The sequence below is a fragment of the Dongia sp. genome, assembly GCF_041910485.1.
Classification (GTDB): domain Bacteria; phylum Pseudomonadota; class Alphaproteobacteria; order Dongiales; family Dongiaceae; genus Dongia.
In genome coordinates, this window is sequence record NZ_JAYRQR010000034.1 from 55,791 (window position 1) to 166,998 (window position 111,208).

Below are 111,208 nucleotides of genomic sequence, written 5' to 3' on the forward strand. Positions count from 1 at the left end.
GGTCAAATCCGAGGCGCCGACGCCGCAATTGGCGCCATAGGCCACCGGCTTCGGGTCCAGCGTGTGGACGAAATCGACGAAATCGGCGGGGCTCAGGCCCATCATGGTGCGCCCGTTGGTGTCGAAGCTCATGGTCGTGACGATGGGGAGGCCCGTCGCGGCGGCGCCCTTTACGGCAGCACTGACTTCTTCCTTGGCGGACATGGTCTCGATCCAGATGACGTCGGCACCGCCGGCTTTGAGAGCCTCCGCCTGCTCGCGGAAGGCGGCAATGGCGTCTTCTTCGGTGAGGGCGCCGAGCGGCTGCAGCAGCTCGCCCGTCGGGCCCATCGAGCCAGCGACCACCACGTCTCGACCGCTGCGGTCGGCAACCTTGCGGGCCAGCTCGGCCGCGCGCTTGTTGATCTCCAGGACCCGGTCTTGGGCGTTGTGCAGCTTCAGCCGATAGCGCGTTCCGCCGAAGCTGTTGGTCAGAATGATGTCCGACCCGGCCTTCACGAAGTTCTCGTGCAGCGCCTCGATCCGCTCCGGATGGTCGAAGTTCCACAATTCCGGCGCGTCGCCCGCCTGCAGGCCGACCTGGAACAGGTTGGTCCCCGTGGCGCCATCGGCCATCAGGAAGGGCTTTTCCGCCAGCAGGCGCAGGAAACGGTTGGTCATCGGGCAGATCCTAACTCGCGGCGCCTTTGTTCACGCCATGTTCATCATATAACGAGATTGTTATATAGCTCGCAACCTAAGGCTTTCCGCCCTCTGGTTCAAGGCAAGAGATTGGTTAAACTGCGCCTCATGGCCGCCGACCAAATCCCCTCCGACCCAGCCCAGTATTGGCCCGACACGCCGGCCCCCGGCTGGCTCACGGACGAGGAGCGGCAGGCCTCGCTCGACGGCATTCTCGCTGAGCGGGACGGGCCGATCTGGATCTTCGGCTATGGCTCTCTGCTGTGGCGCCCGGCCTTTCAATCGGTTGAGAGCCGGCTTGCGACCCTCACCGGTTATCACCGCCGCTTCTGCCTGGTGATGCGCCGCTTCCGCGGGACCGAGGAATGTCCGGGCCTGATGCTGGGCCTCGATCGTGGCGGCCTCTGCCGCGGCATGGCCTTCCGCCTCGACGACGTGACGGTCGATGAGGACCTGAAAGGTTTGTGGCGGCGCGAGATGGTGACCGGCGGCTATCGCCCACGCTGGGTCAAGCTGAAGACACCCTTGGGACCCTTGCGCGGCATCACCTTCGTCGCCAACCGTGCCAATGAGCGCTACCTGAAACCGCATTCCCTCGACTATGCCGCCGAGATGATTGCCGGCGCCTGCGGTCCCGTCGGCAGCAACGCCGAATATCTGCACGCCACGCACGAGCATCTGCTCGGCCTCGGCATCAACGACCGCGGCCTCGCCAGCCTCGACAAGCTGGTGCGCGAGAAGTGCGCCGCGATCAAGCGCTGATCGGCAGAGCCGCGCCGCGACTTACTGTTCGGCGAAGGCCTTTTCGATGACGTAGTGGCCGGGCTGGGCGACGCTGCCTTCGGTGAAGCCACGGGCCTCGAAGATCGGGCGGAGGTCGGCGAGCATCGCGGGCGAGCCGCACAGCATGATGCGGTCGTCCGCCGAGTTGAGCTGCGGCAGGCCGATATCGTTGCAGAGCTTGCCGTTCTCGATGAGATGCGTGATGCGGCCGTTATGCTTGAAAGGCTCGCGCGTCACCGTCGGATAGTAGATGAGCTTCTCGCGCACCAGCTCGCCGATGAGTTCATGCGCCGGCAGTTCCTTTTCCAGGAAGTCGGCATAGGCGAGTTCGTTGATGTGGCGGACACCGTGGACGAGCACGATCTTCTCGTACTGGTCATAGACTTCCGGGTCCTTGATCAGGCTGAGGAACGGCGCGAGGCCGGTGCCGGTGCCGAGCAGATAGAGATGCTTGCCGGGCAGCAGATTGGTGGGCAGCAGCGTGCCGGTCGCCTTGCGGCCGACCAGGATCTTGTCGCCGGCCTTCAGATGCTGAAGGCGCGAGGTGAGGGGACCGTCCGGCACCTTGATGGAGAGGAACTCGAGCATGTCCTCATAGGCGGCACTGGCGATCGAATAGGCGCGCAGCAGCGGCTTGCCGTTGACCTCGAGGCCGATCATCGTGAACTGGCCGCTGGCGAAGCGGAACGCGGGATCGCGGGTGGTCTTGAAGGTGAACAGGCGATCGGTCCAATGGTGGACGTCGGTCACTTCCGCCTGCAGCAGATTGCTCATGATCTCTTCTCTTCACCAAATCAGCGCAGCCGCCGGGTGGGGTAGCTGTTGTTGCGTTGCAGCATTGAATAGTTGATGCGCGCTGTCTAACCGGAAAACGACAGAATATCAATCGCCGGCAATGGCTTAACCCGCACCGATGAGTGTGAATTCCTCACATCGAGGCCCGATCATATATGCGATTGCAACTGATTTGCAAATATGATCCGCGACTGCCTGTCGGTAACGTCCTGACAAGACGCGATTATCGCGACGGAGCTGCCGGCAACCGGCAGGCAAGCCACGCCAGGAGCGCCGCCACCGATGCGGAGCTATGCATGCCTGCATTGGCGCAGCGTCAATTTCTCATCTCTCCAAGCGGCAGCGATGTCAGATAGCCTTAAGCATCCTGTGGCTAAGTCGCCGCGGGAATGCACAATAAGCCCAGCTGATTCGGCAGTGAAAGGGGATGGTGTCATGAGCGTGTCGCGGCAAGGTTATTCGGGTCTGCAGATCCTGTTGCATTGGCTGATCGCGGCTTTGGTCCTGTTCCAACTCATCTTCGGCGAGAGCATGGGCGAGGTGAAGGACGCGCTCGAGCAAGGGCTGGTGCCCGATCCGGCTGAGCAGACGATGGCTGATGCGCATTACTGGGTTGGCATCGCGATCCTCGTTCTGGTCGCCCTCCGCATCATCGTCCGCGTCGCGCAAGGGGCGCCGGCACCAATCGGCAGCGGCCCGCAGCTCCTCGTTGCCAAGGCCATTCATGGCATCTTCTATCTGCTGCTCATTGCCGTGCCGGTGACGGGCCTCCTCGCTGTCTATGTGAATGAGGAGATCGGCGAGGTGCATGAGATCGGCAAGCCGCTCTTCATCGCTTTCATCGTGCTCCATGCGCTGGGTGCCTTGTTCCATCACTTCAAGCTGAAGGACGAGACGCTGCGCCGGATGTTCGTGCCGCGCTGAGCTGAGGCCCGCTCAGCCGCGAATGAAGGCGGCGATTTCAGCGAGCGACTGATCCGCCTCGGGGAGATCAGCCTCGAATTCGAACACGTGCCACATCCCTTCAAAGACGCGGAGTTCACAATCGATGCAGGCAGCGCGCAGCTTGGTCGAGAGGCGTGCGCAATCGGAGAGGAAGAGATCGCGCGTGCCGGTGGTGATGAGCGTCTTGGGGAAATCGGCGGGGAAGTCGGCGTAGATCGGCGAGAGCTCCGGCGCGTTGAGCGCGCGCCCGTTGGCGTAGGCCGTGGCGGCGGGTTCGAGCGTCAGTTCGTAATGCAGCCACGGATCGTTGCCGACCAGGGTCGTGAGCGTATCGCCGGTCTTGGTGAGGTCTGACCAGGGCGACATCAACGCCGCCTTCGCCGGCTTCTCCTCGACCTTGAGCATCAGGGCCAGGGCGAGCCCACCGCCCGCCGATTCACCCGAGACCGTCAGCGCCGCCGCGCCATAACGCGCGGCGAGGGTCGCATAGACCGCTAGACCATCCTCCAACCCCCGTGGAAACGGATGCTCGGGCGCCAGCGCGTAATAGGGCGCATAGACCCTGCGCTGTGTCAGATGCGCCAGCCGCGCCGTGATGGCGAGGTCCTCATCGGGCGACCCCTGCACATAGCCGCCGCCGAAGAAATAGAGGATGGCAGCGTTGCCGGTGACGGTTACCGGCGTCACCACCTGCGTGCGCACGCCGCCGATCGTTTCCTCGGTGAGTGTGACACCGAGACCATCCGCCAGCGCCTTTGCGACCGGCCCGAACATCTCTGCACTCGCCTTGCGCCGCTCGCGGATGGCGTTGAGCTCCATCGAGCGGGCGGCGATCGCGGGGGAGTCGCTGAGCAGCGCTCGGGCTTGGGGGCTGATGGTGGTGGTCGGTGGCACGCGCATGGAAGACCTCTATTTTAGACGCGGGCGCAGCTTGTCATGGCCTGCGCAGATCGGCCATGCACATGTTAGATATTCCAAAGCCCCGTGGTTTCCAATGTCGGAATATCATCTTTCATTGTGATTTTATAAAATGCGCCACCGCCGGCCAGCAATCCCCAAACCGAGCCAGCAAACCATGTCACTTCTCTGGTCTGAGCATCCTCGTCTCTCTCTCCGAAAAATGTGATCGCGCGCGACCCATCAGATGTCAAAGTCTCTCCCATATTGTTCTCGTGGCAATTTGCTCCATCAACAAACGTCAGCTTGGCAACTCCAGCTACCGCTTTGCTCAGTGAGTCGAGCAAAGCTGCACTTACTGGCAGCGGCTTATTCTCCGATTGAATTGATGTGCACAGTATCAGCGGCATATCATTCTTGTCGCGATGGAGAGTTTTGATTTGATCCATGAAGACAATGTAGGCCTCTTTCTCAATCGGTGAAAGATCGTCGCCAGGTGATGAAGTTGGGGATGTGCTAGCACAAGCGCTGCAGACCATCGCAATCAAGCACCATGCACGGCAGTAGCCGAGTGTTGTCATTGGTGTTCTGTGAAGCATTGTTGTCCTTTTCGATCTCAATAAATAGGCGGATGGGACTCCACACTAAATGCTGCGGTCCTGCGGCCGACTTGGGTATGGGACCAGGAGAGGGAAGCGAATACGATACTCGTACCATCTTGTCATGGCCCGCGCAGGCGGGCCATCCACGAGTTGCTTCCTTCATGCCACCAGTAACACGCGGGTCCCTTGCCTGTGCGGTCGATGACGAATGGAAATTGGCTGGCGTTGGGAGCATTGAAGAGTTTGTGCGCATTGCTGGATGCAAGGGATAAACAGGAGGCAGTTACCACGTCAGTGTGCTGCGCGCTGCCAGAAATGGTTGATTATCTTGTTTCAACTGTAGTTCACTGCAGCAGCAGCGGCGAGCGGGGGGCGTCTGTGCTGTGGCCGACAAGTGGAGTGATTCTATGGACGATTGGACGATGAGCGATGAACGAGAGTTTATGGAGAACTTGCTGAACGAGCGATTTAACTTCTATCTCGTCGTTTATGGCGCAGTCGTCGTGAGTGCAGGTACAGTGGAGTCTTGGTTCGCAAAGATGATAATTCTTATCGTAGGCGCAATACTACTGGCGCTACTCCTACTCACCATTGGTCGTGCACAGGTGAAGTTGGACTATATTATTGGAGAACTGTGCGCAACAAAGACAGCTGTGCGGCTGGGACACTGCCATCCGGTTGCCGTGATCGACGAGAGGGCGAGACACTCAAAGACCTTCCCTCGGGGTAGGAGGCGGCTGGTTGGATTCTATATTCCTGCCTTCTGCTTTGTAACAGTCTATTTGGCCGCAGCATTCGCCTCCTGCTTTGTGATTTGAACTCGCGCAGGAGATATTCAATACAGATGCCTGTGTCTTGGCGGTTTAGGAAGTTAATGTCTCGCCTTGTGCTGGCTTCGCTTGGCGTTGCAATTCTTCTCTATTTTGTTGTGTGGTTGGCTGCTGGCGTCTAACGTCAAATGTCGGTCCATGAAACCGCGTGCCGGTGCGCCGAAAACAATCGTATAGAGCAAAAAAACGCCCCGGTCTTTCGGCCGGGGCGTTTCGTTTGGTCTCCGCTGAATCCCTCGCTCAGGTGCGCGGCTTCAGGTTCTCTGGGTCGTAGAGGGGCTTGTAGCCGACACCGGCGACTTCGACCGGATACTGCTCGCCGAAATACTCGACGATGAGTTTGCGGCCCACCTGGCAGTAGGACCAGGGGAGGTAGGCGAGAGCGATGTTCTTGCCGATGGTGGGACCGTAAGCGACCGAGGTGGTGAAGGAGTGGCGGCCGAGGCTGTCGACCAACGTTTCCTTCGTCTCGGGGTCCATCACCGGCATGATGCCGACCGGGTAACGGGCCACACCCTTGCTGTCCTTGTTGTCGGTCATCACCAGCGTGCAGAGCATCGCGACCTGGTTCGGCAGCGCGCGGTGGCGGATGTTCGCCGCCTTGCCGCGGAAGTCGGATTCCTTGACCTTCGGTCGCTGCAGATCGCTCTCGATGAGGTTGTACTCAGTGAGGAGATCCGCGTTCTGCAGCCGGAGGCTCTTTTCCATGCGGCGGCTGTTGGCGTAGGTCTCGACGCCGAAAGCCATGACACCGGTCGAGCGCAGGGCATCCCAGACGGCGAGGCCGTCCTCGTACTTCATGTGCAGTTCCCAGCCCTGTTCGCCGACATAGGAGATGCGGAAGGCGGTGACGGGCTTGCCGCCGATCTTGATCTGCTTGATGGCGGCGAAGGGGAAGGCGGCGGGTTCGAGACCGGCCGGATCCTCGACGACCTTCTGTAGCGTCGTGCGGGCATTGGGACCCCAGATGCCGATGGTCACGTACTGCGCCGCGACGTCGGTCACCTTGACGTTCATCCCCTTGTCCTCGGCCATGCGGCGGACATAGTGAAAGTCGCGGGGGCCGGCATCGGCGCCGTCGATGACGCGGATGCGGTCGGCCATGCGGATGACGGTCAAGTCGGCGCGCACCATGCCCTCGTCATCGAGGAAGTGGGTGTAGATGCCCTTGCCGATATTGGCATCGCCACCGATCTTGGCGGCGCAGATCCATTCCATCAGTTCCACATGGTCCGGACCTTCGACGTCGAACATGTAGAAGTGGGAGAGGTTGACGATGCCGCAATCCTCGCTCATGGCGAGATGTTCGGCGTTCGAGACGCGCCAGAAATGGCGATTGTCCCACTCGTCGGCGCGCACCGGCACGCGGTCGCCGTACTTTTCCAGGAGATGCTCGTTGGCCTTGTAGCCATGCGCGCGTTCCCAGCCGCCGAGTTCCATGAAATAGCCGCCGAGTTCGACTTCGCGCGCGTAGAAGGGCGAGCGCTTGACGTTGCGGCCGGTGTCATAGGGTTCGCGCGGATGGACCGCCGGGTTGTAGATCTTGCGCGCCGCTTCGCCGCAACGGCCTTCGATGAATTTCTCTTCCAGCATGTGCGGATAGAAGCGCGAGAAGTCGATGCGGTTATGGTCGATCGCGGTGCGGCCGTCGGTCATCCAATCGGCCACCAGCTTGCCCATGCCGGGCGCGTCCTTGACCCAGATGCCGACGGCATACCACAGGCCGCGCGCCTTCTGGCTTTCGCCGATCGAGGGGCCGCCATCGGTCGTGACCTGCAGCAGGCCATTGAACGAGCGCTTTTCCTCATAGCCGAGGTCGGCGAGGATCGGCGTCAGCTCGATGGCGCGCTCCAGCGGCTCGAGGATCTGGTCCATGTCGAGATCGCGCTGCGAGGGCGACAGACGGGCCTGTTCCTTTTCGAGGAGATCGCGCGGGTGGACGAGGCGCGGGTTCTTTTCCTCGTAATAGCCCCATTCGATCATGCCGCCTTCCGAGGTCTTCGGATCGCCGGTATCGCGCATATAGGCGGAGTTGCCCTGGTCGCGCAGCAGCGGCCAGCCGATTTCCTTGCCGGTGCCCTTGAATTCGTCATAGGGGCCGAAGAAGCACAGCGGATGGTCGACCGGCATGACGGGAAGATCTTCGCCCGCCATCTCGGCGATGAGACGGCCCCAGAGGCCGGCGCAGACGACGACATAGTCGGCCATGATCGTGCCGCGCTCGGTCACGACGCCCTTGATGCGGCCGTTTTCGATCACCAGCGACTTCGCCGGCGTGTTGGTGAAGATCTTGAGCTTACCCGAGGCTTCGGCCTGGTTGACGAGCTTGCCGGCAACGGTCTGCGAGCGCGGGATGACGAGGCCGGCATCCGGGTCCCAGAGGCCGCCCTGGACCTTGTCTTCCTCGATGAGCGGGAACTTCTTCTTGATCTCGGCTGGGCCGACGAGGCGCGCGCGGGTCCCGAACGCCTTGGCGGAGGCGACCTTGCGCTTGATCTCGTTCATGCGGCCTTCGTCGCCAACGCGCGCGATTTCAAGACCGCCGATGCGCTCGTAATGGCCGAGCTTGCTGTAGAAATCGACCGAGTAGATCGAGGTCCAGCAGGACAGGTAATCGTGGCTGGTCATATAGCAGAAGTCGGACGCGTGCGCGGTCGACCCGATGTCGGTGGGGACACCGGACTTGTCGATGCCGACGATATCGTCCCAGCCGCGTTCGATCAGGTGATGGGCGACGGACGCGCCCACGATGCCGCCCAAGCCGACGATGACGACCCTGGCCTTTGCCGGAAACTCTGCCATTTCCCGAGACTCCAATGTGGTAATTCCGGCCGACTATATGGCGGCGGCCGGGCGATTGCTGCCTGTTTGCGACATTAGCAAAATGGGGCGCGACAAGGGCTGGGCTAATTTGGCCTAAGCGGCGGTTTTCCTGTCGGAAATCGGGGCGGGTGCGGCAATCCGACCCCAGGCGGGGGGCGGGTTCGGCCCCATGACGCAAATAGGACAAGTTGCGCGCCTTTGCCCCAGAATCCAGATTTATCAAGCTTTTCCGGAATGGCGCGTTTGGCGCGTTCTGGAAAGCGTCTGTCGCGCATCCGCTAGAGCAAGAGGGCGTCCGGTGACGATATGATCGTCAAATAATCATCACCCTATTAGTTTGATTCACGGGAAAGGCCCTCAAACATGTCCACAGCGGAACAGACAGCGGAAGCCGGTGGCCGTCGCGCGCGCGGCGGTGCCGATGCGCGCCGGGCGCAGCGCCAGAAGCCCAAGCTGGTGCAGAACCCCTATATCGTCCGCAAGATCCCGCTGGTGACGGTGCTGGACGAGGAAGGCCTTGCTTTGATGGAGCGGAACGCCGACACGATCCTGCAGGAAGTCGGTATCGAATTCCGCGACGAGCCGGAGGCGCTTGAGCTCTGGAAAAAGGCCGGTGCCGATGTGAAGGGCACCCGCATCAAATTCCCGCGCGGCCTCTGCCGCTCGATCGTCCAGAAGTCGGCGCCCAGCCAGTATATCCAGTACGCCCGCAACCCTGAGCGCAATGTGCAGATCGGCGGCAACGCCACGGTCTTCGCGCCGGTCTATGGCCCGCCCTTCGTGCGCGACCTCGACCAGGGCCGCCGTTATGCGACCATCGCCGACTTCCAGAATTTCGTGAAGCTCGCCTACATGTCGCCCTCGATCCATCATTCGGGCGGCACGGTGTGCGAGCCGGTCGATCTGCCGGTCAACAAGCGGCACCTCGACATGGTCTACAGCCACATCAAATATTCGGACAAGCCGTTCATGGGCTCGGTCACGGCGCCGGAACGCGCCGAAGACACGGTCGAGATGGCGAAGATCCTGTTCGGCGCCGATTTCGTCGCCAAGAACACGGTGCTGACCAGCCTCATCAACGCCAACTCGCCGATGGTGTGGGACGGCACGATGCTGGGCGCCATGAAGGTTTACGCCCGCAACAACCAGGCCTGCATCACCACGCCGTTCATCCTGGCGGGTGCCATGAGCCCGGTGACGGCCGCCGGCACCATCGCCCAGGTTCTGGCCGAGGTTCTGGCCGGTGCCGCGACGGCGCAGCTCTACAACCCGGGCGCCCCGGTGATCTTCGGCGTGTTCGCGTCCTCGATCTCGATGCAGTCCGGTGCGCCGACCTTCGGCACGCCGGAGCCGACGCTGGTCTCACTCGCCTGCGCACAGCTTGCCCGTCGCCTGGGCTTGCCGTTCCGTACCGGCGGCTCGCTGTGCGGTTCCAAGATCGCCGATGCGCAGGCCGCCTATGAAAGCGCCCAGACCTTGCTGCCGACCCTCCAGGCCGGCACCAACTTCGTGCTGCATGGCGCGGGCTGGCTCGAAGGTGGCCTCTCGGCAGGTTACGAGAAGTTCATCATGGACGCCGATCAGCTCGGCATGATGCAGACGCTCGCCAAGGGCATCGATCTCTCGGAGAACGGCCAGGCGCTCGACGCCATCCGCGAAGTGGGTCCGGGCAGCCATTTCCTCGGCTGCGCCCATACCCAGGCCAATTTCGAGACGGCCTTCTATCGCTCCAACATCGCCGACAACAATTCGTTCGAGCAGTGGGAAGCCGAAGGCGCCCAGGACGCGGCCCAGCGCGCCAACAAGATCTTCAAGCGCATGCTGGCCGATTACGAAGCCCCGGCGCTCGACCCGGCCATCGACGAGGCGCTGAAGGAATTCATCGCCAAGAAGAAGGCGGCGGTTCCGGACAGCAACGTCTGAGCCAAGGCAAGAAAAGGGGCGTCCCGCGAGGGGCGCCCTTTTTTTTGTTTGTGGCGGCAGCGGATGTGGCGGCTCACTTCTCGATATAATGGCCGTAGACCAGGACGTGCGTCGGTGACTTGCCGTTGGCGGAGAGAGGGAGGAACAGCGTCTCCAGTTCGACATGGCGGTCGTCGGGAATGATATCGACCGAGAAATCGACAATGCCGCACGGATGCGCGATGGCCAGATCGTAATTCTCGAGGACGAAAGCCAAGGCATCGCCGGCATAGATGTCGCGGACCGATTTGCCGGTCGGGTTGTAGCCGCGCATCTCGGCGGCGCGGCGGCCGACGCGCAGATAGCGGTAATCGTGCGTCTCAGGAAGGATCTCGGTGACGAGAAGGCTCTCCGCCAGATCGGCGACGGCGGTGCCGCCATCCCATGTCGCGAGGCTTGGCGCGATACCCTCGGCGCCGCGGAGGGCGAACCAGGCATCGTAGATTCGCCGCGTGGCGTTGCTGGCGCGTGCCATGGCAAGCTCGCACGGGATTTTGTCGCTCGGCCCCAGCATGGTGCCGCCCGGCCCGATGATCGTGCGACCGCGCCCAGTCACTGATCCTTGCCCAGTCACTGTCCCTCGCCCTGTTGCCACCGAAAAACGCTAGCAACTAAAGCGGTCAGCGTCCAGCAGCGAGGGAAGGCGGTGCCTCAGAGCGCGCGCGCACGCGGCGGTTCGATCATGGTGAAATCGTCGACGCCGAGGCAATGTGTCACCATTTCGCCATCTTCCGAGATCGGAAAGCGGGCGAATTCGAAGACATGATCCTTGCGCCCCTGCCATTCGATCAGCGACAGGCCGAAATTGGGCACTTTGTCGTAGTGAATGCGGCGATAGGTATCCATCGTGTCGATGATGTCCTGCGGCGGCCAGATCGTGATCTCGTCGACCCATTTCCCGCGCATTTCGGCGCCGTAGAAACGCACCACCTCGCTACCGGCCAGGCGGTATTGGACGCGGAACGGCGCTGGCTGGAAAATGGTGAGGGACAGATAGGGCAGTACCTTGCCGAGCTGCAGCGGATCGATGTCGGCCCGCGTCGGATAGGTGCGGCCGAAGCATTTCTGCTGCCAGTAATCCTGGACGATGCCGATCAGTTCCGAGCGGCCGGTGGGAGCGGGGAGGTAGAGGACCTCGCCATCCCAGGTGGTCGGATCGTCGAGTTTGGGGTCGCTCATACTGGAATTTGGGCCACGCGGGTCGTCAGAAGGGTCTCGCGACCGACCCTAAAGTCTTTGGAATCATAAGACAATAGACCTAAATCTCCGGCTGTGCCTGGGGTCATGGCATGATCGCCCGGGCGATGGCGAGGATGGCGATCAGCATCAGGAAGCCGAGCGCCACCCGCTGATAGGTGGCGGCCTTGGTCCGGTTGAAGAGGCGGTCGCCGATGAGATTGCCGACCGCCATGACCGGGATCATGAGCAGCGCCAGCACCACGGTTTTGGGATCAACGAGACCCATCACCGATTGGGTGACGATGCTCCAGGCCGAGATGAAGAAGAAATAGACCAGCAGCGAGGCGCGGCCGATCGCGACACCTTCCGGCGAGGCGAGGAAGAAGAGAATGACCGGTGGCCCGCCCATCGCCGTTGCCCCGTTGAGGATGCCGGAGGCAAGGCCGATGCCGATTTGGGCGCCGGTCGGGGGGCGCTGTTTGAAGCGGTAGCCACGCCACAACGCCAGGACCGCGAGCAGCAGCACGAGGCCGATCAGCGCCCGCATGATGTTGGCCGGGAGATAGGTAAGGGCCACCGTGCCGAAGGGTGCCCCCAAGGTGGCGCCGACGAGAAGCCGGCCGATCGCATGCCAATTGGCGGTGCGCCACGCCCGGCGGAGCTGTTCGGCACCGGCCACCATCGCGACGATGGGAATGGCGGGAATGACGGCGGCGGGCTCGACGAAGAGGGTGATTACCGGCACGGCGGCCAGCGCGAAGCCGAAGCCGGTAAAGCCACGCAAGAGCCCGGCCATGAACACGGTTGCGAAGACGAGGATGGTCGGACCGGTGCCGAGATGTGGGGCAAGATCGCGCAGGTAATCGGGCATGGAGCTGGTGCGCGTCAGCCCTGGTCGGCGGGTTCGATCATATGCCGCTTCATCAGCGGCATCTGGCTGAGAGTAAAGAGGATGGTGAGGCCGAATATGCCGAACACCTTGAAGTCGATCCAGAGATCCTCTGAGACGTTGCGCCAGACGATCTCGTTCAAGACGGCCATGAAGGTGAAGAAGAGGGCGAACCGCAGGGTGAGTTGCCGCCAGCCTGTATCGGTCAGCTTGAGCGCGTCGCTCATGACATATTGCAGGGTCGGGCGCTTGAACAGCAGGCCGCCGAAGAGGATGAGTGCGAAGATTCCTTGAACGATGGTGGGCTTCATCTTGATGAAGGTCTTGTCCTGGAGCCACAGGGTCAGGCCGCCGAAGATGACGACCACCACGGCCGTGATCAGCGGCATCAAGGCAACGCGCCGCGTGGCGGCATAGCCGATGCCGAGAGCCAGGACCGTTGCGATGATCAGGGCCAATGTGGCGCTCATCAGCCCGGCCATCTTGTAGGCAACAAAGAAGACGATCAGTGGACCGAAATCCACAATAAATTTCAGTGGTTTATTGGCGGCGTGATCACTCATGGGCAGGGCTCGGGCGCTATTGTTTTGGTGCGTCGCGGCATGGTATGCGAGGGCGATCCATCTGCCTAGCCCCGGGCAATATTCACCCCGGGCAATCGCAGCCAGCCGAGCGAGCGCATGAGCCAAAAGACCCACGCCGAGATCTTCCAGCGCAACCGGAAATGGGCGGAACGCCAAGTTGCCGCCGATCCCGACTATTTCAACCGCCTGGCCGAGCAGCAGGCGCCGAGATATTTCTGGATCGGCTGTTCCGATGCGCGTGTGCCGGCGAACCAGATTCTCGACCTGCCGCCGGGCGAGATCTTCGTTCACCGCAACATTGCCAACCTCGTCTACCACATCGACACCAATTGCCTCTCTGTTCTGGAGTTCGCAGTCAACGTGCTGAAGGTCGAGCACATCATCGTCTGCGGCCATTACGGCTGCGGCGGCGTGCGCGCGGCGATGGGCAATACGGAACTGGGCCTCATCGACAATTGGCTGAGGCAGATCAAGGACATCTACGCCGCCAATGCGGACCTTCTTGAAACCGAGAAGAACATCGAAAAGCGGCTCAACATGCTGTGCGAGATGAACGTGCGGCAGCAGGTGCGCAACATCTGCCACACGACGATTGTGCAGAATGCATGGAAATCCGGCCAGCCTTTGAGCGTGCATGGCTGGGCCTATTCGGTCCGCGACGGTCGCCTGCGCGATCTCGATTTCTGGGCCGACGGCGTCCATGACCTCGATCCCATCTATCAGATGCTCTCGTTCGAAGAGACGCCGAGCTTCTGACGATCAGTTCGGATTTGCCGGGCAGGGAAAGCGACTGGCGATGGCATTGCTGATGACGTCCGAACCTGGCAAGTCCAATTGCTCGGGATGAGACTGCATCCACTCGACGGCCATCACCGTGACCTGCTCGTAATCGATCATGTCGGCAAAACGCGGGTCGATTGTGGTGCGATCGGTCTTGAAGAATGCGACATCATAGACGCATCGACCGTCCTTCTGGCCACTTGGCACAAGGTTGGTCCAAATCTCGGCAATACAAGTTGCTGAATAGGTGCCGTCCTCGTACCTATTGGCATCGCAGGTTGCGAGAATCTCGCGCGCCGTAGGAGGTCTGGAACTCAAATAGTCGAGTCCCATCCAGGTACCTTCGAGCGCAACACCCATGAGTGCGAAAGCACAAGCATACCGCCAGCTCTTCGCCAGTGCAGCCATCAGGGCGAATAGTAGCAGGAAGAAGCTAAAGACATTCATCGGTGCGACCGCGTGCATCAAGGACGGCGCATGCTATCCGAGGTTGCAGCGAAGTAGAAGTGGCTCAATCGTGTGGCGTCTGGTTTCCCTGCAGCAGGGCCGAGGTGTAGTGGTTGCCGTCGCGGGTGACCCAGATGAGAGTCCAGCCGTCGCGGAGGATGTCGTAGCAGGCCTGCGGTGCCTCGCCCCAGATCGAGCAATATTGCGTCGCGTTGGTACTCCAGCGGCCGGTCTGTAACTCGGCACCCTTGGTCTTGTAGGTGGTCCAGCCATCGGCGCCGAAATAGCTCCAATATTCGGTGCCGGCCCACTCGCCGTGAACGGTATTGCCTTTGAATAGGTCGTAGATCTCCTTGCCGCTCATTCGCGCCGGTTCGGCGGCGGCGGGCAGGCAGAGGCAGGCGAGCAGGGCAATGCTATTCAGGCAGAACCGGATTCTCCGGGACCATGTCTTTCTTGCGGGCATGATGCACCTCGCGCTGGGCGATGTAGAGGTTGGCGGCGATGATGATGGCGGCGCCGCCGAGCGTCTGGATAGTCGGAATCTCGTTCCAGATCGACCAGCCGAAGAAGGCGGCCCAGATCAGGGCCGTGTATTCGATCGGCGCCAGCATCGATGCCTCGCCGCTGCGGAAGGCCCTGATCATGCAGAGTTGCGCCAAGGCGGCACTGCTGCCCTGGAGCAGGAGGATCGCCCAATCGGTGCCGGTGGGCCAGCTCCAATCCATCGCCGCCAAGGGGCAGACGATGACGAGCGTCGCGGTCGAGGTGTGGAAGAGGATGTTGTGCGAACTGTCCTTGCCGGAAATGCGGCGGAGCGTGATGAGAGTGAGTGCGTAGAAGAAGGCCGAGACTAGCACCAGGATGGCGCCGATATTGAGGTGGCTGAAGAAATCACCATCAGGTCGCGGGGCGGCGACAAGGGCGATGATCACGCCGACGAAACCGACGCCGACGGCGGCCCAGCGGCGGGCACCAACCTTCTCGCCGATCAAGGGACCTGACAGGGCCGTGACGAACAAGGGTGCCGCGAAGGCGATGGCGATGGCATCGGCGAGCGGCAGGTCGCGCAGGCCCTCGAAGAAGGTATAGCCGGTCAGCATGATCAGCACGCTGCGCATGGCATGAAAGCGGAAGAACGAAGTCTTCACGCGGAAGGGGTTGCCGGTGGCGCGCCAGGTGAGGCCGATGGCGACGATAAGGGCCGGCACGCGACCGACGGCGAGGATCTGCCAGGTGCTGTAGCCGCTGGTGAGCCATTTGACGCTGGCATCGGCGACACCGAAGAGCAGGACGCCCATTGCCATGAAGAACATGGCGCCGGCGGGCGACAACTTCGCGCCCGCGGCACTCATGCAGCGGCGCCCCGCTTCACCGCCTCGCGATGCGCGATATAGAGGCTGGCGCCGATGATGATGGCGGCACCGACGAGTACCTGGATCGTCGGCAGATCGCCCCAGAAGAGGTAGCCGAAGAGCCCCGCCCAAACGAGGGCGGTATATTCGAAGGGTGCCAGCAGCGACGCCTCGCCGACGCGGAAGGCGCGCACCATGCACATCTGCCCCAGGGTGCTGCAGCTGCCCTGGACGAGGAACAATCCCCAGTCGAAGGCATTCACTGGCCATTTCCATTCGTGGATGGCCGGTCCCAGCACGATAAGGAGGCTGAACAAGGTCGCATAGAAGATGATGTTGTGTCCCTGTTCACGCCCGGCGAGCGGCCGCAGCCACAATTGGCCGATGGCATAGGTGATGGCGGCGATGAGGGCGAGGAGGGCGCCCCAACTGACGCCATGACGGCCTGGCTCTAAGGCAACGACGACGCCAACGAAGCCGATCACGACCGCGCTCCAGCGCCGCCAGCCCACTTTCTCACCCAGGATCGGTCCTGACATCGCAGTGATGAAGAGAGGAGCGGCAAAGGCGATAGCAATGGCGTCCGCGAGTTCCAGGTAACGCAGACATTCGAAGAAGGTCCAGGTCGTCGCCACCACGAAGAGCGAGCGGACCATATGCGTCACCAGGAACGAGGTACGCAGGACATGGACGCCGCGATGCTGATAGAGGATCATGGTCAGCACGACGGTCAGCGTGATCATGCGCGACGTGGCGCTGATCTGCCAGGTGCCGTACCCTTCCGTCAATTTCTTGGTGACGGCATCCAGTACGGAGAACCAGAACACGCCCAACGCCATCAGGAACATGGCGCGATAGAGAGCTTTGGTGGTGGGCGCGGTCATGAAAGGGGGGGGCACGCGATGGTTGCTGGCGAGAATAACTATCCAATTGGATAGCACGCCATTTCCCGGGCGAGGCCATCTATAAACGCGGAGCCCTCATGCGAGCGGCATCTTCGCGTTTGCAGCAAAAGAAAAGGCCGCCCCGAAGAGCGGCCCGTTCTGATGTCGTCGTCCCCGGGCGAAGACCCGGGGATCCACTGGCGCAGTTGATAGACTGGATGCCCGGGTCAAGCCCGGGCATGACGGAAGCTAGGTTAGTGCGCGCGGACGGCGAACTTGAAATCGCGGCCGACCAGCCAGAACCATTGCCACAGATAGTCCGAGAAGCTCTTCAACACATAGATGTCGAAGGTCGGGTTGGTGTCGATCTGGTCCAGCAGGATGTTGGCCTTGGTGAGGCCGGTCTGGGCGCATTGGCCGGGCTGGAACACACGGGGGTGCAGATCGAGGCTGCAGCCGCGGGCCAGAACATCGCGCGCCGATGGGCCCGAGATGGTGATCACCGTCCGGCTTTCCGAGACGTCGATGACGGCAGCGTGCTGGCCGTTGAAGGCCTGGCGGAGATCATCCACCAGCTTCGCCGGTTCGGCATTGGTGCTGACGACCCACCATTCGGTCGGGCCCAGCCACAGGATGCGGAAGTCGCCGGCACGGGCGGTCGTGTTGGGCGTCACCGGCAGGTCGACACCGGTCACCGACTTCACGGCGGATTTGAAGGCATCGCCGCCATCGCCACGGATGTTGACGATGGTGCGGTGCGCGGACTCACCGATCAGGAGATCGGCGCCGGCGGAATCGCCACGGGCGGCAGCGGCGGTGAGGCCAAAATGCTGCAGCGCGCTGCGGCGGGTGTAGGTATCAGCCATTGGCTTTTTCTCCCTCTTCAAGGAAGACAGGTTTCGTGATCTTGGCTGCGACGACCTTGCCTTCGTAGGGCATGTAGACCGTCTGGCCCATGCGGTTGCGACCGTTCTTGATGACCGCCATCGCGATCGAACGGCCCGCATTCGGGCTCCAATAGCTCGACGTGACGTGGCCGATCATGGTCATCGGCGGCTTGTCCTTGACGTGCTCGACCACCTGGGCGCCCTCGGGCAGCACTTCCTTCGGGTTCTCGGTGAGGAGACCGACGAGGTGCTTGCGGTCGGGCCGCTTGGTGTCGGAACGCAAATGCGAGCGGCGACCGATGAAGTCGGGCTTCGCCTTGCCGATGATCCATTCGAAGCCGAGATCCTGCGGCGTCATGGTGCCGTCGGTTTCCTGGCCGACGATCACGAAGCCCTTCTCGGCACGGAGCACGTGCATCGCCTCGGTACCGTACGGGGTGATGTTGAACTCCTCGCCGGCATCCATCAGCGCGCGCCAGACCTGCAGGGCATAGCTCGGCGGCACGTTGAGTTCGAACGACAAGGCGCCGGTGAAGCTGATGCGGAAGATGCGGGTCTTGACGCCGGCCACCTTGCAATCGCGCCAGGTCATGAAGGGGAAGGCTTCTTCGGAAATGTCGATGCCTTCGACGACCTTCTCCAGCACCTTGCGGGCGTTGGGGCCGTTAAGCGCGATGACCGCCCATTGCTCGGTGACGGACGTGAAGTAGACCTGTCTGTCCGGCCATTCGCACTGATGCCATTCCTCGAGCCAGCTAAGCACGCGTGGCGCACCGCCGGTCGTGGTGGTCATGTGGAAATGGTTTTCCGAGATGCGGCTGGTGACGCCGTCGTCGAAGACCATGCCGTCTTCGCCGCACATGAAGCCGTAGCGGCACTTGCCGGGTTCCAGCTTGGTCCAGGCGTTGGTGTAGACCATGTTGAGGAACCAGGCCGCATCCGGACCTTGGATGTCGATCTTGCCCAGCGTCGAGGCGTCGAAGATGCCGACAGAATCGCGCGTGGCTTTCACCTCGCGGTTGACCGCGTCATGCATCGTTTCGCCGGCCTTGGGATAGTACCAGGCGCGGTGCCACTGGCCGACGCATTCGAAGGGCGCGCCATGATCGGCATGCCATTGATGCAGCGGCGTCTTGCGGATCGGATCGAGGAAATCGCCCTTGTCCGGACCCGCGAACACGCCGAACGTGACCGGTGTATAGGGCGGACGGAAGGTGGTGGTGCCGACATCCGGGACGTTCATCCCGCGCAGGCCCGCCATGATGGCGAGGGCGTTGACGTTGCTGGTCTTGCCCTGATCGGTCGCCATGCCCATCGTGGTATAGCGCTTCAGATGCTCGACCGAGAGATAGCCTTCGCGGTGCGCGAGCTTCACATCGGCGGCGGTGACGTCGTTCTGGTAATCGACGAAATGCTTGCCGCCCTGGCCGACCGGGACGGTCGAGGGGACGATCCAGACCGAACGGAGCGGCTGGCCTTCCGGCTCGGCATCGGCGCTGGGTGCTTGGCCGGCCGAATTGCTGAAGCCGAAACGGGCAGCGGCTTCGGCACCGGCCTGATGGCCTTCCTTCAAGCCCGCATCGAGGCCGAAGAGGCCGCGCGCGGCGCCGACCGAGCGGTTGTTCTGGCCCGGCATGATCGGACCCGGGATGAAGGCCTGGATGGCGTCGTCCCACACCACCTTGGCGCGGGTCTGCGAATGAAGATGCACGGTCGGCTGCCAGCCGCCCGAGCTCAACACCGTGTCGACATAGAGGTGACGGGCGGAACCGACGACACCGGTTGCATCGGCATTGAGGGTCTGCACCTCGACCTCGCGCACCTGCTTGGTGCCCTTGACCTTGGTGATTGCCGAATTGTCGATGATTTCGATGCCCTTGGCGCGCGCCGCCTGCGGCAACGCACCGGTCGGGTTGGCGCGGAGATCGACGACCGCCGCGACCGAGACGCCGGCGGCAACGAGATCGATCGCCGTCTGATAGGCCGTGTCGTTGTTCGTCATGATGACGATTCGCTGGCCCGGCGTCGCGCCATAGCGGTTGACATAGGTGCGTGCCGCCGAGGCCAGCATGCAACCTGGGCGGTCATTGTCGCTGTAGACGAGCGGGCGCTCGATGGCCCCGGTCGCCAGGATCACTTCCTTGGCGCGGATGCGCCACAGGCGCTGCCGCGGGCCCTTGGCCGACGGACCGACATGGTCGGTGATGCGCTCGACGAGGCTCAACATGTTGGCGTCGAGATAGGCGAAGGCCGTCGTACGGGTGAGCAGGCTGACTTCGGCCATCGCCGACAATTCAGCTTTCGCCGCCGCAACCCACTCGGCCGCCGGCTTGCCGTCGATCGTGCGATCGCGTTCGGAAAGCAGCGAGCCGCCCAGTTCCGATTGCTCGTCCACCAGCACCACGCGCGCACCAGTACGGCCGGCAGCAAGTGCTGCAGCAAGCCCGGTCGGGCCGGCGCCGACGACGAGCACGTCGCAATGGCCATAGACCTTGTCATAGCGGTCGGGGTCGGTCTCGGTCGGACCGGTGCCGAGACCGGCCGCTTGGCGGATGAACTTTTCATAGAACATCCAGCCGTCTTTCGGCCATTTGAAGGTCTTGTAGTAGAAACCCGACGGGATGAAGCGGCTGATCGTCGAGTTCACCGCGCCGATATCGAAATCGAGGCTCGGCCAGCGGTTCTGGCTGGTGGTGACGAGGCCGTCATAGAGCTCGACCTGCGGGGCGCGGGTGTTCGGTTCGCGATAGGCACCTGTGCCGATTTCGACCAGCGCGTTCGGTTCTTCGGGACCGGCGGTCACGATGCCGCGCGGGCGGTGATACTTGAAGCTGCGGCCGACCAGGGTCACGCCGTTGGCGAGGAGGGCGGAGGCGAGGGTATCGCCCTGGTAGCCGTAGAAGGTCTTGCCGTCGAAGCTGAAGCGCACGGGCTTCGAGCGATCGATGCGGCCGCCGGTGGCGACGCGGTTCTTCTGGGCGCTCATGTTACTTCTGCTCCAGCTTCGGGGCCGGTTCGCCCATCTTGTAGACCTTGATGATTTCGTGCGTCACCGTATGGCGCGCGACGTTGAACCACTGGCGGCAGCCGCGGCTGTGCACCCAGCGCTCGAAGTGAACGCCCTTGGGGTTCTTGCGCATGAACAGATAGTCGGCCCATTCGGCGTCGGACATGGCTTGCTGCTGTTCCAGCGTCGGGCGCGCGATGTGCGCCTCGTGGCCGTAAGCGAACTCATGCTCGTCGCGGGGACCGCAATAGGGGCAGGAGATGAGAAGCATCTGATTATCTCTTCTTCCGGATTAGTGCGCGACGCCGGCAGCGCCGTGCTCGTCGATGAGGTAGCCGGTCGTGAATCGCTCCAGCGCGAACGGCACCGCCAGCGGGTGCGGTTCACCCCGGGCGATCGTGTGCGCAAAGACGTTGCCGGAACCCGGCGTCGCCTTGAAGCCGCCGGTACCCCAGCCGCAATTGATGAACAGATTTTCGATGGGTGTCTTGCCGATGATGGGCGAGGCGTCAGGGCAGGTGTCGACGATGCCACCCCATTGACGCAGCATGCGCAGACGACCGAAACAGGGGAAGAGGTCGGTCAGCGCGTTGAGCTGGTTCTCGATGATGAAGGGCGAGCCGACCTGCGCATAAGACGTGTAGGCGTCGATACCGGCGCCCAGCACCAGTTCGCCCTTGTCCGACTGGCTCACATAAACGTGGACCTGCGGCGACATGACGACGGTGTTGAGGATCGGCTTGATTGGTTCGGAGACGAGGGCCTGCAGCGGATGGCTTTCCAGCGGGAGGCGGAAGCCCGCCATGCCGGCGAGCACGCCGGAGTGGCCGGCCACGACGATGCCGACCTTCTTGGCGCCAATGAAGCCACGGGTCGTTTCGATGCCCTTCACGACGCCACCGACGATCTTGAAGCCGGTGACTTCGGTGTTTTGCAGGATGTCGATGCCGCGCTCGTCAGCCTTGCGGGCGAAGCCCCAGGCGACGGCGTCATGGCGGGCGACGCCACCGCGCCGCTGCAAGCTTGCGCCCATGATCGGATAACGCGCGTTCGGCGAGCAATCGAGGATGGGGACCATCTCCTTGATCTGCTCGGGCGTCAGGATTTCGCTGTCAATGCCGTTGAGCTGAATCGCATAGACGCGGCGGCGCAGGGCCTGCATGTCATGCTGCGTATGCGCGAGGTTCATCAGACCGCGCTGGCTGAACATGACGTTGTAGTCGAGGTCCTGGCTTAATCCCTCGAACAGCTTGAGCGAATGCTCGTAGAGATGCGCCGATTCGTCCCACAGATAGTTGGAGCGCACGATCGTCGTGTTGCGGCCGGTATTGCCGCCGCCGAGCCAACCTTTTTCCACCACCGCGACATTGGTGATGCCGTGCTCCTTGGCGAGGTAATAGGCGGTCGCCAGACCGTGGCCGCCGCCGCCGATGACGATGACGTCGTACTCGGCCTTGGGCGCCGGGCTGCGCCAGGCCTCCTGCCAACCCTGGTGGTAGCTAAGGGCGTTCCGGACCAGGCTGAAAATTGAATAGCGTTGCTTCATAGCGATCCCGATTTGGGGGTTTCCCCGACAAGCTGTGGCGCAATTTGCGGGCGATGCGTCTTCTACGGTGGCGGATCATGCCAAGGCAATGGGGGCGAATCCCCCGACCGCGCGCCATCTAATGTCGCGATAACGCCGTGGGTCAAGCTGCCACATTGCATGCGCAATTGAGATTTTCGCCAAAAAGACCATGTGGTTAACAAGGATGCAGCTAATATTCGCGCGCAATTCCAAGAAATTGGAACAATGGCGGAAAAGAGCGGATTCCTGACCGATGGGATTAAATATTGTCGCGTCAGCGCCATTTTGCCTGTGGACGACATGTCGGAAATGAGATATTTCCCTCGCCTCGATTTTCGCTGAACTCACTCAATGAGGGATACGCCGTGTTCGGTGACTTGCCAGTGAAGCTGCCCCAGGAGATCGCGTTCTTCCTGGTGCCCAATTTCTCGATGATTGCATTCACCTCGGCAGTCGAGCCGCTGCGCCTCGCCAACCGCGTGGCCGGCAAGGAGCTCTATCGCTGGCATCTCTTCTCGTCGGACGGCAAGGCGGTTTCCGCCTCGAACGGCATTCCGCTTGCTCCCGAGGGGGCGGTCGAGCAGATCCTCAATTTCGAAACCATCATCCTGTGCAGCGGCGTTGATGGGCACCTCTACGAGGACAAGAACGTCTTTGCAAACCTGCGCCGGGCCGACCGCCAAGGCGCCGATATCGGTGCCCTCTGCACGGGCGCGCATATCCTCGCCAAGGCGAACATGCTCAACGGCTACCGCTGCACCATCCATTGGGAGAATCTTGCAAGCTTTGCCGAGAACTTCCCCGAGATCGAAACGACGTCCGAGCTCTTCGAGATCGATCGCAACCGCTTCACCTGTTCCGGCGGCACGGCAGCGCTCGATATGATGCTGAACCTCATTTCGCAGCAGCACGGGCATGAGCTGGCAGCGGCCGTTTCCGAACAGTTCATTCACGAGCGTATTCGCGACCGCCACGATCATCAACGCATGGCGCTGACCGCGCGCCTCGGCGTGCGCCATCCAAAGCTCATCCAGGTCATCCAGCAGATGGAAGCCAATCTCGAGGAGCCGCTCGACCGGGCTGAGCTCGCCGATGCAGCCGGCCTCTCCAGCCGTCAGATGGAACGGCTTTTTGCGAAGTATCTGCATCGCTCGCCGGCGCGTTACTATGTCGAGCTGCGCCTGCATCGCGCGCGCCTGCTGTTGCTGCAGACCAACATGTCGGTCATCGACGTGGCGCTGGCCTGCGGCTTCGTCTCGGCGTCGCACTTCTCGAAATGCTACCGGGATTTCTTCGGCAAGACACCGCGTCGCGAGCGCGCCACGCCAAACGCCACGCCACGCATTCAGGTGGGCAACGTCGCCGCCTGATCCAGAGTCTTTAAGCCAGAGCGGCGAGGGCCGGCGCAACGATCCGCTTGCCGGGACTAGCGGGCGGTGCGACGCTGTGGCGCCAGAACCGTTGAAGCAATTCGGTATTCAGGGAACATATCCGCATCAAGTTTATGGACTTGAGGCGATATAGGCACACAGAACTTAATCAGAAACCAGATAGTCAGGTCGGATCAGCAGTCGCGAGCCTCGGTCCGCGGCAGTGCGGGTTCTTCGATCTGCTCGGCATCGACGGTCGGGATGGTCAGCGATCCAGCGAGATAGTCGCTGAAATCGTAGATGTCGACCCCAGCGCTGGCCAAGTTCTCTTCCGGCACGATCTCCACGGGGCGCGAGGCATCATTGATCTCGGTCGGCAGCTCGATAGCGGTTCCGTTGGGAGCTTGCGGTTCGTCGGCGAAGGCAAAGCCAGCACTGACCAGGAAGCAAATCGCGATCATGACCAACGTGGCGATGCTCATAATGCGGAACATGATGAAAGACCCCTTGCTGCCATCTTCGTCGCGCCGACCAATGGCGCCGTTCGATGTTGCAAAGGGTATTTCAGCCGCGGCTGGAAGTCTGTGATCCGGGCCACAGTCCGACAAGAGTATAACTAACTGAAATTATTCAGTTATATGCCGGTTTGTGACCTTTCGCACACAGCTTGGTCAGGCCGGTCGCGCACGACCGAAAGGGGCGCGGGCGAAGATTCGCTGCACCATCGGCTCGAACACGTCCATCGGTGCCGTGTCGTAAGTGGGATCGAAGCTGTTCTGGTCGTAGTTTTGGCAGAACAGGGCCGTTTTTTCGAACATCGGGTGACCGCGATAGCGTTCGCGTTCGAACCGGTCGAGGCCGATATGGTGGAAGAAGTAATAGCCTTGGAAGATGCCGTGATGCTTCACGAGCCAGTAATTGTCGTCCGAGACATAGGGCCGCAGGATTGAAGCGGCCAGCTCCGAATGGTTTTCCGGCGCCAACAGATCGCCAATATCGTGGACCAGGGCGCAGACGATCATCTCCTCGTCCTGGCCGTCCCGCATGGCCCGCGTCGCCGATTGCAGCGAATGCTGATACCGGTCGATCTTGTAGCCCATCTTGTCGCCTTCGAGCTTCTGCAAGTTGGCGATGACGGTGTCGGCCAAGCCGTGGTTGAGCTTCTGGTAGATCTGATCGAGGAGTTGGTACTCTTCGAAGGTTCCGTCTTCCATGCGAATGAAGTTGACGGTTTCTGTGTCCATGGCGGCGCGTCCTCGACATCATTTTGCCAAAATCGTGTGCAGTGTAGGGGCTGTCACCCCATCGGTCCAGGATTGCCAATGATTGCCGCGCTGAAAGATGCTCTCGCCGTTCACGGCATGGCGCTGCGCGGGGGGTTCATACCCGTGGCGAGTGACGGCGTGCCGTCGCTTGGTGACGGTGCGCCGACAAAGGCGGTGGTGCTGGTCGGCAATATCGGTGGTGCCATGTGGCCGGCCTTTGCGGCCTCGGATGCCAGATCGCGCCATGCTGCGAATCCATTGGATCAATGGACGCGGGACGTCGTCGATCCGATTGCGGCGTCTTTTGGTGCCGCAGTGGTCTATCCATTCGCCGGTCCACCTTATTTTCCCTTTCAACGATGGGCGGCTCGCGCCGAGCCTTTGGCTGTCTCACCGCTGAAGATCTTCATCCATCCGGTCTACGGTTTGTGGCACGCCTTCAGGGCGGCACTGTTGTTTCGAGAAGAGCTCGCATTTGCCGCGCCATCCGACGAGGCGAGCCCCTGCACGACATGCCAGTCTCAGCCGTGCCTTCACACCTGTCCCGTGGACGCATTCGGCCCCACCGGGCTGGATGACGGGCGCTGCGCCGCCCATGTCGCTGGACCCGATGGGATTGAATGCCGGGAGCGCGGGTGTCTGGCGCGAAGGGCCTGTCCCGTCGGCCAATCCTTTGCCTATGGACCGGCGCAGATGAAGTTCCACATGGAAGCCTTCCTGGCGCCCCGCCGCCAGAATCCGACCGTCGCAAAGCCATGAACCGAATGGCTGCCCACGCGACGGACCATCACTCGACACGACAGAAATTGATTAGAATTATGAAACACCTAGCTCGTTTTAAAGCTTTTGGCGCGCTCGCGGCGGCGGCCTTCATCATGCTGGGCGGGGCGCTTCTCGCCAGCTTCCTGGCCAGTGGGCATTTCGGCGGATAATCGCTCTCATCCGCATCGGCGGATTTCGGGGAAAATGACCCCGATTGCAAGGGCTTGTGACAAGTTGGCGTGGCTCGGCTGCGCCCTGCCATGAGGCTTGTCCAGGCGGGAGTCGTTGGGGTATCTACTAATTCTCCAAAAATTGCTCCAACAAGCTGGAGGGCGGGTTTTGCGCTCACTCATTATTTCGCTGGCAACTTTTATTGCCGGCCTCGCTGTCGTTATGGGCCTGTCCTTCGGGCAAGCGCACGCGGCTGACGTGACACTCTTGGCAGTCGAGAGCGCGGGTGGTCCGCAGGTGAAGGGTGATATCGCCTGGAACGTGATCAAGGTGAACAAGGAAACCGGCAAGCCGGAAGCAAAGCCGACCTTTTCCGGTAACGGTGCCAAGCTCGTGGCGAAGCTGGAGCCCGGCCAATATTTGGTGACGGCGAAGCTCGGCAAGACTGAAGCGAGCCAGGCAATTATCGTCGGGAAGTCCGCAACCACGCGCTCGCTTATTCTTTCAGATGCCACGGCGACGACGGCTTCGAAGAAACCGGAAGCTGGACCGCCGGCTCAGTTGTCGATCAACATGAAGCTGAGCAAGGGCAAGAGCCCGGTCAAGGAACCGGTGCTGTGGGAGGTTTTTAAGTATCAGAAGGGCGCCACCGAAGAAGGTGAGAAGGTGGCCGAGCAGAAGGCCGCCGTCGGTGAATTTTCACTACCCGGTGGCAGCTATGTCGTGCGCTCCCACTTCAAGGGGACCAAGGCCGATCTCGTGATTCCGATCCAAGCCGGCCAGTCGCTGAAATACACGCTCAACCTCTATGCCGGTTATGTGAAGCTCTCGGCCATGAAGCCGAACAAGCAGAAGTCCACGGCAGAAGCCCTCACATGGCAGATTCTGCGCCAGCGCCCGAACGCCCCCGGCGTCTACGAACTGGTGACAAGCAGCGAAAAGCCAGATCCCACCGTGATGCTGCGCGAAGGCCGCTATCTGGCCGTGGCTCGCCTCGGCAACAAATTGTGGGGCAGCGAACCGCTGGTCATCACGGCGGGGGAGACTGCCAGCAAGAAAGTGCGCCTCAAGGAAGGGGTGGGGGCTCCTGAAGTCGCCGCCGCGAACTGACAGGTTCAAATCTTGGATTGACTGCGAACGGCGCCTTCGGGCGCCGTTTTGCATTGCGGCATGAGAATACCGGGGCAGATGATAAGCCGGAATGCGGCCTATGAGACTTTCAGGTGCCCGTATCAGGATCGGCTTTGCTAATTTGGCGATGGATTTAACACCTGAAGGGACCAGTCGATCATGTCACGGGAAGCAGCGCGCGAGGCGCGCGGTCGCCGCAACACCAGGCAGGCGAAAGGGCTGAAGCAGCTCCCCTGGCGCAACCATCGCAACAATTACGACCCGGTCCGGGTCCTCAGCGATGACCAGATCGAAGCGATTCATCGGACCTCGCTGCGCATTCTCTCTGAACTGGGCATCGAATTCCTGGAAGAGAACGCCCTGCGCATTCTCAAGGAGAATGGCGCCGAGGTGAAGGCCGGCTCCAATCTGGTGCGCTTCGATCCGGACTTGATCATGGAAAAGATCAAGACTGTTCCGAAGACCTTCACGCTTCACGCACGCAATCCGGCGCATAATCTGACCTTCGGCGCCAATCACATCAATTTCGGTTCGGTCGCGTCGGCACCCAACGTGTCCGATCTCGACAAGGGGCGTCGTCCCGGCAATTTCGAGGATTACTGCAATCTCGTGCGCCTCGCGCAATCCCTCAATGCCGTGCAGTTCCTCGGCGGCTACCCGGTCGAGCCGGCGGATCTCCCGCCCAGCACGCGTCATCTCGATGCGCTCTATATGGCGGCGACGCTCACGGACAAGGTCTGGCATCCGTACTCGCTCGGCAATGAACGGATCGAGGACGCGATCGAATTGATGGCGCTGGCGCGCGGCATCACGAAGGAGCAGCTCGCCAAGGAGCCGAGCGTTTTCTCGATCATCAACAGCAATTCGCCGCTGCGTCTGGATACACCGATGCTGCAGGGCCTGCAGGCAATGGCCAAGGCCGGCCAACCGATCGTACTGACGCCTTTCACGCTGTCGGGCGCGATGGCGCCAGCGACGATCGCCGGCGCGCTCGCCCAGGCCAATGCCGAGGCGCTGGCGGGACTGGCCTTCACGCAGATGGTCAACCCGGGCGTGCCTTGCGTCTATGGTGGCTTCACGTCGAATGTCGACATGAAGACCGGTGCGCCAGCGTTCGGTACGCCGGAATATACGCGGGCGGCGATGGCTGGCGGTCAGCTTGCGCGAAAGTACGGTTTTCCCTATCGCTCGTCGAATGCCTGCGCCGCGAATGCGGTCGATGCCCAGGCCGCTTATGAATCGGAAATGTCTCTGTGGGGTGCAGTGATGGGCCATGCCAATCTCATTCTGCACGGTGCGGGCTGGATGGAAGGCGGGTTGGTGGCGTCGTTCGAAAAAATGGTTATCGACGCCGAGATGATCCAGGGCATGGCGGAATTCCTGCAGCCGCTCGACGTGTCGGAGGATGCTCTCGGCTTTGAAGCGATGCGGGAAGTCGGGCCGGGCGGCCACTTCTTTGGCGCGGCGCATACACTGGCCCGCTATGAGACGGCGTTCTATTCACCGCTGGTTTCCGACTGGCGCAATTTCGAAACGTGGCGGATTGCAGGGGCACAGGATACGGCGCAGCGCGCCAATGCGTTGTGGAAGCAGGTGCTGACCGATTTTGAGCAACCGCCGATCGACCCGGCGATCGACGACGCCATGAAGGACTTTGTGGCCCGCCGGAAAGCAGAAGGCGGCGTGACGCAGATTTGAAATAAGTGAATGCCGAAAAGTAACAGTCAGAAAGAAGCTTTCGTTTTCAACGAGAAACGAAAGTATTCTCTCCTATAGGACTAAAAACGAAAGTATTTTCGAAGATCGATACACTATATTGTAAGAAATTGACATAGTTTTTATGGAAATTTGTGCAGTCGCAGCATATCTGCATCGCATGTGAGCAAACGCTCAGGACCAGTGTGCGGAGCGACTTATGTTAGCAAGCATGTTTCGTAGTGACGATGCGTCCATTCTGGCTGCGCTGAACTTATCGCATGCCATGATCGAGTTCGATCTTGACGGCACTATTCTCGATGCCAACGAGAACTTCCTGAAGACGATGGGCTATACCTTGGCCGAAATTGTCGGCAAGCATCACAGCCTCTTCGTTGAAGACAGGGAGCGCCAGTCACCTGGGTATAAGACCTTCTGGAAGGAACTCGGCGCCGGGACCTTCCAGGCGCGGCGCTTCAAGCGTATGGCCAAGGGTGGTCGCGAGGTCTGGATTGAAGCCAGCTATAACCCGGTTATCGGCAGGTCCGGGCGACCGTACAAAATCGTCAAGGTCGCGACGGACATCACGGATCAGGTGAAAGAAGAAGCGACGCTTGATGGACAGGTCGCGGCGATCAACCGATCGCAGGCCGTCATCCACTTCGAACTCGACGGGACGATCACGAACGCCAACAAGAACTTCCTCGATCTGCTCGGGTACTCGCTTGAGGAAATCAAGGGCAAGCATCATAGCATGTTTGTCGACGCTGCCGAACGCGGCAGCGCAGGGTATCGTCAGTTTTGGGAGCGGCTCCGCGCTGGTCAGTTTCAGGCTGGGCAGTACAAGCGCATCGGCAAGAACGGCAAGGAATGCTGGATCGAAGCGAGCTATAACCCGGTCCTCGATGCCAGCGGAAATCCGATCAGTGTCGTGAAATTCGCAACCGACCTGTCCAAGCGCAAAAAAGAGAACGCGGCGCTCGCCAGCGAGTTTGAGGCGAACGTCAAAGATCTGGTCCGGCAGGTCGCTCTTTCGGCGCAAAGCATGAAGTCGACGGCGAAATCGCTTTCTACCTCAGCGGCGCAGACCAGCGAGCAATCGTCCATTGCGTCTGCCGCGTCCGAGGAATTGTCGGCCTCGGTGCAAGAGATTGCGCGCCAATTGGACGATGCCAATCAGATCATTTCCGGCGCCGTCGAGGTGGCCAAGGATTCAGAGGGCATGGTTGGCGGGTTGGTCGGCGCTGCGGACCGGATTGGTGCGGTCAGTCATTTGATTACCGAAATCGCCGGGCAGACGAACCTTCTGGCATTGAACGCGACGATTGAGGCTGCTCGGGCAGGCAATGCCGGCAAGGGCTTTGCCGTTGTGGCGAGCGAAGTCAAAAACCTGGCAACGCAGACAGGAAAGGCAACGGAGGAAATCACCGATCAAGTGACGGGAATTCAAGGCTCCAGTCAGAAGACGGCCATGTCCATCCGGGAAATCGCTGACGTCATTGCCAATGTCAGCCGAATCAGTGCCTCGATCGCCAGCGCTGTGTCGCAGCAGTCCGCCGCAACCCGCGAGGTTTCCTCAAATATCGTCGGCGTTGCGAAGGCGGCGGACGATACGGGACAGGCATCCGTCACGGTCCTTGATGTGTCGAACGACCTGGCACGCCAAGCGGAAGAATTGGAAAAGAGAGTCGATAATTTCCTTTCCACCGTGCGTCGCATGTAAAATTGCACACACCCGGCATTCTGCTTTCCAGAGCCCCCGGCCGTACGCCGGGGGCTTTTCGTTTGATTTGGCCGCCCGATTGATCAGGTGGCCTGGGCAGAATTGTGCAATCTTCCGGCAGGAACAGGTATTCAGCGGCACCCCTGCCTGTGATCCAATTCAGACCTTCGTTCCCCCAATGGTGTTGAAGGTTTAGCCATGTCGCTTGATCATTATGTGACTCTCGGCCGTTCCGGCCTGCGCGTTTCTCCGTTCTGCCTCGGCACCATGACCTTTGGCGAGGATTGGGGGTGGGGATCGTCGGTCGAGGAATCGACGCGGATCCTGGACGCCTATCTGGATCGAGGCGGCAATTTTATCGACACGGCCAATGCCTATACCAAGGGGCATTCCGAAAAGATCATCGGGGATCATCTCGGTCGTCATAGCGCGAAGCGGGCGAGAACGGTCATCGCCACCAAATTCTTCAGCAATATGTATCTCGGCGACCCCAACGGCGGCGGTGCCAGTCGAAAGAGCATTGTCGCGGCCTGCGAAAACTCCCTGCGTCGACTGCAGACGGATTACATCGATCTCTATTGGATGCATGCGTGGGACGTCCTGACGCCCATCGAGGAGACGATGCGGGCGCTCGATGATCTCGTCGGCAGCGGCAAGGTCCGCTATATCGGCTTTTCGGATACACCGGCCTGGAAATGCGCCGAGGCGCAGACGATCGCACGCTTCCGTGGATGGGCGCCGTTGATCGCGCTCCAGATCGAATATTCCCTGCTTGAGCGCACGGTGGAGGGCGATCTGATGCCGATGGCGCGGGAGTTCGACCTTGGGGTCACGCCCTGGTCGCCGCTGAAGGGCGGGGCGCTCAGTGGCAAATATCGGCGCGGCGTCAATGCAGAGCCGGGTCGCGGAACGCGGGTGACGGCCGCGTTGACCGACAAGACCTATGATATTGTCGACGCTCTCGCCGAGATCGCCGACGGCTTGCGGGTCACTGTCTCGCAAGTGGCGCTTGCCTGGGTGCTAGCCCGCCCCGGCGTCGCGTCGCCAATTCTCGGTGCGCGAACGCTGGCGCAACTTGACGACAACCTGGGGGCGCTCGACATCAAGCTGACATCTGAGATGGTTCAGAAACTGGATGCACTGAGTACGCCGACGCTCAACTTCCCAGCGCGATTCCTGGAATATATGGGGCAAGTGTCGCAAGGTGGCACCACCGTGAACGGCATGCCTTCGGATCCCTGGCCGCTCTTGCCAGCGACGGATGCGGAGAGGTACTGACGCGTTGCCTCGTATTTCCCTAATAAAGTGAGGGGAATACGCGATCACCTTTGCAGCTTTGTGCAACCAAACGCGACGAACATGTATTCAGTCGCGGTGGAAAGCGTGTTGCAATCATCGTCCTAAGTCCGCGCCTCCCATCTGGAGGCCGCCAGCCAATGGGAGAGGTTGATGCGTTCTACGCAAACCGTTCTTCGACGATTTGCCGCCATTTCTTTGCCGGTCCTCTTCGGAACAGTGTTGCTGTTTTGGGAAGCCGGTATGAATACCAGCCAGGGAGAAACGACGGCGAGCGCCGCCGATAGCCTCCAGGCATGGGACAAGATCGTGACGGTTCTTGAAAACCCGCGCTGTCTCAACTGCCATCAGGTGAATTCACCGCGCCAGGGTGATGCCAGCCGCCAGCATGTGCCGCTCGTGGTGCGGGGCGAAGACAATATGGGCGTGCCCGGCATGCGATGTACGACCTGCCATAGCCAGTCGGGCAACAACCCGACGTCGGGCGTGCCGGGTGCACCGGCCTGGTCCCTGGCCCCAGTCGAAATGAACTGGCAGGGACTTAGTTCTGCAGAGATCTGCCAGCAGCTGCGCGACCCCAAGCGCAACGGCAATCGCAATGCCGAACAATTGGTCCATCATTTTGCCGAGGACAATCTGGTTGGCTGGGGCTGGAATCCCGGCAAGGGACGGACGGCTGTCTCAATGCCGCGGGCTGAGCTGGTGGAACATGTGCAGACATGGCTCGCCGGCGGCAGCGAATGCCCGAAGTAATGCGCGCGAGAAGGAGATTGCGATGATTACTCTGACGATCAATGGCGAAGCTCACGACCTCGACGTCGATCCGGAAATGCCGCTCCTCTGGGTGCTGCGCGACCGGCTCAACATGACGGGCACGAAGTTCGGCTGCGGTGCCGCGCAATGTGGCGCCTGCACCGTCCATGTCGATGGCGAGGCGCGACGTTCCTGCTCGACCATGGTAGGGGATGTTTCGGGTAGCGAAATCACCACGATCGAGGGCATTTCCGGCAAGGTGGCGCAAGCCGTGCAGACCGCGTGGCAAAAGCTCGACGTGGTGCAATGCGGCTACTGCCAATCGGGGCAGATCATGTCGGCCATCAATCTGCTGACCTACAATCAGGCGCCGACCGATGACGACATCAATGCCAGCATGGAAGGCAATATCTGTCGCTGCGGCACCTATCAGCGCATTCGCGCTGCCATCCACGAAGCTGCCAAATCGTTGGCCTGAGGACAGGGAGCAAGCCATGTTGATCCGCCAGCAAGACAAGACTTCGACCTCACGCCGGGCCTTTCTGAAAGGTGCCGCGAAAACGACCACGGCCTTCGTGCTGGGCACATTCGTACCGTTCGGCCGGTTTGCCCTGGCCGAAGGCGAAGCCGCGGCGCCGCCCAAGCCGGTGATCGACCCCAACATGTTCCTGCGCATCGGCAGCGACGACACGGTTACCGTCCTGCTGAAGCATCTGGAAATGGGGCAGGGGGTTAGTACCGGTCTCTCGACACTTGTGGCCGAGGAACTGGATGCGGATTGGTCGAAGGTTCATTTCGACCACGCGCCCAACAACCCCAAGGTCTTCAACAACCTGTTCTTCGGTTCCTACATCGGTACGGGCGGGAGCACGTCTATCGCCAACTCCTTCACCCAGATGCGGGAGGTCGGCGCTGCCGCCCGGGCGATGTTCGTCGCCGCTGCTGCCAGGAAATGGAACGTGCCGGCAGCCGAAATTACGGTGACGGACGGTGTCATTTCACATGCCTCGGGCAAATCAAGTGGCTTCGGGGCCTTGGTCGAGGCGGCGATGCAGGAGCCGGTACCGGCCGAGGTGACGCTCAAGGACCCGAAGGATTGGAAATATATCGGGCAAAAGCTGCCGCGCCTGGATACGCCGGGCAAGACTACTGGCAAGGCGGTCTATGCGCTCGACTACCGCCGGCCCAACATGTTGGTGGCGATGGTTGCGCGGCCGCCGCAATTCGGCGGGGCAGTGGCAAAAGTCGACGATGCAGCCGCCCGCAAGATTGCGGGTGTGGTCGATGTGGTCGAGATTCCGAGCGGCGTCGCCGTGCTGGCCAAGGATACCTGGTCTGCCATGCGCGGGCGTGAGGCACTCAATATCACCTGGCAGCTCGACAAATCGGAGAGCCGGTCGAGCGATGCCCTCATTGCCGAATATCGTGACGTGGCGTCGAAGCCTGGATTGAAGGCCGATCGGCGTGGCGATGCGGCGGCAGCGCTCGGCAGCGGTGGCGACATGCATGAGGCCGAATTCCTCTTTCCCTTCCTGGCGCATGCACCGATGGAGCCGATGAACTGCATCATCGAACTGACCAAGGATGGGGCTGAGATCTGGGCCGGCAGTCAGTTCCAGAGCATTGACGACTATTCGGTGAGCCAGGTTTTGGGCACCACGCCGGACAAGATCAAGATCCATACATTGATCAGCGGTGGCAGCTTCGGCCGCCGGGCCAATGCGCGTGCCGATTGGGCCGTCGAAGCCGCACATATCGCCAAGGCGATTGGCGGCAAGGCACCGGTGCAACTGGTCTGGAGCCGTGAGGATGACATCAAAGGTGGTTTCTACCGTCCGATGGTGCTCCACAAACTGAAAGCCGGGCTCAAGGACGGTCGCATCAGCGGCTGGCAGCACACGATCGTCGCCAAGTCGATCCTGGTCGGTACGGCCTTCGAAAGCATGATGGTGAAAGACGGCGTCGATGCGACGACGGTCGAAGGGGTTGCCGAAACGCCCTATCAGATCGAGAACTTTGCCGTCGATGTGCACAACGCGAAGAGCGAGGTGCCGGTCCTCTGGTGGCGATCGGTCGGCCACAGTCACACCGCCCATGTCATGGAAACGACGATGGACGAGCTTGCGCATAAAGCAGGGCAAGACCCGTTGGCGTTCCGGCTTTCCTATCTGAAGGAAGGTTCACGCGAGGCTGGGGTTCTGAAGCTGGTGGCGGAAAAAGGTGCCTGGGGCAAGAAGATGCCGGCAGGCAGTGCTCAAGGCATCGCCATGCATCATTCGTTCGGCTCTTATGTGGCCATGATTGCGGAGGTCGCGACCAATGCGGACGGTTTCAAGGTGAACCGCATCGTGGCGGCGGTCGATGTCGGCATTGCCGTCAATCCTGACGTGATCGCGGCCCAGGTTGAAGGTGCCATCGGCTTTGCCATGTCGGCCATCCTCCGCAACCGCATCACACTGAAGGATGGTGTGGTCGAGCAGGGGAATTTCGACGATTTCGAACCGACCCGCATGAAGGAGATGCCGGTCGTCGAGGTGCATCTGGTAAAATCGGCCGAGGCACCGAGCGGTATCGGCGAGCCTGGCCTGCCGCCCCTGGCGCCGGCCATCGGCAACGCGATCTTTGCTGCGAGCGGCAAGCGGTATCGCTCGCTGCCATTTGAAAAGCCCGCTTCGGCGTGAGAGGAGAGTGCCGGCTGACGTAGCTGTCAGCCGGCCTTCTTGAACGGATGGAAGATCGGTTCCTTGGGGCGGAACAGGTAAGCCCGGATGATCGCCCCATAGCCCGGCATGAAATACCCGCCATTCTCGGCCAGCAATTTTGACTTCAGCTGGCGATATCGGGCCGGGCGCTTGTACCAAGCAAGTGCCGGCTCGGCGTGATGCAGGGCGTGAAGGTTGTTGTAGAGAAACAGAAAGCCCCAGAAGGCGCCTGCTTCGCAGATGATGGAGCGGGTCTTCTCGTCCGGGGCTGCCCGATGTTCGGCATAGGAGCGCACCAGCGCCAGCGACGTGCCGGGATAGGCGAAAAGGGCCACATAGGCCCAGAACGGGATCTGGCAAACGCCCATGACCCAATAGAGGATGATGGCAACAGTTGAGAAGTGCCAGACCCACGGCATGATCCGTTCGCGATCGGCCGAAGTCAGATCCCGGGCACATTCGCGAATGGAGGCCAGTGTGTAATAGCCTGGCCCCAGAAGCATGCGGCCGGCCAAGGTGCGCATGCATTGCCGCACCAAACGATGCAAGCCCGACATCTCAGCCCATTGCTCTTCGGTCAGATAGTTCGATTCAGGGTCCAGGAAAGGATCGGTAAGATCTTGATCGATATGGTGGCGCGTATGGGTCTTTACGTAGAGGTCGTATGGGATCCACAGCCACAGTGACCAGCCGATTGTCCATCGGTTGAGGCGGCGCGACATGAACGGGTAGTTGTGAACGGCCTCATGCTGAAGCGATCCATGCAGGCAGATGGTTGTAGCGCCCAGGGCGAAAACTGCCCACCAGGGAAGGCTGTGATAGTTCCACGTGGTTAGGAGAAAGACGGCGTATATCCCGGCTGCCAGAAGCAAGGTCGGGATATCGGCCACATAGGCATGGCGGCCAATTTCGCCCTTGTTTAACCGCGGGGCGGCAGCGGGGTCTGTCTCGGTAGTCATAAGGCCTTAAAAGGCGTTGAATTGCTGTGGTTATTGGTAGTCCAGATTCTGCCCCGTGGGCAATGAAGAAATACTAATAGGCGGCATGAGTCGCAGCCGGCTGTGCACTTGGGTTTGGTCCAAACCATCGCTATGCTCCCGCCGTCAGAGGGAGATGGTTAATGTCGGCCGATATTCATCATGGTCAGTGCCTTTGCGGTTCGGTTCAGTTCGATATTGAGGGTGACCTGACCGTTCCGGCCATGTGCCACTGTGCCATGTGCCGCCGCAATCACGGCGCCCTTGGCGTTTACACCACGGCCCCGGTTGCCAAGGTTCGTCTGCAGGGCGAGGAAGACCTCCGCTGGTTCCGTTCCAGCGGCAAGGCCGAGCGCGGCTTCTGCGGCAAATGTGGCTCGAAACTGTTCTGGCGCCGGGTGGGTGGCAGCGACCTCGATATCACGATGGGCAGCCTGGATAAGCCCACCGGCCTCAGCGCGGAAAAGCATATCTGGGTCGACTTCAAGGGTGAATATTACGACATCGCCGACGGTCTCCCGCAATTTGCCCGCTCGTCTGCGAATGCGCAGCCCAGCGCACCGGCGCGGCCAATGGCAGACGGCGGGACGCCGCCGATGCATCATCATGCGAGCTGTCTGTGCGGCGAGGTCGATTTTACCGTGACCGGCAAGTTACGGGACATCAGCCAATGCCATTGCAGCCAGTGCCGCCGCTGGCATGGCCATGCACCAGCCTACACGAAGGCTAAATGGGCCGATGTTTCGTTCAAGGCGCGTGCGCCGCTCACTTGGTTCCAATCGTCGGACAATGCGCGCCGTGGCTTCTGTAGCCGGTGTGGATCATCCCTCTTCTGGGAGCGGATTGGTGCGGACGCGGTTTCGATTTCGGCCGGAGCCTTTGATGCCCCGTTCGGGCCGCGACAGCGGCATCACATTTTCGTCGCCGACAAGGGGGACTATTACGATGTCGCCGATGGTTTGCCGCAATTCCCCGGGACGGGCGCCAACGCCCTCCCGTTTTGACCTGATGAGTGCCGAAAAATGATTGCGGCCCTGCCGATGTATGATTTTCCCGAGCTGCGCACGCAGACGGACCAGCTTTGGGAAGCTCTCAGGAGCCACTTTGCGGCGGCCGGTCTCACCGACCTGCCCGAGCTACTGACTCGGCCGATGGATGCCTATGCCCTTTGGCTCGATCGAAATCTGGTATTCGCGCAAACCTGCGGCTACCCGCTGACGCACCGGTTGCAGGGAGAGGTGCGCTATCTGGCCACCCCTTGCTACCGGGCCCCGGGCTGCGACGGTCACACCTATTGCAGCTCCATCCTGGTGCGTGCCGAGGACGCGGCCGTTACGGGGAAAGATCTTGTCGGCCGAACCGCTTGCTTCAACAGTGAAGACTCTCAGTCCGGCTACAATATCCTCAAACACTATTTGGCGGGGCAGGGCATCGCCAACGGCCAGTTGCGTGCTGCCATCGAGAGCGGTGCGCACCGGCAGTCAGCGGCGATGGTCAAGTCCGGCAAGGCTGACTTCTGCGCCGTCGATTGCGTCAGTTGGGCGCTTTTGACGGCGGTGGCGCCCGATGAGGTCAGCGGCCTCCGTGTGCTGGACCAGACTGCCTCGGCACCTTGCTTGCCTTTCATCACGGGGCTTGATCGCCCTGTCGAGGATGTGGCCGCCTTGCGCACCGGGCTGGCGGCGGCATTTGCCGACCCGGATATCGAGGACATTCGCAACCAGCTCCTGCTGGACGGCTTTGAAATCCTCGATGACGATGCATATGACGTCATCCCGGTGCAGGAAGAAGCGGCCAAACGCTCAGGCTGGGCGAGGGTGGCTTAGGGAATGCACGGCGGACAGTCCATCGGCACGGGCGGCACCCTGTGGCCGAGCCTTGCCATGATCGGCTCATCCATCTTCTGGGGGTCGATGTGGTACGCGTTGCGAGAAGTTGAGGCAGCGGGGATTCCGGCGGCTTTGGCTGGCGCCCTCTGCTACGGCGTTCCCCTTATCCCCTTGCTGCCGTTTCTCTACACGCGGCGGCGTGAACTGGCTGCGGGCAATTGGCGCGTGCTGTTGTGTGGCGGATCGCTCGCCTGCTGCAACATCTTATTTGCCGTCGCCGTGGTACTGGGGGAAGTCGGCATCATCATCCTGCTCTTCTACTTGAGCCCGATCTGGTCGACCATTTTGGAGCGGATCTTCATGAAGACGCCGCTCACTCCCATTCGCTGGATCGGCATCGGCCTGGCGCTCCTGGGTCTCGCCATCCTGCAGGGTGTGGGAGGCCGGGCGCCCTGGCCATCCAGCCTTGCCGAATGGATGGGACTTGCGGCCGGCATGTGTTGGGCTGTTGCTCTGCTGACGGCGCGAATGTGGTCGCATATCGCCGTGCTGGAGAAAAGCATCGCCCAATTCGGCTGCGCCTTGCCCATCGGCCTGCTGGTCTATCTGCTGATTGGCGATCACTACGGGGCGGCCGGCTGGCCTGACGGGGCGACGCTGCTGGGTGCCGTGCCCTGGATCGTGGCTGCCGGTTTCATCTGGGTGGTGCCGGCAATGGTCTTGAGCTTGTGGGGCGCCGCGCGTCTCTCACCAGGGCGAGCCAGCATTCTCATGACGTCGGAAGTTGTCGTGGGCGTCGGCTCGGCTGCCTGGCTCGCCGGCGAGGAGCTTGGCTGGCACAAGGTCCTGGGCGGTATCCTCATCGTAAGTGCGAGCTTGCTGGAGTCCTGGCAGGCCCGGCGCGAAACCCAGGCCGCCCGTGAAGGAGCCCCTGCATGATCCGCCAATACGACGCGCGCGGTCTTAAATGCCCGATACCGGTCCTCAAGGCGCGCAAGCTGATCAAGGAACTCGCCCCGGGCGATATTCTGGAAGTCGATGCGACGGACCCCGGCGCGCCGAAGGATTTCGCACATTTCTGCGAAGTGACGGGCAACAAGCTGCTGGACGGCAGCGAGCCGGAACCGGGTGTCTTCCGTATCAGGGTCGAGGTCGTGGGCTAGAGACGCCGCCCAAGATGTCCGGGTGGCCCTGGCGTTCAGTTGGTGTTGGCGGCCGGGCTTTGGCGCAACGCTTCGGGAATGAAGCGGGTGACGCCATGTTCGTCGTAATATTTGATGGCGCCGGGATGGAACGGGACGCTGACCCCGGCGATCGCCAACTGCAGGTCCAGGGCCTTACCGGCCGCAGATACCTGGTCCAGCGTCTTGCGGCTGGCTTCGAGCCACACCGCGCGGGTCAGTTGATAGGCCATATCCCCATCGAGGCTGGCAGGGACCAGCCAGACGGCGACGAATTCGACGGTCGGCGTATCCGGAACGTTACGGAAGGTCCCCGACTTGATGATACCCTTGGCGACGAAACCATAGGCCTTCATCATTTTGGCGACGGCATCGCCGTCAATCGGCAGCAGGCGCAGCGGCATGGAAGCCGCAAGTGCCGTCACATCGCGGCTATCGATCGAATCCACCACGATCATGGCGTCAATCTTGCCGGATCCCAATGCTTCGGCCGCAGCCGGAAAGTCGAGATAGCTCGGCTTGATACGCTTGGTGGTAAGGCCGTGGAAATTGAGGATTTGCTTGGCCGTAACGGCGTTGTCGCTCTTCTCGGCGCCGAGATTGACCCGCAGGCCCTTGAGACCGGCAACGCTCTTGGCCGCCGATTGCGGCCCGACAATGACTTTGACGTTGAGACGACCCAAGCCGCAGATCGCGCGGAGTTCCTGGTCGGCACCGACCGCTTTGAACGCGTCCTTGCCGGTATAGGCGAGATAGGCGATGTCCGCCTGCGCCACCGCGGACTCAATCAGCTTGCCGTGCAATTGGCTTAAGTTTTCGACAGATCCGGAGCTTGTCTGAGCCAAGCCGATCATGCCGGGAATGCCGCAGGAGCCTCCTTCTTCGCAGCTGCGCGAGCCGGGCGGATTGCTGATGGCGCCGCCGATCAGGCCGGCCAATTCGGCAATCGGCGTGCCCGGCTGACCGGCACCGACACGGAAATAGCTGAGTTCCTGGGCACGCGTCGTTACCGGGGCACTGAGGAGGGGCAGGCCGAAACCGATGGCGCCGGCCGCACAGGCAGCGCCGCCCAAGCCGAAAAGAACCGTCCGGCGGGTAACTACTTCCTGGCGCAAGCGGCCGGAGCTGAGAGCCCTGCCAATTGCGTGCCTGTTGACCTTCAAAAAGTCCATCGGGGTGCCGGTCGCTTCAAGAGCTAGGCTGTCGCAATCAGCACTTGCGCAGCACCTCTAAGATATAGAACGAGTGTTAATGAGTCGCCAATACGAAGCCCGCATGCAGCGTGTGCGTTTCGATCAAAAATCCGAGATCAGAGCCGCGCGCGGGGCGCTTAAGGATTGTGGCGGAACGGTGGCCGAGCGGCGCAAGGGGCGCCCGGGCCGAGCCCCGGTCGCGTGACCGTCGCGCCAAACTAATGCCCCATTTACAAGCACAAATCGAATGCCGAGGCTCGGCTCCGTCGGTGCCGTAAAGGTGGCGCGGTCGATCACGGTGGCCGGATCGAAGACGGTGACATCGGCAAACGCGCCTTCAGCCAGTTTGCCGCGATCGATGAGGCCAAAACGGCGTGCGGTGAGACCCGTCATTTTATGGATGGCGGTTTCCAGGTCGAAAAGGCCGAGATCGCGGCTGTAGTGGCCGAGGACGCGGGGGAAGCTGCCCCAGAGGCGGGGGTGGTTGATCTCTCCGCCGGGCAGGCCGTCGCTGCCGATCATGGTCGGGCCGAAGGCCATGATCTTCTGCACGTCGGCTTCATCCTGGCAGAAATAGATTGCGCCGCCGGGCGTGAGGCGGTCGGCAGCGGTGTCGCGATCGACACCCCATTCGGCGGCGATATCGTCGAGCTCCCGCCCGGCCATTTCCGGGTGCGGCTGCGAGGAACTGATCAGGATCCGCTCGGCCGACAAAACAAAGGCCGGGTCGATGATTGTCGCCGCCGCGTTGTAGGGATAGACGTCGAGCGCCACGGGCTGGCTCTTCCGTGCCGCGTCGATCATTGGCAGCGACCAGTCCGTGTGGCCCTTGTTCTCCGGCCCGTCGCCCTGGTGGTGGGAGAGGATCAAGGGCACGTTGGCGGCCTGACCGATATCGATCGCCTCCTGCAGCGCCTCCCGGAAATGATGGTCGTAATTGCGCGAATGGGTCGTATAGACGGCGCCCGCTTCGCCGGCGAGGCGGGCGAGTGCGACGACCTCGCGCGTGTCGGCTGCTTTGTTGCTGGGATATTCGAGGCCGGTTGAGAAACCGAGGGCCCCCTCGGCCAGAGCTTGGCGGAGGCGTTCGCCCATAAGGGCGATCTCGGCTTCGGTTGCCGGTCGGTCGAGCGCCGCCATGCATTCGACCCGCAAGGCCGAATGGCCGACCAGGGCCGCGGCATTGACCGAGGCAGGCTTCACTTCGAGTTCGGCGAAATAGTCGGCAACACGCGGAAAGCGATAATAGCTGGTGTCACCCAGCAGAAAATCGAGTGGATAGCTGTCCCGTGGCGTCAGCGGCGCGGCACTGAAGCCGCAATTGCCGACCACGACCGTGGTGCAGCCTTGGCTCACCTTGGACGGCATGTCCGGTTCGGCAAGGAGAGCGATGTCGTCATGGGCATGCGCATCGATGAATCCGGGGGCAACGATGCAGCCGCTGGCGTCGATCGTTTGCTTGGCGGTATGGCCGGTGAGCTTCCCGATGGCTGTAATCCGGTCGCCATCGATTGCCACATCGGCGGCAAAGCGCTTCGCGCCCGACCCGTCGATGATCTCGCCGCCGCAAATGAGAATGTCGTGCGTCATGACCTAACCCCGTATGTCGTAATTCATCATGTGTATGGCGACTTGTCTCAAGCCCGTCCGCCTTGGTATTAGCACTTCTAAAGGATCACGATGGAATTGGAATCCCCTTCACATGAATACCAACCAGAAGCGTCTCGCCAACATCCGGCGCCTGCTGAAGCCGCGTCATATTTGCATCATCGGCGGTCAGGCCATGGCGGATTCGATCCGTCGTTGCGCCCAGGCTGGGTTCGCTGGGGAGATCTGGGTGGTCAACCCGAAGTATGAAGAGCTGGGCGGACGCAAATGCTATCCCTCCATCGCGGCTTTGCCGGAAGCACCGGATGCGACCTTCATCGCCGTCCCGCGCGAGGCGACGATTGAGACGCTGAAGGAACTGAAGGCCCGCGGTGCGGGCGGCGCCATCTGTTACGCGGCCGGCTTTGCGGAAGTGGGCGGCGAAGGTGTCGGGCTGCAGAAGCAGCTGATCGAGGCGGCGGGCGATCTCGCCGTGGTCGGGCCCAATTGCTACGGCATTCTCAATTATCTCGACGGCATCGCGCTCTGGCCCACGGGGCACAATGGTGTCCGGGTCGAGACCGGCTGCGCGCTGGTGGCGCAGAGCGGCAACATCGCCCTCAACCTCACCTGCAACGACCGGTCGGTGCCGTTTGCCTATGTGATCACCTCAGGCAACCAGGTCGTCCTCAACGTCGCCGATTTCGTCGATGCCTTGGCGGACGATCCCAAGGTGACGGCAATCGGTCTCTATATCGAAGCAGTGAGTGATATTGCGGCTTTCAGCCGGGCGGCGGCCAAGGCGTTGAAGAACGGCAAGCCGCTCATTGCCCTCAAGGCGGGCAAGTCGGAACTCGGCAGCCAGCTCGCGATGAGCCACACTTCGTCTCTCGCCGGCAGCGATCGCATGTACGACGCACTGTTTGATCGCCTCGGTGTCATCCGCGTGCATTCGATCCCGGATCTCCTTGAGACGATGAAGCTCATCTCCATCGCCGGCCTGCCCAAGGGCAAGAGCTTGGCGGTATTTACCTGCTCCGGCGGCGACGGGCTGATGACGGCCGATCTTGCCGAAGAGCTCGACGTCCCGCTCAATCCGCACAGTGCGGAACAGGTCGCCGATCTGAAGCAGCAATTGCCGAACTTCGCCAGCGTCACCAATCCGCTGGACTACAACACGTCGCTGTGGAGCCATGAGGACCTGCTGACCAAATGTTTCGGCACCGTCATGCGTGGCGATTACGACGCCGGCATGCTGATCCTCGACTATGCGACCGACGGCGAGGCCAGCGAAAAGGCTTGTGACGCCTCGGTCAACGCGATCATGTCGGCCTGCGCCACCCACGGCAAAATGCCGATTGTGACGGCCACACTCCCCGAACTGCTGCCGGCCAAGACGCGCGCCCGGATGGCGCAGCACCATGCGGCGCCGATGCAGGGCCTTCCCGAGGCGATGCGGGCCTTTGCCGCCGCTGCTCGTTTCGCCAACCAGCGCGCGCATCTGACCGGTGCCTCGGCCGAGGAACTCATTATTCCCAGCACGCCCGTGATCGACGGCCCGACGCGTATCGTCTCGGAGCATGATGCCAAACTGGCACTTGCCAAGTTCGGTCTTCAGAGTCCGGCCAGCCGCATCGTGGCGCCGGAGGATGCTGCAAAGGCCGCGGCTGGACTGGGCTTTCCTGTTGTCGTCAAGGTGGCTGCGCCCGTTATCGCACACAAGACCGAAGCGGGCGCTGTCGCCGTCAACCTCAAGTCCGAGGCTGAGGTCGAGGCGGCGATTGCGCGCATGCACGGATCCGTGGCGGCCTACAAGCCGGGCCTCAAGATCGAGAAGGTCTTGGTCGAGGCGATGGTGCGCGATGTCGTTGCCGAACTGATTATCGGCGTGAAGCGCGACCCGCAATTCGGTCTGGCACTCGTCGTCGGCGCCGGCGGCATCCTGGTCGAAATGGTTGAGGATTCGGCCCTGCTGCTTCTGCCGACAAATCGTGCCGTGGTCGAAAAGGCCATCCACGGTCTCAAAATCGCCAAGCTGCTGCGCGGTTATCGCGGTAAGCCGGCTGGCGACATCGATGCCGTTGTAAACGCTGTCATGGCGGTCGCTTCCTATGCCGAGGCCCATCGCGGCGATCTGGTCGAGCTCGACGTCAATCCGCTGATGGTGCTGCCGAAGGGGGCTGTTGCCGTCGACGCGCTAATTGTCCAAGCGGACAAGTAGCAAGCGACCTGCCGCGATAAATGCGATGTCGGCGTTCGGTCATTGATCGGCGTCGCTTTCGGGCCAGCCCTGGGGTTTCTCGACCTTCACGCTGTTGCGACTAACAACGCATAACAGCAGGGGAGTTCGATGACCTACCAGCCAGGACGGCAGTTTCTGCAGATTCCGGGGCCGACCAATATTCCAGAGCGCGTGCTGCGAGCTATCGCGGCACCCGTACTTGATCATCGCGGCCCCGAATTCGCGCGCCTGGCTACCGAGGTCTTGGCGCGCATCAAGCCGATCTTCAAGACGGCGCAGCCGGTCCTGATCTTTCCTGCCTCAGGTACCGGCGCCTGGGAATCCGCCCTCGTCAACACGCTCTCGCCCGGCGACCGGGTGCTCGGCTTCGACAGCGGTCAGTTCGCTTTGCTCTGGACCAACATGGCGCGGAAGCTCGGTCTCGACGTACAGACGCTGACGACCGATTGGCGGCGCGCGCCGGACCCGGCGCTCATCGAGGCGGCTCTCGCCGAGGATCGCGAAAAGAAGATCAAGGCGGTTCTGCTGGTGCACAATGAAACGGCCAACGGCTGCATGACGCGGGTGGCCGAGATCCGCCAGGCCATAGACCGGGTCGGACATCCGGCCTTGTTGCTGGTCGATACGATTTCCTCCCTCGGCAGTGCCGATTTTCGCATGGATGAATGGGGTGTCGACGTTGCCATCGGCGGATCCCAGAAGGGACTGATGCTGCCGGCCGGCTTGGCTTTCTGCGCAGTCAGCGCCAAGGCAATCGCCGCTTCGAAATCGGCCAAGATGCCGCGCTCTTTCTGGGATTGGGAACCGCTGCTCGCCAATACCGGCGGCAATTTCCCTTATACGCCGGCCTGTAATCTCTTCTTCGGATTGAAGGAGGCGCTCAACCTCCTTGATGCCGAAGGTCTGGAAAATGTGTTTGCGCGTCATGCACGTCATGCCGAAGCGACACGGCGCGCAATCCGCGGCTGGGGCTTGGAGATCGTCTGTGCCGAGCCGAAGGATTACAGCCGGTCCATCACGGCGGCCTTCATGCCGGAAGGGCATTCGGCCGATGGGTTCCGCAAGCTGGTATTCGATCGCTTCAACATGCCGCTTGGCGGTGGCTTGGGACGCCTGGCGGACAAGGCGTTCCGCATCGGCCATCTCGGCGATACCAACGATCTGATGCTGGGCGGCGCCCTTTTCGGCGTGGAGATGGGCCTTGCAGCCGGCGGCATTCCGCACAAGGCCGGTGGCGTGCAAGAGGCGCTCAATTACCTCGCCGAACAATCGGGTGTTGCGACGCGTCTCGCCGCCGAATAGCGCTTGCCTTCCCAACATGGCCCGGTCGATGCTGCGAGCCCGAAGATCGCAGTCGAGGCCGGGCCATGCAGGTTTACTTTTCCGATGTTCAACTCCGGCACGCGCCCCGTGAATTCCTGGTGCGTGGCCAGTGGAAGCCATGCCCCGAGAAGCCGGAACGTGCGACCGCCTTGAAAGAAGCGCTGCACGCGGCCGGGCATCGGATTGAAGCACCTGAAGGCTCCGATCGAACCGCAATTGCGGCCGTGCATGACCAGCGCTATCTGACATTCCTCGAAACGGCGCACCGACGGTGGACTGATCTGCCCGGAGCGTCCGAAACTGTCGTTCCCAATATCCATCCGAACGGTCGTGGGCTTGGCTATCCGCATTCAGTGGTGGGGCAGGCCGGGTATCACATGGCCGACACGGCCTGTCCGCTCGATGGGGACAGCCTCGATGCCATTCTGGCCAGCGCTGACTGTGCCATTGCGGCTGCGACGCGCGTCCTGCAGGGAAAGTCATCGGCCTACGCCCTGTGTCGTCCGCCGGGGCATCATGCCTTTGCCGACATGGCTGGTGGCTTCTGCTTTCTCAACAACAGCGCCATTGCCGCCCAAATGTTGCGCACCCGTCACGAACGGGTGGCGATTGTCGACGTGGATCTCCATCATGGAAACGGGACGCAGGGAATATTCTATCACCGCGGCGACGTTCTCACGGTTTCCGTCCATGCCGATCCCAGCAATTTCTATCCGTTCTTCTGGGGACATGCGAACGAAGCTGGTGAGGGCGAAGGCGAGGGTGCCAACCTCAATTTACCCCTACCGCTTGGCAGCGGTGACGCGGCATTCCTCGATGCCCTCGAACTGGGGTTGCGCAAAGTTAAATCGTTCGGTGCCAGCGCTATCGTCGTTGCTTTGGGGCTCGATGCCTTTGCCGGTGATCCGTTCGCGGGCCTTGCTGTGACGGAAGAGGGATTCCGCAATATCGGTGCTGCCCTTGGCAAGCTTGCGCTGCCGAGCGTGCTGGTGCAGGAAGGCGGGTATCTTTGTCCGGAGCTTGGCCGCAATCTGGTGGCCTTCCTCGCAGGCTTCGAGGGTTAGCTCAACGAAACCGGTTGGCCGGAATATGAATCCCGACGCGTGTTCCGTGATCGATCTGGCTCGAAAGCGTCAGGCGGCCATCGTGCAGTTCAATAAGGCGGCGGGAAAGCGCCAGCCCCAGCCCAGTGCCGCCGAAGCGGCGGGCGCGATGGGACTCAACCTGCACGAACGGCTCCAAGACCCGTTCGATATCCTTCTCAGGTATGCCGATGCCATTGTCTTCGACCTCGATGAGGAGATCTCCATCGGTCGACATAGCGGCGCGCAACACGATAGCACCCCCGCCCGGCGTGAACTTGATGGCGTTGGAAAGAAGGTTGAGCAGGATCTGTCGCACCAGCTTCTGATCGACCAGCACCAATGGAAGGTTTGGCGCTATGTCGCTCGCCAATGTCAGATCTGCGGCCAGCGCGCGTTCGCGGCCAAGACGCAGAATTGGCTCGCACAGCATCTCGACGGAAATCTCTTCCTCATTGAGGTTGAGGCGCCCGGATTCGATCTTCGACAAATCGAGAATGTCGTTGATCATGGTCAGCAAATGGCTGGCGCTCGTCTGGATATCGTCGGCATATTCGACAGCGCGCCCCTTGCTTGGCAGCTCGGCGATCTGGCGCGACAGCAGGTCGGCAAAACCGATGATCGAATTGAGCGGCGTACGCAGCTCGTGGCTCATGTTGGCCAGGAAGTCGGATTTGGCTCGGCTCGCCAGCTCAGCTGTTTCCTTGGCGACGATCAGGGATTGTTCGCGCCGGATGAGGTCGGTGATATCCGTCGCCGTGCCGCGATAGCCTGTATGTGCACCGGTTGCGTGGGAAAAGGTGGGGACGCCGCTCAACAGGAACAGGCGTGCTTCGCCGCTCTTCGTTTGCGCTTCCAGGCGATGGTCGCGAAAAGGCGCCATGGCTTCGAGACGGCGTTGCAGGGCGACGATGCCGGCCTCGGCAGTGGCCAGGCCACTGATTGAGCGGCCCATCAGTTCCTGCGGCAGAAAGCCCAGAACTTTGACGATCCGGTCGGACAGCATGGTGAAAGTACCGTCGGGAGCGGTTTCCCACACCCAGTCAGATGTCAGCCGAACGATATCGTCAAAGCGCTCCCGGGCGACGGCAAGATCCGCAGCGTTCTGGGTGCTCTTGTCGACCGGTTCCACCAGTCCGGCAAGGCCGTTGAGCCTGCCTTGCTTGTCCGTAAGCGGGACATGGTGGACGTGAAGAATCTGGCTTTCGCCGTCGAGCGTGACTTCGACGTCGCGGCGGATGACGCGCTGTTGAGCGCCAGCTTCGGCAATCAAATCCGGCAGCGACAACAATTCAACGACGCCACGACGCAAGGACAGCCGTTCAGACAATTGCCGATAGGGGAGATTCTGCCAGGTCAGATGCCCGGTCGAATCAACCATGTAGAGTGGCGATGAGAAATCGAACAGCCGATGCGCGAAAATTTGCTTGAGATATTCGGCGCTCGGTTGGCGGGGGGCGGTTGCGTCCGGTTTGACCAGCCGCAGCTTTTCCCGCATGCCGCTCATCCGCGGGTCTGGCTTTCCAGTCGGCGGATGGATTTCAGGAAGAACGGGTTCACCTTCCATCGCTCCACCACCTTGCGGGCCGTATCCGGCTTCAGGCGGTCGAACATCTCCATCGAGCGCGACAATTGATAGGGATTGTTGGCCAGTTCGCCCGGGCGGGCGCGCTGCAGCATCAGGAACAGGGCCGTGAAATCGGTGCGGTTGATATTGCTGGCGCGGCAGGCGATCACCATGCCTTCGCCGCCATCCTCATAGATCAGCTTGCGCGCGACTTGCGGGCGCAAACCCACCATTTGGGCCAGCATGGCTTCAAAGAGGGCGATCTCGCCACGCCGCAACGTCTTTACCAGCATGTCGGCGGTCAGTTCCGACCGCTTGGCAAGCTGCTCGGCCAGAGCCATCGCCGCATCATCGGCACGGCTGTTTGCTTCCGGATCATGGTCGGCCACATCTTCGGCGATCTTGGCAACGGTGATGTCCAGCTCCGCCTTGTCGACCGGGTAATGCTCGACGATGTAATGGCGCAAGGCCGCGGAAACCCACACATACATCTTCTTGGTAAGGTCGACCGGGAGGTCCTTGCGACGCAGAAGCGGTTCTTGGAACTCGTCGACGGTCTCGGATTGCTGCACCAGATAGGACATGGTGGCATCCGTGATCTGGGCGCCGTGATTTTCGAGCAGCGCCTTGATCACGTCGACCGAGGAAGTGCCTACCAGCGCATCGCTGACGACGGTGCTGACGCTGCGGCGCATGGCGATCGCCAGACGATGGCTCAGCGTGCGGTGGCGCACGATTTCGACCAGGTCCTCGTCGCTGAGGAGGTCGCTCTTGAGGAGCACCGGCGAAGCGATATCAAATTCGTCATTGGCGAGAAGATTGACGATTTCATGCGGCGCGTTGGGGGATTGGGCGAGCTTATCGGCCAAGGCCTTGCGAATGGGGCGCGCCACATCCTGAATGAGCTTCTTCAGGATGTCGTTCATCAGGGCCTTTTCCTGCAAGGTCAGGATGCGGCCGGAATCGTCCATCAGATCGCCGATGGCGGTTACGAGGCTGGACCTCCCCAGACTGGATTTGTCACGGGCGAGATCGACCAGCTTGCGGACGTCGGTGGCGATCACATGCGTTCTCGTGGGCGTGTTGTGCTGCTGTAGCAAGATGACTGTTCGGTCAAAAAGGCATTTTTGTTTGATCTGAGAACGATAGGTCCGTGATCGTTACTAGATTGTTAAATGACGCGCCCACGCTGCACATCATCGTGTGATCTGAGATTCGGCCGGAACTCCCTTGCCTGTTCGCAAGTACCTGTAGAATTGAGACAATGTTTCAATTGTTTGAGGAATGCCGCCTAGCGCCCGCAGCACGCTCTGTGCGCGATGTCACTTTTTCCAAAGGCGGACTTTTTATTCCGGGCCCTTAAAGGCCCCAAGCAAAGGCGGACATGCTGAGACTGCCCAGCGTGAAGCTGTGGTGAATGCGTTCGCCCTTGGCCTGTTCGGCTCGCCCGGCGGCGGCACCCAGGGCGACGAACAGCGGCAGGATATGGTCCTCGCTCGGATGTGCGACCGTCGCATTGGGAGCCAGATCGCGATAGCGGGTAAGGCTGGCGAGATCCCCGCTTTCGACATGGTCGGTGAGCCACCGATCGAATGCTTCGGCCCATTCCTCCTTGCCGCCACGGTTGCGCCAATCGAGGGCGCGCAGGTTGTGGACAGCGCCACCAGAGGCAAGGATCAGGATTCCTTCCTCGCGCAGCGGCGCCAGCAGGCGCCCCAAGGCCACATGATCGGCGGGCGAGCGATGGTGTATCAGCGAGAGCTGCAGCACCGGAATGCCCGATTGCGGGTAGGCGAGAATGAGGGGGCTCCACGCCCCATGATCGAGCCCGCGCTCGCTGTTGATCAGCGCATTGCAGCCTTGGCCCTCCAGCAGGGCCACGACGCGGCCGGCGAGTTCCGGGTCGCCCGGTGCGTCATAGCGCAGTTCATAGAGCGCCTGCGGGAAGCCATAGAAATCGTGGATCGTGCTCGGTGCCGGATTGCCGGTGACGCTGGGGATGGCTGTTTCCCAATGCGCTGAGATGCAGAGGATGGCCTTGGGCTGCGGCAACTTGGAACTCAGCCGCACCAGGAAATCGCGCGCTGGTACATCGTCGAAGGCGAGGGTGGGGCTCCCATGCGAGATGAAGACGACAGGCATAGTCTGCTGCTGCGGAGCGTCCAAGATGGGTCCCTTCAGGCCTTGCGTTTGCGCGCCGGGTCGAGATAGCCCATCGACCGCAGCGAGGCGTGGCCTTTGCGGCCGATGATGATGTGGTCGTGGACCTGGATGCCGACCTGCGCCAGCGCCTCCTGCACCGCACGGGTCATGTCGATATCGTCGCGCGACGGCGTCGGGTCCCCGGTCGGGTGGTTATGCGCCATAATGACGGAACTGGCGCCCAGCAGCAGGCAGCGTTTCACCACCTCGCGCACATAGACCGGTGCGTGGTTGACCGTCCCGCGCCCCTGCACCTCGTCGGCGATGAGCGCATTCTTGCCGTCGAGGAACAGCAGGCGGAACTGCTCGTTCTGCTCATGCGCCATGACGGAGTGGCAATAGTCGAGCACGGCCTTCCATGAACTCAAGACCGGCTTGTCGAGCACCATCTGCTTCTGCATGAGAAGCGCCGAGGCCTGGACCGTCTTGATGGCGACCGCCGCCGTTTCCTTGATGCCGCTCACTTCCATCAGCTGCGTAGGTTCCGCCGCCATCACCCCGGCGAAGCTACCGAACCGGTGGATGAGATCCTTGGCGAGCGGCTTCACATCCTTCTGCGGGATGGCGAGATAGAGCAACAGTTCTAGCAATTCGTAATCGGCCAGGGCCGCCGCGCCGCCGCTGAGAAATCGTTCGCGCAGCCGCTGCCGGTGGCCGTGATAATGCGGCTTTTCTTTCTCGCTATCCGGCGCATCTTTAGGCGGCATAGGGCGGGCAGTGCAGCCCGGTGGGCGAGGCGGTGAATATCTCGATGCCCGTTTCTGTGACGCCAACCGTGTGCTCGAACTGGGCGGAGAGTTTCTTGTCGCGCGTGACGGCAGTCCAGCCGTCATCGAGAATCTTCACCTGCCAGGTGCCGGCGTTGATCATCGGCTCGACCGTGAAGAACATGCCGGGTTTGATTTCAGGCCCGGTGCCCTTGCGGCCGAAATGCAGGACCGATGGCTGATCGTGGAAGACCGTGCCGATGCCGTGGCCACAGAAATCGCGCACCACGGAGAAGCGCTGCTTCTCGGCAAAGCTCTGGATCGCATAGCCGACATCGCCGAGCGAGGCGCCGGGCTTGGCCGCATCGATGCCGCGCATCATGGCTTCGTAGGTGACGTCGATGAGGCGCTGCGCCTGCACGCCGATCTTGCCCACCGGGTACATGCGGCTGCTGTCGCCGTGCCAGCCGTCGAGAATGACGGTGACGTCGATATTGACGATGTCGCCGTCGGCAAGCTTCTTCGGGCCCGGAATGCCGTGGCAGACGACATGGTTGATCGAGGTGCAGATCGATTTGGGAAAGCCGCGATAGTTGAGCGGGGCGGGGATCGCCTTCCGCGCCACGATGAAATCGTGGCACAGCTTGTCGAGCGCCTCGGTAGTGACGCCAGGCACGACGTGGGGCGTGATGAAGTCGAGTGTTTCGGCGGCGAGCAGCCCCGCCTTGCGCATCGCTTCGAAATCGGCCGGCTTGTGCAGCTTGATCTTGCCGCCTTCATCGATCCAGTCGTCGTTCACGTCTTGCTTTTGCATCGCTCTTACCGCGGCTCCCGGCACAATTCCTGCCGATTTGTAGGATTAAAGATTAGATACGCCGTGGCCCCAACCGGCGCAACCCCCGGCACTGCATGGCTTCCTGTTCAGCATTGCAAGCTCATGGCATCGCTCAAGAATATGCCATCCGGGCTGACATTGCAGGCCCGTGCCATAACCTCGATTCCTGCAGCGCGGGCCGTTTCCAGGGCGCTCGCATAGGCGGGATCGATATCCCCGGCCATCGCCAGGGACCGGCAATCGCCGCGCTGGGCGAGGAACAGCAGCACCGCACGGTGGCCCTGCGCCTTGGCAACCGCGAGTTCCCGCAGATGTTTCGCCCCGCGCTCGGTCCGTGAATCAGGAAACTCGGCAAGGCCCGGCTGCCGGGACAATGTCACGCTCTTGACCTCGAGATAGATCAGCGCGCCGTCGGCCGCCTCGTGGCGGAAATCGAACCGCGTCCCCGGCCCGAACTGGGCCTCCGCTCGCCAGTGACCGTCCTGCGGCAAGCCGGGAAACGAACCGGCGGCAAGACCCTCCGCCACAATGCGGTTGGCCCAGCCGGTATTGATGCCGACCAGGGCGCCGCTCTCGGCCGTGACCAGTTCCCAGCCGAAATCGAGCTTTCGCCCCTTGGCCGTTTTCGCCGACAGCCAGCAGGCGGCGCCCGGTGTCGCCAGCCCCAGCATCGAGCCCGGGTTGGGGCAATGCGCCACCACTTCACGGCCGTCGGACAGGCGCATGTCAGCCAGGAACCGCTTGTATCGGCGCAACAGCCGCGCCGGGATCAGATCGGTGGCAAAATTCATCTGGGCAGGCTCAGGTGAACCAATTGAAATAGATCGTGATTCTTACCAAATCAGAGTTGCGCCGGCCGATGTTGCATATCGCCTGGCTTCCCGGCAAGTTACCGCCACTTCCGCGCCAAGGATTTCCGCCCATGCGTCCCGCCCTCATTGCCACCGCAGCACTTCTCCTGGTCTCGGCCTGTTCCTATTTCGACAAGGGCGGCAATTGGACTCAACCCGGCGCCAGCAGCGAACAGATGCACAGCGACCTCGGTTCCTGCGAAGCCGCGGCCCGGTCCCAGACCAAGGTCGATCGCGGCATCGATCAGGATATCGCAGCGACCCAGGGCGGCGGCGCTTTCGGCGACCCGCTCGCCGACAGCGGTGTCTCCGGCTATCGGACCGGGAAGCGCTATGACGATATCGTCGATGAATGCATGCGTGCCTTCGGCTATGTGCGGCAATAGAGAACGATGATGAGCGACGTGAAGATCGTCACTGCTGCGGTCCTGGTGATCGGCAACGAAATCCTCTCCGGCCGAACCAAGGACCTCAACCTCGGCTATCTCGCGTCCGGCCTCACCGCGATCGGCATACGTCTGGTGGAAGGCCGCTTCATCCCGGATGTCGAGGCGACCATTGTCGCCGCGGTCAACGAACTGCGCGCCAAATACGATTACGTCTTCACCACCGGCGGGATCGGCCCGACGCATGACGACATCACCGCCGCCTCGGTTGCCAAGGCATTCGGTGCGAAGCTGATCCTGCATCCGGTGGCGGCCCGGCTCTTGACTCAGCATTACGGTGCCGAGAACTTGACCGAAGCGCGGATGCGCATGGCACACACGCCGGAAGGGGCGACGCTCATCGACAATCCGGTCTCGGTGGCGCCCGGCTTTCAGATCGGCAATGTCTTCGTCCTCGCCGGCGTGCCGCGCATCTGCCAGGCGATGTTCGACGGTCTCAAGGGGCGCCTCCAAGGGGGCGATCCCGTCCTGTCGCGCACCGTCTCCGGCTATATCGGCGAAGGTGTCATCGCCAAGGATCTGGGCCTGCTGCAGGACCGGCACCCGGCGCTGGAGATCGGCTCCTATCCTTTCTTCCGCCAGGGAAAGTTCGGCGCCTCCTTTGTCATTCGCGGCACCGACCAGGCGGAGATCGACCAGGCAGCGACCGAGCTCCACGGCATCATCCACAATCTCGGCGCCGACCCGATAGAGGGGGAGCCCGCCGTCTGACGGCCAGCGGACGCACATTGTCCGCAGCCGCGTGCGATGCTAGGAAGCAGCGTCGGCCAATGGGCCGAGCAGACCGCCCTGCCGCACAGCCCGCTTGGTGGAATTGGTAGACACACAGGACTTAAAATCCTGAGAGGCGAAAGCCTCGTGCCGGTTCGAGTCCGGCAGCGGGCACCAGAATGGCAGTGCATTCGTGAGAGCCTATGGCATTCAAGCGTCGGACGACCTATCCGCCCACCAATGGCCCTCTGCTTGACGGCGGGCCATTTGAGGCAGGTTTTATCGCGCTACATCCATTCTTTGCTGTGGATGGAGTCGATCCGGCATTGGCGGATTGGGGTACAGTCGTAGTCTGTCGAGATGACGATCCCGGTGAAGATATCGTGGACGCGATCGAGCGCATTGAGGATTCGCGCTACCAAGGAAACCTCACCACTGACGTTGTTGCCCTTCTTGCAAAGACACGAGGGCGCGAAATCAGGTGGAGCAAGATTTGCGCGGAGACTGGAATCAAGACGATCCCATCGCTAAATCGTGCGCTTCTTACGGGGATTGGCGCGCTCAAATCGGAACATGAAGACCGCAAAGCTGCCGGCAAGCTCCAAGAGTATTGTCATGCAAATCGGACTTTCATGCCTACAGAAGGTGCTATCCAGCCCATCATGGAACGGAAGATTGCGACTCTCTTCCAAAAGGCTGGAATTGAGCGTGTGGAGCTTGCAAGCGAATTTGACGAAGCGGGTGTTTCGCTGGAGGTTTCAGCCCTCCAATCACACGAACCGTGGGACGTACCGGGTCTTTCTCGCATACCGACCCGCATATACGCGGAGGATCGGTCACTTTTGGTCGTTGTTGAGTGGGACAGTTTCTTTGCATTGATCTGCGGGACAAACGAGAAACTCGATCAGTCAGATCTTGATGGCGCCTTTGAAGGCTTCTTTTGTACTCCGCACACGCGTCATAACTGGTGGAGTCAGGAAACCTAGCCGTTATTTCGCAAACCCCTTCTTCATTCCTCGCTCAGGATTTTTTTTGGAGGATGGAATGGCGGAGAGTTCTCGAAATTTGTTGCGGGGAATGTTGCGGAGTTGCGGGATTGTTGCGGATTCTGCTCAGAATCTTGAAGCGGCTGTGTAAAAAAGTTCAAATATTGCAAAGGGTACGCAGTCGTTCTGACTTCGGATCAAGTGTAACAACTGGGACTTAAAATCCTGAGAGGCGAAAGCTTCGTGCCGGTTCGAGTCCGGCAGCGGGCACCAGCGGCGACACTGGTTTTTAGTGTTGGGACGACACGGGCAAAGCGAGTTGCCAGAGCGTCCGAAATCGCACGCGGATCGTCCCTTCCGACCTTTACCTTGCTAATACACCCACAAACAGCGTATGGTGCGGCTCTAGACCTGATTTCGGCGCAGCCCGATCATCTCTCCAGAAGAGAGCCAACCGGCCATATCCGTTATCCCGTTCAGAACCGCCGCGCGGCTATTCGCTCGGCGGCAATAGTCTTTGCTAAAGGTTTGATATGTCTGTTGGAAAAGTTAAGTGGTTCAATGCCCAAAAGGGTTTCGGCTTCATTCAGCCCAATGATGGCGGCAACGATGTGTTCGTGCACATTTCCGCTGTCGAGCGCGCTGGAATGGGCTCGCTCAATGAAGGGCAGGAAATCAGCTACGACGTGCAGACGGAGCGCGGCAAGTCATCGGCTTGCAATCTGAAAGCGGCGTAAGCGTCGGCGTAAGAGTGAGAGGGCGGCCTAGGCCGCCCTTCGCATTTTGGCCTGCATGCTTATTCAGCAGGCCATACTGCCGTAAGGCCCTGGGAGGACGACCGCAATGCTGAGACCTTTGTTATCGAAGCAAGTCGAGGAATCGCAACGCGTCGCCAAGGAAGCCCGCGACCGCGAGCGCCAGCGTGAACAGGACATGCTGCAAGAGCGCGCCAAGGCCAATGCAGTCTTCGCGGAGAATACGGCCAAGCTGCGCGCCCTGCGCTTGGCGAAGGAAGCCACCGAGCGGGAAGAAGCCGCCAAGAATCCTGTTACAAAGGCCCGCAAGATCAAGGCATCGGCGGTCTAAACCGGCCGGTCTCTTTTTTGAAAGCGAGCCCAACCCACCATGCGATGGGTTGGATCTATTGGTGCTCTTCCAGTTTCGCTGCAGCCTCCGGCTATCCTTACGACAGCGCGTTCCTTAGGGACGGCGATCCTGTCGACACAGCTTCAACAAAATTGACAAGCGTGCCGAGTGCCGCTTCAAGTGACGTAGCACTCGTGTCGATCACCAGATCGGCAGCCTCCGGCACTTCATAGGGCGCATCGATGCCGGTGAAATTCTTGATCTCGCCGGCACGGGCACGGGCGTAAAGACCCTTGGGGTCGCGCGCTTCGCAGGTGGCGAGATCAGCCTTCACATGCACCTCGTGGAAATTGCCGCCGACGATGTTGCGGGCCTTTTCGCGCTCGGCCGCATAGGGCGAAATCAGCGACGTGATGACGATCAAGCCAGCGTCGGCGAAGAGCTTGGCAACCTCGGCCGTGCGGCGGATGTTTTCGGCCCGCGCTTCCGGGCCAAAGCCCAGATCGTTGTTGAGGCCCGAACGCAGCGCGTCGCCGTCCAGCACATAGGCCTGGCGACCCTTGGCGAACAATTCCCGCTCCAGCGCCATCGCCAAAGTCGATTTGCCAGAACCGGACAGGCCGGTCAGCCAGATGACGGCACCTTGATGCCCATTGGCGGCAGTACGCGCCGCGTGGCTGACCAGATGATTTGGGCTGAACAGCAGGCGCGGTTCCTCGGCGAGCTTTGCCTCGGCCGCACGGCCCAGGATGACGGCCCCGCCGACGATGTCGCCGTCGCGCACCAGCACGGCGCGGCCGGTCTTGGCCAATTCGTCCACCAGATCGATTGCCATCAGCGACCGGCTGCGGACCGCGACCTCGGCAATGCCATTTTGGCCGACGCGATCGGCGACCTGCCGTTCCAGGGAGTCGACATCGATGACGGCGCGAATGCCTTCGACCGCGACCGTGTATTCCGAAGTGGCGACTTTCAGCGTGATACGATCACCCGGCTCCAGCGGCGCGCTGTCCAGCCAGAAGAGGCGCAGCAACGCGTCGTGGGTGAGATGCGGCTGGCGCTCGGCGTGGCTCGCCACCATGCCGCGCTCGATGAAGAGTTCATCATCCAGCGTGATCGCGACCGATTGGCCGGCGCTGGCGGCAATCTGCGGCGCGGCGGCCCAGGTCTCGATGCTGGCGATCTTGGCGGATTTGCCGGTCGGCGCGAAGGTCAGGCTGTCGCCGACTTTCAGGCGGCCACTCTCGATGCGGCCCACCACCAGTCGGCGATGATCGAACTTGAAGACGTCCTGCACCGGCAGGCGCAGCGGCAATTCCGTGGCGGCGCGTGAGGCCTCGAAACCGTCGAGGAGTTCGACCACGGTCTCGCCCTTGTACCAGGGTGTCTCGGCCGAGCGGGCGACGATATTGTCGCCGTGGCGGGCCGAGATCGGCACGACGGCCTTCGGCGTCAGGCCAAGTTCTGCGAGGAAGGCGGTGATTTCGGCCGCAACCTTGTTGAAGCGCGCTTCGTCGAAGTCGATGAGGTCGATCTTGTTGACGATGACCGCAACCTGCCTGAGGCCCAGCAGCTGCAGGATCAGCGCATGTCGCCGCGATTGTTCGCGGACACCCTCGGCGGCATCGATGACCAGGAGCGCCGCTTGTGCCTGTGCCACGCCGGAAACGGCGTTCTTCAGGAACTCCTTGTGGCCCGGCGCGTCGATGATGACGTAGGGGCGCTTGGGCGTTGCGAAGAAGATCTGGGTCGTGTCGATGGTGATGCCCTGGTCGCGCTCCGCTTGGAAGGAGTCGAGCAGGAACGACCATTCCAGCGTGCCGCCGCGCTTGTCGCTGGCGGCCTTCAACTCGGCGAGCTTCCCTTCGGGGAGACTGCCCGTATCGTGCAGCAGGCGGCCGATCAGCGTCGACTTGCCGTGATCGACATGGCCGACGATGGCGAAGGGAAAACGCGCCTGCACCGGCGCCACATCGTCATTGGCGGAATGAGCGGCGCTCTTCGGATTCTTCAGGGGGAGAACGGTCATGATGCTGTTCCTTTCCGCCGCGCTTACATATAGCCCGAGGCGCGCAGGCGCTCGAAAGCGTCCTCGCGCTCATGGTCCATGGCACGGCCGGCGCGTTCCGATGTCTTGGTGGACTTCAGCTCGGCGATGATCTCGTCCAGCGTGTTGGCGGTCGAGGCAACCGGCGAGGTGATGTCCTGATCGCCAAGCGACCGGTACCGCTTGCCGTCCCTTGCGAAATAGAGCGGGACCAGCGGAATGTTCTCGCGCTGCACATAGCGCCAGATATCGAGCTCGGTCCAGGAAAGCAGCGGGTGGATGCGCATATGCGCTCCGTCGGGCAGGCTGGCGTTGAAATGGTCCCAGAACTCGGCCGGCTGATCGCGGAAGTCCCAGGCGCCACCGTCGGCGCGTGGGCTGAAGACGCGTTCCTTGGCGCGCGTCGCCTGCTCGTCGCGGCGAATGCCGGCGATGACGCCCTTGAAGCCGAATTCTTCGATCACGCGCTTGAGGCCGATCGTCTTGCGTGCGGCCGAGCGGGCGGCCGGCGGCAGGCTGGGGTCGATTTCCTCGACCGGCGGGCAGTCGCGCACGATGAGGTTGAGGTTCCATTCCTTGGCGTAGCGGTCGCGGAACGCGTACATCTCGGGAAATTTCTTGCCCGTGTCGACATGGGTCACGGGGAAGGGGACGTGGCCGAGGAACGCCTTCTTCGCCAACCACAGCATCACATTGGAATCTTTGCCCAGCGACCACAGCATGGTGATGGGCTTCAGTCGGCTGTAGGCTTCGCGCAGGATGAAGATACTCTGCGCTTCAAGCTGATCGAGATCGGTCGGTGTCTGCAGAACCTGGGTCATTTTCTGTTTCTTCTTTGTCTGGTCAGCGGTGGATGCCGCACTCTGTCTTGTCGGTGCCGGCCCAGCGGCCGGAGCGCGCGTCGTCCCCATCGGCGACGCGCAGCGTACAGGGCTTGCAGCCGATCGATTTGAAGCCGTCGTAATAAAGCGGGTGCTGCGGCAGCTTGAACTCTTTGAAGGCCGCTTCGATATCAGCCGCATTGAGGTGCGCGAGCGGATTAACCTTGATGCGCCCGTCGAGGCTCTCGAACAGCGGCAGTTCCGCGCGCGTGCGGCTTTGATACCGCTTGCGCCCCGTGATCCAGGCACCGAACGGTTCCAGCGCATGGAGCAGCGGGTCGACCTTGCGCAATTGGCAGCACAAGTCGGGATTGGTCTGCCACAGGGTTCCATCGGGATCGTGGCGCGCGAGGTCGGCGCCGTCGGGTTCGACCGAGCGCAGATCGGTGAAATCGAAACGGCCCGCAAGGATGTCGCGGTACATCAGCGTTTCGTCGAAATGCTTGCCGGTGTCGAGGAACAGGACCGGCACCGACCGGTCGATCTCGGCGAGGAAATGGAGCAGCAGCGCCGATTCAGCGCCGAAGGACGAAACCAGGGCGATCCGTTTTGGGAAGAGGTGATGAATGGCCGCATCGAGAATCTCGAGCGGCGATGCCGTGGCAAAGCGCGCGTTGAGGTCGCGCGCCAACATGTCCGGCGCCGAAACGCTTGTCTGGGAGTCAACAATCGGCGCGTCGTGAAGGGTGTCGATCTGCATCTGGTCACCAGCGCCGTAATCACACTAAAGATGGCGCATAAGAGTCATATAACTGTGAAAATACTTAGCATCTGCAAAAGGTGGGTCAATTGAATTAATCGCACTATATGTAATATTAAAACTAACAGATAACGTGTTTGTGTGATTTGAAGCGACAAAGCAAGATGACTGGCGAACGTCCAAAAATCTGTCTATTATACAATCATATCATCCACTCCAGGCGAGTGGCCTCACAGGCATGATCTCTATTAAGTTAATAGAAATTGCCCTAGATTGAATCATACATGACCTATCGTCCCAGGTCTTTCACGAGTATGGAATGTGAAATGTTGGAAGTCTTGAACAAGCAAATCGTGCTGGCATCCCGGCCGGTGGGGGAGCCGACCGCGGAGAATTTCCGCTTGGTGGAGGTTCCGCTGGCGTCGCCGACAGAGGGTGAATTGCAACTCCAGACGCTCTATCTCTCGCTCGATCCTTATATGCGCGGGCGCATGAGCGCCGCCAAATCCTATGCCCAACCGGTGCCGATCGGCGGTGTTATGGAGGGTGGGGCGGTGAGCCGGGTTCTCGCCTCGCGCAACCCTTCCTTCACTGTTGGCGATATCGTGCAAGGGCGGACCGGCTGGCAGACTCACCCTATCTCGAACGGCAGCAATCTGGAGAGGGTCGATCCCAAGCTGGCGCCGATCTCGACGGCGCTCGGCGTACTGGGCATGCCGGGGATGACGGCCTATACGGGCCTCCTCAATATCGGCCAGCCCAAGCCCGGTGAGACATTGGTGGTCGCCGCTGCGACTGGCCCGGTCGGGTCGCTGGTCGGTCAGATCGGCCGTCTCAAGGGCTGTCGCGTCGTCGGCATCGCCGGCGGTGCCGACAAGGTCGCCTATATGCGGGATGAACTCGGCTTCGATGTGGCGCTCGATCACAGGGCGCCCGATTTTGCCGCCCAGCTTGCCGGTGCCTGCCCCGACGGAATCGATATTTACTTCGAGAATGTCGGCGGCCATGTCTGGGAGGCCGTATTTCCGCTTCTCAACAATTTCGCTCGTGTGCCGGTTTGCGGCCTCATCGCCCATTACAATGAGGACGGGCCGCAGCCGGGGCCGGACCGGCTGCCGATGACGATGCGGGCGGTGCTTTCCAAGCGTCTGACTTTCCGTGGCTTCATCGTCACCGACTTTGCCGCCCAGGCGGCGGACTTCCGCCGCGACGTCGGCGCTTGGCTGAAATCGGGTGCCATCAAATACCGCGAAGACGTCGTTCACGGCCTGGAGAAGGCGCCTGAGGCATTTATCGGCCTTTTGAAAGGCCGCAATTTTGGCAAGCTCGTCGTGAAGGTCGCCGACTGAACAGGGTGTCGCAATTCGCGCGCCCTCTGTCGCAAACCATCATCAGACAGGGCGCCCCGGCGTCCTATGGATGGTGGACTGATCAAGGGGAGGATATGCGATGTCGGAAGCCGTCAAGCTTGAGCGCCGGGGCCATGTGCTGGAAATCACCCTCGATCGGCCCAAGGTCAATGCCATCGACATGGAAACCTCGCGCAAGCTCGGCCACGCTTTCTGCCTGCTCCGCGATGACCCGGACCTGCGCGTCGGCATCGTCACGGCGGCAGGCGAGAAGATCTTCTCGGCCGGTTGGGACTTGAAGGCCGCGGCAGCGCAGAACCTGGTCGGCAAATGGTGGAAGCATGATTACGGCCCCGGTTCTTTTGCGGGCCTGACCGAACTCTGGGACCTCAACAAGCCGGTCATCGCCGCGATCAACGGGCTTTGCATCGGCGGCGGCTGGGAATTGGCGCTCGCCTGCGATCTCATCATCGCTGCCGAGCATGTCGAATTCTCGCTGCCCGAGCTGCCGCTCGGCATCGTGCCCGATTCAGGCGGCGTGCAACGTTTGCCCAAGCGCCTGCCGCACAATATCGCGATGGAGATCCTGTTGCTCGGCCGTCGCATGCCGGCACAGGAGGCCGCGCATTACGGCTTGGTCAACAAGGTGGTGCCGCGCGAGAAGCTTATGCAACAAGCCCGCGAATGGGCCGACCTCATCGCGACCGGCGCGCCTATCACCGTTCAGGCGTTGAAAGAATGCATCCGCTTCATGGAGGATAAGTCGGTCGAGGACAGCTTCAAGCTGATCCGTTCCGGGACCATGTCGACCTATGAGTTGGCGGATGAATCGGCCGACGCCAAGGAAGGGGTGAAGGCCTTCGCCGAGAAGCGGAAGGCTGATTTTCGGGGAAATTAGGCTTCCGAAAAGGCCCCGAAAACGCCCCGTTGGGGCTCCCTTTTCGTCGCTAAACGATGGTCTGCGCGAGCTGGTTGCTGACTTCGACCACCGCCTGGTGCACGCCGTCATTGTAGGAATAGGTGGTGAAGTCGGCGCCGTGATCGGTCACGGTCCAGTTGTGACCGCCGTCGCCGGAGAGTGTCAGGCTGTCGCCGGCCTTGCCGAGGATGGTGAGGTGATGATTGCCGTCGGTCATGTCGAGGACGTCGGCGGCTGAGAGCGAAATGTCGTTGTGGCCGGCGCCCTTGGCGTCGATCACTTCGACATTGTCGAGCATCCGGGCATCGTTGTGGCCGAAGCTCATATTGCCGTGGCCGAGCTGCACCGTGTCAGTGCCGGCACCCATGTCGTGATATTGCCCGATTTCCTGGATGTTGAGATGCAGCACATCGTCGCCGCTGCCGGGTTGGGCCGGCGTCGAGGCACCGGCGCCGACACCGTCGCCACTCAACGAGAATTCGATCGGCACCGTGCTGACATTGGAATGCTGCCCGTCGGTGTCGGTCACTTCATAGCTGATCTCGCGGTAGTCGAGGTCGGTGCTGGTGGTCGAGAAATAGATGTGGTTGACGAAATCCTCGAACGCACCGACGGTCTCGGATCCGGCCTTCGCCGTGATGGTGATGGAGAAATCGCTGCCATCGTGGGCGATCTGTACATCAAAGAGATCGCTGTGTGGCACGTTGAGATGGTCTTCGGCATGGAAGCCGTAGGTGGTGATCACCGCACTGGAAAGATTTGAGCTGTCGGCATCGGAAAAGTCGACAGTGGGCTGCGTCACGGTCTGGGTCAGCTTGTTGATGTTATAGCTGCCCATGTCGACGCTGATGACCAGATCCTGATAGTCCCGGTCGCCGCCGCCGGCCTGGTCCTCGAATCCGACATAGAGCTTGCCGTCATTCTGGCTGGAGACGCCGGACAGGGAGTGCTCGATATCGTTGCTGTTGGCATCGGTATTGAGCGACTTGTCGTGGGTGAAATAGACATCGCCGGCGAGCTGCTTGCCGTCGATCAGGATGTGGCCATTGCCGTTCTTGTCCGTTGCGAAGGTCACGTGCTTGTTGATGGCGGCGAGATCGTCGGCGTAATTGTCCTTCTTGCTGACATCGGCGAGCCCGGCGAGGAGCTTTTGATTGTCCTTGCTGGAGGCGCCGTCGGCAATGATGAAGAAGCCGAGCTTGCTGCCCGCGGCGACATTGCCGAGGGAGATTTCGAGCGGTTGCGAGTTGCCGAGGAAATCCTTGACCAGCGCGCCGCCGACCGTGCCCTGATGCACTTGGCTGGCGTCGAGCCAGACGAGCTTCACCGAGCCCGGAATGATCTTTCCGGCAGCATCGAATTCGTAGACGCCGACCATGGATTTGTAACCGGCACCTTCCGAGACGAAGCCGATCTTGACGTCGGCGCTTTGGGTGAGGGTGAGGTTGCGGTTGTCGACGCCATTCACCATGGTCGGGTCGATGGTTTTCCCCTCGTCACCACCGCGCGTCAGGTAGTCGCCGACCTTCATATCGCCGAGCGGGCTCTGCTTACCGCTTTCGACCGTATTGTGGTATTCGACAGCGCCTTTTGTCGCCGTGACATCCGGCGCCACGTAAGTTGGCGGCTGGGGTGTCGGGTCCTGCGGCTGCTGCGGGTTCGGCTCTTCGTCAGTTGGCTGCTGCGGGGTCGGCTCTTCGTCACTTGGCGGCTGTGGTGCCGGGTCCTGCGGCTGCGGTGGTGTCTGATCTTCGTTGACGGGCAGCTGTGGCTGGTCGCTATTGCCCGATTGTTCGGGGTTGGCGGTGCCATCAAAGCGGCCGCGCAAGGCGAGACCCGCTTCTGATTGCTGTTCGGTTCCTTCCAGCCCGCCCACGGAATCCAGGCCGGCCAAACCGGCCCGATCTTCAAAAGCGGCAAATCGGCCGCCTCCGCTGTCAGCTTCGGCTGGTTGATCGCCGGAGGCGTCGGGTCCGGCGGCTGTCTTGAAGTTGGCGAGGGCGTCGATATCGCCGGGCAGCAGATCGGTCAGTTGCTCGGGCGGAAGCTCTGTTCCGTCGGGCAGGATAATTGACGCCGCGCCGGAAATATCTTGGGGCTGGCCCTGCGGGTTGCCACTGACGTCATAGAAGGCGAGGCGGGTGCCGTCGATTTCGACCAAGTAATTGCCAAGCTTGATGAGCTGCGCCATGCCAAAGGCATCTTTCGTAACTGTTGCTTGTCGAAAGATGGCGTGTTGGAGGCGCGAATGGCAGAGGTCTACACTCCGTTTCTATATATCCAGGTGTGCGAACCGGGCGTGCATCGCGGAAAAAATGCCGTTGCTTCAGCGCGTTAATCTCTCGATAAGCAATTTGCCGCGAACCCGATGCGAATTCGCGGCAAATGCCGACAGCGCATTTGGGCAAGTGCCGTGCGTGTCAGTTCTCGAACGGGCGCAGCAGGGCGCGCGAGATGATGTGCCGCTGAATTTCCGAGGTGCCGTCCCAGATGCGCTCGACGCGCGCGTCGCGCCAGAAACGCTCGATGCCGGTTTCTTCCATGAGGCCCATGCCACCGAAGATCTGCACTGCCTGGTCGGTGACGCGGGCGAGCATTTCGGTCGCGTAGAGCTTGGCGATGGCATAGTCCTGATCCTGCGCCGTGCCCTCGACTGTCTTCCAGGCCGCCTGCAGGGTGAGGAGGTTGGCTGCCTCGATCTCGGTCGCCATGTCGGCGAGCTTGAAGGAAACGCCCTGGAACTTGCCGATCGCCTGGCCGAATTGCTTGCGCGTCGCCGCCCAATTGATCGCCATGTCCATCGCGCGCTGCGCGCGCCCAACGCACTGCGCCGCGACGGTGAGCCGCGTAGCGCCGAGCCAGGTATTGGCAACGTCGAAACCGTGATGCACCTCGCCCAGGATCTGGCGCTTGTGGACACGGCAATTGTTGAAAACCAGTTCGCAATGGTGGAAACCGCGATGGCTCACCGATTGCGAACCCTTGCGGACTTCAAGACCGGGCGTCCCCTTGTCAATGAGGAAGCTGGTAATGAGCTTCTTGGGACCACGCTTGGTTTCTTCGATGCCGGATGCCGCGAAGAGGATGATGAAATCGGCAACGTCGGCATAGGAGATGAAATGCTTTGTGCCGTTGATGACGAAATCGTCGCCGTCGGCTTCGGCGCGGGTCTTCATCGACCGGACGTCCGAACCGGCATCCGGCTCGGTAATGCCCAGGCATTCAATGCGCTCGCCGCGAATGGTGGGGAGCAGATAGCGTTCCTTCTGCTCGTCATTGCAGGCGCGCAGAATGTTGCTGGGGCGGTGTACTGCATATTGCAGGGCATAGGAGGTGCGGCCCAGTTCGCGCTCGAACAGGGTAAGTGCCAGATGGTCGAGCCCGCCGCCGCCGATCTCTTCCGGCATGTTGACGGCATAGAAGCCCGACTTGATGGCCCGTTCATGGATCTGCTTGATGAGGTCGGGGCGAACCTCATTGGTTTTTTCGACCTCGTTTTCGTAAGGCACGAGTTCGGCTTCGACGAAGGCGCGCGTCGCCTCGACGAGCATCTGCTGCTCGCTGGTCAATCCGAAATTCATGGTCTTCACCCCTTCTTAGGCGGTAGAGCAATGGCGCGGCCGGCTTGAGCGGGCCGCGGTAATTTCGCATGTTCAGTGGCGATCTTTTCGATCGCGGCCAGAACATCCGGCTGGAACGGCGCCACCTTGGGACCGCTCATATCCATCGAGAGTTGCATCTGCTCGTTGGTCGCAACAGGCTCGGTCCCGTCGCCGACATACATCGTGTGGAAGATGTGGAGACGCTTGGCGTCGTGCCCCAGAAACGTCGTCTCCACACGCACTTCCGCGCCGACCTTTACCTCTTTCAGATAGTTGAGGTGAAGTTCGGCCGTGAACAGCGAATGATTGCTGCGCTCGCGCCCCGCCGCATCGAGTCCGATCTGGTCCATCATGTGGTCAGTCGCATGACTGAAGATGACCAGATAGAAGGCATCGTTGAGATGCTTGTTGTAATCCGCCCATTCGGGCCGGACCAATTCGCGATGGGGTCGGAGCGCAGCGCTCATCCTTTAATCCTCGTACTTCCAGCCGTGCTTGGCCTTGGCATCGGTGATCGCGTTGATGACCGAGATGATGCAATCGTCGCGCAGGCGCTCGAGATCTTTGATCGAATGCTTGCCGGCCTGCGCCTCGGTACCTTCGACGATCTTGTCGATGAGTTCGTCGGTGAGCGGCGGGGCCTTCAGATGCGTCCAGGGGAGTTCGAGCGCTGGGCCGAACTGCTCCAGGAAGTGCTTCATGCCGGCTTCACCACCGGCCATGTGATAGATCATGTACATGCCGAAGAACGACCAGCGGATGCCGAAGCCAAAGCGGATCGCATCGTCGAGTTCGCCTGTGGTGCAATAGCCGTCCTTAATCATGTGGAGGCCTTCGCGCCACACCGCCTCAAGCAGGCGGTCGGCAAGGAAGCCGGGGACTTCCTTGCGGACATGCAGCGGACGCATGCCGAGCGACTTGTAGAAAGCAATCGCGGCCTGGATGGCGTCGGGCGAGGTCCACTTGCTGGGGCAGACTTCAACCAGCGGCAGCAGGTAGACCGGGTTGAACGGGTGGCCGACCATGCAGCGTTCCGGGTTCTTGGCATCCTTGTAGAAATCGGACGGCAGCAAGCCGGAGGTCGAGGAGCCGATCATGGCGTCGGGCTTCGCCGCCGCCGTGATCTGGGCGTGGAGCTTCACCTTCAGGTCTTCGCGTTCCGGGGCCGATTCCTGGATGAAGTCGGCATCCTTCACGGCTTCTTCGACCGTCGAGACGAAGGTGAGGCGGCTTTGCGAGGCACCGGGCTTCAGTCCGACTTTCTCAAGCGCCGGCCAAGCATTGGCGACGTTCTTGCGGAGCTGCTCTTCCGAACCCTTGCCGGGATCCCAGGCAACGACGTCGAGGCCGGCGGCCAGGAAGCGCGCCGCCCAGCCGGAGCCGATGACGCCGGTGCCGATGACGGCAGCCTTCTTGATATTCGTGATCATGATGTCTTCGTCCTTGTTTGATTAGCCGCGCGCCTTGAGGCCGAGCTTCTTGCGGCCTTCGGCCGGGGTGAGCGGGCGGGCGCCGAGACGGCTGATGATCTCGCAGGCGCGCTCGGTCAGTGAGCCGTTGGAGGCATGCACGCCCTTGTCGAGCCAGATATTGTCTTCCAGGCCGACGCGGACATGGCCGCCGAGCAGCAGTGCCTGTGCGAGCATCGGCATCTGCATGCGGCCGATGCCGAAGCCGGCCCAGATGGCGCCTTCCGGCAGGTTGTCGACCATCGCCTTCATGGTCGTCGTGTCGGCCGGGGCGCCCCAGGGAATGCCGAGGCAGAGCTGGAACATCGGGTTGTCGCCGAGCAAGCCTTCCTTCTGCATCTGCTTGGCAAACCAGAGATGGCCGGTGTCGAAAATTTCGAGTTCGGGCTTCACGCCGAGTTCCTGCACCTTCTTGGCGCCGGCGCGCAGCATGTTGGGCGTCGAAATGTAGGTGTAGTCGCCGTCGCCGAAATTGAGCGTGCCGCAATCCAACGTGCAGATTTCGGGGAGGAGCGCTTCGACATGGGCGAGACGGGTGATCGGACCGACGAGATCCGTCGCCTTGCCGAACTTGAAGGGGTCTTCGCCAGCACCGATTTCCAGGTCGCCGCCCATGCCGGCGGTGAGGTTGATGATCACGTCGGTGCCCGAGGAGCGGATGCGGTCGACAACCTCGCGATAGAGGTTCACGTCGCGGCTGCCCTTGCCCGTCTGCGGGTCGCGCACATGGCAATGCGCCACGGTGGCGCCGGCCTTGGCGGCCTCGATGGCGGCATCGGCGATCTGCTTCGGCGTCACCGGAATGGCCGGGTGCTTGCCCACGGTGTCGCCAGCGCCGGTAACGGCACAGGTGACGATCACTTCGTAGTTCATGGTTCAACTCTTTCGTTGCGGCGTTGAGAATCTCGACTGTCGGCGATGCTGGCTCGGCGCCTTGCCGTCGTGTTGACGCATTTCGACAAGCGAATGACTAAATACGACGAAGAGGCAACTCTCGCACTAGCGAAGGGCCGGCATGATTCCAAGGGCCGGCCGACGACGTTCGGCGCTGGGTGCCTTGCCAGACCAAGCGTGGTAGGAGCGGGAAAAATGGGCGGCCGACCCGAAGCCGCAGGCGACCGCCACTTCGACGATGGACATGTCGGTATATTGCAGCATCGAGCGGGCACGTTGCAGCCGGAGATCGAGGTAATAGCGACGTGGCGACATGCCGAAATGGCGGTCGAAGAGGCGTTCGAGTTGACGCAGCGACATGCCGGCGGTTTTGGCGAGTTCGGCACTGGCCACGGGCTCCTCAAGCCTGGATTCCATCAGCTTGATGACCCGCGACAGCCCGGCATGGCTGATGCCCTGGCGTTCCTTGGGTTCCATGCGCTGCCGGTCGTCGGGACCGCGGATCTCCGGGTGGATGAACTGCTCGGACACGGCCGCGGCGATGCGGTGGCCATGCTGGCGGCGGATCATGTGAAGCATCAGATCGAGCGAAGCTGTGCCGCCGGCACAGCACCATCGGTTGCGATCGATGACGTAGAGCGCATTTTCGACTTCGACCTTTGGGAAGGCTTCGGCAAAGCTGTCGAGGCTCTCCCAGTGTGTTGTGGCCCGGTAGCCGTCGAGAAGACCGGCGCGCGCCAGCAGGAAGGCTCCCGTATCCATCGCGCCCAGTTCGACGCCGGATGCATTCTGGCGCTGCAGCCACTGGCGCAGGCCGGGATCGAAATGACGCAGCGGGTTGAAGCTGGCGCAGATGGCAACCATCGGATAAGCGGGATGATCCGCAATCGAATGATCGGCGGCGAGTGACATGTTGTTTGACGCGGTGACCGGCTCGCCATCGCGCGATAGCACTTCCCAACGGTAAAGTTGACGATCGGCCATGCGATTGGCGACACGCAAAGGTTCGATGGCCGAAACAAACGCCATCATCGAGAAGAGCGGCATCAGCAGGAAGCCGATCGTTACTGTCTGTTCACTGGCCGGAACCGGAGTCATCTCTTGCGTCGGCTTCGCTGATGGCGAATGGCCGCCTGTCGATTTCAGTTGTTGATTTCGATTGTCCGGCGCGATGATGCAGTGTGGAATGCGTTCGACGCAAGAGCCCCGGGGGACCAAATCGTATGACGACGCAGATTGCGCCGGCGGATGCCGCCGTTGCCGCTTTCATCGCTGACTCGGACAATCTTTTTACCGCAGCCTATGACCTTTTGCCGATGGCGGAGCAGCGGCGCCTCTATGATTCCTATTGGCAGCGATATCACGCGCCACGGCCGGAGGGTGTGAGCGTCGAGGAAGTGCGCATCCCAAGGTCGGATGGCGCCAGTGGGAGCGGTGCGTGCCGGGCGCTGCTATACCGGCCGGCACGGTCGGCGGGCCCCTTGGCGACGATCGTCTACTTCCACGGCGGCGGGTGGATGCTGGGCTCACCCGAAAGTCACGATCTGGCGACGGCGCGGATTTGCGCCTGGACCGGGGCGGCGGTCTTGTCCGTCGACTATCGGCTGTCGCCGGAGCATGTCTTTCCGGATGCCTTGATGGACGGGTTGGCGGCGGTCAAATGGGTGGCGCGGGAAGGGCGGGGACGTGGTCTCGATCCGGACCGGCTCGCGGTCGCCGGCGACAGTGCGGGGGGCAATCTGGCAGCCGGGCTTTGCTTGTGGATCCGGGATCATGGCGGGCCGGTCATCCGCCATCAGACCTTGATTTACCCGGCCCTTACCGTGAGGGCAGCCGGCGGGCAATCCGTTGGTGTTTCCACGGAATCGCTTGGGCATTACGTAACCGGCTATTTCGGCGGCCAGGCGCTTTCAAACAATTCATATGCCATGCCGCTTTCCGCAAAGTCCTTTGCCGGATTGCCGCCAGCCTGCGTGGCGACAGCGGAAATGGACCCCATTCTGCCGCATGGCGAAAAGTTTGTTGAGCATTTGCGTCATGCTGGCATTACCTGTGATTATACATGCGGTAAGGGACTGCCGCATACCTATCTGAGATTGATACATCTTTCGGCTGCGGCCCAAAGTGAGCTCGAATTTTGTTGCGGCGCAATAAGATCGGCACTCGCACTGCAGCAAAACAAGGTCGCTTGAAAAAATGCTTCACGATCTGGTCATTGTGTCGCATAGCAATGACCCGATGTCGTAATTCATCAAGATTTCTTGCCGCATCGCCCTAAAGATGGGTCTACTAAAACAAACGAAACGCCTGGGCCGGTCCGGTTACAGGCGACACTTTGCAGGGTTTGCCGCCGGTCGGCATGGGGTCGGTCCGGTTCGGCCGTTAGGGAGAGATAAAAATGAATCAATGGGAAGAGTTGCAACAGGCCGCCTTTGCCAAGAAGGTGTCGCGGCGTGATTTTATGCGCCGTGCCACGGCGCTCGGCATTTCGACCGCGCTGGCGACGGGCGTGTTGAGCCGCGCCGGCTACGCGCAGGAGCCCAAGAAGGGCGGCACCTTCAAGATCGGCCTGGGTCACGGTGCGACGACTGACTCGTTGGATCCGGCGACCTATCCGGACCAGATGACCGGCACCGTGGGCTGGGGCGCCTCGGGCAACAGCCTCACCGAAATGGATGTGGCCGGCAACATCGTTGGCGACATCGCCGAGAGCTTCGAGCCGTCGGACGGCGCCAAGAAGTGGGCCTTCAAGGTCCGCAAGGGCGCCACGTTCCACAATGGCAAGGACGTCACCGCCGAGGATGTCGTCGCTTCCTACAAGCACCATATGGGCCCGGATTCGAAATCGGCCGCCAAGTCGGTCGTCGACACGATCGAGGACATCAAGGCTGATGGCGACAATGTGGTCATCACGCTGAAGGGCGGCAATGCCGACTTCCCGTTCTATGCCAGCGACTATCACCTGAAGATCATGCCGGCGAAGGCCGACGGCAAGGTGGATTGGGAATCGGGCGTCGGCACGGGTCCGTACCAGATCGTGAAGTTTGAGCCGGGTGTCGGCGCCAAGCTGAAGCGCTTCGACAATTTCTACGGCAAGTCCTATTTCGACGAAGTCGAGTTCAAGGTCATTGCCGACGTGGCGGCGCGCACCAACGCGCTGACCTCGGGCGAAATCCACTACATGGATCGCTGCGACCTCAAGACCGTCAATCTTCTGAAGAAGAACCCGGACATCAACGTCAATGAAGTGACCGGCTATGGCCACTACATTTTCGTCATGAACGTGACGGCGGCGCCGTTCGACAACCCGGACGTCCGCAATGCCATCAAGTTTGCGATCGACCGTGAGGAAATCTCCAAGAAGGTGTTCCACGGCTATGCCAGCCCGGGCAACGACAACCCGATCGCCCCGTCGATCCAGTACGCGATCAACCCGGAGCCGGTGCACAGCTACAACGCAGAAAAGGCCAAGGAACTGCTGAAGAAGGCGGGTCTCGACAGCCTGACGATCGATCTTTCGACTTCCGACGCCGCCTTCGCTGGCGCCGTCGACGCCGCGACGCTCTTCAAGGAGAGCGCTGCCAAGGCCGGTATCAACATCAACGTCATTCGCGAAGCGTCCGACAGCTATTGGGACAATGTCTGGCTGAAGAAGCCTTTCTGCGCCTCGTACTGGAACGGTCGTCCGACCTGTGACTGGATGTTCACCACGGCCTATGCCGCCGAGGCGCCCTGGAACGATACGTTCTGGAAGAACCCGCGCTTCAACGAGCTGCTGGTTGCGGCCCGCTCGGAAACCAACTCCGACACCCGCGCCAAGCAATACGCGGAAATGCAGCAGCTGGTGCATGACGATGGCGGTCTCATCAACATCGTCTTCAACAGCTACGTCTCGGCCAATTCAAAGGCCGTGGCGCACGGCGATCTGCTGTCGAACTGGGACGTCGACGGCATGAAGATCTGCTCGCGCTGGTGGATGGCCTAAGCCATCCGAAAGGCTGAAGGTCGGGCTGCCGCTGAAAGGTGGCAGCCCGACCTCATCCTTTTTTGCATGCCCAATTGAGTTTGCTTTGACGATCTAGCCAGAGGGGACGCTGCGTGTTGCGCAGCGGGGACGAGATGCATCCGATCACTCGAACGATCCTTCAGCGACTGGGACTTGGGCTCTTCACCCTGTTCGTCGTGTCGATCGTCATCTTCTCGCTGGTGGAGTTCCTGCCCGGCGATTTCACCAAGGCCATCCTGGGTCAGGCCTGGACGCCGGAAACCGGTGCCGCCTTCGAACGCGAGATCGGCCTCGATAAACCGCCGGTGACGCGTTACTTCAACTGGATCAACGATGTCGCGCACGGGGATTTCGGCGAATCCTTTGCCAGCCGCGCCGATTACAAGCGCACCGTCGCCGACCTCATCGAACCGCGCCTTGCCAATACCTTGTTCCTCGCCTCCTTGACCGCGATCATCGCGGTGCCGCTGGCGCTCTTTCTCGGCATCATGGCGGCTCTCTACCGAAATTCCTGGTTCGACCGCGGCGTCAACGTCATCACGCTGTCGACGATTTCGATGCCCGAATTCTTCATGGCCTATCTCCTCATGCTGTTCCTGGCCGTGAAGGTGCGCTGGCTGCCGAGCCTCGCCTCGGTCGATGCGGATACGGAGTTGGGCGAGCGGCTCCTGCGCTGTGCGCTGCCGGCTCTGACCCTCACCCTTGTCATCGTCGCGCATATGATGCGCATGACGCGTGCCTCGATCATCAATCTGCTGGCGAGCCCCTATATCGAGATGGCCCGCCTCAAGGGGCTCAGCAAAAGCCGCGTCATCCTGCGCCACGCCCTGCCCAATGCCTGGGCGCCGATCGTCAACGTCGTCGCCTTCAACCTGGCTTACCTGGTGGTGGGCGTGGTCGTGGTCGAGGTCGTGTTCACCTATCCCGGGATCGGCCAGTTGATGGTCGATTCCGTGACGTCACGCGACATTCCGGTGGTGCAGGCCTGCGCACTCATCTTCGCGGCGACCTACATCCTGCTCAATCTGACGGCGGACATCATTTCGATCGCGACGAACCCGCGCCTGTTGCATCCACGGTGAGACGGGCGAGGGGAGGGGACATTCATGGCTGAAGCATTGACCCAGACCAAGGCATCGCGCGCGCGCCGCACGAAACGGGCAACGGCGTGGCGGAATTTGAAGAAGGCGCCTTTGAGTGCCTGGTTCGGCATCATCGTGCTGACGATCTACGTCGTGCTGGCGGTTTTCGCGCCCGTCTTCGCCCCCTATGGCGAGGCGGAGGTGGTCGGCGACGCCTATCTGCCTTGGGAGGCGCCTTTTTACCTCGGCACCGACCAGCTGGGTCGCGACATGCTGACACGCATGATCTTCGCCGCCCGCAATTCGATGGGCATTGCCTTTGCCGCCACCATGTTTTCGTTCCTGACCGGCGGCGTCCTCGGGATCATGGCGTCGATCCTGCGTGGCTGGTTCGACCAGGCAGTGAGCCGCTTCATCGATGCGCTGATGGCGATCCCCAGCCTGATTTTCGCGCTGATGATGCTCTCGATCCTGGGGTCGACGGCGATCAATCTCATCATCGTCATCGGCGTGGTCGACGCGACCCGCGTCTTCCGCCTGACGCGTGCCGTCTCCATGAACGTCGTCTCGCTCGATTTCGTCGAAGCGGCGCGTTTGCGTGGCGAGAAGGTGGGCTGGGTCGTCTTCCGCGAGATCGTGCCGAACATCATGCCACCCTTGGTGACGGAATTCGGCCTTCGCTATTGCTTCGTCTTCCTGACCATCAGCGCGCTCTCGTTCCTGGGCCTCGGCATGCAGCCCCCGACCGCCGATTGGGGCCTGATGGTGAAGGAGAATGCGACCCTCATCACCTATGGTGATGTGACGCCGCTGCTGCCAGCGGGCGCCATTGCGCTGCTGACGATCGCCATCAATTTCGTCGTCGATTGGTTCTTGCACAAGACAAGCGGGTTGCGCGATGGGCAATGATAATCTGAAGCAATCGGCGCGGACCAAGGGGGATGTCCTCCTGGAGATGCGCGGGATCATGATCGAGGGCGAGAGCGACGATGTCTGGCACCAGATCGTCAAAGGCGTCGATCTGACGCTCCGCCGGGGCGAGGTTCTTGGTCTCATCGGTGAATCGGGTGCCGGTAAATCCACCCTCGGCATTGCCGCGATGGGCTTCGCTCGGCCCGGCTGCCGCTTTAACGGCGGTACCGTGACTTTCGATGGCATGGACCTTCTGAAGGCCAGTGACGAGGAACGCCGCAAACTGCGCGGCTCACGAATTGCATATGTGGCGCAGAGCGCCTCGGCTTCGTTCAACCCGGCCCACCGGCTGATCGAGCAGACAATCGAGACCGAGACGCAGCATGGCATTCGTCCGGCTGCTGCGGCTATTGCCGATGCGAAGGATCTTTACGGCCGCCTGCGCCTGCCGGATCCGCAGAATATCGGCTATCGCTATCCGCACCAGGTGTCGGGCGGGCAGCTGCAGCGCGTGATGACGGCGATGGCCATGACCTGCCGGCCGGACCTCATCATTTTCGACGAGCCGACCACGGCACTCGACGTCACGACGCAGGTCGAGGTACTGGCCTCGATCCGCGCCATCGTCGAGGAATTTCATACCGCTGCCATCTACATCACCCACGATCTCGCTGTCGTGGCGCAGATGGCGCATCGCATCATGGTGCTCCGCAACGGCAAGCTGGTCGAGGAAGCGCCGACCCGCGAAATGCTGGCTGAGCCGAAAGAGGCCTATACCCGTTCGCTTTGGGCCGTCCGCAAACTGGCGAAACCTGAATCGACCACCGACGACCTCATCCTGAAGGTCGAAAATGTCGATGCCGCCTACGGCAATGCCGTGAAGATTCTCGACAATGTGTCGGTCTCGGTCCCGCGTGGCCGCACCGTTGCCGTTGTCGGTGAATCGGGTTCCGGCAAGTCGACCCTCGCGCGCGTCGTCACGGGGTTGCTGCCGCCGAGCAAGGGCTCGGTCAAATTCAATGGCGCAGACCTTCCCCCGGCGCTGGCGCAGCGCGACAAGGAAAGCCTGCGCCGGATCCAGATGATCTATCAGAGCCCGGACACGGCGCTCAACCCGCGGCATCGGGTGTTCGACATCATCGGTCGGCCGTTGACGTTCTATCACAAACTTCGCGGTGCAGCGCTGGAAGCGCGCGTTTCCGAGCTGCTGAAGATGATCGAACTCGACGACAGCTATATGGATCGCCTGCCCGGGGAAATGTCGGGCGGCCAGAAGCAACGTGTCTGTATTGCCCGTGCACTCGCGGCAGAGCCGGATCTGATCATCTGCGACGAAGTCACTTCGGCACTCGACCAGATCGTGCAGGAAGAAATCCTGAAGCTGCTGCTGCGGCTGCAGGCAGAGTTCGACATTTCGTACCTGTTCATCACCCACGATATCGCCACGGTGCGCGCCATTGCCGACGAGATTGTGGTCATGAACCAGGGCAAGGTGGTACAACAAGGCCTCAAGACCAAGGTCCTGTCGCCGCCGCATCCGGCCTACACCGAATTGCTGCTGTCATCCGTGCCGGAAATGGATCCGGATTGGCTCACCAATTTGCTGCAGAAGAGGCAGGCCAAGACCAAGTGAGTATCGTTCATGGCCGAAGCTGTCGCCCTGCCGCGTAAGGTTGAAGTTACCGAGCATCTGTGGATTACGCTGAAGGATGGCTGCCGTTTGGCAGCCCGTCTGTGGCTACCGGAAGGGGCCGAGAAAAAGCCCGTTCCAGCCATTCTCGAGTACATCCCCTATCGCAAGCGCGACGGCACGCGTCAGCGCGACGAGCCAATGCACAGCTATTTCGCCGGCCACGGCTATGCCGCGATCCGCGTCGATATGCGCGGTTCCGGTGAAAGCGATGGCTTGCTGTGGGATGAATATCTGAAGCAGGAACAGGATGACGCGCTCGAAGTGATCGCGTGGCTCGCCGCACAGAAATGGTGCGACGGGAATGTCGGCATGATGGGTAAGTCCTGGGGCGGTTTCAACTGCCTGCAGGTGGCGGCGCGCCGGCCGAAGGCCTTGAAGGCCGTCCTCTCGGTTTGTTCGACGGACGATCGCTATGCCGACGACATCCATTACATGGGCGGATGTCTGCTCAACGACAATCTTTGGTGGGGCACCATCATGCTGGCCTATCAGGGCCGGCCCGCGGATCCCGCGCTGGTGGGTGCCGGGTGGCGCGATCAATGGCGCGAGCGCCTGGAGAATATGCCGTTCTGGCCGGCGCTGTGGCTGAAGCACCAACGCCGCGACGCCTACTGGCAGCACGGATCCATCTGCGAAGATTGGGACGCGATCGAGGTACCGGTCTATCTCATCGGCGGCTGGGTGGATTCCTACACCAACGCCGTGCCGCGCATGCTGCAGCACCTCAAGGCGCCCCGCAAAGCCGTGATTGGCCCGTGGGCGCATATCTACCCGCAGGATGGCACACCGGGGCCGGCGATCGGCTTCCTGCAGGATGCTGTTGCCTGGTGGGACCGCTGGTTGCGCGGCGAGCAGAACGGGGCCGAGAAGGGCCCGATGCTGCGTGCTTGGATGCAGGACTATACGGCCCCAGAGACGACGCGCGCGGTGCATCCCGGCCATTGGGTGGCCGAGGAATCCTATCCATCAACCGGCATCCAGTCGGAGGTTCTGTATCTCAACAGGGATGGCCTCTCGTCCTTCGGGACCGCCGAGGAGACATTGCCCCTGTGTTCGCCGCTGCATGTGGGCAGCGTCGGTGGCGAGTGGATGGGCGCGGGGTGCATTGGCGAGTTGCCGGGCGATCAACGTCTCGACGATGTAGGCGCACTGGTCTTCGACACGCAGCCGCTGAAGGAGCCAATGCAGGTCCTGGGGGCGCCGGAGCTGGATATCGAATTCACCAGCGACAAGCCCGTTGCCCAACTCTGCGCGCGACTTTGCGATGTGGCGCCTGACGGAAAATCGCTGCGCGTCAGCTATCAGGTGATCAACCTGACGCATCGGGACAGCCACGCCGAACCGACGCCCTTGGTGCCCGGTAAGCGCTATCGGCTGCGCCTGGTGATGAACGCTTGCGGCCACCGCTTCGCCACCGGGCATCGCATCCGAATCTCGTTGAGCAGCGCCTATTGGCCGCTGATCTGGCCGACGCCTGAGGTCGCAACGCTCGGCATCGTCGCTGGCATCAGCCGCCTGTCACTGCCGCATCGCAAGCCGCAATCGACCGATGGGAACGATCCATTCGACAAGCCGGTGGCCGGTCCGTCGACACCGATCACACAGGTGAGCGGCAGTGGAAACGTGATACGCGAATCCAAGATCGATCTGGTCAAGGGTACCGTGACCTATGTAACCGATGGCGAGGGTGTTTTCGGCGAGGGTCGGCAACGCTTTGACGAGATCGGCACCGAGATCCTGCACAATATCCGCCGTGAACTGACAATCTCGCCGAACGATCCCCTGGCGGCGTCCTACACATGCACGCAAAGCCACGTGCAATCGCGTCCAGGATGGGACATCCGGGTCGATGTCGTCTGCCGCATGACCTCCACCAAGGAGGATTTCATCATGACGGCCGAGTTGGACGCATTTGAAAACGGCGCGCGCTTCGCCAGCCGGAACTGGCGGGAAGTGATCAAGCGCGACCTGCTGTAGCAGGGCCGCCTTCTGCAGAGCGGTGGGAAACCTGCTGGGGGACGCCCGTCACGATGCGACGGGCGTATCGCCCGGCAATCCCCATTCCGCCCAGGATCCGTCATAGACCGCGACGTCGCGGTGGCCGATGAGGCTGAGCCCCAATGCCAGCACGCAGGCCGTGATCCCTGAACCACAAGACGTGACCACCGGCTTCTTCATGTCGATGCCCGCCGCTTCAAACTTGGCCTTCAGCGTGTCGGCGTCGTGAAAGGTTTGGTCCGGCTTCAGGAGCTGGGTATAGGGCAGGTTCTTGGCGTTCGGGATGTGGCCGGAACGGCGGCCGGGCCACAATTCCGGCTCGGTCGCGTTGAAGCGGCCACTCGCCCGCGCATCCAGCGCCTGCTCCCGCTGGCTCGTGATGTTCGACAGCATCTGTGCTTTCGAGCGTACCTGCGTATTGTCGAGGCGCGCGCTGAAGTGCCGTTCGCGCGGGGTCGGCTGATTGTCATCGACAGGCCGACCTTCGGAGAGCCATTTCGGCAAGCCGCCGTCAAGAACGGCGACTTCCTTGGCGCCGAAAATGCGAAACATCCACCAGACGCGCGCGGCGCTCATCATGCCGGTGCCATCATAGACGACGATACGGTTGCCGTCGCCGATCCCGAGCCGTCGCACCCGCGATGCGAACTTTTCCGGTGACGGCAGCATGTGCGGCAATGTCGACTCTGTATCAGCGATCTCATCGATGTCGAAGAAGACGGCGCCGGGGATGTGCCGTTCGTCATATTCAGCGCGCGCGTTCTTGTTCTGCATGGGCAGGTAAAAGGTCGCATCCACGATCCGCAAATCGGGCTGGTTGATGTTGGCGGCGAGCCAATCGGTGGAAACGAGGTATTGCGGATTGACGTAGCTGCTCATGCTCACTCACTTGAAGGCGATGTTGACGCGTTTGTTCATCTTGCCTTTGCTCTCGATCTTGACGATCTCGACCGGGCCGATTTCCGACGTGTTGCGCACGTGCGTACCACCGCAGGGCTGCAGGTCGACACCGGCGATATCGAGGAGGCGGACCCTCCCCTGACCACTGGGTGGCTTCACCGACATGGTGCGCACGAGTTCCGGTCGCGCCGCCAGCTCATCGTCGCTGATCCAGCGCGGCACGACATCATGGTTGCCGGCGATCAGCGCATTGATGCCGTCCGTCAGGGCGGTTTTGTCGAGCGCCACCTCGGGCGGGAGATTGAAATCGAGGCGACCCTTGCCGTCGCTGATCTGCCCCCCGGTCACATCACCTTTGACGAGGGAGCAGAGCAGATGCAGGCAGGTGTGCATGCGCATCAGGCGATGTCTGCGCTCCCAGTCTATCTGCGCGGTCACTTTCGTACCGGGGGCCGGCAATGCGGTATCAGGCCCGGGGATGTGAAGAACTTGTCCGGGCGCGCTGCCTTTGCGCGTGTCGAGGATCTCGATACGTACGCCGTCTTCCGTTTGCAGCCACCCGATATCGCCCGGCTGGCCACCACCCGTCGGGTAGAAAACCGTCCGGTCGAGTTCGATGCCATCGGGGCCAACAGCCACGATTGTTGCCGTACAATCCCGTTGGTAGGAATCTTGGCGAAAAAGCTCTTCCATCCCGATCGACGCTTCTTATGAATGCTTGGCGTCGATCATAGTGGCGGGCCGCCGGGCTTACAACTAGAGCCAGCCCGGCGTCGGCAGACCTTTCGACAACAAAAAGGCCGGATTGAAGAGCTTTGATTGGTACCGCGTCCCAAAGTCGCAAAGGACGGTCACGATGGTATGACCTGGGCCCAGTTCCTTGGCGAGGCGAATGGCACCTGCGACATTGATGCCGCTGGACCCGCCCAGGCACAGGCCTTCTTCGCGCAGGAGATCGAACACGATCGGCAGCGCTTCGGCATCGGGGATTTGGAAGGGGATATCGATCGGGGCACCGTCGATGTTCTTGGTGATGCGCCCTTGGCCGATGCCCTCCGTGATCGACGAGCCCGACGATTTCAATTCGCCCGTCTTGAAATAGCTGTAGAGCGCGGCACCTTCCGGATCGGCGAGGCCGATCTTGATCTTGGGGTTCTGTTCCTTGAGGAACATCGCAGTGCCCGCCAGCGTGCCGCCGGTCCCGACCGCGCAGACGAAGCCGTCGACCTTGCCGTCCGTCTGGCGCCAGATCTCAGGACCGGTCGTGCGATAGTGGCCGAGGCGATTGGCTACATTGTCGAATTGATTGGCCCAGATGACGCCGTTCGGATTGCTGTCTTTCAGTTCTTCGGCAACGCTCTCGGACACGCGCACATAATTGCCCGGGTCCTTGTAGGGAAGGGCCGGAACTTCGCGCAGCTCGGCGCCGGCGAGGCGCAGCATGTCCTTCTTCTCTTGGCTTTGCGTCTCGGGGATGATGATCAGCGTCTTGTAACCGCGCGCATTCCCGACCAGGGCGAGGCCGATGCCGGTGTTGCCGGCCGTTCCTTCGACAATAAGGCCGCCGGGTCGGATAAGGCCCTTGGATTCGGCATCCTGGATGATGGCCAGCGCCGCGCGGTCCTTGACCGAGCCACCGGGATTGAGGAATTCAGCCTTGCCCAGAATGGTGCAGCCGGTGAGTTCGGATGCCTTCTTGAGCTTGATAAGGGGGGTGTTGCCGATCGTGTCGACGAAACCTTGCCGGAAATCCATCACAATCCTCGTGAAATACACTGCTTGGTGTAAAATCTAAGCCGGATATCTGGCCCAATCAAGGGCCAGAAAGTGTGGAATAGCTGCGCCAGCCCTATTTCAGGCGGCAATCAGCTCGAACTTGTCGACGTCGACAAGCCCTAAGTCCGTGATTTTCAAGTGTGGAATGACCGGCAGAGGCAGGAAAGCCATCTGCAGGAACGGTTCCGCCAGCGGACAGCCAAGCCCGCGCACAGCCTGCCGGAGGGCGGCTATTTCACGTGCCACGGTGCGGAAATCCTTGTCGCTCATCAGACCGGCCAGGGGCAGCGCCATTTCAGTCACCACCGCATTGTCCGCAGCCAAGACGAAACCGCCGCCAAGGTCGATCAGTCGATTGACGGCCACTGCCATGTCGGAATCGCTCGCACCGACAACGCAGATATTATGGCTGTCATGGCCGATCGAGGAGGCGATGGCGCCGCGCGGCAGTTTCAATCCCTTGACGAAACCCCGACCTATGGTCCGCCGCTTGCCGTGACGCTCGAGAACACAAACCTTGATCACATCATTGTCGAGGTCGACGAGCCGCTCGCCGTTGCGGTAGGGCAGGGTGAGCGTCAAGAAATCGGTCAGCACCTGACCTTCGCGGAGACCGATGACGGGTCCAGTCGGACCGGAAGCCGGGACGCGGAAAATCGATGGCTCGACCTTGTCGAGCTTGATCGAATGATAGCCGACAGGTGCCGGCATTGAGCGCGCGTCGAAGAGGGCATCGTCGACCCATTGGCCACCAGCGATCACATGGGCGACGTCACAGGCGGCAAGGTCGTTGAGCAGCACCAGATCGGCGCGCTGTCCCGGCGCAATGAGGCCGCGATCGACCAAGCCGAAGCCACGTGCCGCCGACCAAGAGGCCATGCGATAGACATCGGCGATCGGCGCACCAGCTTTGATGGCGCCGCGGACGAGGTGGTCGATATGACCTTCCTCGGCGATGTCGAGTGGGTTCCGGTCGTCCGTGCAGAAGCCGAGGAACGGCGCGGTCGTCGTGCTGATGATGCCAGCCAGCGCGTGGAGATCCTTGCAGGCGCTGCCTTCACGGATGAAGACCTGCATGCCCTTGCGCAGCTTCTCCCACGCCTCCGGCGCGCTCGTCGTTTCATGGCAATTGCGAATGCCGCAGGAAAGATAGGCGTTGAGCTCGTAGCCTTTCATGAGCGGTGCGTGCCCATCGATATGCGTTCCCCAGAAGGCTTCGATCTTGTCGAGCACTTCCGGCACCTTGTGAAAGACCCCTGGTGCATTCATGAACTCGGCAAGGCCGATGACTTTGGCATGGGCACGGTAAGGCAACAAATCTGCGGCGGTGAGCCGCGCACCGGCCGTTTCCAGATGGGTTGCCGGCACGCAGGAGGAAAGCTGCACGCGCAAATCCATTGCGGTCTGTTCGGCACTCTCCAGGAAGACGTCGAGCGCTGCAGAGCCCAGCACGTTGCACATCTCATGGGGATCGCAGATTGCCGTCGTCGTGCCGCGCGGCAGGGCACACCGGTCGAATTCGGCGGGGGCGACGAGGCTTGATTCAACGTGCAAATGGCAATCGACGAAGCCCGGCACAATTGTGAAATGCCGGCCATCGATCTCGCGTCGGCCACGATAACTTTCATAGGTGCCGACAATGCGGTCGCCGCAGATCGCGATGTCACCCTCGGCCAACTCGCCGGTCACGACATTGAGGAACCGCGTGTTCTTGATAACCAGATCGGCCGGTTCCCGACCCAGCCCCTGGTCGATGGTGCGTTCGATCTTCTGCCGCAAGCTGCTCATGCCACTCTCCTGTGGCAAGGAACGCTAGCACGGTGCCGGCAGTGGCCGCTAGTGCTTGCGCATTTTCTCGCGGTTGCGGGCGAGGAAGACAGAGGCTTCCGCCGCCGGCAGCGGCTTGGCGTAGAGATAGCCCTGGCCGAACTGGATACCGAGGCGCTTCAACTCGGCCGCCTGTTCCTCGGTTTCGACCCCCTCGGCGACGACGTCGCGCTCCAGGATATGGGCGAGGCTCGCAATAACGCGGACGATCTCCAGCCCTTCCTTGCTGTCGGTGATGCGCATGACGAAGGACCGATCGACCTTCAGCGTATGGAACGGGAAGCGATGGAGATGGCTGAGAGAGGAATAGCCCGTGCCGAAATCGTCGATCGAAACCTTGCAACCCAGAGCGATGAGCTTGCGCAGGACCTCGTTGGTGCGCTCGGGGTTGTCCATGATGAGGCTCTCGGTGATCTCAAGCTTCAGGGCCTGCGCCGGGATTCCGGTCACCTTGATCGCACGCTCGATGTCCTCGACCAGGCCGATGGCACCGAACTGCCGGCCGGAGACATTCACGGCGATCTGCGGCGGGTCTCCTTCCGCCGGCATCCAGGCCGCAATCTGTCGAGCCGCATCCATGATCGACTTGCGGCCGATATCAATGATCATATCGGTGTCTTCGGCGAGCGGAATGAAATCGACCGGTGAAATCAGGCCGCGTTCGGGATGACGCCAGCGGATCAGTGCTTCGAAGCCATGAATATGCCCGTCGGACAGGGCGATGATCGGCTGATAGAAAAGCTCGAACTGATCGCCTTCGACGATGGCCCGTTTCATATCGGCCTCGAGGCCGAAGCGTTTCATCGCTGATTGATGCATCGTCGGCTCGAAGCGCACGACCTGGCCGCGCCCGCGCGCCTTCGCCCAGTAGAGTGCCAGGTTGGCATCGCGCAGCAACTCATCGCCGACGGCGCCTGCCGCATGGGACGCGCGGACATAGCCGATCGACGCTTCGATCTCGACCGGTCGGCCGTCTATCTCGATCGGCTGCGCGAGGACTGATTTCAGCAGGCCGATCAAATCCTCGATCCCGTGTTCGACATCGCCGGCGATGAAACGGGCAATGGCAAACTCGTCCTCGCCGAGATGCGCCAAGGTGTCTTCCGGGCGAACGATTGCTTCCAGCCCGCGCGCCAGGCTGATCAGAATGTCGTCGCCAACTTTCTGGCCAAGCGTTTCATTGTAGTGGCCAAAGCGGTCAATATCGAGGATGGCCAGAACGACATCCGATTGAGTGTCATTCGCCCAAAGCTGGAGTGCCTGGTCCGTGCGTTCGATCAACAGGGACCGGTTGGGCAGCTTGGTCAGATGGGAATGAAAAGCGTTGAAGAGCAGTTCCTGCTCGGCCTTTTTCCGCAGCGTGATATCGGTCATCGACCCTGCGAAACGGGTCGGCTTTCCCGAAGGATCGCGCACGGCCATGCCGCGGATGGCGACCCAGCGGTCGTTGCCGTCACCGTGGCGCATCCGCAGTTCCTGCTCGAAATGAGTCGAACTGCCGCTGAGATGCGCGTCGATTGCGGCGCGCATCATGTCGATGTCATCGCGATGAACGCGATCGAACCAATCGCCCGGTTGACCGGCCATACGGTCGGGACGCAACCCCAGCATCTGCTGCCAGCGCGACGAGGTGAAGAGCGTGTTGTCGACCAGATTCCAGTCCCACAACCCATCGTTGGCACCGCGGGCGGCGAGGGCATAGCGTTCTTCACTTTCGCGCAGATTCCGCTCGGCACGCCGGCGCTCGCGCTCCTCAGTCATGCTGCGCAGAGCCAATTGTGCAACGGCATTGAGGATGATCGAAGACACGGGGTAGACGAGGTTTACCCAGACCCCACCTGGAAATAGCGCGAAGTAGGTAGCCCCCGACCAGCCACCGGCGAGGGCTAGGCTCCCGACAATGCCGGGCGCAATCGGCAGGCGTCGCGCGACAAAGGCCGCCAAACCACCAAGAACGACGATCGCTCCGAGGCACAAAGCGTATGTCCATTCGGGACGTGAAAGGTTACCGCCATGAATGAGATGCTCGGCGATATTGGCATGCCTGGTGACACCCGGCATGTAGGCGTCGAACGGCGTCCGCACATAGTCCGTACCGCCTTGGTAATTGGTGCCGAAAATAACCAGCTTGTTCTTGAACGTACCCGGCGGAAAGGACCCGTCAATGACATCGGCGAATGAGACGGTCGGTATGACACTCTGATCGCCGAGATAGTTCACGAGGATGCTGTTGTCATAGTCAATCGGCAGGGATCTGCTTTCGTCGAGATGGAGGGTAGAACCGAGATCGAGTTGAACCTTCTGCCAGTCCAGCCCCAGATAGTGGACGGTCGCTGCCAGCGCCAGCGATGGGAAACAGTCACCGTCAAAGTAGGTGGCGAGATAGTCGAACCGAGGCGCGCCATCGACATCGATGTTGATGTTGACATTGCCACCGCCTCTCGCTGCCCTGGCCAACTCCGGCAGAGGCGAGAGCATCCCGTCGGCGAACTGGGCGGCATTGTCCGGCTGACAGGCTGGCTTTGTCCTGGCAAAGGCCCATGGCGTGATTTCGCCCGGGGTTTCCTTGCTGCCTGTGTCGGGCGTGTATGACATGGGCAGGATCACGTTGCCGGCCTTCGAAATGGCTGTCGTCAACGCTGTGTCGGCAGAGCGGCCATCGGCGAGTGCCATGAGCTCTCGAGCGGCCGCGCTGCTGTCGGAGAATTTTGTCGCCAGATTTGCAAGATCCCGGCGGAGGTCTTCGGACAGATCGGGCTCCGGCTCGATCCACAGATAGTCGATGGCGATGGTCTTGGCTCCAGCGCCTGCAACTTGATCGATCGCCTGTGCAATGACGCGGCGGCTGATCGGCCAGCGACCAAGTGCCTTGGTTGATTCCTCATCGAAACCGACCACAACAACATCGCCACTGGCGATCTCGGGGCCGCGCAAAAGAAAGCGCGAGTTCAGGGTCAGTCGCTCGATGCGCTCCAGCTGGTCGGGTGCGATATAGCTAATAAGGCTGATACCGAGGCAAATCGCGGCAACCACGACCAATCCCGTGCGATCCCAGGCGAGCCGTGCGCGCAGCCCGATGCGTGCGTTCGCCCCTCGATTTGCCAAGCCCATCCGGGCCTGCTTTGCGTCGGCATCTTCAGTCAATTGACCGATTCCCTACTGCAAGTGTCCGCAGGAGAATGGTCTTCAATAGAGAGCGAATTCAACTCGAAGCATGGCGGATTTGTCTCAAATTCAGCATCGACTCACATTTTTAGGTTATAGTTAAGCTATAGTTAATAACGCGAATCATCATATATTATAAATTATAATCAATAAGGTAGATGAATTAGTTGATGTTAAATATGAAGATTTGCGGCCACTGCAAGATTTCTGTGGCCGTCTTGCGGGATAGGATCGATTCGATTAGCTTTTATGCAGCATTTTAATGTTTGCAGCGCAAGGGATGAGCGCAGACATGAACGAGATAGAAGCAAACCACTACACCACGCCCGTTGGCCTCTCTCAGGAGATCGGCCCGCAATTCACTCTGAACCTTGCCGATCTGTTGCCAGATGCGAATGGAGAGATCGTTATCCTCAATGAGGGGGACGACCCTTGCCTCAACATCGTCACGGACCTGCGGTTGTTGGAGAGTGGCATCGCCGACGCTCATGTCACTGATGGTGGCATTGAGGTCAAAGGCCTGCAGTATTGGGTCTTTGAAGACGGGACCAAGCTTTACTATTCGCCTGGCCTGAGCATTTCGGTGGAACACCAGATCGGTTAAAAGCCCAGACCCCTTAGGGTATCAGGCCGATCTGCATTCCCTTATAGAAGTTCCTGATCGTCTTCATCGGTGCTGTCCAACAGCTCGGTAATCGGGCTGAGTGACGACCGCAGCCGCTTGCGCCGCATCAGCTTATCCTGCGCTGCCGGCGGGAAATCTGTCAGCATGACGATGTTCTTGCTGAGGAGAATATCCGTCAGATCCTCATAGACGCGGATCATGTCCAAATCGGACTGCAGCATCGTCGGCTTTTCGCCGTGGCCGGAGCCGTTATGGTGAACGAATTCCTGAACTGACGGGTGGTTTGGCGGGAGATACTCTTCGGCGCCAGCCGACATCTCGCGGTAGATGGCCAGGATTTGGCCATTGGCGTCCCGCATCACGAAAGGCATAACAAGATCCCCCACACCGGAAAGTTCGTCATTCTAGCCAGTTAAAGGGCTTCGCTGAAAGTGGAAATGAGGCACTAGCCAGGAACCCTCAAAATGTGTCACACTGTCGTGTGTGCTTATACTTGGGGTGGTAGGGCCGCGCGTTTTGATGCTGTTGGCGCTTGCCGGTAAGTAAGGGGTTGCTTCGGATGGAGTTGCAGCGTGAAACAACGGCGGCGCTTGCGAAGGCGCTGCCGGACCCGAAATTGGTGCATCGGGTTGTTCAGTATCGTGGGCGGCGATATTCACTGAAGCTCGATCAGGCCTCTTGGGCAGCCTTGGAACAGGCCGCGGCGCGTCGGCGTATGCGCCTGAACCAACTTGTTGACGAATTGTCGACGGCCACGAATCACGAAGGCAATTTCTCGGCGACGGTCCGGGCCCAATGTCTGGCCGAGCTCAAGCAGCAAATAGGTGATCTCGAAGACCGCGTGCGCCAGCAATCCATGTCTGGCCAGGGCGTCTCGGCGGCGCTGATAGCCGATGCTTGCCCGGTGCCCGCTTTTGTCGCCAACGGCCAAAGCGTCATGCTGAAGGCCAACGCAGCGGCCCAAAAGTGGCTGGGCCTCGGGGAATCGGCGCTGGTCGGCAAGCCGCTCGACCAGTATTTCCAGGTGAAATCTTCCTTGCCGCTGGCCCAGATCGTCGACCAGTTTGCGCAGGGCCGGAACCAGATTTATCCAGCCCGGATCGTGTGCTTACGCCCGGGTAGGTTGATAATGGCCAAGGCCAACATCTGTCCGATTCTGCGTCGGGCGGAGGGGGATCTGGCCTATATCTTAATGATTGAAATATCTTGATATTCTGACAGGAAGGCAGCCGCCCTTGGGCCGCAACCGGCACGCGAGGCCGGCGCTTTGTGATAAAGCAGTACGTCCTTAGCCCGAAATTATTCCAAATTTTCCCAAAAAACGATATGGCGCACACCCGCATGTATGGATGCGGGCGGAGTGGCCGTTGAGCGCCCCCCACCTCAGAACTTATTGTCTCAGCATTCCTCGCGGCCCTGGGATTATTCCGTACCCACGGAGATTTTTTCAGGACCTGCCCTCCTAGTTAACCGACCTATTGGAGCGAGCTATGGCCACCGACAACACCCACAACCAGACCGACGCCGCCAACACCGCCTCGACGATCCACGAGAGCGATATCGACCATGCGCAAGTGACCCAGTCGGGCGCGCCGGTCCAGGTGCAGGTCCCCCAGGGCGAAAACGTCGTCCGCGTCCAGGTGACGCCGGGCGAAACGGTCGAGCTGCCGTTCCCGGCCGATGGCCTGGTTGCGCGCCTCGGCGACAATGGCAACCTGGCGGTCAAGGTTGGTGACGTCACGGTCATCCTGGTTGGTTACGCCGATGCGGTCGGGCAGGGCGAAATCACCATCGTTGGCAATGACGGCAAGTCGGTCGACGTCGCCGCGGTGCTCGCTGCCACGGATCCGAACCTCGACATCCAGACGGCAGCCGGTCCCGGCGCCGGTGATCAGGGCGCTGGCCCGGACAACAATGGCGGCCTCTTCAGCCCGTTCGATCCGCTGGCCGGCATCGGTGGTCTCAATGCGATCGGCGGTCTTGATCCGACCCAGCTGCAGTACAACCTCATCCAGAACGAATACCGCGAAATCATCGAGGCGGATGAAGTCGACACGCTGCCGACGGTCGTCAGCATCACCCAGGCCAATCCGGTCAACGAAGATGACTTCCACGGCCACCGTTCCGACAATCTCATCGATCGTCTGAATCCGAAGGACGACGTCCCCGAAGACCAGCCCGAGGCCCGCGCGAGCTTCCAGGGTGAAGGCGAGGGCGCTCCGAAGTGGGTCTTGGGCAACACCTATGACGACGGCAACGATCCGTTCGACACCAAGGATCACGAAGAAGGCAGCCAGACGGATTTCAATCCGAACGTCGGGACGCCCGGCCAGAGCGATCTCTATCCCTTCATTTCCGACGACAATAACGGCCCGTTCCCGGGTGGCATCGACCAGGATCGCGAACCGCTTTCGGTGACGGCGACGGTCGAAGCTAACTTCTTCAATGATCTGCCCGGCAAGCTGGTGCTCGACAGCAACGGCGACGGCACCGGTGACGTGCCGCTGATCACCCAGCTCGAGGCCATGAACCTGACCTCGCACGGTCACGAACTGACTTTCGAACTTCTGCCGGAAGTTCCGGAAAGCTCGCCCGGCGCCAATGACGGCCAGGGCCAGATGGTCATTGGCTACTACACGGTCATCCAGCATGGCTGCGCGGTGAACGTGGTCGTGTTCTCGATCGGCGTCGATGACGACGTCGTCAATGGCGGCGAGACCAACCCGGCCGGCAATGCCGAATTCGGCATCACCTTCTCGATCTACGGCGTGCTCGATCACCCGGAGAAGAATGTCGAAGACATCCTCAGCATCAAGGTGCCGTTCTTCCTTGACGACAGCGACAGCGCGCCGGTGCCGAGCGACTTCCCGCAGGCCTTGGAATTCCAGGACATCGACGACAAGCCGTTCCTCGGCGAAGTCTGCTATGTGAAGGTTCCCTGCTTTGGCGATGTCGCGATCGGCATCGAGCAGATCAACCTGACCATCGGTCATGATGAGAGCGCCGGCGTCCAGCATACGCCCTATGACAGCAATGGCTGGGCTCCGGGCGGTTATGAGACCACTGACGATACGGGCAGCCCCTGGCCGATCTGGTCGGCCGATTGGAAGCTCGATGGCATCGGCCACGGCTTTGCCAGCGGCGAAGATGTCGACATCAACTATCAGCAGGGGATCCTGTCGAAGCTTTCGCCGGAATTCCTGCAGAACGGCAATTTCTGCGCCGAGGCGATCGGCTCGGCCAAGAGCCAGCTCGAAGTGAGCTTCGGTGCCGACGGCAAGGCCAAGGGCAACGACCAGGCCGGCACGACGCTGTTCGACCAAGACAACGACCAGGGCGAGGGCACGGACGGTTCGCAGAAGAACTACGATGCGAACGGTGTGCTGATCGGCAATGACGATGGCGGCACCGACAAGCACGCCTTCGAACTGTTCATGCATGAGTCGACCAGCGAAAATCAGACCAGCAACGCGGTTCTCCTCAACTGGACCATCACGGTCGACGGTCAGATCGTCGAGGTCTGGGCCTATCAGCTGGATGCCAACACCATCATCGGCTTGGCCTCGCCGCCGACCGAAGCGGAGCAGGAAGCGTTCGCGGCTGCGGTTGCCGAGGGTGGCAACCATTGCCTCGACGGTTCGGGCAATGCCATCCCGGTCTTCGTGCTGACGCTGGATCCGGATTCAGGCGAACTGAGCTTCGTCCAGTACCACCAGATCAACAGCCCGGTGGCGGGCAGTGCCGCGCAGCCGGATTGGGACAACTCGGCCAATGAGCCGATCCAGCTCCTCGGTGCCGACGGCAAGCCGATCCTGTACTTCCAGGCGACGGACTTCGACGGTGACACCGTCACCGCGCAGCTGAAGGTCGCCGTCATCGACGACGCCCCGGACGCGCAGGTCAATCATTGCGTCCCGACCGACACGTTGGTCCTGGACGAAACCCGTCCGCTGGGCACTGAGACGGACGGCGATTACAACCCGGCCGGCAAGCAGACCGTCACGGCGAGCTTTGCCGACAATTTCAACCCCGGTGGTGGTTTCGACTACGGCACCGACGGTCCGGGCAGCGTCTCCTATTCGCTCTCGCTGCATCACAATGGTGCGGGTTCGGGCCTCTACGCCCTTGATCCCAGCGACAAGACGGCGAGCCCCGGTGACGGCATCGGCCAGGGCGCTGAGATTAAGCTCTATATGATCAATGGCGAGATCCACGGGCGCACCAGCGCCAATGGTTCGGACTATTTCACGATCACCGTCGACCAGAACGGCAATGTGACGTTCAGCCAGCAGCAGAACATCTGGCACTCGAACACCGGCAATGACGACGACAGCCAGTCGCTGAACATGGACAGCGGCAGCTGGCTGCAGATCGTGCAGAAGCTGACCGACGCCGATGGCGATTGGGATACCGCTGCGATCGATCTCGGCAAGGGCGTCTTCAAGATCGAGGACGACGGCCCCGACGCGAAGGTCGACCAGTGCAAGCCGGTGGCGACGCTGGTGCTGGACGAAACCCGTCCGATCGGCACCGAAACCGATGGCGATTACAACCCGGCCGGCAAGCAGACTGTGACCGCGAGCTTTGCCGCCAACTTCAACGCCGGCAACCTCGATTTCGGCAGCGACGGCCCGGGCAGCGTTGCCTATTCGCTGTCTCTGCACCACAACGGCGCCGGTTCGGGCCTCTATGCGCTCGACCCCAGCGACACGGTCAATGGTGTCGACGGCATCGGCCAGGGTTCGGAGATCAACCTCTATCTGATCAATGGCGAAATCCACGGCCGTACCAGCGCGAATGGCCCGGACTACTTCACCATCAAGGTTGACCAGAACGGCAACGTGACGTTCAGCCAGCAGCAGAACATTTGGCACGCCAACACCGGCAGCGACGACGATAGCCAGTCGCTGACGATGGACAATGCCAGCTGGCTGAAGATCGTTCAGACGCTGACCGACGCCGATGGCGACAGCGACAGCGCGTCGATCGACCTCGGCCAGGGCGTCTTCAAGATCGAGGACGACGGCCCCAACGCCCAGGTCAACGATTGTGTCGCGACCCCCGTGCTGGTGCTGGACGAGACCCGTCCGCTGGGCACCGAGACCGACGGCGACAACAACCCGGCCGGCAAGGCGACCACGACCGCGAGCTTTGCTGGGATCTTCAATCCCGGTGGCGGCTTCGATTTCGGCTCGGATGGTCCGGGCAAGGCGACCTACGCCTTCTCGCTGCACCACAATGGTGCCGGCTCGGGCCTCTATGCGCTCGATCCCAGCGACAAGACGGCGTCGCCGGGTGACGGCATCGGCCAGGGTTCGGAAATCAACCTCTATCTGATCAATGGCGAGATCCACGGTCGCACCAGCCAGAACGGCGCTGACTACTTCACCATCACGGTTGATGCCAACGGCAACGTGACCTTCACGCAGCTGCTGAACATCTGGCACAGCAACACCGGCAACGATGATGACAGCCAGACGCTCAACCTCGATCATTCGGATTGGCTGAAGCTCGTCCAGACCCTCACCGACGCGGATGGTGACTCGGATTCCGCCTCCGTCAGCATCGGCCAGGGCGTCTTCAAGATCGAAGATGACGGCCCCGATGCGACCGTCGACGGCCGCGTTGCGGTTCCGACCCTCGTCCTTGACGAGACCCGCCCGATCGGCTCCGAGACCGATGGTGACAGCGATCCGGCCGGCAAGCAGACCGTCTCGGTCAACTTCGCCGAAAACTTCAACCTCAACGGCGGCACGTTCGATTTCGGCTCCGACGGCCCGGGCAGCGTCTCCTACGCGCTGTCGCTGGATCACAACGGCGCCGGTTCGGGCCTCTACACGCTCGACCCGACCGACACGTCGGCGCAGGGTGATGGTTATGGCCAGGGCACCGAGATCAATCTCTACCTGATCAATGGTGAGATCCACGGTCGTACCAGCCAGAACGGCCAGGACTACTTCACCATCACGGTCGACCAGAACGGCAACGTGACGTTCAGCCAGCAGAAGAACATCTGGCACGGCAACACGGGCAGCGATGACGACAGTCAGACGCTGAACATGGACAATGCCAGCTGGCTGAAGATCATCCAGAAGCTGACCGATGCGGACGGCGACAGCGACAGCGCGTCGATCAACCTCGGCCAGGGCGTGTTCAAGATCGAGGATGACGGCCCCAAGGTCGGTGAGACCGTCCAGTGGACCGTTGATGAAGACAGCAAGAACTTCAACAACGACGGCTCCAACAATGACGGCCTGCCGGGCGGCATCCAGGGCGGCCCGGGCGACGCCAACGGCGGCACCCCGGACTATATCGGCTTTGCCGGTAAGTCGCTGAACATCAACTATGGCACCGACGGTCCGACGACCAATCCGATTGCCTTCTCGACGACGATTGTCGCCAAGGATGCGAACGGCACGCCGATGGCATTGAAGTCCGGTGGCGTTGATGTCGTCCTGTCGTGGGCCGGCAACGTGCTGACCGGCAAGGCCGGCGGCGTCACGGTCTTCGAACTGACCGTGCACCAGAACACGGGCACGATCGACTTCCAGCTGAAGGCGCCGATCGACCATCCGTGGCACGATGCCGACTACAACAACAATCCGGGCGGCACCGAATACGAAGACATGGTTCGCCTCGAATTCGGCTTCACGGCGAAGGACGCCGATGGGGATGCGGTGCCGGGCACGGTCGTCATCAATGTGAACGATGACAGCCCCGACGCTTGCTGCCTCGAAGCTGTGACGATCAAGGAAGTGTCGAATGTCGTGCTGGTCCCCTCGGACCACATCACGATCGATCCGGACCACACCAACAACGCGATGGTTCAGATCCGCGTCCAGGTGCCGGGCGACGCGAATGCTTCGCTGAACGTCAACCAGAACGAAGGCGGCGTGAACGCCTGGGGCGTCACCTCGTCGGTCGATGGTGACGGGGAAGCCCGCTTCAACGAGATCAACTATCTCGGCGACGGCCCCGGCGACACCTCGTCTGAAGTGATGATCTTCGAACTGCAGAATGACGCGGGCGAAGCCGCGGCCGGCAAGTATGCCGTCAGCGCCTCGGTCGAAATGAACGTCTTCTTCGGTCAGGAAGGTTCGGTGGGTGACGAAGTCGGCACCTACGAGCTCTATCGTGACGGCGTCAAGGTTGCCGGTCCGGTGGCGTTCGTGGCCCTCGACGGCAGCGGCCACTTCACCTTGCCGATCTCGTTCCCGGCCGGTTTCGATGAAATCCGTTTCGCGGCCCTGCCGGGTACCACGGACGGCAACGGCAACCAGGGCGGCGACAGCAGCGACTACAATGTGAAGTCGGTGACGCTCGACCTGGTGACCGAAGTCGTCACGCCGACCGAGATCAAAGGGACGGTCTGCGCCGATTTCGGTGCCGATGGCCCGGCGGCCGACGGCGGCATCGCCCTGGCGGTCGAGAATGGTGGCCACACCAGTGTCTTCCACAATGGTGTCGAGGTCATCAACCAGGTCAGCTTCGATGGCAACACCATCGTTGGCATGGCTGGCGGCGTGCTGGTTTGGCAGCTGACCATCAACGATGCGACGAAGGAATACACCTTCAAGCTGTTCCAGACGATCGACGGTGAAACTGACCCGACCATCGAGTTCCGCACGATCGTTACCGATCGCGACGGCGACCAGGATCCGGGCTGCATCAAGGTCACCATCGACCAGAACGATGTTCCGACCCTGACGGTCAGCTACGACCAGACCGTCCAGGCCAAGACCGGCCTGGTGGACGAAGATCATCTGAGCAACGGCAACAAGGATCTGCCGGCGGCTTCGACCGGTGACGATCCGGGCAGCAACTCCGCCAGCTGCAGCGGCCACTATGACGCCAACTTCAAGTCCGACGCCCCGGGCACGGTCGCGATCAACGCGGTCGAAAATTCGCCCACGGGTCTTCAGACACTGAACGGCGATCCGGTGCTGTGGCATGTGGTGAATGGCAACCAGGCGGTCGGCTATGTCGGCAACATCGCGAACGTCGTGTTCACGATCTCGCTGTCCGGCCCGAACCCCAGCGCCAACGGCGACGGGACCTGGCAGTTCGAGCTGAAGCAGCCGCTGAAGCACGACGGTATCGGCACCGAAGACAATGTCAACGTGTCGATCCCGCTGATCGCGACCGACAGCAACGGCGACACCGCGACCGGTCAGATCAACGTCTCGATCGACGATGATATGCCCTACGCCGCGGACGACGGTGCCTACACGGTTCTGTCAGTCATCCAGGGTACGGCTGATGGCCAGCACGAGCTGACCGGCAACGTCATCACGGGTGCCGAAAGCCAGGCGAACGGCGTCAACGGTGCCGACATGGTCGGTGCCGACGGCGCCAAGATCAGCGAGATCAAGCTGGAGAATGGGAACTGGGTCACCGTCGGTGATGCCGGCGTCGATATCCCGACCGGCGGCGTCGGCTCGCTCCACATCAATCCGGATGGTTCCTGGTACTTCGACCAGACGGGCAGCAGCCAGCAGACCTTCAACTTCACCTATCGCTTGAAGGACGGCGACAGCGACGTGGACGAGGCGACTTTCTCGATCACCACGAAGCAGACCTACAACAAGCCGAGCTTTGAACTGTCGCAGGTGATCGTCGACGAAGACGGCCTCAATGACGGTCAGGGCGGCAAGCCGGACGGTGCCAACCCCGATCTGAACACCCAGAATGGCACGGATGATCTGGTCGGTGGCCACAGCTCGAATAGCGAGGCCGTTTATAACGGCCAGGTGAACGTGAATTGGGGCGGTGATACCGGAACCCTTGCAGTCTCGATCTTGCCGAGTGAGCTCAACAACATCACCCTGCATGACGGCACGCACCCGGTTGTCAGCGGCTCCAGCACGGCGCAGCATCTAGTTCTGGTCGATGGCCAGGGCAACGCGGTACTTGAAGTGAACATCGCCAATGACGGCAACTACCAAGTTGTGCTGCATCAGTCGATCGAACACAGTGCCGGTGACAACGAGAACAAGACGGATCCGTCCATCAACGTCAAGGTGACGGCGCACAATGGTGCCGGCGACACCAGCCACGATCTGAACATCACGATCGACGACGATATGCCGATCGTCACGGGTGAAACCGTGTCCGTGACTGAAGAGACGTCGGGTGGCAAGGCTAATGTGCTGTTCATCCTTGACGTCACGGGCAGCATGAACACGGTCGATCCGGGCAATTCCAAGAGCCGCCTGGAACTGGCCAAGGAAGCGGTCATCGCCACGGCGCTGAAGTACTTCACCGCCGCGGGAGACCCGAATGTCCGCTTTGAATTGGCGACCTTCGGTGCGACCGGTGTGGTTCATGGCGCAACTTGGATGACCTACGATCAGCTCGTTGCGGCGGTCAATGCAGCCAGCACCATCTCCAACACCAACTACGATGTTGGCCTGTTGACCGGCATGAACGCGTTCAACAAGCCGGGCAAGTTGACGGACGCCGCGAACGTCTCGTTCTTCGTGTCCGATGGCGAGCCGAACCAGGGTTCAAATGCTGACGGCTTCAACAACGACAATGGCCCGAGCGGCAGCACCAGCGGCGATCAGGGCATCGGTGCGAACGAGCAGGCTGCGTGGGAGAGCTTCCTCAACACCAATGACATTCTGTCTTATGCGATTGGCATCGGGCCGGATGCGGTCAGCGGCAATGCGCTGCTGGAACTCAGCCCGATCGCCTATGACGGTCGTGGCGCCGGTTCAGACCCGGCCGGTCTGGTCATCCCGGTTGCGAATGTTGCCAATCTCGAGACCGTGCTTGGCGATCTCGTGAGCGGTGGCAGCAGCACCGGCAATCTGCTGGTCAACGACCAGCCGGGTGCCGATGGCTGGGCCACCCAGGCGATCAGCAAGATCACGTTCAACCTGGTCGATTACCTGCCGAATGCAAACGGCGTCATCACCGTCGTGACCCCGGCTGGTACGCTCACCGTCTATGGCAAGGGCTATAACGGCCACGCCGCCGGCGAGTACTTGTTCGAAGCCGGGAGCGTGAATGCCAACACTCCATTGTCCTTCACCTACACCACGGTGGACGGTGACGACGACGGTGTAACCGGTACGCTTGCGATCACGGTTCAGAACAAAGTCATCCCGAATATCACGGTGGACGATGCGGTCGTGGTTGAAGGCGGCCAGGTCTTCATCAAGGTGAAGCTGTCCGAAGCTGCGACCGGTCCGGTTTCGGTCACTCTCAACACCGCGACTGGTGGCGGCAACGGCACGGCAAGCGGCTCGGACTTCACCGCGCTCACGAACGTCCTGGTGTCGTTCGCGGCTGGCGAAACCGAGAAGCTGGTGCCGCTGCAGACGACCCCCGACAGCACCTACGAAGTGCCCGAAACACTCTCGGTCCTTCTGTCGGCTGCGAACGGTGGTGTGATCACCGACAACACGGGCGTCGTGACGATCGTCGACAACGACATCCCGAATCCGGCCTCGGCTCCGGGGAGCTACGGGCAGGGTGCGACAGATACCCTCACCAATAACGACTACACCAACAATGATACGACCTATAACGACAACAGCTTTGGCGGCACAACATCGTATAAGCTGATTGATGGCGAGAGTGGCGGGCACATCATCAATGCGAGTGATGGCAACGACTGGGTGCAGGCCAACAATGGCAATGACACGCTGAATGGCGGTGACGGAAACGACTACCTCGATGGCGGCACCGGCTTCGACAAGTACCATGGCGGTTCCGGCAACGACACCATGTTGATCGATCTGGCCGACATGCAGAGCAACTCGCGTTCGATCAATGGCGGCGACGGCGACGACATGATCGACATGAGCGGTCTCGGTGCCGGGGGCAGCTGGAACTTCGAGGGTACGGGGACCAACAGCGGTCACAACGGCATCAGCAACGTTGAGGTCATCGGCCTTGAAGGCAACGGTGCCCAGACCATCACCCTCGACGCCCAGTCGGTGCTCGACATGGCGGACGGCGAAAACACGCTGTTCATCCGTGCCGATGCCGGCAGCGACGTGGTCCATCTGTCGAATAACACCGGCAGCTGGAGCTCGGTTGCTAACGATGTTGTCGGCAGCGACGGTCGCACCTACGACGTCTTCCAGGCCACGGTTGGCGGCAACACCGCCACGGTCTATGTCGACAACGACCTCGGTGTGAACCTGCACCTCAACACCTGATCCTTCGGGACTTGGGGCGTGGAATAGGGCGGGGCCTTCGGGTCCCGCCCTTTTCTTTTTCCGGCTCCCACCCGATTCGTGGGGTTGGCTGGCGCTTTGAAACCTCCGGTTAACCAAATCGGCCTAAGCTCTTGTCCGAGCGTGTTTTGGGGAAGGGGAGGCGGAGCGCGTCCGGGTTGCGGGTAAGGTGCCGAAAACGCCCCGGAATGGGCCGTTTTTGGCTCCCTTTTTCCCCCTTTGGCGGCTCCGCCACTTTTCTTGAAATACGTGCCCTGGATCACATAGCACCGCCTTACGCGCGCCCCAAAATATGGTAAAAGGCGCGCCGAACGGCCTGAAAGAATTGGACTTCAGCTGATGTCATCGAGCCCGACCGCCGGCCAGCCCGGCGCCAATGCTGCCAGCACTTCTTCCGCTCCCACGAATCCCGGTGTGAAGCCGGCAGCCGGTTCGGCGGCGCCAAATCCAGCGGCAGCAGTGCAGGCTGCGATGGCAAATGCAACCGCGGCGGGTGCCCAGCCGGGTACGCCTCAGTCAGCTACTCCCCAGGCTGGTGGCGGTGGCGGCCATGGCCCCGTGCCGCCCGCGGGGTCGGGCGCTGCACCAGCAGCTGGTGTGCCGGGTGGATTGCCCCCGGGCATGAAGCTCAACATGGCACCGGCTGCGCAAGCGGCACCGGCGTCCCCGCCGGCCGAATATTCCGGCCCCGCGATGCGCGACGATCCGCTGCTTTCGTGCCTGGTCATCCTCACTCGCATCTTTGCCAATCCCCGCTCGCCCGCCGCGATCTCGCACGGCCTGCCGATTTCGGAGGAGGGGCTGACGCCCGATCTCTTCCTGCGCGCCGCCGACCGTGTCGGCCTGGCTGCGAACAAGATCCGCAAGAAGCTCGACAAGGTCGATTCCATGACCCTGCCGGCGGTCCTGCTGTTGAAGGACCGCAAGGCCTGCGTGATGCTGTCGGTGCCGAAGAACGGCCAGGTCGAGGTGGCGACGCCCGATACGATGGACGGTTCGCACACTGTGGCCCTGTCGTCGCTGGTCGAGCTCTATACCGGCCAGATGCTGGTCGTGCGGCCGAAAATCCGCCTCGACAACCGTACTGCCGACATGACGGAAGCCAAGGGCCGCAACTGGTTCTGGGCCAATGTCATGCGCTACACCCCGGTCTATCTGGAGGTCGTGGTCGCAGCGTTGCTGGTCAACCTTTTCACCATCGGCACATCGCTGTTCTCGATGCAGGTCTATGACCGCGTCGTCCCGAACAAGGCCGAGGAAACGCTGCTGATGCTGGCAGCCGGTGTCCTGCTGGTCTTCTTCTTTGATTTCGTGCTGCGCACGCTGCGCGCCTACTTCCTGGACATGGCCGGCAAGTCGCTCGACCGGAAGGTTTCGTCGGCGCTCTTCCAGCAGATGCTCTCGATCCGCATGGCGGCGGGCCCACAATCGGCCGGCGCCTTTGCCAGCAATATCCAATCCTATGAATCGCTGCGCGATTTCTTCACCTCGGCGACACTGTCGGCGATCATCGATCTGCCCTTCGTCTTCATCTTCCTGATCATCGTCTGGGTGGTGGCGGGTGAAGTGGCGGTCGTCCCGGCGGTCCTCATCCCGATCGTCATCGCCGTCTCGGTCCTGGTGCAGATCCCGATGAAGCGCGCGGTCGAACGGTCCTATCGCGAAAGCGCGCAGAAACACGCGACCCTGGTCGAAGCCATCAATGGCCTCGACATGATCAAGGCGAGCTCGGCCGAAGGCCAGTTGCAGCGCGATTGGGACGGCTATGTCGCCGCCTCGTCGGAATCGGCCAAGACGTCGCGTTTCTGGTCGACCATCGCCGTGAACTTCGTGATGATGTCATCGAACCTGGCCTTTGCCGGCGTCATCATCGTCGCCTGCTACAAGATCTTCACCCACGACCCGGCCTCGAACACGCCAGCCCTCACCACCGGTGCGATGGTGGCCGCGTCGATGCTGACCAGCCGCGCCATGGCGCCGCTGGGGCAGATTGCGGGCCTGATCGTGCGGTTCCATCAATCCTGGACCTCGCTCAAGGGCCTCAACCGCATGATGGCGCTGCCCATCGAGCGCCCGCACGGCAAGGTGTTCCTGCGCCGCCCGATCATCGAGGGCGCGATCGAGTTCCGGAACGTCCAGTTCAAATATCCGAATGCCCAGGTGGCGGCTCTGGATGGTGTCTCATTCCGCATCCAGCCCGGCGAGCGCGTCGGCATCGTCGGCCGCATCGGTTCGGGCAAGACCACCATCGAACGTCTCGTGCTGGGCCTGTTCGAGCCGACCGAGGGTGCGGTGCTGATTGATGGCGTCGACATCCGTCAGCTCGATCCGACCGACCTCCGGCAGAGCGTCGGCTGCGTCCTGCAGGATCCGCATCTCTTCTTTGGCTCGGTCAAGGACAACATCACGCTTGGCGCGCCTTATGTGGACGAGGACTCTGTGATCCGCGCAGCGACACTCGCCGGTGTCGACCAGTTCGTGCGCCAGCACCCGTCAGGCTATGACATGCCCGTGGGCGAAAATGGCCGCTATCTGTCCGGTGGCCAGCGGCAGTCGGTCGCCGTGGCGCGTGCGATGCTGCTCAACCCGCCGATCCTGCTGCTCGACGAGCCGACCAGCTCGATGGACAATTCGACCGAGAACGCTTTCAAGGCGCGCCTTGGCGAAATCACCCAGGGCAAGACGATGCTGCTGGTTACGCACCGCAATTCGATGCTGTCGCTGGTCGACCGCCTGATCGTGCTCGATCGTGGCAAAGTCGTCGCCGATGGTCCCAAGGCAGGCGTTCTCGATGCACTCATGAAGGGGCGCATCCGCGCCAATGAAGGCTAAGGCACATGGCGATTACCAATAAAGATCTCTGGATCGATCCCGCGACTTCCGAAAAGGAAGGCACGCGCATTTTCAGCCATCTGCTGCTGCTGGCGATCTTCACGGTGGCCGCGGTCTTCGTCGTGTGGTCGAACTACGCCGTGCTCGACGTCATCACCCGCGGCGAGGCGAAGGTCGTCCCTTCCAGTCAAACCCAGGTCATCCAGAGCCTCGATGGCGGTATTCTGGAAGACATGAAGGTGCGCGACGGTCAGACGGTGGAGAAGGGGCAGCCCATCCTCATCATCCGGAACGACACGGCCGTTGCGAGCCTTGCCGAGCTGACCCAGCGCTACTACATCGCCGAAGCGGCCATTGCGCGCTTGCAGGCGGAAATCGACGGCGTGAAGTCGGCGGACGATATCCCGTTCCCAGCCGACCTTGTCGAGAAATATCCCGAGAAAGTTGCTGCCGAGAAGGGCCAGTTTACCGTCCGCTTTGCGCAGCTGCGATCGCAGCAGGCAACCCTCAACGATGAAGTCAGCCAGCGCCAGCAGGAGGTGCGGGCTATAGACACCAAGATCAAATCCGCCCGCAGCCTCATCGGCACGGCGCAAAAGCGGCTGGACAATCTGATCAAGCTGCGGGCCGCAGGTGGTGCCGGCGAAAACGAAGTGCTCGAGGGGCAGCAGCAGGTGCAGCAGTTCCAGGCCGATATCGAAAACGCTCAGGCGGAACGCCCAGCGGCGCAAGCTGCCTTGCAGGCCGCCCAGTCGAAGCTTGCGGAGGCAGTGCAGACCTATCGTGCCCAATCTGCCCAAGAAATCGCCAAGCACCAGGCCGACCTCTCGACGGTGAAGGAATCCATGAAGGATGCCGGCGCCAAGGTCCGGCGGACGGAAGTCCTGTCTCCGGTCAAAGGTACGGTCAAGGACATCAAGATCCGCACCATCGGCGGCGTTATCCAGCCAGCCCAGGATATCATGGAAATCGTCCCGATTGAGGATAACCTATTGATTGAGGCTAATATTCGACCTCAGGATCGCGGTTTTATCGCGCCGGGGCAGAAGGCCAAGGTCAAGATCACAGCCTATGACTTCTCGATCTATGGCGGCTTGGACGGTGTCGTTGAGGATATCAGCGCCGACGCGATCGAGAATGAGAAAAAGGAGCTTTATTTTCGCGTGCGAGTCCGAACGGATAAGAACTTCTTGATTGGTAAGGAAGGTCAGGATTTGCCTATCATTCCGGGTATGACTGCCTCGGTCGACATCCTTACCGGAAAGAAAACTGTCCTAGAATATTTGCTGAAACCGATCCTGAAAGCGCGCGAGCAAGCGTTAACGGAACGCTAAAAAAATTTGCTGCATCAAGTGGGTAAATCAGGTAAAAAGCTTTCCGTGGAATTGCCTTAAAATATGATTAACGGCTAAACTGGTTGTCAACCCGACGGCGAATCGTGAGAATCGAAAAGTCGGGACCATCTTTTTGGGGGTAGCGAGCATGATTGAAGTAAAGCGGACGCGCATCACGAAGGCGCTGCTGCTGGGCGCCGTGGTCGGCACGACTTTCGGCGTAGGCATCAACGGCGCGCAAGCGATGTCGCTGAAGGAAGCGATCCAGCTTGTCGTGACGACCAACCCGACTGTTGGCGAGCAGGTGAAGAACCGCCGGTCAATCGATCATGAACTGCGCCAAGCGCGTGGCCTCTACCTGCCGCAGATCGACGCTGAATTTAACGCCGGTCCGGAGTTCTCGGAGAATGGCGGCACCGACCATCCGGATGCCACGCTGAACCAACGACCGCACGACAAGGGCCGTGTTCTCTTTACCCAGAACGCTCAGATCAGCCTGCAGCAGCCGATCTTCGACGGTGGCAACATCGACAGCCAAGTCGAAAAGCAGATCGGTCGCATCCGTTCGCAGGCCGAGCGCATCCAGGACGAAGCGCAGGTGCAATCGCTCGATGCCGTTCAGGTCTATCTCGACGTGCTGCGCCACACTGAGCGCGTTACGAACGCCGAAGAGAACGTCCGTGCGCACGAAGAGATCCTCGGCCTTGTGCAGAAGCGCGCTGAACTCGGCGGCGGCAACATCGCTGACGTCCGTCAGGCTGAAGCGCGTCTTGCTACCGCACGTTCCAGCCTCATCCAGATCCAGGGCGACCTCCGCAACGCGCAGGCGACCTTCCAACGCGTTATCGGTCAGCCGGCCGCCGACCTTCAACCTGTCATGACCGACAGCGACATGCCGATCCCGGCCGATGTCGAGCAGTCGGTCGCGCGCGGTCTTCAGGTGAACCCGAAGGTTCTCCTGGAAAAGCATGATATCCAGGTCGCTGAATCCGATCTCGATATCGAAGAATCGGTTTTCTGGCCGCAAGTTGAACTGCGTCTGACGGGCAACACCGCTCAGCACGCCAATGGCCGTGAAGACAACACCTACAATGCGGCTGCTCTGGTGAACATCCAGTACAACCTCTACCGCGGCGGCGCCGATATCGCCCGCTCGAAGGAGTTCAAGGAGCACATCAACGAGCAGCTTGAGCAACTTCGTCAGCGCGAGCGCGAAGTTGAAGAAGATGTCCGCGTGTCATGGGCCGATCGTCAGACCCAGCAGGAGAGCATCGCCAACCTGGAAAAGCAGGTTGATGCCAACCAGCAGACCAAGGACGTCTATCAGCAGCAGTTCGATATCGGCCAGCGCGGTCTGCTCGATCTGCTCGATGCCGCCAACGATCTCTTCCTCTCGAAGGATGATTTGATCTCGTCGCGCTCGTTCGAGACATTCGCCAACTTCCGCATCGTCGCGGCTCAGGGCGAGCTGGTTCAGTATGTCGGCGCCCAGATGCCGGCAGAAGCGACCCCGGACGAGGTCAACTACGCCGAGTAATCGGCTGGTCCGGTCAGTGTTTAGGAAGAGCCCCGCAGCTTTCGCTGCGGGGCTTTTCTTTTGCTTTCATTGAGGCGTGAGGATTCGTCCGATGAACCAGTGATTGGCACTCGGTGGCGTTCTGGAAACGCGGCAACCGTTAGGACTGATGTCTGGTGTGGGGTGAGGGCCGTTGGAGGCCCGGGCCGGAATCGAACCGACGTACGAGGATTTGCAGTCCTCTGCATGGCCACTCTGCCACCGGGCCTGCGGGCGCGACGGATTCTTTCCGCGCCGAAAGGCAGCGCACGTATAGAGCCTGTAGCGGGGCAGGGTCAAGGGTGAGCACGCCCTGCAATCCCTAAAAAGCGGCGCATCATCTATCTGTTTTTGTGGCATGATTTTCACCGGCGTGGAGCTGCTTGAAGCTGCAATCCTGGCTCGGCGTCTTGTCGCAGTGCAGTGGAGCCGCTATAAAACTGACCAGTCAGTTGGTCTCGTGGAATCGAGGCTGACAATCAGGCGCACGAAACGGCTGGCAGTCTGTAGGTCTGGCAGTCTGTGTAGGCCGCGGCTGAACTAGTCCAAGGGGTGTGAAATGGTGACGGTAGCGGCAGGCAGTTCCGCAGCGAGTGATTTCGTAGCGGCGCGGCAGTTCATGGTCGACGGTCAAATTCGGACGAACAAGGTCACCGACGAGCGATTGATCGAGGCCCTTGTCGCCATCCCCCGGGAGAATTTCGTTCCTGCCGATATACGCGCCCGTGCCTATATCGATGACGATCTGCCGGTCGGCAACGGCCGCTATTTGGTGGAACCCATGGTGCTCGCGCGCCTGATCCAGGCGCTCAATGTTCAGCCCGGCGAGAAGGTGCTGATAGTCGGTGCCGCCGGGGGCTATAGCGCGGCATTGCTGGCGCGGCTCGGTGCCAGTGTCGTTGCGTTGGAAGACGCTCAAGGGCTTGCCGAAACCGCGCGGAACGGTCTTGCCGGCCTCCATGTCACACTTGTGTCCGGCGCGCTCGCAAATGGTCACGCCCAGGCCGGCCCCTATGCCGCCATATTGGTTGAAGGGTCGGTTGGCGAGGTGCCGGGGTCTCTGTTGGATCAGTTGAAGATTGGCGGCCGCCTGGCGACAGTTCTGCGTGAAGACAACATTACAGCCGGTCGCGCCGTCCTGATGACGCGCGGGGATGGCGGAACGGTCGGTACACGTATCTTGTTTGATGCCAACACCCCATTGCTGGCTGGTTTCGAGCCGACGCCGAGATTCGCGTTTTAATATCGTGTCGGCGCCCGACAAGCTGCAATTAAGCGTCAAAGAGCTGCACGATCTTTTGGCGCAAGGCTCGACGCTTCAAATGATCGACGTACGCGAGCCTTGGGAAGTTGAGCTGTGCCAGATTGAACGCAGCCAGCCCATCCCGATGGCCGATCTGCCAGGCCAAGTCGGCGCGCTATCAACCGAGGTGCCGTTGGTGGTGATTTGTCATCATGGCGCCCGCAGCCTGCATGTTACGATGTGGCTGCGTCAGAACGGGTTCGAGAATGCGATCAATCTCGGTGGAGGGATTGATGCTTGGGCCCGTGAAATAGACAGCAACATGGCCAGGTACTAAGGCGCCTGGCCATTCGGAAATACCTCGATAAGAAGGGACGGAGTGAAGACCATGCAGCGGCGACTTTTTGCAAATTCGGCAACAGCAATGCTTGCGCTGATGTTGACCGGTATCATCGCCGCGCCCGCCAGCGCCGTCGATCTCAATGAAGCGCTGGCTCAAGCTTATGCCGGCAATCCGACCCTGGAAGCAGCGCGCGCTCAGTTGCGTGCCGTTGACGAGCGCGTACCCGAAGCACTCTCCGGCTGGCGCCCGACGGTCGTCGGCGAAGCCCAGGGCGGCAAGACGTGGATCGAACAGAACACGCCGATGCTGCTTGATCAGAACCTGAATTCGCGCCAGTTCAGCGTGACCGTTTCGCAACCGGTGTTCAGCGGCTTCGAAACCGTTTCATCGACCTCGGCCGCCGAGAACCGCGTGCTGTCCGGACGGGCCAATCTGGCCGACACGGAGCAGCGCGTTCTGCTGCAGGCGGTTCAGGCCTATATGCAGGTCGTGCGCGACAAGGCCGTGCTCGAACTCAACCGCAACAACGAAAATGTCATCGGCCAGCAATTGCAGGCGACGCGTGATCGCTTCGATGCCGGCGAGGTGACGCGTACCGACGTCGCCCAGGCCGAATCGCGCTTGCAGGGCGCTATTGCCGACCGTATTGCAGCCGAAGGGAATTTGACGGCCTCGATCGCGGTCTACCGGCAGGTTGTCGGTGAAGAGCCGACGGATCTGAAGATGCCGGAAGTTCAAATAGACCTTCCTGCCACCAAGGAAGAAGCCGTTGCCCAGTCGGTGAATACGCCGGCCGTGGTTGCCGCCAAATATTCGTCGGAAGCGGCCAAGGACGACATCGACGTCGCCTTCTCGGAACTGCTGCCGACTTTGTCGGTGGAGGGGTCTTGGACCCGTAGCGAAGAGCAAAGCTCGCCGGATCAATCGCAAGATGTCGGTCAGGTGATGGGTGTGCTGCGTGTACCGCTCTATCAGGCCGGTGGGCCGGATGCGCGGGTTCGTCAGTCGAAGCAGACCTACCAGCAGACGCGCCGCCAGATCGATGAGGCGATGCGTGCCGGTGAGCAAACCGCGGTCGACGCATGGCAGACCTATGAAACCGCGTTGGCGCAGATTGAATCATTCAAGGAACAGGTGAGAGCCACGGAAGTGGCGCTCGATGGCGTCAAGCAGGAGCAGCAGGTGGGCGCGCGTACCGTGCTCGACGTGTTGGACGCCGAGCTCGAGGCGCTGAACGCGAAGGTCAGTTTGGTTCAGGCCCAGACCAACCTGGTCGTTGCCCGTTACCAGGTGCTGGCGGCGGTCGGCCGTCTGACGGCGACGAACCTCGCGCTCAATGTGGGTGTCTATGACCCGACCAAGCATTATGACGACGTGCGCAACAAGTTCTTCGGGACGGGCGCCTCGGTCGAGTGAGATGTGCAGGCCGGTCGGACGTCAACCGACCGGCCCCTTCTGCTGGCCACATCTAGTGGAACCCAGGCCTGGAATTCCCATTTCTTGAGAAATGCCAATAAAGACGTTACGATAGCCGTCATAGCTGGGGGCGACTCGGTCGGCATGGGGATTGCGTGTCGGTGATTCCGGGCTTCGAGGCCGGACGAGCAAAACCCGGTCAGGGATTGGTGAATGTCGGACGCCAAGGGCAATCAAGAACCGTCTATGGAGGAAATCCTTGCCTCCATTCGGCGTATCATTTCTGAAGACGGTGAGCCGAAGGAGCAGCCGGCACCGGCTGTCAATGGTCATGCCCCCGAGGAACCGGCCGAGGCCGAAGCCGAAGCGGATGATGACGATGCGCTCGTCCTGACGGATATGGTCGTCGGCGACAGCAATGTCGTCGAGTTGAAGGAAGAACCTGCCGCGCCACCCGCACCGCCGCCTGCAAAGGCCGCCGAGCCAGCGCCGCCACCCATGCCGGAACCCGAGCCGGAGCCGGAAGCAGAACCGATGCCGGAGCCGGAACCCGAGCCCGAAATTCAGTTGGAGCCGGAGCCCGTCGCTTTGGCCTCTCTGCCTGAGCCGGAACCGGTGGCCCCAGCCCCGATCGAGGACATCGAACTCGACGTCGAAGAGCCGATGGCGCCGCAGGCTGCCGCTGCTCCATCAATGGGGTCGGAGGAAGAAGGCGATCTCGTTTCTCCGGGCGTCGCGGCCGCCAGCGCCGCCACCATGGCGCAGCTGGTTGCCCGCAAGGCTGTCAGCACCAGCCAGCGCGCTTCGGCGATTGATGGGCTGCTGGTTGAGACCCTGGTGCGCCAGGCGATCGAACCGATGCTCAAGGATTGGCTCGACGAACACCTCCAAGAAATCGTCGAGCGGCTCGTCCGCCGCGAGGTGGAGCGGCTGTCGCGCAAGGCCGAGCTCAGCTAGGACGCCACCTAAGCGCTTCTTTCGTGGGATTTTTTCCGGTTGTCGCCAGGGCCGGCGGTCAGGTTTGACTGCCGTCACCGGATCGCTATAACTGCCCGCGACTATTGAAATCCGAAATCAGAGGTTGCCCAGCAATGCTGGAAAAGACGTTCCAACCTGCCGAGGTTGAGAAGAAGCACTATGCCGCTTGGGAGCAGTCGGGGGCCTTTGCCGCCCAGCCGAATGCCAACAAGGCGCCGTTCACCATCATGATGCCGCCGCCCAACGTGACGGGCAGCCTGCATATGGGCCATGCACTGACCTTCACGCTGCAGGACATCCTGATCCGATACGAGCGCATGAAGGGCCGCGACGCGCTGTGGCAGCCCGGCACCGACCATGCCGGCATCGCCACGCAGATGGTGGTCGAGCGGCAGCTCGGCGAAAAGGGCGTCAAGCGCACGGATCTCGGCCGGGAAAAGTTCCTGGAGAAGGTCTGGGAGTGGAAGGCTGAATCCGGCGGGACGATCACGCGTCAGCTGCGCCGCCTCGGCGCGTCGCCCGATTGGCCGCGTGAACGCTTCACGATGGACGAAGGGCTCAACAACGCCGTCCGCAAGGTGTTCGTCGACCTCTATCGCCAGGGCCTCATCTATCGCGACAAGCGCCTGGTCAATTGGGACCCGAAGCTGCACACGGCCATCTCCGACCTCGAGGTCGTGCAGAAGGAAACCAAGGGCAAGCTCTGGCACCTGCGCTATCCGGTCGAGGGCCAGCCCGGCCGCTTCCTGGTCGTGGCGACGACGCGACCCGAGACGATGCTGGGTGACACGGCGGTGGCCGTGAATGCCGAGGATGATCGTTACAAGGATCTCATCGGCAAGAACCTGCGCCTGCCGCTGTGCGATCGGCTCATCCCGGTCGTCGCCGACGAGCATGCCGATCCGGAGACCGGCTCCGGGGCCGTGAAGATTACGCCCGCGCACGATTTCAACGATTTCGAGGTCGGTCGGCGCCACAATCTGCCGATGATCAACATCTTCGACCGCGATGCGAAGCTCAATGAGAACGTGCCGGAGAAGTATCGCGGGCTCGACCGCTTCAAGGCGCGCGATCAGGTGCTCGAGGATCTCGGCGCGCTCGATCTCATCGAGAAGATCGACGATCACACCTTGATGCTGCCCTTTGGCGATCGCTCCGGCGTCGTCATCGAACCCTGGCTCACCGACCAATGGTATTGCGACGCGCACACGCTGGCGCAACCGGCGATCAAGGCGGTGGAGGAGGGCAGGACCGTCTTCGTGCCCAAGCAGTGGGAGAACACCTATTACGACTGGATGCGCAACATCCAGCCCTGGTGCATCTCGCGCCAGCTTTGGTGGGGCCATCAGATTCCTGCCTGGTTCGGGCCGGACGGCGAAGTCTTCGTGGCCCTCGACGAAACAGAAGCGCAGGCCGCGGCGACGGCGCATTACGGCAAGGTGGTCGAGCTGACGCGCGACCCCGACGTGCTCGACACCTGGTTCTCGTCGGCGCTGTGGCCCTTTTCGACCCTGGGCTGGCCCGAAAAGACGCCGGAACTCGCCCGTTACTATCCGGGCGATGTCCTGGTCACCGGGTTCGACATCATCTTCTTCTGGGTCGCCCGCATGATGATGATGGGCATCCACTTCATGGGCGATGTGCCGTTCCGCACCATCTACATCCATGCGCTGGTCCGAGACGAGCATGGCCAGAAGATGTCGAAGTCGAAGGGCAATGTCATCGACCCGCTCGACCTCATCGACAAATATGGCTGCGACGCGCTGCGCTTCACGTTGACGGCCCTGGCGGCGCAGGGGCGCGACATCAAGATGTCGGAGCAGCGCGTCGAGGGTTATCGCAACTTCGCGACCAAGCTTTGGAACGCGACGCGCTTCTGCCTGATGAACGAATGCCAGGCGGATCCCGCCTTCGATCCCGCCAAGGTACAGGCAGCAGTCAACCGCTGGATGATCGGGCGCTTGGCTGCCTGCACCCAGGCCATTGACCAGGCCATGGCGCAGTACCGCTACAATGACGCGGCGGCCGCCCTCTATCGCTGCATCTGGAACGAGTTCTGCGATTGGTACGTCGAATTCACCAAGCCGATCATTCAAGGTGAAGATGCAGCTCTGAAGGCTGAAACCCGCGCCTGCACCGCGTGGGTGCTGGGGCAGCTGCTCCATCTGCTGCACCCCTTCATGCCGTTCATCACCGAAGAGCTGTGGCCGCAGCTCGGCAGTGGCAACACCTCGCTGCTGATCTCGGAGCCCTGGCCGGATTTCTCTAAGCTGCCGATCGATGCCGAGGCCGGCGGCGATCTCGACTGGGTCATCCGCCTTGTTTCCGAAGTCCGCACCCTGCGGGCCGAAATGAATGTTCCGCCGGCAACGCAGGTGCAGATCATCCTGCGCGATGCTGCGTCGCACACAGAGGGGCGCATCCGGGCCTATGGCGACCTCATCCGCCGCCTTGCCCGGGCCGACCGGATCGATTTTCTGACTGGCGAGGCACCGAAAGGCGCCGCCCAGATCGTCCTCGACGAGGCGACCATCCTGTTGCCGCTTGCCGGCATCATCGATGTTGCCAAGGAACAGGCGCGCCTGAAGAAGGAACTGGATAAGGCTGCCGGTGAGGCGGAAAAGATCACCCGGAAGCTGGGCAACGCGCAGTTCGTCGCCAAGGCCGATCCGGAAGTCGTGGAAGAGCAGCGCCAACGCCTGGCCGAGTATGAATTGGCCAAGGGGAAGCTGGCGCAAGCGCTGGACCGATTGGCGTCGATCTAGCGTAAAGCCACACCATTTTGGCAGGCCCTTGCCGTACCCGGTGGGGCCGCCATAATGGGGATCATGTGGCGCTCCAGCCTGATAGCGGGCTTCACGGCCCTGGCGGTATTTCTCCTTGCCAATCCAGCGGCGCCGTTTGCCGCCCCCATCACCCATGCCGGGTTGGTCTTTTCTGACGAACTAGGGGGCTTCAACCTCGTCTCCGTTGCCGGAAGCGGATCTCTGGACGACCCGTTCGTCGTGGTGGAGGAGGTGAGCGGCGATCGCGCCATTGCCCTGACCATTCGAAACTTCAGCCGGGACTTCGGCAACCGGATCGGCTCGCAGCACGTCTCCGCCTTCGCGGTGAAGAAGATCGTCATCAACAAAAGCGACCGCGTCTGGCGCAACTACCAGATGGAACTGCGCGAGGTAACAACACGTCACTCGCCCTATGGAGATGGGCTGAGCTTCGGTCAGAACTCGTATATCGGCACGAACTATACGCGCAGCAACTTTTCCAACATCCAGCGGTTCGATGAACCCGAGGATACGCTTGGCTTCAGCGGTGGAGAGATCGCGCCGGGTCAGCAGGCCGAGTTCAGCTTCATCATCAGCGATATGTCTCCGGTTTCGGTCTTCTATCTGATGCAGTTGCCGATGCAGCCCTTGAGCGGCGTACCGGCACCGGATGCACCTTTCTGGGCCAGTAACATCAAATGACCGAAATCCCGGAAAGCTGCATTGATACCTTGCGGGATCAGCGCCTTTTCCGCTTGCTTGAATATTGGCGGGAGAAGCGGGGAGCCGACGCTATGCCAGATCCGGCAACCATCGACCCAAGCGAATTCAAGTTCGTTCTTGGCTACCTGTCGCTCGTCGATGTGGAACTGACACCTCGGCGGTACTATTTCCGCCTGGACGGATCAGTCCTCGCCTCGCTTTCAGGCATGGACTACACAGGCAAGTATCTTGATCAGCTCGGCATGCCGGAATATTGCGCTTTTGTTGCGGCCAGCTACGACCGGGTGGTGGGGTCGGCCGCACCCTACGCCTATCGAAAGCGTGGGGCCTTCGACAAGGCCTCGTTTTCCGAGGAAACGATCATTTTGCCGCTGGGGACAAAGGGTAAGGTGACGCGACTGATGGTCGCCGTGATTCCCGGTCATCTCCCAGGGGAGAAGAGCAAGATCCTCATTTGAAAGGGACATTTCGTTGCAGCAAGAAATTGCTATGGCTGTCCGAGAGGCCGCCGACTATCCTCCCCACCGGGAAATAACCGCCGCAGCTGGCGGGATCTGCGTTGCGTGCTGATGCTCAGGAGTTTGCATGTCGATCGTCTTCTATTACGGATCCGGTTCACCCTATGCATGGAAGGTCTGGCTGGCCTTGGAACACAAAGGGGTGCCGTTTGAAGCCCGACGTCTCAGCTTCGACAACAACGACACCAAGACACCGGAATTCCTGGCCATCAACCCGCGCGGCCGTGTGCCCGCCATCCTCGACGATGGCTTTGCCCTGTGGGAATCATCGGCCATCATTGAATATCTTGAAGAACGCTATCCAGAGCGGCCCCTGCTGCCCAAGGACATCAAGGCACGCGCTGTCGTTCGACGCATGGTGAACGAGGCTGACAATTACCTGGCTACCGCCAGCAATGAACTGGTGGAACAGGCCGTCTACCTGACGCCTGCCGAGCGTGACCGGGACAAGTCGGCCGCAAGCAAGAAGCTGATGGCCGAGGAGCTCGACAGATTGGCCAAGTGCCTGACGGGTGATTTCCTCGCCGGCGAACTCGGCTTGGCCGATTATGCCGCATATCCCTATGTCCGCATGGCGCAACGCGCCGACGAGCGCGCCCCCGGCTTCGGCGTGGCGCGGAATGCGATGCCAGCCCAGATCCAGGCTTGGCTCAACCGCATCGAGGCCCTGCCATATTATACGCGTACCATTCCGCCGCATTGGAAAGCGTAAGCGAGAGGAAGAGTGATATGAGGGCAGTCGGACTTGTACTTCTGGGCTTGGTAGCAGCTCTTCTTGTCTGGGGATTTTCCAGCATCAACGCCATTCCGACGAAGGAAGAGAGCGCGCACGCGGCCTGGGCAGAGGTGCTCAATCAATATCAGCGCCGCGCCGAGCTTGTCCCCAATCTGGTGGCC

At 61.3% G+C, this 111,208-nt stretch carries 91 protein-coding genes and 2 tRNA genes (1 of these 93 running past the window's edge); 49 read left to right on the top strand and 44 right to left on the bottom strand.

What is annotated here, in order from left to right; all coding sequences use genetic code 11:
* On the bottom strand, nt 1–660 hold the 5' portion of the coding sequence (bmt, locus tag ACE3PP_RS10350; RefSeq protein WP_374381543.1) for a betaine--homocysteine S-methyltransferase. Its footprint begins 387 nt before the window's first position; the window shows 660 of its 1,047 coding nt (coding positions 1–660); it begins with the start codon at nt 658–660; the stop codon falls past the left edge of the window.
* Nucleotides 661–789: 129 nt separating this feature from the next.
* Between bmt and ACE3PP_RS10355 the strand changes: the two genes are divergently transcribed.
* Nucleotides 790–1,443, top strand: coding sequence for a gamma-glutamylcyclotransferase (locus ACE3PP_RS10355; RefSeq protein WP_374381546.1), 654 nt, complete (start codon nt 790–792; stop codon nt 1,441–1,443).
* Nucleotides 1,444–1,464: 21 nt separating this feature from the next.
* On the opposite strand, the gene ACE3PP_RS10360 is transcribed toward ACE3PP_RS10355, so the two are convergent.
* Nucleotides 1,465–2,238 carry a ferredoxin--NADP reductase gene (locus ACE3PP_RS10360; RefSeq protein ID WP_374381549.1) on the bottom strand — a complete coding sequence of 258 codons (774 nt, stop codon included), beginning with the start codon at nt 2,236–2,238 and terminating at the stop codon, nt 1,465–1,467.
* Between the two features lie 456 nt (nt 2,239–2,694).
* Between ACE3PP_RS10360 and ACE3PP_RS10365 the strand changes: the two genes are divergently transcribed.
* Entirely contained in the window at nt 2,695–3,183 is a 489-nt protein-coding gene (locus ACE3PP_RS10365) for a cytochrome b (RefSeq protein WP_374381552.1), read from the top strand.
* A 12-nt stretch (nt 3,184–3,195) separates the two neighbouring features.
* Here ACE3PP_RS10365 and ACE3PP_RS10370 read toward each other — a convergent pair whose 3' ends face one another.
* Both ACE3PP_RS10370 and ACE3PP_RS10375 read right to left on the bottom strand, forming a co-directional pair.
* Nucleotides 3,196–4,104 carry an alpha/beta hydrolase gene (locus tag ACE3PP_RS10370; protein ID WP_374381555.1) on the bottom strand — a complete coding sequence of 303 codons (909 nt, stop codon included), beginning with the start codon at nt 4,102–4,104 and terminating at the stop codon, nt 3,196–3,198.
* 65 nt (nt 4,105–4,169) lie between these two features.
* Nucleotides 4,170–4,682: a hypothetical protein gene (locus ACE3PP_RS10375; RefSeq protein WP_374381558.1), complete on the bottom strand. Its 513-nt coding sequence runs from the start codon at nt 4,680–4,682 to the stop codon at nt 4,170–4,172.
* A 428-nt stretch (nt 4,683–5,110) separates the two neighbouring features.
* On the opposite strand from ACE3PP_RS10375, the gene ACE3PP_RS10380 reads away from it, so the two are divergent.
* Nucleotides 5,111–5,521, top strand: a complete 411-nt coding sequence (locus ACE3PP_RS10380) for a hypothetical protein (protein ID WP_374381561.1) — start codon at nt 5,111–5,113, stop codon at nt 5,519–5,521.
* Nucleotides 5,522–5,773: 252 nt separating this feature from the next.
* On the opposite strand, the gene ACE3PP_RS10385 is transcribed toward ACE3PP_RS10380, so the two are convergent.
* On the bottom strand, nt 5,774–8,335 hold the full coding sequence (locus ACE3PP_RS10385; RefSeq protein ID WP_374381565.1) for an FAD-dependent oxidoreductase: 2,562 nt from the start codon (nt 8,333–8,335) through the stop codon (nt 5,774–5,776).
* Between the two features lie 384 nt (nt 8,336–8,719).
* Here ACE3PP_RS10385 and ACE3PP_RS10390 point away from each other — a divergent pair, with 384 nt between their 5' ends.
* Entirely contained in the window at nt 8,720–10,279 is a 1,560-nt protein-coding gene (locus ACE3PP_RS10390) for a trimethylamine methyltransferase family protein (protein ID WP_374381568.1), read from the top strand.
* Nucleotides 10,280–10,352: 73 nt separating this feature from the next.
* Here ACE3PP_RS10390 and ACE3PP_RS10395 read toward each other — a convergent pair whose 3' ends face one another.
* From ACE3PP_RS10395 to ACE3PP_RS10410, 4 genes are all read right to left on the bottom strand, one after another.
* Entirely contained in the window at nt 10,353–10,874 is a 522-nt protein-coding gene (locus tag ACE3PP_RS10395) for a hypothetical protein (RefSeq protein WP_374381570.1), read from the bottom strand.
* A gap of 95 nt (nt 10,875–10,969) precedes the next feature.
* Nucleotides 10,970–11,497 carry a PAS domain-containing protein gene (locus tag ACE3PP_RS10400; RefSeq protein WP_374381573.1) on the bottom strand — a complete coding sequence of 176 codons (528 nt, stop codon included), beginning with the start codon at nt 11,495–11,497 and terminating at the stop codon, nt 10,970–10,972.
* A gap of 103 nt (nt 11,498–11,600) precedes the next feature.
* Nucleotides 11,601–12,368: a sulfite exporter TauE/SafE family protein gene (locus ACE3PP_RS10405; RefSeq protein WP_374381576.1), complete on the bottom strand. Its 768-nt coding sequence runs from the start codon at nt 12,366–12,368 to the stop codon at nt 11,601–11,603.
* 14 nt (nt 12,369–12,382) lie between these two features.
* Nucleotides 12,383–12,949, bottom strand: a complete 567-nt coding sequence (locus tag ACE3PP_RS10410; RefSeq protein WP_374381579.1) for a septation protein A — start codon at nt 12,947–12,949, stop codon at nt 12,383–12,385.
* A gap of 117 nt (nt 12,950–13,066) precedes the next feature.
* On the opposite strand from ACE3PP_RS10410, the gene can reads away from it, so the two are divergent.
* Nucleotides 13,067–13,726 (top strand): carbonate dehydratase, encoded by a 660-nt coding sequence (gene can / locus ACE3PP_RS10415; protein ID WP_374381581.1) that lies wholly within the window; start codon nt 13,067–13,069, stop codon nt 13,724–13,726.
* A 3-nt stretch (nt 13,727–13,729) separates the two neighbouring features.
* Here can and ACE3PP_RS10420 read toward each other — a convergent pair whose 3' ends face one another.
* The 8 genes from ACE3PP_RS10420 to ACE3PP_RS10455 all read right to left on the bottom strand — a co-directional run bounded on the left by ACE3PP_RS10420 (nt 13,730) and on the right by ACE3PP_RS10455 (nt 21,876).
* Nucleotides 13,730–14,218, bottom strand: coding sequence for a hypothetical protein (locus tag ACE3PP_RS10420; RefSeq protein ID WP_374381584.1), 489 nt, complete (start codon nt 14,216–14,218; stop codon nt 13,730–13,732).
* A gap of 43 nt (nt 14,219–14,261) precedes the next feature.
* Nucleotides 14,262–14,561, bottom strand: coding sequence for a hypothetical protein (locus ACE3PP_RS10425; protein WP_374381587.1), 300 nt, complete (start codon nt 14,559–14,561; stop codon nt 14,262–14,264).
* Between the two features lie 52 nt (nt 14,562–14,613).
* On the bottom strand, nt 14,614–15,552 hold the full coding sequence (locus ACE3PP_RS10430; protein WP_374381589.1) for a DMT family transporter: 939 nt from the start codon (nt 15,550–15,552) through the stop codon (nt 14,614–14,616).
* Nucleotides 15,549–16,436: a DMT family transporter gene (locus tag ACE3PP_RS10435; protein ID WP_374381592.1), complete on the bottom strand. Its 888-nt coding sequence runs from the start codon at nt 16,434–16,436 to the stop codon at nt 15,549–15,551. The genes ACE3PP_RS10430 and ACE3PP_RS10435 overlap by 4 nt, the downstream gene beginning before the upstream one ends.
* A gap of 254 nt (nt 16,437–16,690) precedes the next feature.
* Entirely contained in the window at nt 16,691–17,302 is a 612-nt protein-coding gene (locus tag ACE3PP_RS10440; RefSeq protein WP_374381595.1) for a sarcosine oxidase subunit gamma, read from the bottom strand.
* Nucleotides 17,295–20,309 (bottom strand): sarcosine oxidase subunit alpha, encoded by a 3,015-nt coding sequence (locus ACE3PP_RS10445; protein ID WP_374381598.1) that lies wholly within the window; start codon nt 20,307–20,309, stop codon nt 17,295–17,297. Before ACE3PP_RS10445 ends, ACE3PP_RS10440 begins: the two co-directional genes overlap by 8 nt.
* 1 nt (nt 20,310) lies before the next feature.
* Complete coding sequence (locus ACE3PP_RS10450; RefSeq protein ID WP_374381601.1) at nt 20,311–20,601, bottom strand: sarcosine oxidase subunit delta; 291 nt, start codon at nt 20,599–20,601, stop codon at nt 20,311–20,313.
* A gap of 21 nt (nt 20,602–20,622) precedes the next feature.
* Complete coding sequence (locus ACE3PP_RS10455) at nt 20,623–21,876, bottom strand: sarcosine oxidase subunit beta family protein (protein ID WP_374381604.1); 1,254 nt, start codon at nt 21,874–21,876, stop codon at nt 20,623–20,625.
* Between the two features lie 386 nt (nt 21,877–22,262).
* Here ACE3PP_RS10455 and ACE3PP_RS10460 point away from each other — a divergent pair, with 386 nt between their 5' ends.
* Complete coding sequence (locus ACE3PP_RS10460) at nt 22,263–23,267, top strand: GlxA family transcriptional regulator (protein WP_374381606.1); 1,005 nt, start codon at nt 22,263–22,265, stop codon at nt 23,265–23,267.
* A gap of 194 nt (nt 23,268–23,461) precedes the next feature.
* Here the strand turns inward: ACE3PP_RS10460 and ACE3PP_RS10465 are convergent, their stop codons facing one another.
* Nucleotides 23,462–23,761, bottom strand: coding sequence for a hypothetical protein (locus tag ACE3PP_RS10465; protein ID WP_374381609.1), 300 nt, complete (start codon nt 23,759–23,761; stop codon nt 23,462–23,464).
* A gap of 177 nt (nt 23,762–23,938) precedes the next feature.
* Complete coding sequence (locus ACE3PP_RS10470) at nt 23,939–24,511, bottom strand: HD domain-containing protein (protein ID WP_374381611.1); 573 nt, start codon at nt 24,509–24,511, stop codon at nt 23,939–23,941.
* A 78-nt stretch (nt 24,512–24,589) separates the two neighbouring features.
* Here ACE3PP_RS10470 and ACE3PP_RS10475 point away from each other — a divergent pair, with 78 nt between their 5' ends.
* From ACE3PP_RS10475 to ACE3PP_RS10510, 8 genes are all read left to right on the top strand, one after another.
* Nucleotides 24,590–25,291, top strand: coding sequence for a ferredoxin (locus tag ACE3PP_RS10475; protein WP_374381614.1), 702 nt, complete (start codon nt 24,590–24,592; stop codon nt 25,289–25,291).
* Nucleotides 25,292–25,633: 342 nt separating this feature from the next.
* The gene (locus ACE3PP_RS10480; protein WP_374381617.1) at nt 25,634–26,575 is read left to right on the top strand and encodes a hypothetical protein; all 942 of its coding nucleotides are present in this window, start codon (nt 25,634–25,636) and stop codon (nt 26,573–26,575) included.
* A gap of 180 nt (nt 26,576–26,755) precedes the next feature.
* Nucleotides 26,756–28,294: a trimethylamine methyltransferase family protein gene (locus ACE3PP_RS10485; protein ID WP_374381619.1), complete on the top strand. Its 1,539-nt coding sequence runs from the start codon at nt 26,756–26,758 to the stop codon at nt 28,292–28,294.
* Nucleotides 28,295–28,523: 229 nt separating this feature from the next.
* On the top strand, nt 28,524–30,014 hold the full coding sequence (locus ACE3PP_RS10490) for a PAS domain S-box protein (RefSeq protein ID WP_374381621.1): 1,491 nt from the start codon (nt 28,524–28,526) through the stop codon (nt 30,012–30,014).
* A gap of 198 nt (nt 30,015–30,212) precedes the next feature.
* Complete coding sequence (locus tag ACE3PP_RS10495) at nt 30,213–31,292, top strand: aldo/keto reductase (RefSeq protein WP_374381624.1); 1,080 nt, start codon at nt 30,213–30,215, stop codon at nt 31,290–31,292.
* Nucleotides 31,293–31,463: 171 nt separating this feature from the next.
* On the top strand, nt 31,464–32,063 hold the full coding sequence (locus ACE3PP_RS10500) for a hypothetical protein (protein ID WP_374381627.1): 600 nt from the start codon (nt 31,464–31,466) through the stop codon (nt 32,061–32,063).
* A 22-nt stretch (nt 32,064–32,085) separates the two neighbouring features.
* Complete coding sequence (locus ACE3PP_RS10505) at nt 32,086–32,541, top strand: (2Fe-2S)-binding protein (RefSeq protein ID WP_374381630.1); 456 nt, start codon at nt 32,086–32,088, stop codon at nt 32,539–32,541.
* Between the two features lie 16 nt (nt 32,542–32,557).
* Complete coding sequence (locus ACE3PP_RS10510; protein WP_374381633.1) at nt 32,558–34,744, top strand: molybdopterin cofactor-binding domain-containing protein; 2,187 nt, start codon at nt 32,558–32,560, stop codon at nt 34,742–34,744.
* A gap of 26 nt (nt 34,745–34,770) precedes the next feature.
* On the opposite strand, the gene ACE3PP_RS10515 is transcribed toward ACE3PP_RS10510, so the two are convergent.
* Nucleotides 34,771–35,724, bottom strand: coding sequence for a fatty acid desaturase (locus ACE3PP_RS10515; RefSeq protein WP_374381636.1), 954 nt, complete (start codon nt 35,722–35,724; stop codon nt 34,771–34,773).
* A 161-nt stretch (nt 35,725–35,885) separates the two neighbouring features.
* On the opposite strand from ACE3PP_RS10515, the gene ACE3PP_RS10520 reads away from it, so the two are divergent.
* The 4 genes from ACE3PP_RS10520 to ACE3PP_RS10535 are packed head-to-tail and all read left to right on the top strand — an operon-like array spanning nt 35,886 to nt 38,734.
* Nucleotides 35,886–36,746 carry a GFA family protein gene (locus ACE3PP_RS10520; protein WP_374381639.1) on the top strand — a complete coding sequence of 287 codons (861 nt, stop codon included), beginning with the start codon at nt 35,886–35,888 and terminating at the stop codon, nt 36,744–36,746.
* Between the two features lie 18 nt (nt 36,747–36,764).
* On the top strand, nt 36,765–37,568 hold the full coding sequence (locus tag ACE3PP_RS10525; protein ID WP_374381642.1) for a phosphate/phosphite/phosphonate ABC transporter substrate-binding protein: 804 nt from the start codon (nt 36,765–36,767) through the stop codon (nt 37,566–37,568).
* 3 nt (nt 37,569–37,571) lie between these two features.
* Nucleotides 37,572–38,510, top strand: coding sequence for a DMT family transporter (locus tag ACE3PP_RS10530; protein WP_374381645.1), 939 nt, complete (start codon nt 37,572–37,574; stop codon nt 38,508–38,510).
* Nucleotides 38,507–38,734 (top strand): sulfurtransferase TusA family protein, encoded by a 228-nt coding sequence (locus ACE3PP_RS10535; RefSeq protein ID WP_374381647.1) that lies wholly within the window; start codon nt 38,507–38,509, stop codon nt 38,732–38,734. Before ACE3PP_RS10530 ends, ACE3PP_RS10535 begins: the two co-directional genes overlap by 4 nt.
* A gap of 35 nt (nt 38,735–38,769) precedes the next feature.
* Here ACE3PP_RS10535 and ACE3PP_RS10540 read toward each other — a convergent pair whose 3' ends face one another.
* Complete coding sequence (locus tag ACE3PP_RS10540) at nt 38,770–39,924, bottom strand: TAXI family TRAP transporter solute-binding subunit (protein WP_374381650.1); 1,155 nt, start codon at nt 39,922–39,924, stop codon at nt 38,770–38,772.
* Nucleotides 39,925–40,047: 123 nt separating this feature from the next.
* Nucleotides 40,048–41,535 (bottom strand): amidohydrolase family protein, encoded by a 1,488-nt coding sequence (locus tag ACE3PP_RS10545; protein WP_374381652.1) that lies wholly within the window; start codon nt 41,533–41,535, stop codon nt 40,048–40,050.
* 112 nt (nt 41,536–41,647) lie between these two features.
* Here ACE3PP_RS10545 and ACE3PP_RS10550 point away from each other — a divergent pair, with 112 nt between their 5' ends.
* The 3 genes from ACE3PP_RS10550 to ACE3PP_RS10560 all read left to right on the top strand — a co-directional run bounded on the left by ACE3PP_RS10550 (nt 41,648) and on the right by ACE3PP_RS10560 (nt 46,161).
* Nucleotides 41,648–43,753: an acetate--CoA ligase family protein gene (locus tag ACE3PP_RS10550; RefSeq protein WP_374381655.1), complete on the top strand. Its 2,106-nt coding sequence runs from the start codon at nt 41,648–41,650 to the stop codon at nt 43,751–43,753.
* Between the two features lie 129 nt (nt 43,754–43,882).
* Complete coding sequence (locus ACE3PP_RS10555) at nt 43,883–45,076, top strand: alanine--glyoxylate aminotransferase family protein (protein WP_374381658.1); 1,194 nt, start codon at nt 43,883–43,885, stop codon at nt 45,074–45,076.
* A 65-nt stretch (nt 45,077–45,141) separates the two neighbouring features.
* Nucleotides 45,142–46,161, top strand: coding sequence for a histone deacetylase family protein (locus ACE3PP_RS10560; RefSeq protein WP_374381661.1), 1,020 nt, complete (start codon nt 45,142–45,144; stop codon nt 46,159–46,161).
* Nucleotide 46,162: 1 nt separating this feature from the next.
* Here the strand turns inward: ACE3PP_RS10560 and ACE3PP_RS10565 are convergent, their stop codons facing one another.
* From ACE3PP_RS10565 to sfsA, 6 genes are all read right to left on the bottom strand, one after another.
* Nucleotides 46,163–47,677 carry an ATP-binding protein gene (locus ACE3PP_RS10565; RefSeq protein ID WP_374381664.1) on the bottom strand — a complete coding sequence of 505 codons (1,515 nt, stop codon included), beginning with the start codon at nt 47,675–47,677 and terminating at the stop codon, nt 46,163–46,165.
* A 5-nt stretch (nt 47,678–47,682) separates the two neighbouring features.
* A complete protein-coding gene (locus ACE3PP_RS10570; RefSeq protein ID WP_374381666.1) occupies nt 47,683–48,810 on the bottom strand; it encodes a DUF2336 domain-containing protein in 1,128 nt (375 codons plus the stop codon).
* 295 nt (nt 48,811–49,105) lie between these two features.
* Complete coding sequence (locus tag ACE3PP_RS10575; RefSeq protein WP_374381669.1) at nt 49,106–49,888, bottom strand: class III extradiol ring-cleavage dioxygenase; 783 nt, start codon at nt 49,886–49,888, stop codon at nt 49,106–49,108.
* A gap of 35 nt (nt 49,889–49,923) precedes the next feature.
* Nucleotides 49,924–50,655 (bottom strand): DNA repair protein RadC, encoded by a 732-nt coding sequence (radC, locus tag ACE3PP_RS10580; protein WP_374381672.1) that lies wholly within the window; start codon nt 50,653–50,655, stop codon nt 49,924–49,926.
* A complete protein-coding gene (map, locus tag ACE3PP_RS10585; protein ID WP_374381676.1) occupies nt 50,645–51,469 on the bottom strand; it encodes a type I methionyl aminopeptidase in 825 nt (274 codons plus the stop codon). Before map ends, radC begins: the two co-directional genes overlap by 11 nt.
* 107 nt (nt 51,470–51,576) lie before the next feature.
* Complete coding sequence (sfsA, locus tag ACE3PP_RS10590) at nt 51,577–52,281, bottom strand: DNA/RNA nuclease SfsA (RefSeq protein ID WP_374381679.1); 705 nt, start codon at nt 52,279–52,281, stop codon at nt 51,577–51,579.
* A gap of 131 nt (nt 52,282–52,412) precedes the next feature.
* On the opposite strand from sfsA, the gene ACE3PP_RS10595 reads away from it, so the two are divergent.
* From ACE3PP_RS10595 to ACE3PP_RS10620, 6 genes are all read left to right on the top strand, one after another.
* Entirely contained in the window at nt 52,413–52,727 is a 315-nt protein-coding gene (locus tag ACE3PP_RS10595) for a hypothetical protein (RefSeq protein WP_374381682.1), read from the top strand.
* A gap of 6 nt (nt 52,728–52,733) precedes the next feature.
* Nucleotides 52,734–53,498 carry a competence/damage-inducible protein A gene (locus ACE3PP_RS10600; protein WP_374381685.1) on the top strand — a complete coding sequence of 255 codons (765 nt, stop codon included), beginning with the start codon at nt 52,734–52,736 and terminating at the stop codon, nt 53,496–53,498.
* An 88-nt stretch (nt 53,499–53,586) separates the two neighbouring features.
* Nucleotides 53,587–53,675: transfer RNA gene (locus tag ACE3PP_RS10605), tRNA-Leu, on the top strand.
* 26 nt (nt 53,676–53,701) lie between these two features.
* Nucleotides 53,702–54,484 carry a DUF2711 family protein gene (locus ACE3PP_RS10610; RefSeq protein ID WP_374381688.1) on the top strand — a complete coding sequence of 261 codons (783 nt, stop codon included), beginning with the start codon at nt 53,702–53,704 and terminating at the stop codon, nt 54,482–54,484.
* A gap of 533 nt (nt 54,485–55,017) precedes the next feature.
* Nucleotides 55,018–55,221, top strand: a complete 204-nt coding sequence (locus tag ACE3PP_RS10615) for a cold-shock protein (RefSeq protein ID WP_374381691.1) — start codon at nt 55,018–55,020, stop codon at nt 55,219–55,221.
* A 106-nt stretch (nt 55,222–55,327) separates the two neighbouring features.
* Nucleotides 55,328–55,570, top strand: a complete 243-nt coding sequence (locus ACE3PP_RS10620; protein ID WP_374381694.1) for a hypothetical protein — start codon at nt 55,328–55,330, stop codon at nt 55,568–55,570.
* Between the two features lie 97 nt (nt 55,571–55,667).
* On the opposite strand, the gene cysC is transcribed toward ACE3PP_RS10620, so the two are convergent.
* From cysC to ACE3PP_RS10635, 3 genes are read right to left on the bottom strand one after another with little or no spacing between them, the layout of a single operon-like run.
* Complete coding sequence (gene cysC, locus ACE3PP_RS10625) at nt 55,668–57,599, bottom strand: adenylyl-sulfate kinase (protein WP_374381697.1); 1,932 nt, start codon at nt 57,597–57,599, stop codon at nt 55,668–55,670.
* Between the two features lie 23 nt (nt 57,600–57,622).
* Entirely contained in the window at nt 57,623–58,438 is an 816-nt protein-coding gene (gene cysD / locus ACE3PP_RS10630) for a sulfate adenylyltransferase subunit CysD (RefSeq protein ID WP_374381699.1), read from the bottom strand.
* Between the two features lie 22 nt (nt 58,439–58,460).
* Nucleotides 58,461–59,198, bottom strand: coding sequence for a phosphoadenylyl-sulfate reductase (locus ACE3PP_RS10635; RefSeq protein ID WP_374381702.1), 738 nt, complete (start codon nt 59,196–59,198; stop codon nt 58,461–58,463).
* Nucleotides 59,199–59,524: 326 nt separating this feature from the next.
* Here ACE3PP_RS10635 and ACE3PP_RS10640 point away from each other — a divergent pair, with 326 nt between their 5' ends.
* Entirely contained in the window at nt 59,525–60,547 is a 1,023-nt protein-coding gene (locus ACE3PP_RS10640; protein ID WP_374381705.1) for an NADP-dependent oxidoreductase, read from the top strand.
* A gap of 100 nt (nt 60,548–60,647) precedes the next feature.
* Nucleotides 60,648–61,445 carry an enoyl-CoA hydratase-related protein gene (locus ACE3PP_RS10645; protein ID WP_374381708.1) on the top strand — a complete coding sequence of 266 codons (798 nt, stop codon included), beginning with the start codon at nt 60,648–60,650 and terminating at the stop codon, nt 61,443–61,445.
* Between the two features lie 49 nt (nt 61,446–61,494).
* Here ACE3PP_RS10645 and ACE3PP_RS10650 read toward each other — a convergent pair whose 3' ends face one another.
* From ACE3PP_RS10650 to ACE3PP_RS10675, 6 genes are all read right to left on the bottom strand, one after another.
* Nucleotides 61,495–63,657, bottom strand: coding sequence for a DUF4114 domain-containing protein (locus ACE3PP_RS10650; protein WP_374381711.1), 2,163 nt, complete (start codon nt 63,655–63,657; stop codon nt 61,495–61,497).
* Between the two features lie 229 nt (nt 63,658–63,886).
* On the bottom strand, nt 63,887–65,047 hold the full coding sequence (locus tag ACE3PP_RS10655; protein WP_374381714.1) for an acyl-CoA dehydrogenase family protein: 1,161 nt from the start codon (nt 65,045–65,047) through the stop codon (nt 63,887–63,889).
* 5 nt (nt 65,048–65,052) lie between these two features.
* Nucleotides 65,053–65,535 carry a thioesterase family protein gene (locus ACE3PP_RS10660; RefSeq protein WP_374381717.1) on the bottom strand — a complete coding sequence of 161 codons (483 nt, stop codon included), beginning with the start codon at nt 65,533–65,535 and terminating at the stop codon, nt 65,053–65,055.
* Between the two features lie 3 nt (nt 65,536–65,538).
* Nucleotides 65,539–66,498 carry an L-carnitine dehydrogenase gene (locus ACE3PP_RS10665; protein WP_374381720.1) on the bottom strand — a complete coding sequence of 320 codons (960 nt, stop codon included), beginning with the start codon at nt 66,496–66,498 and terminating at the stop codon, nt 65,539–65,541.
* Between the two features lie 21 nt (nt 66,499–66,519).
* A complete protein-coding gene (locus ACE3PP_RS10670; protein WP_374381723.1) occupies nt 66,520–67,410 on the bottom strand; it encodes a 3-keto-5-aminohexanoate cleavage protein in 891 nt (296 codons plus the stop codon).
* Nucleotides 67,411–67,536: 126 nt separating this feature from the next.
* Nucleotides 67,537–68,529, bottom strand: coding sequence for a GlxA family transcriptional regulator (locus ACE3PP_RS10675; RefSeq protein WP_374381726.1), 993 nt, complete (start codon nt 68,527–68,529; stop codon nt 67,537–67,539).
* A 125-nt stretch (nt 68,530–68,654) separates the two neighbouring features.
* On the opposite strand from ACE3PP_RS10675, the gene ACE3PP_RS10680 reads away from it, so the two are divergent.
* The 6 genes from ACE3PP_RS10680 to ACE3PP_RS10705 all read left to right on the top strand — a co-directional run bounded on the left by ACE3PP_RS10680 (nt 68,655) and on the right by ACE3PP_RS10705 (nt 77,101).
* Nucleotides 68,655–69,623 carry an alpha/beta hydrolase gene (locus ACE3PP_RS10680; RefSeq protein ID WP_374381729.1) on the top strand — a complete coding sequence of 323 codons (969 nt, stop codon included), beginning with the start codon at nt 68,655–68,657 and terminating at the stop codon, nt 69,621–69,623.
* 206 nt (nt 69,624–69,829) lie between these two features.
* Nucleotides 69,830–71,416, top strand: coding sequence for an ABC transporter substrate-binding protein (locus ACE3PP_RS10685; protein ID WP_374381732.1), 1,587 nt, complete (start codon nt 69,830–69,832; stop codon nt 71,414–71,416).
* A 113-nt stretch (nt 71,417–71,529) separates the two neighbouring features.
* Nucleotides 71,530–72,519, top strand: a complete 990-nt coding sequence (locus ACE3PP_RS10690; protein ID WP_374381735.1) for an ABC transporter permease — start codon at nt 71,530–71,532, stop codon at nt 72,517–72,519.
* Between the two features lie 24 nt (nt 72,520–72,543).
* Complete coding sequence (locus ACE3PP_RS10695; protein WP_374381738.1) at nt 72,544–73,428, top strand: ABC transporter permease; 885 nt, start codon at nt 72,544–72,546, stop codon at nt 73,426–73,428.
* Nucleotides 73,418–75,064: an ABC transporter ATP-binding protein gene (locus tag ACE3PP_RS10700; RefSeq protein WP_374381741.1), complete on the top strand. Its 1,647-nt coding sequence runs from the start codon at nt 73,418–73,420 to the stop codon at nt 75,062–75,064. Before ACE3PP_RS10695 ends, ACE3PP_RS10700 begins: the two co-directional genes overlap by 11 nt.
* 9 nt (nt 75,065–75,073) lie before the next feature.
* Complete coding sequence (locus ACE3PP_RS10705; protein WP_374381743.1) at nt 75,074–77,101, top strand: CocE/NonD family hydrolase; 2,028 nt, start codon at nt 75,074–75,076, stop codon at nt 77,099–77,101.
* Nucleotides 77,102–77,149: 48 nt separating this feature from the next.
* Here the strand turns inward: ACE3PP_RS10705 and sseA are convergent, their stop codons facing one another.
* The 5 genes from sseA to ACE3PP_RS10730 all read right to left on the bottom strand — a co-directional run bounded on the left by sseA (nt 77,150) and on the right by ACE3PP_RS10730 (nt 84,769).
* Nucleotides 77,150–78,001 carry a 3-mercaptopyruvate sulfurtransferase gene (sseA, locus tag ACE3PP_RS10710; RefSeq protein WP_374381745.1) on the bottom strand — a complete coding sequence of 284 codons (852 nt, stop codon included), beginning with the start codon at nt 77,999–78,001 and terminating at the stop codon, nt 77,150–77,152.
* A gap of 6 nt (nt 78,002–78,007) precedes the next feature.
* Nucleotides 78,008–78,661, bottom strand: a complete 654-nt coding sequence (locus ACE3PP_RS10715; RefSeq protein ID WP_374381748.1) for an alanyl-tRNA editing protein — start codon at nt 78,659–78,661, stop codon at nt 78,008–78,010.
* A gap of 117 nt (nt 78,662–78,778) precedes the next feature.
* Complete coding sequence (locus ACE3PP_RS10720; protein WP_374381751.1) at nt 78,779–79,777, bottom strand: cysteine synthase A; 999 nt, start codon at nt 79,775–79,777, stop codon at nt 78,779–78,781.
* A gap of 99 nt (nt 79,778–79,876) precedes the next feature.
* Complete coding sequence (ade, locus tag ACE3PP_RS10725) at nt 79,877–81,586, bottom strand: adenine deaminase (protein ID WP_374381753.1); 1,710 nt, start codon at nt 81,584–81,586, stop codon at nt 79,877–79,879.
* A gap of 48 nt (nt 81,587–81,634) precedes the next feature.
* Nucleotides 81,635–84,769, bottom strand: coding sequence for an EAL domain-containing protein (locus tag ACE3PP_RS10730; RefSeq protein WP_374381756.1), 3,135 nt, complete (start codon nt 84,767–84,769; stop codon nt 81,635–81,637).
* A 313-nt stretch (nt 84,770–85,082) separates the two neighbouring features.
* Here ACE3PP_RS10730 and ACE3PP_RS10735 point away from each other — a divergent pair, with 313 nt between their 5' ends.
* Nucleotides 85,083–85,394 carry a hypothetical protein gene (locus tag ACE3PP_RS10735; RefSeq protein WP_374381759.1) on the top strand — a complete coding sequence of 104 codons (312 nt, stop codon included), beginning with the start codon at nt 85,083–85,085 and terminating at the stop codon, nt 85,392–85,394.
* Between the two features lie 41 nt (nt 85,395–85,435).
* Here the strand turns inward: ACE3PP_RS10735 and ACE3PP_RS10740 are convergent, their stop codons facing one another.
* A complete protein-coding gene (locus ACE3PP_RS10740; RefSeq protein ID WP_374381762.1) occupies nt 85,436–85,786 on the bottom strand; it encodes a hypothetical protein in 351 nt (116 codons plus the stop codon).
* A gap of 188 nt (nt 85,787–85,974) precedes the next feature.
* On the opposite strand from ACE3PP_RS10740, the gene ACE3PP_RS10745 reads away from it, so the two are divergent.
* The 5 genes from ACE3PP_RS10745 (at nt 85,975) to ACE3PP_RS10765 (ending at nt 102,307) form a co-directional block, all read left to right on the top strand.
* Nucleotides 85,975–86,625: a ribbon-helix-helix domain-containing protein gene (locus ACE3PP_RS10745; protein ID WP_374381764.1), complete on the top strand. Its 651-nt coding sequence runs from the start codon at nt 85,975–85,977 to the stop codon at nt 86,623–86,625.
* Between the two features lie 280 nt (nt 86,626–86,905).
* A complete protein-coding gene (locus ACE3PP_RS10750; protein WP_374381767.1) occupies nt 86,906–96,586 on the top strand; it encodes a DUF5801 repeats-in-toxin domain-containing protein in 9,681 nt (3,226 codons plus the stop codon).
* A gap of 357 nt (nt 96,587–96,943) precedes the next feature.
* A complete protein-coding gene (locus ACE3PP_RS10755; RefSeq protein WP_374381770.1) occupies nt 96,944–99,436 on the top strand; it encodes a type I secretion system permease/ATPase in 2,493 nt (830 codons plus the stop codon).
* A gap of 5 nt (nt 99,437–99,441) precedes the next feature.
* Entirely contained in the window at nt 99,442–100,770 is a 1,329-nt protein-coding gene (locus ACE3PP_RS10760) for an HlyD family type I secretion periplasmic adaptor subunit (protein ID WP_374381772.1), read from the top strand.
* A gap of 148 nt (nt 100,771–100,918) precedes the next feature.
* On the top strand, nt 100,919–102,307 hold the full coding sequence (locus ACE3PP_RS10765; protein WP_374381775.1) for a TolC family outer membrane protein: 1,389 nt from the start codon (nt 100,919–100,921) through the stop codon (nt 102,305–102,307).
* Between the two features lie 173 nt (nt 102,308–102,480).
* Here ACE3PP_RS10765 and ACE3PP_RS10770 read toward each other — a convergent pair.
* Nucleotides 102,481–102,554 (bottom strand) — tRNA-Cys (locus ACE3PP_RS10770).
* A gap of 330 nt (nt 102,555–102,884) precedes the next feature.
* Between ACE3PP_RS10770 and ACE3PP_RS10775 the strand changes: the two genes are divergently transcribed.
* The 8 genes from ACE3PP_RS10775 to ACE3PP_RS10810 all read left to right on the top strand — a co-directional run bounded on the left by ACE3PP_RS10775 (nt 102,885) and on the right by ACE3PP_RS10810 (nt 111,023).
* On the top strand, nt 102,885–103,568 hold the full coding sequence (locus tag ACE3PP_RS10775; protein ID WP_374381778.1) for a protein-L-isoaspartate O-methyltransferase: 684 nt from the start codon (nt 102,885–102,887) through the stop codon (nt 103,566–103,568).
* Between the two features lie 4 nt (nt 103,569–103,572).
* Nucleotides 103,573–103,905: a rhodanese-like domain-containing protein gene (locus ACE3PP_RS10780; protein WP_374381781.1), complete on the top strand. Its 333-nt coding sequence runs from the start codon at nt 103,573–103,575 to the stop codon at nt 103,903–103,905.
* 87 nt (nt 103,906–103,992) lie between these two features.
* Complete coding sequence (locus tag ACE3PP_RS10785; RefSeq protein ID WP_374381784.1) at nt 103,993–105,327, top strand: TolC family outer membrane protein; 1,335 nt, start codon at nt 103,993–103,995, stop codon at nt 105,325–105,327.
* A 213-nt stretch (nt 105,328–105,540) separates the two neighbouring features.
* Entirely contained in the window at nt 105,541–106,284 is a 744-nt protein-coding gene (locus tag ACE3PP_RS10790; RefSeq protein ID WP_374381787.1) for a DUF2497 domain-containing protein, read from the top strand.
* Between the two features lie 134 nt (nt 106,285–106,418).
* Nucleotides 106,419–109,070 carry a valine--tRNA ligase gene (locus ACE3PP_RS10795; protein WP_374381790.1) on the top strand — a complete coding sequence of 884 codons (2,652 nt, stop codon included), beginning with the start codon at nt 106,419–106,421 and terminating at the stop codon, nt 109,068–109,070.
* Between the two features lie 63 nt (nt 109,071–109,133).
* Nucleotides 109,134–109,772, top strand: coding sequence for a hypothetical protein (locus tag ACE3PP_RS10800; protein WP_374381793.1), 639 nt, complete (start codon nt 109,134–109,136; stop codon nt 109,770–109,772).
* Entirely contained in the window at nt 109,769–110,251 is a 483-nt protein-coding gene (locus ACE3PP_RS10805) for a PAS domain-containing protein (RefSeq protein WP_374381796.1), read from the top strand. The genes ACE3PP_RS10800 and ACE3PP_RS10805 overlap by 4 nt, the downstream gene beginning before the upstream one ends.
* Before the next feature lie 127 nt (nt 110,252–110,378).
* Nucleotides 110,379–111,023 carry a glutathione S-transferase family protein gene (locus ACE3PP_RS10810; protein WP_374381799.1) on the top strand — a complete coding sequence of 215 codons (645 nt, stop codon included), beginning with the start codon at nt 110,379–110,381 and terminating at the stop codon, nt 111,021–111,023.
* Nucleotides 111,024–111,208: the final 185 nt, after the last annotated feature.

Excerpts from the sequence above, each read along its gene's own strand:
- ACE3PP_RS10610 (WP_374381688.1), top strand. The coding sequence starts at position 53,702 with ATGGCATTCAAGCGTCGGACGACCTATCCGCCCACCAATGGCCCTCTG.
- ACE3PP_RS10765 (WP_374381775.1), top strand. The coding sequence starts at position 100,919 with ATGATTGAAGTAAAGCGGACGCGCATCACGAAGGCGCTGCTGCTGGGC.
- ACE3PP_RS10740 (WP_374381762.1), bottom strand. The coding sequence starts at position 85,786 with ATGCCTTTCGTGATGCGGGACGCCAATGGCCAAATCCTGGCCATCTAC.
- ACE3PP_RS10660 (WP_374381717.1), bottom strand. The coding sequence starts at position 65,535 with ATGAGCGCTGCGCTCCGACCCCATCGCGAATTGGTCCGGCCCGAATGG.
- ACE3PP_RS10385 (WP_374381565.1), bottom strand. The coding sequence starts at position 8,335 with ATGGCAGAGTTTCCGGCAAAGGCCAGGGTCGTCATCGTCGGCTTGGGC.
- ACE3PP_RS10790 (WP_374381787.1), top strand. The coding sequence starts at position 105,541 with ATGTCGGACGCCAAGGGCAATCAAGAACCGTCTATGGAGGAAATCCTT.
- ACE3PP_RS10575 (WP_374381669.1), bottom strand. The coding sequence starts at position 49,888 with ATGCCTGTCGTCTTCATCTCGCATGGGAGCCCCACCCTCGCCTTCGAC.
- ACE3PP_RS10375 (WP_374381558.1), bottom strand. The coding sequence starts at position 4,682 with ATGACAACACTCGGCTACTGCCGTGCATGGTGCTTGATTGCGATGGTC.
- ACE3PP_RS10390 (WP_374381568.1), top strand. The coding sequence starts at position 8,720 with ATGTCCACAGCGGAACAGACAGCGGAAGCCGGTGGCCGTCGCGCGCGC.
- ACE3PP_RS10470 (WP_374381611.1), bottom strand. The coding sequence starts at position 24,511 with ATGGACACAGAAACCGTCAACTTCATTCGCATGGAAGACGGAACCTTC.
- ACE3PP_RS10805 (WP_374381796.1), top strand. The coding sequence starts at position 109,769 with ATGACCGAAATCCCGGAAAGCTGCATTGATACCTTGCGGGATCAGCGC.
- ACE3PP_RS10465 (WP_374381609.1), bottom strand. The coding sequence starts at position 23,761 with ATGTTCCGCATTATGAGCATCGCCACGTTGGTCATGATCGCGATTTGC.
- ACE3PP_RS10475 (WP_374381614.1), top strand. The coding sequence starts at position 24,590 with ATGATTGCCGCGCTGAAAGATGCTCTCGCCGTTCACGGCATGGCGCTG.
- ACE3PP_RS10760 (WP_374381772.1), top strand. The coding sequence starts at position 99,442 with ATGGCGATTACCAATAAAGATCTCTGGATCGATCCCGCGACTTCCGAA.
- ACE3PP_RS10600 (WP_374381685.1), top strand. The coding sequence starts at position 52,734 with ATGATGAGCGACGTGAAGATCGTCACTGCTGCGGTCCTGGTGATCGGC.
- ACE3PP_RS10525 (WP_374381642.1), top strand. The coding sequence starts at position 36,765 with ATGATTGCGGCCCTGCCGATGTATGATTTTCCCGAGCTGCGCACGCAG.
- ACE3PP_RS10545 (WP_374381652.1), bottom strand. The coding sequence starts at position 41,535 with ATGACGCACGACATTCTCATTTGCGGCGGCGAGATCATCGACGGGTCG.
- ACE3PP_RS10745 (WP_374381764.1), top strand. The coding sequence starts at position 85,975 with ATGGAGTTGCAGCGTGAAACAACGGCGGCGCTTGCGAAGGCGCTGCCG.
- ACE3PP_RS10680 (WP_374381729.1), top strand. The coding sequence starts at position 68,655 with ATGACGACGCAGATTGCGCCGGCGGATGCCGCCGTTGCCGCTTTCATC.
- ACE3PP_RS10505 (WP_374381630.1), top strand. The coding sequence starts at position 32,086 with ATGATTACTCTGACGATCAATGGCGAAGCTCACGACCTCGACGTCGAT.
- ACE3PP_RS10700 (WP_374381741.1), top strand. The coding sequence starts at position 73,418 with ATGGGCAATGATAATCTGAAGCAATCGGCGCGGACCAAGGGGGATGTC.
- ACE3PP_RS10705 (WP_374381743.1), top strand. The coding sequence starts at position 75,074 with ATGGCCGAAGCTGTCGCCCTGCCGCGTAAGGTTGAAGTTACCGAGCAT.
- ACE3PP_RS10485 (WP_374381619.1), top strand. The coding sequence starts at position 26,756 with ATGTCACGGGAAGCAGCGCGCGAGGCGCGCGGTCGCCGCAACACCAGG.
- ACE3PP_RS10735 (WP_374381759.1), top strand. The coding sequence starts at position 85,083 with ATGAACGAGATAGAAGCAAACCACTACACCACGCCCGTTGGCCTCTCT.
- cysD (WP_374381699.1), bottom strand. The coding sequence starts at position 58,438 with ATGACCCAGGTTCTGCAGACACCGACCGATCTCGATCAGCTTGAAGCG.
- ACE3PP_RS10515 (WP_374381636.1), bottom strand. The coding sequence starts at position 35,724 with ATGACTACCGAGACAGACCCCGCTGCCGCCCCGCGGTTAAACAAGGGC.
- ACE3PP_RS10720 (WP_374381751.1), bottom strand. The coding sequence starts at position 79,777 with ATGGATTTCCGGCAAGGTTTCGTCGACACGATCGGCAACACCCCCCTT.
- can (WP_374381581.1), top strand. The coding sequence starts at position 13,067 with ATGAGCCAAAAGACCCACGCCGAGATCTTCCAGCGCAACCGGAAATGG.
- ACE3PP_RS10495 (WP_374381624.1), top strand. The coding sequence starts at position 30,213 with ATGTCGCTTGATCATTATGTGACTCTCGGCCGTTCCGGCCTGCGCGTT.
- ACE3PP_RS10435 (WP_374381592.1), bottom strand. The coding sequence starts at position 16,436 with ATGACCGCGCCCACCACCAAAGCTCTCTATCGCGCCATGTTCCTGATG.
- ACE3PP_RS10645 (WP_374381708.1), top strand. The coding sequence starts at position 60,648 with ATGTCGGAAGCCGTCAAGCTTGAGCGCCGGGGCCATGTGCTGGAAATC.
- ACE3PP_RS10620 (WP_374381694.1), top strand. The coding sequence starts at position 55,328 with ATGCTGAGACCTTTGTTATCGAAGCAAGTCGAGGAATCGCAACGCGTC.
- radC (WP_374381672.1), bottom strand. The coding sequence starts at position 50,655 with ATGCCGCCTAAAGATGCGCCGGATAGCGAGAAAGAAAAGCCGCATTAT.
- ACE3PP_RS10440 (WP_374381595.1), bottom strand. The coding sequence starts at position 17,302 with ATGGCTGATACCTACACCCGCCGCAGCGCGCTGCAGCATTTTGGCCTC.
- ACE3PP_RS10535 (WP_374381647.1), top strand. The coding sequence starts at position 38,507 with ATGATCCGCCAATACGACGCGCGCGGTCTTAAATGCCCGATACCGGTC.
- ACE3PP_RS10540 (WP_374381650.1), bottom strand. The coding sequence starts at position 39,924 with ATGGACTTTTTGAAGGTCAACAGGCACGCAATTGGCAGGGCTCTCAGC.
- ACE3PP_RS10615 (WP_374381691.1), top strand. The coding sequence starts at position 55,018 with ATGTCTGTTGGAAAAGTTAAGTGGTTCAATGCCCAAAAGGGTTTCGGC.
- ACE3PP_RS10370 (WP_374381555.1), bottom strand. The coding sequence starts at position 4,104 with ATGCGCGTGCCACCGACCACCACCATCAGCCCCCAAGCCCGAGCGCTG.
- ACE3PP_RS10670 (WP_374381723.1), bottom strand. The coding sequence starts at position 67,410 with ATGAACTACGAAGTGATCGTCACCTGTGCCGTTACCGGCGCTGGCGAC.
- ACE3PP_RS10550 (WP_374381655.1), top strand. The coding sequence starts at position 41,648 with ATGAATACCAACCAGAAGCGTCTCGCCAACATCCGGCGCCTGCTGAAG.
- ACE3PP_RS10530 (WP_374381645.1), top strand. The coding sequence starts at position 37,572 with ATGCACGGCGGACAGTCCATCGGCACGGGCGGCACCCTGTGGCCGAGC.
- ACE3PP_RS10510 (WP_374381633.1), top strand. The coding sequence starts at position 32,558 with ATGTTGATCCGCCAGCAAGACAAGACTTCGACCTCACGCCGGGCCTTT.
- ACE3PP_RS10685 (WP_374381732.1), top strand. The coding sequence starts at position 69,830 with ATGAATCAATGGGAAGAGTTGCAACAGGCCGCCTTTGCCAAGAAGGTG.
- ACE3PP_RS10755 (WP_374381770.1), top strand. The coding sequence starts at position 96,944 with ATGTCATCGAGCCCGACCGCCGGCCAGCCCGGCGCCAATGCTGCCAGC.
- ACE3PP_RS10635 (WP_374381702.1), bottom strand. The coding sequence starts at position 59,198 with ATGCAGATCGACACCCTTCACGACGCGCCGATTGTTGACTCCCAGACA.
- ACE3PP_RS10775 (WP_374381778.1), top strand. The coding sequence starts at position 102,885 with ATGGTGACGGTAGCGGCAGGCAGTTCCGCAGCGAGTGATTTCGTAGCG.
- cysC (WP_374381697.1), bottom strand. The coding sequence starts at position 57,599 with ATGACCGTTCTCCCCCTGAAGAATCCGAAGAGCGCCGCTCATTCCGCC.
- ACE3PP_RS10750 (WP_374381767.1), top strand. The coding sequence starts at position 86,906 with ATGGCCACCGACAACACCCACAACCAGACCGACGCCGCCAACACCGCC.
- ACE3PP_RS10640 (WP_374381705.1), top strand. The coding sequence starts at position 59,525 with ATGTTGGAAGTCTTGAACAAGCAAATCGTGCTGGCATCCCGGCCGGTG.
- ACE3PP_RS10520 (WP_374381639.1), top strand. The coding sequence starts at position 35,886 with ATGTCGGCCGATATTCATCATGGTCAGTGCCTTTGCGGTTCGGTTCAG.
- ACE3PP_RS10380 (WP_374381561.1), top strand. The coding sequence starts at position 5,111 with ATGGACGATTGGACGATGAGCGATGAACGAGAGTTTATGGAGAACTTG.
- sseA (WP_374381745.1), bottom strand. The coding sequence starts at position 78,001 with ATGAGCAGCTACGTCAATCCGCAATACCTCGTTTCCACCGATTGGCTC.
- ACE3PP_RS10555 (WP_374381658.1), top strand. The coding sequence starts at position 43,883 with ATGACCTACCAGCCAGGACGGCAGTTTCTGCAGATTCCGGGGCCGACC.
- ACE3PP_RS10445 (WP_374381598.1), bottom strand. The coding sequence starts at position 20,309 with ATGAGCGCCCAGAAGAACCGCGTCGCCACCGGCGGCCGCATCGATCGC.
- ACE3PP_RS10490 (WP_374381621.1), top strand. The coding sequence starts at position 28,524 with ATGTTTCGTAGTGACGATGCGTCCATTCTGGCTGCGCTGAACTTATCG.
- ACE3PP_RS10695 (WP_374381738.1), top strand. The coding sequence starts at position 72,544 with ATGGCTGAAGCATTGACCCAGACCAAGGCATCGCGCGCGCGCCGCACG.
- ACE3PP_RS10355 (WP_374381546.1), top strand. The coding sequence starts at position 790 with ATGGCCGCCGACCAAATCCCCTCCGACCCAGCCCAGTATTGGCCCGAC.
- ACE3PP_RS10675 (WP_374381726.1), bottom strand. The coding sequence starts at position 68,529 with ATGACTCCGGTTCCGGCCAGTGAACAGACAGTAACGATCGGCTTCCTG.
- ade (WP_374381753.1), bottom strand. The coding sequence starts at position 81,586 with ATGAGCAGCTTGCGGCAGAAGATCGAACGCACCATCGACCAGGGGCTG.
- ACE3PP_RS10410 (WP_374381579.1), bottom strand. The coding sequence starts at position 12,949 with ATGAGTGATCACGCCGCCAATAAACCACTGAAATTTATTGTGGATTTC.
- ACE3PP_RS10500 (WP_374381627.1), top strand. The coding sequence starts at position 31,464 with ATGCGTTCTACGCAAACCGTTCTTCGACGATTTGCCGCCATTTCTTTG.
- ACE3PP_RS10800 (WP_374381793.1), top strand. The coding sequence starts at position 109,134 with ATGTGGCGCTCCAGCCTGATAGCGGGCTTCACGGCCCTGGCGGTATTT.
- ACE3PP_RS10795 (WP_374381790.1), top strand. The coding sequence starts at position 106,419 with ATGCTGGAAAAGACGTTCCAACCTGCCGAGGTTGAGAAGAAGCACTAT.
- sfsA (WP_374381679.1), bottom strand. The coding sequence starts at position 52,281 with ATGAATTTTGCCACCGATCTGATCCCGGCGCGGCTGTTGCGCCGATAC.
- ACE3PP_RS10595 (WP_374381682.1), top strand. The coding sequence starts at position 52,413 with ATGCGTCCCGCCCTCATTGCCACCGCAGCACTTCTCCTGGTCTCGGCC.
- ACE3PP_RS10565 (WP_374381664.1), bottom strand. The coding sequence starts at position 47,677 with ATGCGGGAAAAGCTGCGGCTGGTCAAACCGGACGCAACCGCCCCCCGC.
- ACE3PP_RS10655 (WP_374381714.1), bottom strand. The coding sequence starts at position 65,047 with ATGAATTTCGGATTGACCAGCGAGCAGCAGATGCTCGTCGAGGCGACG.
- ACE3PP_RS10810 (WP_374381799.1), top strand. The coding sequence starts at position 110,379 with ATGTCGATCGTCTTCTATTACGGATCCGGTTCACCCTATGCATGGAAG.
- ACE3PP_RS10405 (WP_374381576.1), bottom strand. The coding sequence starts at position 12,368 with ATGCCCGATTACCTGCGCGATCTTGCCCCACATCTCGGCACCGGTCCG.
- ACE3PP_RS10365 (WP_374381552.1), top strand. The coding sequence starts at position 2,695 with ATGAGCGTGTCGCGGCAAGGTTATTCGGGTCTGCAGATCCTGTTGCAT.
- ACE3PP_RS10560 (WP_374381661.1), top strand. The coding sequence starts at position 45,142 with ATGCAGGTTTACTTTTCCGATGTTCAACTCCGGCACGCGCCCCGTGAA.
- ACE3PP_RS10785 (WP_374381784.1), top strand. The coding sequence starts at position 103,993 with ATGCTTGCGCTGATGTTGACCGGTATCATCGCCGCGCCCGCCAGCGCC.
- ACE3PP_RS10400 (WP_374381573.1), bottom strand. The coding sequence starts at position 11,497 with ATGAGCGACCCCAAACTCGACGATCCGACCACCTGGGATGGCGAGGTC.
- ACE3PP_RS10455 (WP_374381604.1), bottom strand. The coding sequence starts at position 21,876 with ATGAAGCAACGCTATTCAATTTTCAGCCTGGTCCGGAACGCCCTTAGC.
- ACE3PP_RS10665 (WP_374381720.1), bottom strand. The coding sequence starts at position 66,498 with ATGATCACGAATATCAAGAAGGCTGCCGTCATCGGCACCGGCGTCATC.
- ACE3PP_RS10360 (WP_374381549.1), bottom strand. The coding sequence starts at position 2,238 with ATGAGCAATCTGCTGCAGGCGGAAGTGACCGACGTCCACCATTGGACC.
- map (WP_374381676.1), bottom strand. The coding sequence starts at position 51,469 with ATGCAAAAGCAAGACGTGAACGACGACTGGATCGATGAAGGCGGCAAG.
- ACE3PP_RS10425 (WP_374381587.1), bottom strand. The coding sequence starts at position 14,561 with ATGAGCGGCAAGGAGATCTACGACCTATTCAAAGGCAATACCGTTCAC.
- ACE3PP_RS10650 (WP_374381711.1), bottom strand. The coding sequence starts at position 63,657 with ATGGCGCAGCTCATCAAGCTTGGCAATTACTTGGTCGAAATCGACGGC.
- ACE3PP_RS10430 (WP_374381589.1), bottom strand. The coding sequence starts at position 15,552 with ATGAGTGCCGCGGGCGCGAAGTTGTCGCCCGCCGGCGCCATGTTCTTC.
- ACE3PP_RS10450 (WP_374381601.1), bottom strand. The coding sequence starts at position 20,601 with ATGCTTCTCATCTCCTGCCCCTATTGCGGTCCCCGCGACGAGCATGAG.